The organism is Bifidobacterium bombi DSM 19703 (genome assembly GCF_000737845.1).
Classification (GTDB): Bacteria; Actinomycetota; Actinomycetes; order Actinomycetales; family Bifidobacteriaceae; genus Bifidobacterium; species Bifidobacterium bombi.
The window spans coordinates 980413-1095755 of the sequence record NZ_ATLK01000001.1; the positions used below are offsets into that span (position 1 = coordinate 980413).

Here is a 115343-nt window from a genome sequence, read left to right on the forward strand (position 1 = left end):
TTTTATGCCGTCACATCTCGATGCGATTCCCCATAAAGTCGTGCCGACGTGCGATAATCGCCAAGGCGTAAAAAACTTGAGGTAAAGGAGTCCATCATGGGAATGCGCGGACGTAAGCGTAAGGCTCGCCGTAAAAAGGCGGCCAACCACGGCAAAAGGCCAAATGCCTGAGTTTCATGTCTGGTTGCGATTTACCGCGGCTTGACATAGCTTGACAGCATGAAGGGACCTCACAGCCATCGCTGTGAGGTCCCTTCCATTTTCAGAATCCCGGCTTTGCACAACGACTCATAAGTCATCAGCTGCCTACCTTAAACCGCGGGTTGCCTACCTTAAACCGCGCACATCGACGTGTGGGTCAGGCCCATGGACGGCAGCCCGACGTCACACGTTCCGAATTGAATTCGGGGATTCGTCAAGGCAGCAACGGTCGAGTGTGGCCTCGATCCGATCAAGAAGGCCAGCCGGCACCGCCACAGGCCGCAGCACCTGCCGCAGACGCTCTATCATCGCGCGCTCGGCTGCGTCACAACAGGAATCAAGGTCGAAACACTCATCTCCAAGGTCTTCACTATCGCTGGTCTCCACGTGCGTGACACGCATCCGCGAGGCAAGCGCACCTCGGTGTTCCACGGATGTGACCGTGACCAAACTCTCATGCACCGTACCGTTCATTACCCTCTTCACTCCCCGTCTTCCGATCAACAGCAATCGTTTCTATTATTATGCCTCATTCACCCGCGTCATGGGTTCGCGGTCAGTGAAGAACGATCGACCTTCGAACCTTCGACGGGGCTTGCGGCCATCTTCCGGCTTAGCCAGCGGTTTTTCCTGAATCAGCTTTCCCCGAAGCCGCCATGACCGACACGTCGGCCCCCAAATCCGCCGATTCGCCAGCATGTTGGCCATCAATCCGGGAATCGGCGGATTTTGGACGTGATGACCCTGAACCTTCGCCCTTGTCCTTTCTCCCCGCCGCATACCCCTGCTCCAGCGCATAGCTTGACAGTTCCTGCTTGAGCTGCGCACGAGCCCTGTTGAGACGACTCATCACCGTACCGATCTTTACTCCCTGCTCGGCGGCCACCTGCTTATAAGACTTCCCGTCGACCGCCGTGTCGATGAACACTTCACGACGCTCGGGGCTGAGCTTGTCCAAGGCCGAAAGAATCTCCTCGGGGGCGAATCCGTCAAGGTACTCCTGTTCAGCGCTCTTCAAACCTTCCGAATTGTGACTGGATGAGTCATAGATATCCCAATCGTCATATTCGCCGGTGGAATCGTTGGCCCGTTGCGGCCTGCGCTTGGCCTTGGCATACTGGTTGAAATAGGCGTTGCGTTCGATGGTGGTCATCCAGGCCTCAAAATTGCTTCCGGGGCGAAAACTATCGAACGCCTTGAAACCCCGTTCGTATGAATCCTGGACAAGGTCCTGCGCGTCCTCGGGACTGTTGGTGAGCTTCAGCGCCTGCCGGTACAGAACATTCAAGGCAGGTATTGCGAGCTCTTCAAACCTTCGTCTTCGTTGAGCCACAGTCTCCTGCTTCGTCACCTCCGCAAGAGCATCCTCATCGTTCGCCGCACCCTTCCTCTGAATTTGGATGTCGCCGTCGGAACCAGCGGCGTCACCAGACACAGCAGAAGCGTCACGCGGCGAGGTCGAAGTCAGGGAAACGGCGGAATCCGGCAGCCGGGCATCCTTCGCGTGGTGCGAATCACCGAGTGTTCTGAGCTGTACATTCATCGTAACCATCATACTATCGCCGCAAACCATCTACGAGCCACACACAAACCACGCACCGCCTTCATGTCGGTTTCTGGGAGCACAATGGAGACATGACTGCAACACCGGAAACCTTGCTGGAGAACATTGACGAAGCGCCACAGCAGAATGATGAAACCACCCTTGGGAACTCATGGCTTCTTGGCTTCGACACGGAGACCACGGGCACCTCCAGCCAAGACGCCATCGTTTCGGCATCCCTGGTGCTTCGAAACCCGGCCTCCGGATACGAAGGCGACAGCATCTCTGAATGGGTCATCAACCCGCATCGGCCAATGAACCCCGCGGCGGGCGCCGTCAACGGTTTCACCGACGAATACCTGGAAGCCCACGGATCTGAACCCCAAGATGCGCTCACACAGATAGCCGAGGCGGTGCGTCAGGCGCAAGCCAAAAACATCCCACTTCTGGCATATAACGCGCCATTCGACGTCCGTATGCTCCGCACGGACATGGAGCATTGGAACCTTGAGCCACTCCCCAAGGCACTCCTGACGGTGGACCCACTGGTCATCGACCGTGCCGTTTCCAAACGGTCCGGTAAACGAAATCTCGCCATGACAACCGCATACTACGGCGTCCCGCCGCACGGCGATTTCCATGACGCCACCGCTGACACCGTCGCGGCCGTGGACCTCATCAAGCCGATGACCGTGCTCTACCCACAAGTGGGAGCTTTACGGCTTGCGGAACTCATGACCTGGCAACGACAGGCATATACCTCGTGGCGGAACTCATTCAACGACTGGCTTGCAAGCAAGGGCAGACGTGTCATCCGTGACACCTGGCTGTAAACGGCAGCAACCGTAACGCACGCCAACACCCACCGCAGCGGTTTTCATGCGCTTCCCTCCGTCCGCGAAGGTACGGACATGTTTCGACCATATGCGCTTCATAACAGCGAAATATGATGGGAAAGAAAGAAAGGCTCGTCATGGCACTCACACTCACTTCAGCAATCAATCTCCTCAAAGAGCACGACCTTCTTAGAGAGATCATACAAGCGGACCGATGGTCGCTCGACCCGACCGATTTCACCGAACCCGCCAAGGCGTTCAGTATGATCACCTACGATTCGAGACAGGTCGAAGCCGGGGGCTTGCTGTTCTGCAAGGGGAACTTCAAAGGCTCGTTCCTTGAAGACTGTGATGCGAAAGGGATGTCCGCATATGTGTCGCAGGACGATTACAGTTCCGACACGAACGCCGTGGGCATCATCGTCAACGACGTGTACGCCGCGATGAGTCTGCTCAGCGCCGCCTTCTACGACTATCCCCAGCGCGAGATGACGCTCATCGGCATCACCGGCACGAAAGGCAAGACCACCACCGCCTACTACGTGCAGGCGATTCTGAACGCCTACAGCTCAGGCAAGGCGGCATTGTTCTCATCCGTCGACAATTGCCTTGACGGAACGACTTACCGCGAATCGAACCTGACTACCCCCGAGTCCCTCGATTCAATGCGTATGATGCGCGAGGCGGCGAACAACGGAATGAAGTACCTAGTCATGGAAGTCTCATCCCAGGCATACAAGGTCGGCCGAGTCTATGGGCTCACCTTCGATGTCGGTGCGTTCCTGAACATTTCACCCGACCACATCAGCCCCATCGAACACCCGACCTTCGAGGACTACCTGTATTGCAAGCGACAGATCGTGCGCAACAGCCGCCGACTTGTCCTCGGCGCCGATTGCGACCATGCGGGTCTCATCATGCAGGATGCCGCCGACGCCGGCATCCCGGTTCGCACGTTCGCTCTGCGCCACCCCTTGTCGGGTGCGCACTTGGGCGAAGAACCCGTGCAATCCGCCCGTGCCGATTTCACGGCCAAGCCGATCCCCGGCAGGAATCAGGAGTTCACAGTCGATGCCGATGGTCTTGAACCGATACGACTGCGTCTGTCCATGCCGGGCGAATTCAATTATTCCAACGCCACTGCGGCTCTGTGCATAGCCGACCTGGTCGGAGTGGACATCACTAACCAATCGCTGACGAAAGCCGTGGAACCCGTCACCGTTTCGGGACGGATGGAGATGTTCGAAGACGGACACGGTGACGATCGAGGACTCAGAGGACGTCATGATGACGACACCGTGGCCATCGTGGATTTCGCTCATAACTACACCAGCGTCAAGGCCGTTGTGAATTTCGCCCTGCAACGTTTCAAAAAACGCAGACCGCATCTGACGCTGGTCACGGGTTCGGTCGGAGACAAGGCCTATGACCGTCGCAAGGAGATCATCGAGGCGGCGCAGGACGAAGTCGACGAGATCATCCTCACATCCGATGACACCAACACAGAGCCGGCCGAAGAGGTCTGTGCGCAGATGCAAGGCTACATCACGAATCCCGACGTATGTTCACGAATCATCCTCGATCGCGCCTCCGCCGTGAGAACCGCCGTCGAAGAGGCACGGGAACGCGGCGGCTTCAACGTCTTGCTCATCGTCGGGAAGGGCGACGAGCGCTGGATCAAGGTCGCAGGCAGGCACGTCCCCTATGAGGGCGATGAGGCCATCATCAAGCGTATGTTCGCATAGTGCGTGTGAACGTGCACGTCCACAGGTCCTTCCGCCCGTGCGCATGCACCGACATGCCTACGCCTTCGTTGGGCGCCTTCCTCAACGGATGCGATCGCCTGCGCTCGCCTGTACATCCTCAAGTTTCTGACTGATGACGGCAGTGACGCCGTCGGAACGCATCGTGACGCCATAGAGCGCATCCGCGATGGCCATCGTCCGCTGCTGGTGCGTGATGACAATGAGCTGGGCGTGGGTGCGCAGGTCTTCGAGGGCGTTCAACAGACGAGTCAGGTTCAGATCGTCCAATGCCGCCTCGACCTCATCCATGACATAGAACGGACTCGGACGGGCGGTGAAGATGGCGAACAGCAAGGCCAGAGCCGTAAGCGAACGTTCACCGCCGGAAAGCAGACTCAGCTGCTTCACCCTTTTGCCGGCCGGGCTGGCCTCAACTATCACACCCGTAGTGAGCAGATCATCAGGATTTTCCAAGCGCAGACGCCCCTTGCCACCCGGGAAGAGGGTGGCAAAGACCCTTTCGAAAGCCGCCGCGGTATCGTCGAAAGCACTCCTGAACACGTCCACCATCGTCTTGTCGAGGTCCTTGATGAGCTGCAGCAGATCGGCACGGCTTTGGGCCACGTCATTGCGTTGGTCGTTCATGAATTTGTTACGGGTCTCGAGCGCCTCGTATTCCTCCGTAGCAAGCGGATTGACCTTGCCCAATGCCTCCAGGTCATGGCGCGCCTTCTTCACCCGCTTCTCCTGCTGGGAACGTTCATAGGGCACGGTTTCATAACGTGTCTCAGCCCCCTCGGCATCTCCGGAATCCGAATCCAAGGGCACCGGATTGCCTTCATCGTCAAGCACCGGTACGGGAACTTCCGGGCCGTATGCGGCAAGCTCGGTCATGGCGATGCCCAGGTCGTCGCTCACTTTCTGTTCCAACTGTCCGAGCCGTGACGCCAATCGTTCGCGATCCATATCCAGATCGTGCTCCTGACGTTGCAACCGAGACACTTGCGGTTCCAACTCACGGCTGCGGCCACGCAACGCCTTTAACTCTTCGTCATTGTCCAACGCCGCGGAAGCCAGTGAGTCTCTCCAATTCCCGACAGCCTCCATGCGCTTATGCACCATTGCAGCCACTGCAAGGGCATCCGCGGCCGTCTCACGCGAACGTTCCGCCTGCGATTTGCGGCGTTCGTTCATTTCAGCCGCACGCTCACGCCGGCGCAGGGCATCCTGAGCCTGCGTATGCAGCAACCCAGCCTGCCGTTGCAGGGATTGTGCCCTATGATCGGCGTCATTCCAAGCTATTTTTGCAGTCGTTTCGGTCTCGCGGGCCGCATCGAGGTCATGTTCCAAGGAACGCTCACGCTGCTCCAACTCGTTGAAATCGGCCTGGATATCGGATCCGCCTTCAATCCGTTCCAGTGCCTGCCGTGTATCCTGGAGCTTGATTCGGTGCTGCTCGAGTTCCTCCCCCAATCGTGCCGCACGCTCATCCATCGCCTTGATCCGACGTTCAATGTCGGCATGTCTGCCTTGCGCCTGACGCAAGGATTGTTCAGACTGCTGGGCTCGAGCGCGAGCCTGAATCCGCAGCTGGGAAATCCTATCGACCTCTCTGCCCGCCTCCTCGCGGGCGTTCTGCGCCTCATCCACCTGCTGGTCGATCGCGCGCTTGCGCCGTTCAAGCTCTCTCGCTTCCTGAAGTGCCTTGTCACGCCGAGCCACCAGTGAGAGGTCGCTTTGCCGTGCCGTCGAACCACCGATGGCTCCGACTCTGTTCACGACCTCCCCCGACCGCGTCACCACCTGTCGCCATGTTCCGTCACGATCTGCTGCTTCAAGAGAGAAAGCCGCATCCAGATCCTCCACCACGGCCACATCCTTCAATAGCCAACGCACCGAGGACACCAAAGCCCGCACATAAGGAGAGCCCTCGGCATCGGGATTGGCACTGACAAGCTCCCAAGCCCTGGTACAGTCTCGCACCGTACTTGCGGAGTCGGCCGGCTCGACGCTGGTGCGTTGGTCCGCAGCGCCTAGGTCGTCGTCCAGCGCATCGGCACCGCCATGAACACCACCGAAGGGACGCATCACGACGGCACGGCCGAGTTTGTCGCCATGCGTGCGTCGCAACGCGCCCACCATATCGTCCTCCCCTTTGACTATCAGAGCGCTGGCGAACTGGCCCAACGCCTGGGAGATGGCCTCCTCCCAACCTTCACGGACACGGATGAAATCGGTCAGGCCTCCGAGCACATCGACTTGGTCACCTTCATCACCCAGGCTTTTCAGAGCGCCGGAAGCCGTCCTGCTTTCCAGGGTGTCATTGAGAGCATCGGCCTTGGCCTTCAGCGCTATCACCTGTGAGTCAAGGTCACGAGAACGCTTGCGCAGATCCTCCAAGGCCTCGGACCTCTCACGCAACGTGGTCCTGGCGCTCTCCAACAGGTCTTCATCATCCGACTCGTCGGCTCCTTGCATGGACTTCTCAAGTTCGCTGACCTGAGCTTCGGCTTGTTTCGACTGTCGCATGAGGTCGTCACGCTGGGCTTGGGCATCCGCCGACCGCGTCTTGGCAAGATCGACTGCGGCCTCTTCGGTGGCCAACAACGTTTTCAGGCTCGTCAACTGGCTTTCGCGCTGTTGCGAGGTGCGGCGCAGCTGGGCTATGGTTTGGCGTGAAGCGGCCAGCTTTTTCTCGGCATCCGCACGGCTTTCGGTGGCTTTGTCCAATTGCAGACGCGCATCCGCAGCCGCTTGGATCTGTGTTTTCGCCTGGCTTTCAAGTTCCACGGCACGCGATTGCAACAGACCAGGATCCTCACCGAGATTCACCGACATCTGGCTTTCCGCCGATCGCGCGCGTTCCTGGGCCAGCGAAGACAAAGCCTTGAAGCGTTCTTCGAGTTGTGAGTAATCGTGCCACAACTCGTTGGCACGGGCTATGGCAGGACTTGATTCGGAACTTAACGCCTCGACCTGATCGATGCGCAACTTGACCTGTGCCAAATCACGCTGGGCCCCCTCCAGATCGGAACGAACCTGCCTCATCCGTGCGCGGACGTCGTCACGCTCCTGTCCGATCCTCTGCGCGTCATCGGCATAGAGCCGGGCCTGGGCGTCACGCAACGTCACCTGTATGCCATCGGCACGCCGTGAAATCCTGGCCTGCCTACCGAGCGGACCCAGTTGACGGTGGATCTCACGAAGCAGGTCATCCGTACGCGCCAGGTTGTCCTCGACGTTCTTCAGCTTGCGCAGTGCTCGTTCCTTACGCTTGCGGTGTTTGAGAATCCCCGCAGCCTCTTCGATGAATGCCCGGTGACCGGCGGGATCGGCCTTCAATATCTCATCAAGCCGCCCCTGCCCGACGATGACGTGCATCTGCTGGCCCAAACCGGTGTCCGAGAGCAGCTCTTGGATGTCCAGAAGCCGGCACGCCGAACCGTTGATCGCGTATTCGGAGCCTCCGTTGCGAAAAATCGTGCGGGATATGGTGACTTCGGTGTAATCGATGTCCAGAGCGTGATCCGTATTGTCGATGGTAAGGCTCACCTGGGCCCTGCCCAGCGGCGGACGATTCGACGTGCCGGCGAATATCACGTCTTCCATCGACGTGCCGCGCAGATTCTTGGCGCCCTGTTCCCCCATGACCCATGTCAACGCATCGACGATGTTGGATTTGCCCGATCCGTTAGGCCCGACGACCGCAGTGATTCCGGGCTCGAAACGCAATGTCGTGGCGGTGGCGAAAGACTTGAACCCACGTAACGTCAATTCCTTGAGGTACATAGTCAGCCGACACCGCCCTTTTCACGAAGAATACAGTACTTTCCTATTCTACTTCGTCACCGGAACCATCGGCACCGCCATCGCCACCTTCACGGGCGCGGAGGTTCGCCTCGGAGCGTCCGCCGGACTTAGGCTTCTGGGCTTCATCCGAAAAGTCACCGAATGCTCCACCGAAGATTTCCGAGACGATATCTTCGTCATCTTCGTCCCTTTCGTTATCGGACGCCCCGTCCTCTGCACTCTGCGGCGCGGGGCCCTTGCGTGAATCAAGGAACGCCTCGCCATCACCCGCACCGTCGCCGCGCTCGGATTTCGGCTTGTCCAAAACATCATCGTGACGTTCCCTGAGCAGTGAACGGGCATCACCGGCCAACACGAAACTACCGCAGATAAGCACACCGTGCCCGTAACCCACACCCATCTCGTCATCGCTGTCCACCATGTCCACGGCCGTCTGGATGGCATCCGGAAGGTCATCGATGCGGGTCACGCGGTCCGCTCCGAAGACCTTGTTCGCCACCTTCTGCAGATCCTCAGCCGGCATCTGCCGGTCGGTCCATGAATTGTTCGTCACAATCACATGGCTGAGCAATGGCTCAAGCACACCGAGATAATCCTCCACCTGCTTATCGCGCATCATTGAGACGATGCCGACCAACTGCCGGAAATCATAGTTCTCTTCTATCGCCGCACGCAGCGACTGTGCCGCATTGAGGTTATGCCCGCCATCGATGATTATGGTGGGCGACGTTCGAACCTGTTCGATGCGACCTGGAATCCTGACCGAACTGAGTGCCTGCGCCACCACATCCGTTTCAAGTTGACCGGACACAGGGATGACGATCTCCGCAGCCGCGAGCGCCGCGAGGGCGTTGTGGGCCTGGTGCTCACCGAACTTCGCGACAGGAATGTCCTCATACAGGCCTCGGGGCGTACGCAACGTGACCACCTGACCTCCCACAGCCGGCGCACGTGAGACGACCTCCATCTCCTCGCCATCGCGGACCATGGTGGCATGGGCGCCGACGGCCGCCTGTTCCAGAATAGGCATGACCTCGGCCTCATGAGGCTGTCTGCCGATGATAGCCGTGGACTCATGCTTGATGATGCCGGCCTTTTCCGCGGCTATCTCCTCGACGGTATCACCCAACCACTGCATGTGATCCATGTCGACGGGGCCGATGACCGCAGCGTCACCGATGAGGGCGTTGGTCGCATCCCACGTGCCGCCCATACCCACTTCGAATATGGCCACGTCCACCGGAGTGTCTGCGAATTTCCAGACCGCCATGGAAGTAAGAATTTCGAAGAAGCTCATCGGCTCCTTCCCTTCCTTCTGCATCCTGGCGTCCACCAAGGCCACGAAATCCTTGATCTGCACCCAGGTATCGATGAAGTCGTCGTCGGAAAGCTGCTGTCCGTCCACGGCGATGCGCTCGTTGATGCGCTCCAGATGAGGCGAGGTGTACAGGCCGGTTCGCATCCCGTAAGCACGGCAAATGGCCTCAGCCATCCTGGCGGTGGAGCCTTTGCCGTTCGTTCCGGTGACGTGAATAATTCGGAAAGAGTCCTCCGGGTGCCCCAATAGGTCCAGCATCACGTTCATGCACTCCAGATCATGTCCCTTGTCGGCGTGCGAAGTCGGACGACGCATGATGTCGCGCTCGACCTCACCGATGGACATGGCATCTGCATTCGGATGTTCGTATGACATTAAGACCCTCTAACCCTAGCACCTTGAAATCCGCCGATCTCGTCCGGAACGACGATGACTGCGATGTTCCCCATTCTAAGTGAGGGAGCGGCCATCGGCGTACATTTCTGCGCCTGGAATACCAACCTTCGTCCATACCCGTCCGCCGGACCGACTTCGCACGGTATGGCACGGCACACACGCGGGAGCGGATGCAAGTCTCGCGCGGTCATCTTGTCGTCGCCAACCTGGTATGGCACGGCACACACGGGGGCGGATGCCCCTCGTACCCGCCGCACCGCTGCGTGAAGGTCGCGTTACGGCAATCCACAATACGTCACGACACCATGCAAACTCGACAACCATGATTAGAATGAACCGTGTGGAAAGGCCTGGGCAGATGACCCGAGCCATGATCGCGTAACATAAGCGCCCGGCTCGCCGGCACCGCATTTGAGGAGGACTTGTGGGTTCACCAATCACAGAAAAGGACAAGGAGTACGAAGCGATGGAGATGAAGAACGCACCGGGCGCGGATCAAAAACTCAGCGAGCGTGTCAAGAACCGCACCTTGCGCCCTCAAGGCCAGACGTTCAAGGAATTCATGACGGCTAATTGGGACAACAACGAACCCGAAACTGAACCACTGGAATCCAGTGAATACATTCCGGCACGTCTGCGAGCGTTAGGCAAGCGCTTTCCTGGAGAACGCCTCATCATTCCCGCGGGCCAGCCGAAGGTACGCAACAACGATGACGATTACGCCTTCCGTCCAGACACCACCTTCACTTACTACACCGGTTTAGGCAAGGATTATGAAGCCGGAGCCGTGCTCGTCCTCGAACCGGTCGATCCACAGGGTCCGTCAGCTGCGCCCGGCGACACGCACACGCCTGAACTCTATGTGGCCCCACGTTCAGACAACAGCACCGAGGCGTACTACCAGGACGACCATTACGGCGAATATTGGGTAGGCCCACGCGCAGGCCTGAAGGAACTCAAGGCGATGACGGGCATCGATACGTACGACATCGCGATGCTCCCTCAAGCCTTGGCCAAACCGACACCCGGTACCGATGGCGGCACAGGCGGTGCCAGCCTGCGCATCATCCGCGACGCCGATCCCGACGTGACCGCCTTGGTCGATGCGGTCCGCACCATGCGCGGTGCCGATACGCAGATGCAGGACGAGGCGCTGCCCGCGGACGGTACGCTGCGCGAATTCACGTCGGAAGCCCGCATGATCAAGGACGATTTCGAAATCAATGAAATGCGCAAAGCGGTGGCGGCGACAAAGGACGGTTTCGACCGGATACTGACCCGCCTGCCAAACGTGCTCGACAAGCCGCGCAGCGAACGCATGTTGGAGGCCGAATTCACTGGCGTGGCGCGCGAGGAAGGCAACGCGGTGGGCTATGACACCATAGTCGCCTCTGGCGAGCATGCCCCGATTCTGCATTGGATGCGCAACACGGGGACCGTCGGCACCGGCGAACTGCTGCTCATCGATGCTGGGGTGGAGCTGGACAGCCTGTACACGGCGGACATCACCCGTACCTTCCCTACGGACGGCAAATTCACCGACCTGCAGAAAAAGGTCTACCAGGCGGTACTTGATGCTCAACAGGCCGGGTTCGAAGCCGCATGCGTCGGCGCCACATACTCCGACATACACCACGCCTGCATGCGATCCATCGCCCAGACATTGCATGACTGGGACATCCTGCCGGTAAGCGTCGAGGAATCCCTTGCACCGACCGGCCAGCAACACCGCCGTTGGCTCGCTTGCGGGGTGGCTCACCATCTCGGACTCGACGTCCATGACTGTGCACAGGCCCGCTACGAGTCCTACCACGGCGGCGCCATTCGACCCGGAATGATCTTCACCATCGAACCCGGTCTGTATTTCGCCAAGAACGACCTGCTTCTGCCCACGGAACTGCGGGGCATCGGCGTACGTATCGAGGACGACGTGCTCATGACCGAGAATGGCCCCGAATGGATTTCCGCCGGAATTCCCAAGGAGATCGACGATGTGGAACGGTGGATGGCATCCCTGCGCTGACGTCCCTCCGTGTGCCGTCGTCCTTGTCCGATTTCGGCAAGGACGACGGCACACAACCGTATAAATATTTCAAAAGCCGATACAATTCGGACAGGATAAGGCGAGCATGACCACACCGGATTTCATTCTGGGACTCCGCAGGAAGATAGGACACGACCCGTTATGGCTCACGGGAGTCGTGGGACTCGTCATGGACGACGAAGGCCATGTGCTGCTGGGAAAACGATCCGACAGCGGCCAGTGGGCGCTGATTTCGGGGATCGTGGAGCCCGGAGAGCAGCCGGCCGACACTCTTGTACGCGAGTTCAAAGAGGAGACCGGCGTCGACGTGACCGCCAGCGAACTGGTCGCCGTCACCTCCGAACCGCACCCGTACGCACTGGGCAACGACGATCAGGTGCATTTCATGAATCTGCTGTTCCTGTGCGACCTCACGCCGCAAGGCGTGCGCATCCCATCCACGCCCGACGGCGAGAACGAGGAGACCGGTTGGTTCGACCTCGCCGCCCTCCCCCAGCCCATGCAACCGATGAGTCTGGAGCGGCTGCGCCTTTTCCACAGGTATCTTGCCCGGCATGACGACGGGAAGTCGCACGCTCTGTTCTTTTCGGATGGGCAACTGCATTGAACACTCGCGGCAGGCGAGGAACGTCTGTCCCGAACCAATCCGACACGGGCGCACTCGATACGTCTCTCCTACGGCGGGCTCGATGTACGCGATACATGCACCGTCCTCACGTCCATGCCTACACCTTCGATGGTGCCATCGCAAGGCATGCCGTCTTCACCGCAAGGCACGCCCCGCACACCAAACATGCTCCACCCGCCAGGTCGTGGCGTTGCTCAGAAGGATATCGGCAGCATAGCCGGGAGCCACCAGCCCCAAGGGGTCACCCGTGATGCGGTTCGGTCGGTCGAGTCCGTAGGCTCGTGCGGGGGTGAGGGTCGCCGCCTCCACCGCATCTGCCGGCCGAAATCCCAAATCGCACACCGCACGCCGGACGGCATGCTCCAGCACCAACGTGGAACCGGCGATGGCGCCGTTCGACACAAGCCTGGCATGCCCCTGCTCGACCCGGACGTCAAGCTCGCCTAATTTGTATGCGCCATCGGGGCAATCCGTGGCGCTCATGGCGTCGGTGACGAATGAGACACGATGCGGCGCGAATGCGAAGCCGAGGCGTACCATAGGGTCCTGCACATGGAAACCGTCGTTGATCAACTCGATGGTTACGCGTGGATCCTCCACTGCTGCCGGAATCGGACCGGGCGCACGGTGGTGCAAGCCGTTCATGGCGTTGAACATATGCGTCATGATTCGAGCTCCGGCATCGAAACCGCGCTTCGCGCTCTCATAGTCGGCATCACAATGCCCCACAGCCGGTATGACTCCAGCTCGGGCAAAACGCGAAATGGCACGAAGACCATGCGGCAGTTCGGGGGCGATGGTGATCTGACGGATGCACCCGTCCGCGGCCTCGAGCAGACGATCCACGATGTCATCGGTGGGGTCCAACAGGCAGGCTGGGTCATGGGCACCCTTACGGGAAAGCGCAAGGAAAGGCCCCTCCAAATGGGCGCCAAGGACATCGGGGCGCGAAGCCATCTTCGCATGCACCGTTTTCAGATTGCGGCACATGACATCCAAGGGGTTGGTGATAAGTGAGAGCACCTGCCGGGTCGTGCCGTGCATGGCGTGACCGGCCCTGACCGTATCGATTGCGTCCGCACCGTCATCGAACGATTTTCCCCACGCCCCATGAACGTGGGTATCGATGTAGCCCGGAGTGAGGTTGCTTCCACGGGCATCGACCACGTCGGCCTCGCCGATGCCGTTCGCCGCGAGCGCGGACGTGAACTCGTCGTCGCCCGTGCCCGTGGCCACGATGCGCCCGCCTGAGGATACGAGCCAGAAATGCCCGAGAACACCGGCCGCGTCCACTTTGCGCGCCCCACGGATGGCGAAATCACGGACCGGCCCCACAAGCGCATCGCTGACGTCGCGCACCAGACGCTCACGCTCCGGCGACCTACCTTCCTCACGTGTCTGCGCGGGCTGCGACCGCGCGAAATCCTCCTCGACCATGTTCACGACCTCCATGTCATTTCCGCGATGTTGATGCAACAATCCAAACCATATGAACAGTCATACCATACCTGAGACCTTGTCGCTGCACGAACCGGCGGCCATCCCGTTTCAAGCACCGGACGGAGCCCGGAACGCACAATACGACGAGACAACGGCAAACCAGGCAAAGCAGCAAGCCAACGAAGACGAACGATAGGTCATCGCCCGGCGCAGAGGTGGTAAGGCCGTACCTGAACACCGATCTTCGGCTACGCCCTGCGATCAGATGCCCTGCCAGGCCGGCTTGTGCGCGTATGCATACTCGTAGTAGTCGACATGCTTGAGTCGGGAGGCCGCTGAATGGTCCACGATGATGGTGGCATGCGGGTGCAGCTGCAACGCCGAGGCCGGGCAGAACGAGCTGATACCGCCTTCGCAGGTGGCCGCCACGGCATCGGCCTTGTTAGCTCCGAACGCCAGCAGCACGAGATGGCGGGCCTTGAGGATGGTCCCAATGCCTTGCGTGATGCAATGCGTCGGAACCTGATTGATGTCACCGTCGAAGAAACGTGCGTTGTCCTTGCGCGTTTGCTCGAGGAGGGTCTTGATGCGCGTTCCAGAAGCCAGCGAGGAACCAGGTTCGTTGAATCCGATATGCCCGTCAGAACCGATGCCGAGAATCTGCACATCCACCCCGCCGGCAGCTGAGATGGCCTCGTCGTACTGACGCCCGGCCACGGCGATGGTATCCAGGTTCCCATTGGGAACTTGCACCAACTGAGGATCCAGACCAAGGGGCTCGACCACCGTACGCGTAATCGTACTGCGATAGGACTGCGGGTGGGAGGGATCAAGGCCGGCATACTCGTCAAGCGCAAAACCGCGCACCTTACTCACGTCGATGCCTTCCGCCTCGATATGCTGTGCGAGATGCCTGTATGCAGCCAACGGACTCGATCCCGTGGCCAAGCCCAGCACCGCGTCGGGCTTGGCTTTGATAAGGGACGCCACGCTTTGCGCGTAGATTTCGCCCGCCTCGTCCTCGTCGTCCACAATGATGACTTCCGCCATGATGACCACCTTTCTTCACCGCGCCACCGCGGCCCAAGCGAAATGGCTGAAACAAGCGCATCGGCGTCTTCTTCCAGCTGAGCGAACACTATTTGTTTGCCATACTAACAAATACGGAATACATCAGATGCCCCCACCCAGGAAACGCGGCGACCGGTCGGCACCAGGTACGCCCGCTTCATGATCACGGGCATCATGACTGTACATATCATGAAGCAACACCGTTGTGAACCACACATGGGACGATTTACGATTCGCAACGGCATAAGCCTGCGAATCCGTCCAGGAGCGTCCAACACAGCGTATCCTGCCCAAGCACAGCCCCATGGCGCCGCACATCACAGGAAGCAGCGTGTCGCATTTGGTTTATTGCAAGAAGTAACTAAACTTGGACGCATCAATGGTAAAGAAAGAAGCCCGTACTGTTTTATTTTTCATAAATTGAAAATTGATGCATGATAAGTCGCGTCCGGCCTATGCGGTTTGAATCCAGGAAGCCCGGGAGACGAAGGTTCTCACGGCGGAACGAACCGGACGACGCAGTCCAGGGGCAAGGATTGGCGAAGGGGAAGTATGGTGAAACGCGGGAAACGCGTGCTGGCAACGATCGGGGCGGCCGTCATGACGCTGACTGTAGGCGGCTGCTCGATCGGCGTAAAGAACCCGGCCGATCACATCGCGTATGAGAACTCAAAAGGCAAGACACTGACCGTATAGGTGATGCACAACGATTACAGCACGGAGACCATCGCACAGATCAATAAACGCTTCACACAGGAAACGGGAGCCAAGGTCAAGGTCCAAGTCCAGCAATGGGACGGCATAACCGACAAAACGATCCGATCGCTTTCCTCTTCCCGCCCCCGGACGTGATCGACCTAGGCAACACGCAGGTGGCCGGCATTGCACAAACAGGCGGCTTACTCGATCTGACCGCCTGGAAAGACAAGCTATCAGGCGGCGACACCTGGGTCAAGGGACTGGAGAAACCCGCGACCGTCAACTCAAGGCTGTATGGCATTCCTGCTTTCGCCGCTGCAAGAGCCGTGATTTACAACCAGAAGGTCTGGGCCGACGCCACCATCACTCGGGAGCCCAAGAACTGGGATGAATTCATCCGCGACCTCGACAAACTGCGGAGCAGGAACGCCAACGACCCTAATTTCGTACCGTTCTATCTGCCCGGACAGATGTGGTATTCGACGCTCCAATTCATCTGGGATGCAGGAGGCGACGTAGCCCGGCAGGAAGACGGAGACTGGAAGGGATCCACGTCGAATCCTCGGACCCGTCGAGGCCTGGAGGAGTGGAAGAGCTTCCAAAACACATATTCCAGCGAAGCATCCAGAACCGCCGATTCGCTGGATCCGGACATGGAACAGCTTCTGGCCGACGGAAACACCGGAGCCATTCTGAGCAATTCCGCGAGCATACTCGCCATCGAAAGGGACAATCCGGACATCGGCCGCGATGATCTCGCTTCTTTCGCTATGCCCGGCCGGTCAGGAAGAAACCAGCCTTCTATGGTCGCCGGGTTCGGATTGGGGCGTAGCCGCCCGTAGCACGAAGCAAGAACTCGCCGTCAAATGGATCGACATCGCCACCAGCGACGACATCCAGCTGAACTGGGTTTTCGCCCACGACGGATGGCTTCCCAACAGTGTGCAGGGACTCGATCGGGCCATGAGAATGGATAATTTCCCCGAAAAGGAGCGAGGCTTCTTCGAGGCGGCGAAAAACTCGAAGTCCACGCCTGGGTCGCCAAACTGGTACAAGATCGAAGGCGACAAGTCAATCAACATGTTCACCCAATCCATCGCCACGGGAGCGAACTCCATCTCCGAGGCGACTCAGAGGTTCGACCGTCATCTGGACGAAACCCTTGCCGACGGACCTGGATACGAACCGGCAGCCTCCACCTCGACTTCGGAACTGCAATGGGACATCGATTTCACCGCGTCCCGCATGGACGAACGGGCGGAATACTGCATGCCGTAGGCGAAGGCCAGTCGTCTTCGTTTACGGATTGAAGTCATCATAATGATTGCAACGCGGTCAATGCCTGACGACCCGGACATCGCCGTGAGACCTTCTGCGGTCCAAAATCCCCTATAATGATTGCAACCGCGTCTCTGACGCCGGAGACGTGTCCTTACTTCATTGCGGCTTGACTTGGACCGCGCAACCCGGAAAAGGAGTACACGATACCATGGCATCGACGAACGCGAGACCGGCTCTGCCGACCGACGACATCACCCTCATACCGGAACCGACCTCGGTGACCTTGTTCCATGAGAAAATCTGTTTACCGATAGCAGGCACAATCGGGTATGTCGGGCCTAAGACGAACGACGGATCCCAGGCAGAAAGCATGCTCGCATACGAAGTGGCTGAGAGCATCGAGGAACGAACCGCACTAAGGTGGGACTGTACACAAGGCGATGGCTGGAACGCGTTCATCAGACTCATCGTCGACGATTCCCTCAGCGCCCGGACATACACCGTCCATATCGAGCGATCCGCAGATCCGACCGTCACCGTACGCGGGGCCGATACGGAAGCCCTGCGATACGGCGTGCAGACGCTACGCCAGATCATCAGACAGTGCGCCCCGACACTGCCTTGCCTGCACATCGAGGACAAACCGGCGTTCACCGTACGTTCCTACAGTCTCGATGTCACCAGGGGGCGCGTTCCCACGATGCGATGGCTCAAACATTGGGCCGACAAACTCAGTCTCTACAAGTACAACCAACTGCAGCTCTATGTCGAGCATTCCTTCGCGTTCGATGAACTGAGCGAGACCTGGCGTGGGGTCAGCCCGCTGAAACCCACGGACATCCAGGAGTTCGACGATTACTGCCGCAGACGAGGCATCGAGCTTGTCCCCCTCGCTCTCGACCTTCGGCCACCATTACATGAACCTACGCACACATACCATGCGCGCATTGGGCGAATTCCCTGGCGACGCCGAACGCCGTTACAGTTTCATCGAACGCCAGGAGCATCATACCCTCAATATAACCATGCCCGAAGCATTCGAATTCTCCACACGCATCATCGATGAGTATGCCGGTCTTTTCCATTCCGCCATGTTCAACATCGGCGCCGACGAGACGTTCGACTTGGGCAAGGGCGCGTCCAAACAGCAGGCTCTGAAATCGGGAGTGTCCAACATGTACGCGGACTATGTGTCACGGCTGTGCGAACATATCACCCGGCACGGCGGCAGACCCATGTTCTGGGGTGACATCGCCATCTCAATGCCCGAGATACTGGACAGACTCCCCGAGAACGGCATCCTGCTCAACTGGCAGTACTCCCCCGAAGTCAATGAAGACACGATCAAGATAGTGGCCGACCACGGCGTGCAGCAATACGTGTGCTCCGCCATACATGACTGGAACAACCTGTTGCCGGATTACGAAGCCGCTTGGAAGAACATCACGCGCATGGACGAATTCGGCTTGCGCCACGGAGCCATAGGCGCAATGGTGACGGACTGGGGCGACTACGGCAATGTGAACGATCCGAGGATGAGCGTTCCGGGCATGATATACGGCTCGCAATATTCCTGGAACCCGCATGGACCCGGGTTCGATGAGATGAACCGGCGCATCTCGCGATTGGAATACGGCGATATGAGCGGCGAATACGTGGACACGCTCGTCCAAGCCGGAAACGAGACGCGCTTCAGCTGGGCCGATATGGTTACATACCGTGAATTGGACGACGGCAACGGCGGGTTGAATGATGACGTCAGCAGGATGCTTGAAGCCACATTCGGCCAAGACCGATGGAACGCCGACGGTATCACGACCGTAGCCGAAGCTCGAGAACGGTACCTGAAGACCAAGTCCGAGTCCTTGCGTGATTCCGGAGGCTGCGACGAAAGATTGGCGCAGCTCGCTGAAAAACTGGGAACGATTCTGTCACGCGCCACGCATGCGAATGACGCATTCAACTCCGCACAGGCACAGCTGATCGCCATCGCAGGTCAGCGCCTGTTCAACGAACTCGGTGACGCCTTGGCGGTGAACGGGCGGAAAATCGAGGAAACGAGCCGTTCAAGCGGACTTGGGAACGCCGGCTATGCACTGGCGTCACGTATTGAGGAATGGTTCGAGACCTACAGAAGCGTGTGGAGGCAGGTGAGTCGGGAATCCGAGCTTCGCAGAATCGCGGACGTCATTTGGGACTACGCGGACATGCTGCGCAGAAGCGCCGATAGTCAGGAGCATCACAACGACGGTCTTCGTCCGTGACGACGCGACTGTGGGTCATTCATGAATCTCCGGACGCGGTTTCATAGACCTTCGCCGCCCTCCAGCCAATGGTCCAGAACCAGAGCGCACGCACCCAACAGGTTCGCGTCATCGCCTAGAGTCGAGCGACGCACAGACACCCCCTTACGGAACCTTGTGGACACAGCGGCGTTCAGCTCCTGCTGCATGGCATCCAGCAACGTCCTGCCCACGACTCGTGAGTCACCGAGCACCATGACTTCAGGAACGTCAACCAACGCCACAGGAAGGCACAAAGCCCGTCCAAGATAGCGACCTGCCCGAGCGAGTATGGCATCACGGCGGTCAGCACGCTCCCTTATGTCATGCAACAGCAATGGCGCATTCACCTCAGCTTCAAGGCACCCGCGTTTGCCGCAATTGCATGGTCTGCCTCCCGGCTCGACCACCACATGTCCGATCTCACCCGCCTGCATGGCGCACCCCGTGACCAGATGACCGGAAAGCATAAGGCCCGCACCAATGCCGTTGGAGAGCTGGAGCAGTAGCAAATCGGGACCACCCTCTCCAAAACGCCATTCAGCGACGGCTTCGGCATTGGCATCGTTCTCCACGAACACCGGAACACCCAACGCGCCAGCCACTCGGGAACGCAGGTTCACCTCATGCCACCCCAGATTCGTGGCCTCAGCCACGACCCCCTGTGCACGGACGATTCCCGGACATGAGATTCCCACACCTAGAAGAGGCGTTTCGGCACGTTGCGCAAGATCCTCACAAAGCCGGACGACGGAACGAAGGTCGACAGCACCTTCTCCGTCCACAGGCTCATCCAATCGTCCAAGCACACGTCCCGCCAGATTCATCACCGCGCCGCCGAGCACGTGCGGCTGCGAAAGATCAAGAACGACAAGTGAGCGCGAGTCCTCATCCAAATGCAGCATCCGCCCGCGTTTACCTGGGCCTTTGGCATCGCGGACGCCATGCTCCACGACCAACCCGTCCTCGATGAGATCGGCCACGATGTCGGAGACGACCACACGGGTCAGTCCCAGCTCCCTCGCCACGTCGGCACGGCTCATCGCTCCCCGGTACAACAATTTCAATACGGCCGACGAGTTATGGGTACGGACGGCGCTGGGCAGAGCCTTGGTGACGGATTGCGAAACCTTCATTTGCCGCTCCTTGCTCGGTGCACGATACAATCATCTTAGACCACGCCCGTTCAGGCCGCCCATCCGAGTCGCGCCGGTTACCGCCCTCTTGCGCCAGGCTCTCCTCGCCACCCAAAGGAGGCAACGTCTGGTTACCGATGAAGAGTAGACCGTAATTTGTATATTTCCCAAACAAAAGCTAAGCTGACATTGCAACCAGGGTGATGCTTCAGACAACGCAACTTTCGGCGCACAATCACACGAACCAATCACTCATGCAAGACGCAGCGACAAAAGGAAGTTCCATGGCCGAACAGGCATCGATGAAACCCGTCCGTCAAACCAGACCCATGCGGTTTGCAGACAAAAGACGTCACTTGGTTGGCGTCGACATCGGAGGCACAAAAATAGAGACCGTCCTCCTGGGACCCGACGGAAGCCTCCTGAAAAGCTGTCGAACCGCCGCCAGACAAGGCAATGAAGCCGTCCTGTCGGACATCATGACGAGCGTACGACACGTAACCCGGACCTTGGGTAAGTATGACGCCTTCTCCGTGGGCATCGGAATCCCCGGTCAGGTTCAACCATCGACGGGGATGGTCCGCAGCGCGGTCAACCTGGGCATCGACCGCCTTCCTTTGGGACCCGTACTGAGCCACAGGCTAGACGGGGCCGTTGTCCATGTGGAGAACGACGTGAACGCGGCGGCACTGGGAGCTGCGACTCTGCTGCCGACGGAGTGCGAATCAACCTCGGTCTTGATCAATTTCGGCACCGGTCTTGCAGCGGGCGTCGTGAGTGATGGACGAATAGAGCACGGCGACACCGGAATCTGCGGCGAAATAGGCCATATCGCCGTGGAACCACATATGTTTCCCTGCTCCTGCGGTCAGCACGGGTGCCTGGAGACCGTCGCGTCCGGCGGTGCGGTACAACGGCTTTGGCCCGACACCGATGGCCCGGCCATGCCGGAATTGATTGCGCAGGCTGAACACGGCAACCACAAAGCCCAAGCCGTATTGGATATGGTAATCGACGCGCAAGCCACAGCGGTGACCATCGTGGCGCTGTGCGTCGACCCCGGGCGAATCCTGCTGGGCGGCGGTCTGCTACGCACGGGCGAACCGATGATACGTCGTTTGAAAACCGCGTTGGGGCGTCGTGCCGATGGCTGCGCCTTTCTCACTGCGGCCGACCTCGGTGGGCGCATCACACCGGTGCCGACGGACCAACCGATCGGTGCCGTCGGCGCGGCACTGAGTGCGCGCGAAGACTAAGTGCGAAGACCGGGCGTGAAATATCACGACGTCCTTGAGGAACCATCGCGACACGCTGATGTGGGCTTTGACACACAAGAATGTTAACGCTGTTAATATATAAGCGGACGATGTGGAACACAATCAACGACGAAACAAGACAAGGAGGTGCTTATGCCTTCCGTTCGGCGTACTCTCTCCCAGGCTGCGCTTTCGGAGTCGAACCGTTCCCATGTATTGCATCATCTTTACCGCAACGGTGTCAGCTCCAGGGCGCAGATAGCCCGCGCACTGAATCTGACCCCGGCGGCCATCACGAAAATCACGGCACGGCTTCTTGATGACGGCTTGATCGCCAAGACGCCCATGCATGGGCAAACGCAGCCGCCCGTCCAGCGCGACGGAACCGTTGACGAGAATGCTCCGCATCCGTCCATGACCGCACCCCGATCCGTCTCCTCCGGCCGTTCGGTAGGACTGACGATTCGCAGTCACGCCTTCCACGTAATCGGAGTCAAATTCGCCCGAAGTTTGCTGCAACTCGGAACATTCGATCTTGACGGCAATCAGCTTTCCCTTGAGGACCTGCCGACCGTGACCGAAAAAACCATAGACGAATCACTCACAACGCTGCGCCGGAGAATGAATGACCTCATCAAGGAGGACGACGCAATCGTGTCCATAGGCATGGCGGTTCCTGGGCCCTACCTACGCACGGAAGGCAGGACGGCCGTCGTCTCCTCCATGAACAGCTGGCGTAGGATCAACTTCCGCGAACGGTTCGAGGAAGGTTCGTCCGTACCGGTGTTCATCGAACAGGACGCGAGGGCGGGCGCACTGGCCGAAAGCCTTTTTTCAACGCAGCATCAGACCCTTGGCGGGCGTGTGGACCGCACACCCGAAGACGACCGCGCTAATTTCCCCGCACCATCCAGGGACTGCGATTCCTACGAGGACGAGGATGCTGAGAACCTCGCATACTATCTTCTTGGAGAAGGCGTGGGTCTTGGTGTCATCGAGAACGGCAGGCTGTTGGACGGCTACATGGGAACCGCCACCGAGCTGGGGCACATCAGCATCGACATCGAAGGCCGCCCCTGCGAATGCGGCAACTTTGGATGCCTGGAACAGTACTGTTCCGCCGTAGCCACTCACAAAATCATGCAGGAACACGGCTACCCCGGCATCGCCGGCCTCTCGCACCGCGAGGCGTGCGAGCGCCTGTTCGCGGACGCTACGGACGCCAACCAGCCATTGAAAGGCATGGCCCTCGACATCATCGATCAGGTGGGCCGGTACGCGGGGTATGGATGCGTCACCATCATCAATGCCTACAATCCGAAGCACATCATCGTCGGCGACATCCTTTCGCACGCGGGGACGCGGCTGCTTGACGCCATCAACGAAGTGGTACGGGAACGCGTCGTCGAGCAGGTCCGCGCGTCCACAAGCATCGCTCTCTCCTCGCTTCCCACTGATTCCGCGGTAAGTGGGGCCGCCGCCGTGGCCATAACCGCGTTCCTTGACAATCCTTCGAGATTCATCCACAAGCACGGCCGATCCCGCGGGCCCGATTGCGAACGGGCCCCGGCTGAAGAGTCACGCCGCCATGCACTGACCGACGTCAGAGACGGCGAACAACAGGACTTTCCCTATCTAGGGAACAACAGCAGTCAAAATCAAAACCAGTAATTGGAAATCCAATTCGCGTAACCGAAAGGAACGACAATGTCGGAACCAATCGTGCTCTCTATGGGAGAACTCTTGTGGGATATGCTACCCACCGGGAAGCGGGCGGGAGGAGCCCCGACGAACTTCATCTATCACGCCATGCACAATGGATGCGACGGCTACGCCATAAGCGCCGTAGGTGAGGACGATCTGGGCGACGAACTCCTTGAAGACACCCAAAAGGCCGGCATCAAAGGCATCATAGCCCGCAACGCCTGGCCCACAGGAACCGTGGCTGTGGCTCTCGAAAGCGGCATCCCGGAATACACCATCGTCAAAGGCGTGGCCTGGGACCACATCCCTCTGACGCGCAAGGTCATCGAACTCACCCAACAAGCCGACGCCGTATGCTTCGGCACCCTCGCCGTGCGGGCTCCAGAATCGCACGAAACCATTATGGAGCTTCTGAAACACACCAAGCCCGGCGCAATGAAATTCTTCGACATCAACATCCGGGGCGACTTCTACTCCAAGGAAGTCATCGAAGAGCTGCTGAACGCCGCGACCGTCTTCAAACTCAACGACGCAGAACTGCTGTTGCTGCGCGACATGTTCGGTATCGCCGGCATCAGCGACGAGAACGCCTGTACGTGGTTCATCGACCACTACGATCTGGACTACGTCATCCTGACCGGAGGCGCGACCTTCAGCACCATCGTCTCCAAGAGCGGAGAGAAATCGACACTCATGACGCCGAGAGTGGACGCCACCGACACGGTAGGCGCCGGAGACGCGTTCTCAGGCTGTTTCACCGCCCGCATCCTTCAAGGCGACGGTCTGGTGCAGGCCCATAGGGCGGCGGTCAACACCTCCGCCTTCGTATGCACGCAGCCGGGAGCATGGCCACAATACCCTGAACACATCAAGGATTACCTGGCACAGGCCGAGTAATACGGCGCCAGAGAGCATCCGCCGAATCGTTCCATCGGCACGCACCAAACGAGGAAATCATGAATGACCATGTTCCACAATCCGTCACGCGGCTCGTCGCGCAGATCGCCTGTCGTTGCGGCACAAAGCACAGCCGCTGGGCGGAGGTGTTCGAAAACACCTTTTGCGACACTCTCACGACGACCATCCGCCGTGAGGGCGACGGATCCACGTTCCTCATCACCGGTGACATACCGGCGATGTGGCTGCGCGACTCCACGGCACAGATGCGACCGTACCTGGTACTAGCTCAGGAAAGCCAGGAGATCAGCGACCTGATAGCCGGACTGGTGAAAAGGCAGTTCTTCTGCATCTCGATCGACCCATATGCCAACGCGTTCAACGAAACGGCGAACGGCGAAGCTTGGGACAAGGACGACGAGACCGATTTCACCAGTCCTTGGGTCTGGGAGCGTAAATACGAGACAGACTCGTTGTGCTACCCGATTCAATTGGCATGGCTGCTGTACGCGAACACGGGACGGGTTGACCAATTCAACGCAGGCTTCATGAAGGGGGTCGAACGGATTCTCGGCGTATTGCGCACCGAGCAGAACCATGCGAATTCACCGTACTTCTTCACCAGAGAGAGCGATTTGCCGACCGAATCACTGACCTACGGCGGCAGAGGTACCCCGACCGGCCGAACCGGCATGACATGGAGTGGATTCCGACCAAGCGACGATGCCTGCACGTATCACTATCTGGTGCCTTCCAACATGTTCGCCTCAGTGGTATTGGGCTACATCGAACGCATATTCGCTGAGCCGGGACCCCTGGGACCCGGCTCCCGAGCCGCCGACCGCGCCGGGGTCACGCGTGAGCAGGCGACTAGGATCGGGCGAGATGCGCACGAACTGAACCAGGACATTACCGAGGGCATCCGCAAATATGGAACCACGTGCAACGATGCCGGTGAAGCGGTGTACGCATATGAGACCGACGGACTGGGCCACGCCTCCATCATGGACGACGCCAACGTACCCAGCCTTATGGCGGCGCCGTACCTTGGTTTCTGCACAGCTGATGACCCGCTGTATCTCTCGACGCGCGCAACGTTGCTGAGCGCGGCGAATCCGTATTACTACGAGGGACGATACGCAAAAGGCATCGGGTCGTCGCATACGCCCGAAGGGTATGTCTGGCCCATAGCTCTCGCCATCCAAGGCCTTACCTCCAACGACATCGAGGAGAAGGAACGTCTGCTCGACGTGCTGACAAGCACGGACGACGGAACCGATCAGATCCACGAAAGCATCAACCCCGAAGATCCTGGACAGTTCACCCGGAAATGGTTCAGTTGGGCCAACATGATGTTCTGCGAGTTGGTATTGGACTATTTCGGCATGCGCGTAAAACGCTGAGCCTCGCCCACACGCATGGGACGCCACGTCGTTACACGCATCGTCCCCGCGAAGTCGCGGTGACGATGCAAAAGCCATAACACAATGTAAACACAACCTACTGTTTCCATCAAAGGAGAAAACAATGAATGACAATCCGAAATACCGTCTGGGTACTCAGTCGAACCGCATATTCATGGCCTCTCAGACCAAGAACCTGCTGGACTTTGGCAGGAACTTCCCGGTTCCGCAAGGCGGCTCAGGCTGGCTTGACGCCGAAGGCAACGTGGATGCCTCACACGGCATCCAGACATGGATCACCGGGCGCATGACCCATGTCTATTCCATAGCTGCGCTGATGGGCTACCCCGGTGCCGAGCATCTGGCGGATGAAGGCCTGCGGGGATTGACCGGCATCCTTCACGACGACGAGAACGGCGGCTGGCACCCTTCGATACAGGCCGACGGCACCCCCGAACCGGGGAAGGTCTGCTATGCACATGCCTTCGTCATCATCGCGGCGACTTCGGCGTATCTGGCCGGACGTCCCGGAGCGAAGGAGCTGCTGGATGAGGCGTTGGAGACGTACGACAAGTATTTCTGGGACGACGAGCGGGGGCTCGCTGTGGATACATGGGACACGACGTTCACCACACTCGACACGTATCGCGGCCTGAACGCCAACATGCACACCACTGAGGCATTCCTCGGCGTGGCGGACGCCACCGGCAACAACACATACCGTGAACGGGCCGGGAGGATCATCAGGCAGGTCGTCCAATGGGCCAAGGGCAATAATTGGCGTATTCCCGAGCATTTCGACGAAAATTGGAATCCCGATTTCGAATTCAACGCCGACAAGAAAGACGATCAATTCAAACCATACGGCGCAACACCGGGCCACGGCATCGAATGGGCAAGACTGATCACCCAGTGGGCGCTGAGCTACTTCCCCAACCGCGCCTTGGCGCAGCCCTACATCGAAGCCTCCGAACGACTGTTCGAGCGTGCAGTCGCTGACGGCTACAGCAAAGGCGAGAGGCCCGGTTTGGCGTACACCACCGACTGGAACGGCAACCCTGTGGTAACCGATCGTATGCACTGGACTTTGGCAGAGGCCATGAACACGTCATCGACACTGGCGAAAGTGACAGGAAAGCACGAATATGAGGAATGGTATGAGGAATTCGCACGTTACACCGACGAATACCTGATCGACCATAAGGGTGGTTCCTGGTTCCATCAACTCGATGCCGACAACAAAGTCATCGGAACCGTATGGCCCGGCAAGTCCGATGTATACCATGCCTTCCAATCCACACTCATTCCCTTCCTTGATCCCGCGGTCTCCATCTGCACCGCCGTGTTCAACGACGGGAAGGACCGCCAATGAAACGACACCGACTGAGTATGTCGGAGCCAAGAGCCAATGCACCGAAACCGTCACGGTGAAGGCGTCCTGAACAACGACCGGGCCTGCGACGTTTGGAATCCAAAGGAATCCTCCACGCCGCAGACACGGTCGTTCATCTAGGAATCATGACAGCAGACGCACGTCATGTCCAAGGAAAAGAGCGGGACACAGGACGTTCGCTCAGAACTCGGTGATGACCGAACGGATCACTTCTCCACGTTTGAGCTGTTCGTAGGCCTCGTCGATCTGTCTCAAATTGATGCGCTGACTGACGATGTCATGCATGTTGAGGCGGCCGTCCACCGCCATGTCGGCGTACATCGGGATGTCGTACTTGATGTTCGTCGAACCCATCCACACGCCTTTGAAACCGCGCTGGTGCACCAGGAAGTCGGCGGGATTGATCTCAAGTTCAATCGTCGCATCGGGCTTGGCCAGACCGATGCAATATGCCATCCCATCCACTGCGAGCATATCCCAGCACTGCTTCATGGCACTGCGCACGCCTATGGCCTCGAACGCCGCGTCAACGCCGCCGTCTGTCAGCTCCCGCACGGCCTCGACAGGATCACGGTCCTTTGAATTGACCACATCGGTGGCGCCGAACTTCTTGGCGAATTCCAGCTTGTTATCCAGAATGTCGATCGCGATGATCTTTTTGGCTCCGCATATGCGGGCCCCTGAGATGATGTTCAGGCCGATGCCGCCAGTACCCACGACCGCCACCGTCTGGCCGGGACGCACATGCGCCGAGTTGATGGCGGCGCCCGCGCCGGTGATCGTAGCGCAACCGATGCACGCCGCCTCCTCCCATTTGACGTCGTTGTTGACCACCGCAAGCTGGTTTTCGTGAATCAATGCCTTCTCAGCGAAGCCACCGGTGCCAAACGCCTGAGTGATCGGACGTCCGTCGAGGAACGAAAGGCGCGGAGTGTCACCAGGCTCACGCACGCATTCCTGTTGCTGGGTGCAGGACTGCGGATGACCGTTAAGACAGTTGGCGCAATGCCCGCAGACCTGCTCAAGGGAAGCGATGACATGGTCCCCGACCTTGATGCCCTGCACCTCTGGCCCCACGGCTTCGACGACACCGGCCACCTCATGCCCGATGACGGCGGGGAACGGGAAGAACTTGTCATCGTCCTCCACGAGGTGCAAATCGGAATGGCACAATCCCGACGCCTTGACATCGACCAGCACCTCCGCACCCTTAGGGTCATCGATGATAATATCCTCCGGTTGCGCAAAACCTTTGCCAATCCCATACGCAATGGATGCTTTGATTTTCTGAGGCATAATAACTCCTTCGTTCAGCCTTCAATTCATCGTCATACCGGCATTTGTGGACCGGCCGCCGACGGTTACGATTATACACCGAAGAACATGGCACACCTCAACGACGAGTAGGGGTTCGTCCTTGAGAAGAACCACACCCATACCCGCATCAGCATGCATCCGACACGGTTACGTGTCGGATGCGCTGAATCGGCCGATTCCGGCGTATTCTTCACGCCATACGGCCAGAACTACAAATCCCTGCCATCAAATAACGTTGAGCGCTCAGGCCAACGAAAAACCTAGCTGCGTCGCAGCCTGCACCGGAACAGGGTCATCAGCCCAATAATCCGACAGATTCTCATCGGACGACAACGAACGAATCTCCGCACGATCAATGTAGATCTCACCACTGAGATGATCGGTCTCATGCTGGAAGATGCGCGCGGGCCAACCATGCAGACGCTCCTCATGGTTCACGCCGTCGACGTCCTGCCAGCGGGCGATGATGTCGAGCCAACGACGACGCACGGCCTGATAGCCTGCGAAACTGAGACAACCTTCGTAGAAGCTGCTGGCCCTAGTGCCCACCGGCGTATAGGAGGGATTCACGATGGCATGGAACGGGAACTCAGCAACCTCACGGGGATCGTCCTCATCACCTCGGATGTGGTCCTCCACGACCGCGAACGCAAGCCCCAAGCCGATCTGCGGAGCCGCGAGACCGACCCCCGGGGCTTCAAGCATGGTGGAATGCATGGCATCGATTAGTTTAAGGAAGGTCTTGTGGTTCAATTGTCCGTCATATGGCAACGCCGCTTCTCGCAGCACGGGTTCGCCCATCTGCACGATGGGAAGGATGCCTTCCTTGCCACCGCTTTTCACCAGCTGTTCGACAGCATGGTTGAGTTCGTTGTTTACCTTCGTACGATGTGAGAACATTACAGCGCCAACTCCTGTGCTACAACGGCGGCGAGGCGTTCGCACACCTCATCGGCCTGGGATTGTGTTTCCGCTTCCGTCATGACCCTCACCAGGGGCTCCGTCCCCGAGGCACGTAACAATACCCGCCCCGTCGCGCCGAGCATCTTCTCCTCGCGCTCCACGGCGGCCTGTACCTTCGCATTCGTCGCCGCCGCCTTCTTATCGACATCCGGCACATTGATGAGGCTTTGCGGCAGCTGCGGGAAGTCTGCGGCCAATTCTTTAAGCGATTTCCCAGACTTCACGACCTCCATGCACAGCGTCAGCGCCGTCAGCGTGCCATCGCCGGTAGTGGCGAATTCACGGTTGATGACGTGCCCCGACTGTTCGCCTCCCAACGAATAGTCGCCACGCAACATCTCCTCGAGGACATACCGGTCTCCGACCGCGGTCTCCACGGTGTCGATGCCCATGTCCCTAAGCGCCAGCTTCAGGCCGAGGTTGCTCATCACCGTGACGACGAGCGTATCGTGGTTAAGCTTGCCTTCCCGCTTTTTGGCACGCGCCAGAATACCCATCACCTGGTCGCCGTTGACCATCGTGCCGTCCTCGTCGACCGCCAGACAGCGATCGGCATCACCGTCGAAAGCCACCCCCATGACGGCATCGGTGGCCTTCACCATCGCCTGGAGCTGCTCGGGATGGGTACTGCCGGCCTTCTGATTGATGTTGTAGCCGTCGGGACTCGCATTGATGACGAGCACCTCGGCCCCCGCCCTGCGCAACGCCTCCGGCGCGACCACCGAAGTGGCGCCATTGGCGCAGTCAGCGACGATTTTCAGGCCTTTGAGCGGCTTGGGCTGCGTCTTGTCCGGCGCGATGGGCGCGATGGAGGACACCAGATGGTCGATGTACATGTTCGTCGCCGAATTCATGTCGCGGCTTACACGACCGACGCCGGCCCCTGTGGGACGAGGCCAGTCGGCCCCAAGCACCGCCTCGATCTCATCCTCCTTGGCATCGGGAAGCTTGTAGCCGCCACGGGCGAAGAACTTGATGCCGTTATCCGGCATCGGATTGTGGGATGCCGATATGACGGCGCCCATGTCGACGTTGAGCACTGAAGTGAGATAGGCAACCCCGGGCGTGGGGATGATTCCCGCGTCAATCACGTCGAAGCCACCGGCGCTCATACCGGCCGCCAACGCCGAGGAAAGGAAATCACCCGAGACACGGGTGTCCCTGCCTATCAACGCACGCCTGCGGCCTTCATGATGCCCGTCATCGGTGCCTGCGCTATCGCCAAGCACCCTTACCGCAGCATCCCCTAAATCCAGGGCAAGGCGCGCCGTAAGATCACGGTTCGCAAGTCCTCTCACGCCATCAGTACCAAACATATTCGGCACAGTAAGACTCCCAACACTTCAATCCGACAATTAACCTACTTCATATTACCCACAGGGGCACCTAGGAATCTCAGGACGTACATCTCTCCTTACCGCAACTCATCTCGCCTCACCGCATCGCGTCCGGTGCGACGACTCCGGTCATGGACACGGCGGGCTGCACGTTTGCAAGACCCGCCGATTGCCGGCCAACGCCCGAGGTGTGGACCCAACGTCTCATCCACGCAAGTCAGGCCGCATTCGAGTTGGCTTGTGATACTTTGAGCACACGACGCGATGCATCTACGTTCTGAATGATCATGCCACGCAACGCCCGGTCGGCATCGGCATGGCTCTCTAGCCAGACATCACCAAGACGCACCAGCTCGGCGGCATCACAGTATACCGGATACAAGTCGACCAGCAACGTCTCCGCCATATGGAACGTGCGGTTCTTCCAAATCCAGTCCACCGTCTCGAAATACTTAGATACGTAAGGTTGGGCCAATTTGCCTTTCGCGGTGGCGCAAAAGCCCCTGGCGGCGGCATCGAGCTGGGAGTTGGTCAGTTCCGTGTTGTAGATGGCCTCCTGCCACGCCCACTCCTTGGCCTGCGCTGTGGGAACGGAGGCACGCGCACCATAGGCGAACTCACGGTTGGCCGTGGTGTCGTTGGCCTTAAGCTCCGCATCAATGGCGGCGTCGTCGAAGGCCGAAACCGATGCGAGCGCAGTGATGAGCTGCCAACGCAGGTTATTATCGATTTCCAGACCTTGCAGTTTGAGTGTGCCGTCAAGTAGTCCGCGCACATTGGAGACGAAGGGCGCATCACCCTCCTCGCCGTAATCCAAGTATGCACCCACGAGCTGGAACTGCTCGTCACTGCCCGGCTCCGCAGCGTTCGCCAAATCCCACAGCCCCTGAGCCACGCGCTTGGAAACATCTTCCCTGCGTTCGGCAGCCACATAAAGCTTGGCCGTGGTCTTCAGAGCAGCCAATGCATATCGGAACGTGGTAGATTCATGCTCGGTGGACAGCATCTTCAGGCTTACATCAATGAATCGCTCGGCACTGTATTCGCCGTCGCGCGTCATATCGCAGAACGCAAGCCAGACCACGGCACGAGCCAAGGAGTCGTCGAACCGGTACAGGTTCTCGGCGGCGAACTCGCGCGAAGCATCATCGAAACGCAGCTTGGCATAGGTCAGGTCGTTGTCGTTAAGCAGAATGAAGTCAGGGCGCTTCTTACCTACGACCTGCGGCACTGTGGTCTTCTCGCCGTCCACGTCCAGTTCGAAGCTTTGGGAACGCGTCACCTTGCCTGTGGCCGCGTTCAGGTCATAGAAACCGATGCCCATGCGCTGACTGCGCACCACGGGATGTTCGGCCGGGGCGGACTGAGTGAGGGTCATCGATGATATGGTCCCGTCCGCTGAGGTGGTGACGTCCGCGGCGATCGTGTCGATTCCCGACTCCTCAAGCCACTGCCTGCTCCAAGCCTTCAGGTCACGGCCGCTGGCCACCTCGAGCTCGTTGAGCAGATCCGCCAAGGTGGCGTTTGCATATTGGTATTTGTTCAGATAGCTGTTGATGCCCTTGAAGAACCGGTCACGGCCGACATAGGCCACGAGCTGCTTGAGCACGGAAGCGCCCTTGGCGTATGTAATGCCGTCGAAGTTCACCTCGGTGTCATGAAGGTCGTTGATCGGCGCGGTGATCGGATGGGTCGTGGGCATCTGGTCCTGCACCAACGCCCAGCTCTTCTCCCCCGAGGTGAAGGTGGCCCAGGAGTCCTTCCACTCCGTGGCCTCGGCGGTGCACAGAGACGACATGAACTCAGCGAAGGACTCATTGAGCCATAGGTCGTTCCACCACTTCATGGTCACCAGGTCACCGAACCACATATGCGCCAGCTCGTGCAGCACTGTCACCACGCGGCGTTCGGCCAGTGCATCGGTCACCTTCGAACCGAACACGTAGGAGTCACGGATGGTCACCATACCGATGTTCTCCATGGCGCCCGCGTTGTATTCAGGCACATAGATCTGGTCGTACTTGGCGTACGGATACGGCACGCCCCAGGTCTTGGCATAGAACGCGAATCCCTTCTTGGTGACGTCGAACAGGTAGTCCACATCCTTGGCGAAATCTTCGGCAAGCGACTGACGGCAGTACTGCGCCATCGTCACGATGCGTCCGTCCTCGTTGGCGTATTCGGTGTGCCATTGCGCATAGGGGCCGGCGCAGATGGCCGTGAGATACGAGCTCATGACCGGAGTCGTCTGGAAGATCCAATGCTTGACGGATTCGGCGGGGTGCTCGCCCAACGTCCCTTCGGCGGTCGTCCCGCCCAGGTCCTGTGTCCCTTTGACCGGCATGTTGGAGGTAACTATCCAGGATTGAGGGGCGTTGACGTCGAAATCGAACGTGGCTTTGATATCGGGCTGATCGAACACCGCATAGACGCGTCGTGCGTCGGGAACCTCGAACTGCGAATAGAGGTAGACGTTGCCATCGGCCGGGTCCACGGAACGGTGCAGCCCTTCGCCTGTCGTGGAGTACTGGCAGGTGGAGACCACCGTCAGGACGTTATGGTCGCTCAGCGCGGGAAGTTCGATGCGGCTGTCCGCAAAGCAGATTTGCGGATCGAGGGACTCGCCGTTGAGATCGATGCTGCTCACCGCATCGGCTATGAGATCCACGAACGTGGTTTCACCGGGCCTGGCATCGAAGGTAATGGTTGACTTCGAGATGAAGTCCTTGGCTCCCTGGGTCAGGTCGAGACTGACCGCATAATGAACCGGGCCGGTGACGACCGACTTGCGTTCCTCGGCTTCGGTACGGGTAAGGTTCGAACCAGACATGTTATTTCTCCTTAATACGAACTAGTGACGATACGGAAGGCATCCTGACGGATGCGCACGACTGTTCTTCATAGTACAAGACATATCGCCAAATCCACCGACCTCAGCGACACCCTCCCGCCAGGAGGCATCAGGTCGGAAGGCATGGGCGATTGGTGCCTGACAGCGAGGCTGCACGAGGAAACGTCGGGATGCCTGAAAGTCCCGACAATACGCAAGGTGAGGAGGCCAATGTAAAATCCGTACCATGAATGAAAAGGAACGGGCAAGCTCGACGGATGTAACGAGGAGAACAGGCGGGAAAGCCTTCCACCGCGACATCTGCGTCTCCCCATCCGGCGAGACGCCCGACGGGGTCGGAATCGAAAGCAGGAAGATTCCTACACCGAAACAGGGCGTCGGCTCAAGACTGCGCTCGTCATTGTGTTGGATTCTCGCGGCGCTCGCCTGCCTCTGGCTCGCCATCTGCACTTCACTGGGTCCGTTGTACCGGCAGTTCACCACGAATCCCACTGCGGCCACCATCCTCGCCTTTTCGCTCAACGACCTTGTCCGACTCATCTTTTCCTTCTTTGTGTATCTCTTTATCCTCCGCATTCTGGTTGGCTGGGCCCGAACCCCTGCATGGTTCTCGACCCGCCTGAACGCGGATATGCGGGCGGCACGCTCCGCATGGAGGACATACCAGAAAGAGAGGCGAAGCCGCGATCGGAAGGACACCGGCTGCAGTCCGGCCGGACGCGATCTTCGACATCCAGATACGGCAAATGCATCGACTTCTCCACAAGTGCCTTCGGACAGGCCACAATCCGCCCGGACAGGGTTTCTACGACGCGCAAGCTCCGACATAGCATTGCGGCTGCGTGCTTTCCCGGCGCAGGCAAGATCCTTCGTACTGCGCATCACTGCGAACTGCCATGACATCATGATCGTTCTGATTCTCGGCTGGCTGTGGGTGCCTGTCACCCTGCTGACGGCTTTCGGCGCCGACCTGCGAAGCCAATTGAGGGAGTTCAGCTGGGCATGGAATCAGTGGACCGGGCAGAAACAGCCGTATATCGGCTTCTTCTCCTTCGTCCCGATGGACATCTACCCTACGGCCCATTACATGTGGCCTGCACGGCCGACATATCTCACCGACCAGCACAACATCGTACTCACGTTGTTTTACGGCTCGGTGGCCTCCCTGTCCCGATATCTCACCGGATCCAACGACTGGGGTCTGATAGTCCTGTCCACCGCGCAGTTCATCTTCGCCGCGTTCGCCCTCGCCTCCTGTGCAGACCGCTTCTTCAACCGACGTTGGCTGGGCACAAGTGGTCCGCGTACCATCGGCGCTGCGCCACGTTGCATCATCATCGCATTCCTGTTGTTGTGCCCGATCGTCCAGTTCTCTACGATTTCACTGACCAAGTCACCACTGTTCGCGTTCGCGTTCGCCTGGTGGTTTTCAATACAATACGAGATCTGCACCAACCGCAAGTCCGCAGCACATACCAGACCTTCCACCTTGGCGGCTTTGGCGGTTTCCACCGCGGTGATGCTCTGCAGCGCCAAATATGCGCTGTACATCATCCTTATCGAATTCCTTCTGCTGTTGCTGGTGAACCGCAACCATTGGAGAACGTATGCGATTGGCCTACTCATACCGGTCATTGCATTCGAAGCGGCGCTGAACGTCGCTATATCCACCGGTACGGTCATCGGCGGTGACCTGATTGAAAGCCACGGGCCGCAACTTCAGCAGATAGCCCGCGTGGCCAGACTCAACCCCAACGGAATCCCACCCTCGGCCAGGAGGAAGCTCGCGGCGATCTTCAACCTCGACCAAATGGCGGAAGCTTACTCCCAGCAGGATGCCGATCCCGTGAAATCATCCGGCATCCAATCGAAAAAGGTCAGCTATCGCTGGCGCACCGTGACCAAGGCGGATATGAAACAATTCAATTCGGCCTGGTTGCAGACTGTCAGGGCAAATCCGGTCATCGCCACCGATGCCCTCCTCGCGAAATGCTATGGGTATTTCGACATCAACGATCCACCCTACGTCGATATGGCTTATTATCTGTCCAACTCACAAATCGACAACGCCTCCACGTGGATAGCCCGCTGGCTTCCAGGCTGGCGGCAGAACGTATCCAATACGGCGAAGAGCATGGAATCATTCCCGGTTTTAGGACACCTTGTGTGCGGTAATCTATATGTCATAATGACGCTGCTCATCGTCGCCGCCGAATTCGTCCTGAAGCGTTGGCGCACGCTCGCCTGTCACATGCCGCTTCTGCTACTGATGGGCGTCATGATCACGTCCCCGGCCAACAACTTCGAACGGCACATGCTTCCTCTGGTATTCGTATTCGGCTTCGTTGCGCTTACGTTCATCACCGAATCCTATGAGCACGAAACGGTCAAGGTCCGGCGGGACATCCCGATCGACTCGGAATCGAGTGGGTCACTTCCCTGCAACGCATAGTCCCCACAGTTGCCGCAGCACCGTTGCCGGAGCTTACGATCCGAGGAACCCGAAGCGCACGTCATGACTCAGGAGGACCTCGGGGCTCTGCACGGCCCAGCGCGTGGACGGGCGGAAGACGCAATGACATTCACATGAGCACAACGCCGGCGACGGACAAGTCGCAGACCTTTCTGCGTCACGTCATAGCCCCACTCATGCATGCAACCTCCCATGGCAGCACATACTACCCTCTGAGTAGCAGCAATATATGTGGTTGAAAAGGTGGGAAGCATATAGGTACCTGCGTAGGACAGATACAAAATCTCCCGCAACGGGCGATGCGAAATCGCTATTGCGGGAGAAGATGAAAACCACCATCAACGCAGTGGTATCCTGAAACTGGTTCAGGAAAGCGGGGCGATATCAAGCGGTACGCCAGGCCCCATCGTCGAAGTGAGCGTCGCCTTGGTGATGTAACGCCCCTTCACGGTGGAAGGACGAAGACGCTTGATCTCCTCGGCCACAGCCTGGAAATTCTCCGCCAACGCCTGCTCATCGAAGGACATCTTGCCGATGATGAAAGACAGATTGCCGTCCTTATCCACACGGAAGTCGATCTTGCCGCCTTTGATATCGGCAACAGCCTTGGCCACGTCCATGGTCACGGTGCCGGTCTTGGGGTTAGGCATAAGACCACGCGGACCGAGCACTCGGCCCAAGCGACCGACCTTGCCCATCATGTCCGGCGTCGCCACCACGGCATCAAAGTCGAGGAATCCACCCTGCACCTTGGTGACCAGTTCATCGTCGCCCACGATATCGGCGCCGGCCTCGGTCGCTTCAGCCGCCTTGGGGCCACGTGCGAAGACAAGCACCTTGGCCGTCTTGCCGGTGCCGTTAGGCAGGTTCACCACACCACGGACGAGCTGATCGGCCTTGCGGGGATCGACGTTCAGGTGATAGGTGGCTTCGAGGGTCTCGTCAAAACCCCGCTTTGGCATGCTCTTGAGCAGGGCAATGGCCTCAGCGGCCGTGTACAGATTGCTGAAATCGACCTTCTCGGCCGCTTCACGATATGCTTTGGAATGTTTCTTGGCCATCTGTATTCTCCCCCTCAGTCGCTTACCGTAATACCCATCGAACGGGCGGTGCCCTCGATGATCTTCATGCCGGCTTCCACATCACGTGCGGAAAGATCGGGCATCTTGGTCTCGGCAATTTCACGGACCTGGGCTTTGGTGACGGAACCAACCTTCGTCGTCAGCGGGTTGCTGGTGCCCTTCTTGATGCCGGCGGCCGCCTTGAGCAGCGCCACGGCCGGAGGGGTCTTGGTGATGAAGGTGAAGGAGCGGTCTTCATAGACGGTGATCTCCACAGGGACGACCTGGCCCATCTTGTCCTTCGTGGCATCGTTGTACGCCTTGCAGAAGTCCATGATGTTGACACCGTGAGAACCCAGAGCCGGTCCCAGAGGCGGTGCGGGGTTGGCCTTGCCAGCCTCAATCTGCAGCTTAATCAGCGCAGTTACTTTCTTTTTCTTGGCAGCCATGAATGGCACCTCTTCCTACTCGCGCGGTACATTCGGTCGCTCTGAGCGTCTGCGGTCATTATGGGCGTTTGCCCTCATGCACCACGCGGACAGAGTCTCCTCCCGCATCCGATAATTGCTGTGCTGTGCTAGCGGGTCTCCCCTCCAGACGCAAGCCTTTCCATTATGCCAGAGTCCTCAGACAGGGCCGGTACGACGGAACGCCGCAAAACAACGGAAGCCACGCCCCATGAAGTTGAATAACCAGACGTCCACGCGAACCGAACCGGACAATCTCGCCATCTTGAACGGGAGGAAGACCGTTTCCGACGAGCGGTAGACACGCGACCGGGTCTGCTCGGACGTGACGAACGCCGACTGAATCGAGCCAAACGCGAAGCAAGGGACATGACGAAAGTGACTACAACACAAAAGGTGCCGCAAATCTTACATCGCAGCACCCTGAATAAGTCGATGACGGCATATCCTCAGGCTTCAGGCCACCTTCTTCACCTGTTCGAAGCCAAGCTCGACCGGCGTATCGCGACCGAAGATGGAGACCAGCACCGTAAGCTTCTGCGCGGTTGGTTCGACATCGGAAACCACAGCCGCCATGGTGTTGAATGGCCCGTCGGTGACGGTGACCTGATCCCCAACGGCATAGGAAACCTCAATCTTGCGCTTTCTGGCGGCGGCCGGCTTGTCTCCGGCATCCTTGAGCGCCTGAGAGGTGATCATGGGGGCCATCATCTTGACTACCTCGTCGCGGGTCAACGGTGCAGGTTCCTTGGTTGGCCCGACGAATCCGGTCACACCCTCGGTCTCGCGGACGATACGGCGTGCATCATCATCCGGCAGCATGCGGATGAGCACGTAACCGGGGACGCGAACACGAGTGACGATCTTCTTTCCCTTATCGGTGTGCTTCTCGACTTCCTCAAGCGGCACCTCGATCTGGAAGATCTTGTCCTCAAGACCGTAGCTTTGGATGCGGGACTCCACATTAGCCTTGACCCGCTTCTCGTAACCGGAGTATGTGTGCAGCACATACCACTTGCCTTCAAGCCCCCTGAGGCTCTTGGAGAATTCCTTGAGTGCAGCTGCAGCGACATCGTCGGAGTCGGACTGCTCGGCATCCGCTCCCTCCTTCGTCGCGGCGGTGCCATCGGAGAGGTCGGCAGAAGCGGAATCATCGGCACCGTTCTGAGAATCCAAGCCGAGATTGGTGGCCAGCGCCGCATCAGCCACGGCTTCCTCCTTGGAGGACGTCTCGCCACCGGTCAAACCCGATAACGAATCAAGACCATCAAGATTCACATCATCATTCATGCTTTGCCCCTTGAATTCACAATCTATCGATATGCAAGACCAACGCCGATCAGCCGAAGAGCCACAACGTCAACTTGCCCAAGCCGAAGTCCATAAGCGAAACGACGAGCATCAGTATGAGAACAAAGATGAACACCGCGAATGACCAGCTGGCGAGTTCCTTCCCCGTAGGAGTCACCACTTTACGCATTTCGTCGATGATCTGCCTGATGAAGAGGCCGATGCGCATGAAAATGTTCGGCTTCGCAGCCGCCACCGCTTTATTTGCCTTAGCCATTTCCATCCTTTGCTTGATTCCTGCCACTTGGCAGGGAAGGCGGGACTCGAACCCACAACCTACGGTTTTGGAGACCGTTGCGCTACCAATTGCGCCACTTCCCTAGGTGAACTCTGTCAAGCGTACCTGCAACCAAGGACGCAGCGACAAAACCGCCGATGACTTATCGTAGCGGCTCAATCCCATTTCGTCCAATCGGGTTTCGTCGCGGCGAGTCAGAAGGCCTGATGTGCCACGCTCCGTACAACACGGTGCGCAGACGGCGAGCACCACGGCACGATGCTCAGCCGACCCACTCCCTGAGACGGCGCATCCCCTCGGTGAGGCTCTCGTCGTCCAGCGCATACGAAAAACGCAGGTATCCAGGCGCTCCGAAAGCCTCCCCCCGGAACTGCCGCCACGTGCGCCTCATCAAGTAGCAACGTCGCAAAGTGCGAAGACGAATCCGCCACCGACCCATGCAGCCCCAGCGGCGCGCCAAGCAACGGCCGAATGTCAGCGAAGGCATAAAACGCACCGCGAGGCATCGGGCAGGTGACGCCTCTTACGGCGTTCAAATCGGAGACGATGGCCTTGCGGCGCCTGTCGAACGCCTCCCTCATCCCCGCGACGACATCAAGCGGACCGCAAACCGCGGCGAGGGCTGCCTGTTGCGAGACATCAGCGACGTTGGAAGTCAGGTGACCCTGCAGTTTCGTTATCGCTCGGGCCACCGGTTGCGGGGCCACGGCCCACCCCACGCGCCATCCGGTCATGGCGTACGTCTTCGCCACACCGTTGAGTACGATCAACCTGTCCCGTACTTGCGGCACGAGAGCACCTACATACCCCGTTCCCGCTCCATCGTACGTCAGATGTTCGTATATTTCGTCGGAGATGATCCAGATATGGTTGTCATCGGCCCACCGCGCGATGTCCGTAAGTGTCGCGTCGCTCCACACCGCACCTGTTGGATTGTTCGGCGTATTGATGACGACCGCCTTGGTGCGCTGTGTCCGAACCGCTTCAAAATCCGCCACCCCGGGTTCGAAACCACGTTCGGCACCGGCGAACACCTCGACCGGGACGCCTCCGGCCAGTTTGACCGCCTCAGGGTACGACGTCCAATATGGCGCGGGGACGATCACTTCGTCGCCGGGATTCACAAGCACTTGCATGGTTTCATAGACGGCCTGCTTGCCTCCGTTGGTGACGACGACCTGGCTTTGATCCACATCAAACCCTGAGTCCCTGCGTGTCTTCCATGCAATGGCTTCGCGCAGTTCGGGAAGACCGGCCGTGGGCGTATAACGATGGTTCTTCGGATCCCTGCAGGCCTGCGCGGCGGCATCGACGATGTAATCAGCCGTTGGGAAATTCGGTTCCCCGGCGCCGAAGCCGATGACATCGACGCCCGACGCCCTCATGGCCTTCGCCTTGGAATCCACTGCGAGCGTGGCGCTTTCGCCGACTTGGTTGATGCGATCACTGAGCATGGTGCTTCCTTTGGAATATCACGCGGCATCCAATGTACCGAGCCAGCCAGGACTCCTCATGTCGGTGACCTCAGACGGTCTTATCCGACGGCCGGGAGGGACGCTCGGACGTCACGTTCAGACAAAAGTGCGTTATACATAACGAATTATAGCCAAAGTAGGCCTATTCGACTTCGTGACCGCCCAGAATCGCGTTTTCGTCATGAGGATCATCGGCGATGGCCGGATCGGCCCAATGCCCGGCGGAACGTTCTTGACGCATGGCCTCGCGAACCGCCGTTCTGGCATCCATCATCTCGTGGTAGTCGCGGCGTCTCTCCGCATTCGTCCGACGGTGGCTGCGGCCGCCATCGGAACCCTCTTCCAAGCGCAGATCCCGGCCTCTGGCTCCCAACTGAGCGCCGTCAAGCATCTCAGCACCTGCGGAAATGGTCGGATCCCAATCGAACGCCACATAGTCGTCACCCTTGCCGATGCGAACTTCATCGCCTGGCCGGGCGCCGCTGTGGCGAAGGGAATCCTCTACCCCAAGGCTTGCCAGCCTATCGGCCAGATAGCCAACGGCCTCGTCGTTGTCGAAATCAGTCTGCCGAACCCAACGCTCCGGCTTCAGACCCGTAACCCGATACCACACGTCGCCGGACTTGCTCTCCTGACGCTCCACCTTGAAATCCCCGGCCGAACGCCGTTCGTCAAACCCACGACGTCTGCGTAAAGCCGGTTGTTCCAGCGGTCTGATAGTCACGCGCTCCTGTTCGCTCCGACTCTCCTGCTCAGCAAGACCGGCCCGCAGCCGCGACACCAGGGCACCCAGAGCATAGCCCAATTCATCAAGGCCCTCATGGGTGACGGTGGAGATGACATAGACCGCAAGCCCCATCTTTTCGAATTCAGGTTTGACGAAATCGGCCAGTTCCTTGGCTTCGGGTACATCAGCCTTGTTGAGTACGATGACACGCGGGCGTTCAGCGATGGGTATGACGCCCATCGGGAGTTCCAATCGGTCCGCGTACTTGGCAAGCTCGGCCTCCAGCGCATGATAGTCCGAAATCGGGTCCCTGTCGGATTCGAACGTCGCGCAGTCAATGACGTGCGCTACCACTTCGGTCCTCTCAATGTGGCGCAAAAACTCCAAGCCCAGCCCCTTGCCCTCCGAAGCACCGGGGATAAGCCCAGGCACATCCGCGATCGTATAGCGATACTCGCCCATATCGACCACGCCGAGATTCGGCACGAGCGTAGTGAACGGATAATCCGCAATCTTCGGTTTCGCCGCGCTCATGGCGGCGACGAGGCTTGACTTTCCAGAAGAAGGAAAACCGACGAGGGCCACATCGGCAATCGATTTGAGCTCGAGGATGATATCGCGTTCCTCACCAGGCTCACCAAGCAAGGCGAAGCCCGGAGCCCGGCGCACCTTATTTGCCAACGCCGCATTTCCCAAACCGCCGATGCCGCCTTCGGCAGCAACGTAACGGTCACCGACGTGACTAAGGTCGGCCAGTTGCCGCCCGGGACGCTTACTCTCGCCTGTGCCTCCCTTGGCTTCGAACACCACTGTTCCCGGTGGGACGGGCAGCACCACGTCCGCGCCCTTCGAACCGTCCTTCGTGTCCCCCAGACCCATCGTGCCGGACTCGGCAGAACGGTGTGGCACAAAACGGTAGTCGAGAAGGCTGTTGGCGTTGTCACTCGCCTCGAGAATGACCGACCCGCCATCACCGCCATTGCCCCCGTTGGGACCGGCGAGAGGCTTGTACTTTTCGCGCTTGACCCCGGCGGAACCGTTGCCGCCGTTGCCACCCTTGACGTGCAGCGTGACCCTATCTACAAAATCCATGGTTCTCCCTTTACACCTGTATCAGCCCCGGCCCTAAGGTAACACGGCACCAAATTCTCCGTTCGCGCCGCGGGACCGGGATGGTTGCGACGACGCTCGACGCGCCGAAGCCCCTGAGACGCACCTGACAGTGCAAGGGCCGCACTCCCCGGTCTGAGGAGTGCGGCCCTTGCTTCTATGCGTTTGCCCCGTTACTCTGCGGTGACCACATCGACGACCTTACGGTCACGACGCACACCGAACTTCACGTTGCCATCGGCCAAGGCGAACAACGTGTGGTCCTTGCCGCAGCCTACGTTCTGTCCGGGATGGAATTTGGTTCCACGCTGGCGGACGAGGATGTTGCCCGCCACGACGGACTCGCCGCCGAACTTCTTCACGCCAAGGTATTGTGGCCCTGAATCACGACCGTTGCGAGAAGCGGACGCACCTTTCTTATGTGCCATGATGGCTCCTTTCGATTATCAAGTGTTCTTGAAAGCTATAACTCCACCGTTACGGACAGTGGAAACGACCCTACAGCCCTCAGGCGATGGAAGTGACCTTGACCAAGGAGAGCTTCTGGCGATGGCCCTTGCGACGCGCCACGCCCGTCTTGTTCTTGAACTTCTGGATGTTGATCTTGGGTCCCTTGGCCTCATCGTTCACCACTTCGGCCTTGACGGAGATCTTCGCCAAGTCCTTGGCCGCCATCGTCACCTTGGCACCGTCAACCACGAGCGCAACCGGAAATTCAACAGTATCGCCCTTTTTCGCGTCAAGACGATTGACGAGCATCTTGTCGCCCACCTCGACCTTTTCCTGATGGCCGCCGGCCTTCACAATCGCGTACATAATCCATTCCTTGCTATTCGACAAAGCATTCCGTCCGGCGCAAAACGACCCGTCTGGCCAGACACCAAGTTATTAGAGTACACCGGGCCGTGTACTAACGTCAACCATCGTCGACGACACGCTTGAGGCAGGTCGCGGGCACAACGGCCCGACGTCGAAACCCAAGCCTGGGTCATGGGTTCAGCTTTCGTCACCTTCAAAGACGAGGTCGTCACCATCATCTCCGGCGGCCGCGGCCGCGGCCGCGATCTGGGCGAGCTTGGCCTTCAGGTCAGGACTGGACCCCTGCGGAGCCGCGACCTCAGGCGAGGCTCCATGACCATGCTTGTTGGTTTTGACGAATGGGTCGCCACCCTTCATGGCGTACGGGTCGGAATACTCGGCGGAGACTGTGGGCTCGTCGTGCAGGATGAAGCCTCGTCCCTTGCAGGTGGGGCATTCCTCGGAGAAGGCCTCCACCAGACCTTGCCCAATCCGCTTCCTGGTCATCTGGACAAGTCCCAGAGAAGTCACCTCGGCCACCTGATGCTTGGTCCTGTCACGGGCCAGGCACTCGACCAGGCGGCGCAGGACCAGATCGCGGTTCGCGGGCATGACCATGTCCACGTAGTCAATCATGATCATACCGCCGATATCACGCAGACGAAGCTGGCGGGCGATCTCCTCGCTGGCTTCGAGATTGCAGCGCGTGACCGTCTCCTCAAGCGACTTGCCCTTACCGATGAAGCGACCGGTGTTGACATCGATGGTGGTCATCGCCTCGGTACGGTCAATGACTATCGAGCCGCCACTGGGCAGATAGACCTGACGCTCCATGCCCTTGCGCAACTGGGAGTCGATCTGCCATTTGTCGAATACGTCCTTGCCTTCGTGCTCCTCAGGATCCCATTTCTCAAGGCGATCCTTCAGGTCGGGGGCCATGGTGTCCAGATAATCCTCGATATGCGAGTAGACCTCATCACCCTGCACGATCATCCTGCTGAAATCGTCGTTGAAGATGTCTCGGACCACCCGAATGGCCATATCGGGCTCGCCTTGCAGCAGCTTGGCGCGCTTGCCGTGACGGTAGGTCTCGTGCTTCTCCTCGATCTTCTCCCACTGATGCCTGAGCGCCTCCAGGTCCTTCCCGATGGCTTCCTCGCTGGCCCCTTCGGCGGCAGTGCGGATGATGACTCCCATGTCCTTGGGGGCTATCTTCGAGACGATCGACTTGAGCCTCGTCCTTTCGCGTTCGGGCAATTTCCGGCTCACGCCCGTCATCCCGCCGGACGGCACAAGCACGAGGAAGCGCCCGGCCAAAGTGACCTGTGAAGTAAGACGTGCACCCTTGTGGCCTATCGGATCCTTGGTCACCTGCACCAAGACGGGGTCGCCGGATTTGAAGGCCAACTCGATGCGACGGGGCTGCCCTTCGAGACGGGTGGTATCCCAGTTGACCTCTCCGGCGTACAGCACGCCGTTGCGAGCCTGCCCGATGTCCACAAAAGCGGCTTCCATGCTGGGGAGCACATTCTGCACACGCCCCAAATAGATGTTGCCGACCGTGGCCACCTCTTGAATATCGGAAACGTAGTGTTCAACCAGAACGTCGTCCTCAATCACTGAAATCTGGGTATGCCGATCCTTTTGACGCACCACCATCAGGCGATTGACGTTTTCACGTCGCGCCAGGAAGTCCTGCTCCAGAATCTGGCTCTGACGACTGCGCTCCCGACGATTGTCCCGCCGCCTTTGCTTCTTGGCCTCCAGCCTGGTCGAACCTTCGATGTCGGTGATCTCGTCGATGTACTGCTGCTTACGCGAACGGGTCGCCGCACGGCCCGACTTGCGCACGGAGCGATCCTCTCCCTCGGCTTCTGCGGCGCGGCGACGGCGACGACGACGGGTCAGCGGCTGCCCCTCCTCCTCGTCATGCCCACCGGAGCGAACCTCCTCGGCATCTGACCCCGCGTCTTCAAGGTCATCGCGCTCATCGTCGCCCTTTGCGCGTCGAGCCCCGACCTTGCGCCGTGTGGTACGCGATTCACCTTCATCATCGCCACGCGCACGGCGCCTGCTTCTACGACGTACCGTAGACGAATCCTCATCCCAATCGGAGTCATCATCGTGACCGGATTCGACGGGTTCATCGAAATCATCGAGGCTGTCAACCCGCTCGATGCCCTCGATCCCCACGCTTCTGCCACGCCTCGTCCGACGTGCCGGGAGCGCCGCCTTGCCCCCTTCATCGTCCGCTGCGTGGGCATCATCCCTGCGTCCCATGCGCCCACGCCCGGAACGACCACCACGCACAGCGGAACCGTCCATATCCTCCTCATCGACTCCACGAGAGGAGGCCGAACGCTTCGCGCGCCTGCGGCCCCCGGTCAGGACAGGCTCATCTTCGTCGCCGTCATCTATCGGAGCGTACTCGATGTGCTCGCCGGCAAGATCCTCTTCGATCTGCTCCACCTCGTCGGAAGCCCTTCGTTCCTCGGCGTTCAGCCTGCGACGACCACGGCCCGTACGCACCACCGTGACGAACCCGTCAGCCTCATCACCGGCTTCGTCGTCAAGCCCATATGCGTCAATCGTCGGGATGACGGGCTCCTGGAACAGCAGCGAAGCGCTGGGCTTCACCCGCACCGACCCCGTTGAACCGCTTGTGCGCGACCTCGAGCGCGACTCCTGCGAATCGCCCTGTACCATGTCACGGGAGTCTTCGAACATCTTCGGCGTCGGCTCATCCGAGTCGCCGGTTTCGGCATCGTTTCCGAAATCCGTAAGATCCTTCCGCCTGACCGACGAGACGCGCCGGCGCCGGCCCTTGGCAACGGTGCCACGGGAACTTCTTGCCGAAGAGGATGACGCACGGTTATGCCCCGCGTCCTCGTCCTGTGTGTCGCGTCCATCCTTTTCGGCCGAACGCCCCGTAGACGTCGCAGAAGGCTCGGAAAAGTCGGATCCCGTTTTCCTCGATGTTCGCTTGCGCCCGGCTGGTTTGCGCACCGGGTCATGTTCCTGTGGCCCATCCAGCTCCGTCGCCGCAGAGGCTTCATCCGCCCGTTCCTCGAGCTCCTCGACCTTGAGTTTCATGGCGGCACCGGCCGCACCAGTTCCTCGTACCACCCGTCGGCCCACCCGCCGGCGCCGCGCACCCGCCCCGCGCTTTTCAGCGCCGTCAACAGGCTCGCGTCCTGCAACAAAGCCAGTGTCTTGTTCCGTTTCCTGTGAAGCCGAGATTCGCTCGTCTTCGTCATGTGTTGTCTTGCGCACAATACTCCTTGCGATGCGCTGCAATCGCATCGCTTTCTCCAGTCGTCCGCGCCGCCGATGCGGGTCTTCAGCATGCCTTCGCATCGACCGACCACACCAGCGCCACTTCAAAAGTCCTCACTGCCGACGGCGGACACCAACGCCCGTGCCCATATGCACGAGGGGATCGACGCCATCGATACCCGGCGGTTTGCAGAACCACCTCGTTCCAGTATAGGCCATAAGCAGCCCGGGGGCCGCTTTCCTGGAAAATCTATGGATACGGAGCGTCAGAACCTCAGCCGACCAGCGGCTTGGAAGGCAGAATCCGATCAATCAGGAAGAGCAGCAACCCAAGCACGATGAAGAACACCACGCAACCTGCGCAATTGACGACGAGCTGCTCCAGACCTATCTTCGGCAGGTCGATGAACCCGTAGGGATAGGGATTTCCATGCGGCTCCGGCCCCGAATGCGGCCACAGCGCAGCACGGATCAAGATGAAGGCGAGATACAGAGGAAAATATATGAGCCAGGAGAAGACGTAATGCCATTTAAACCGGCGATGCGGGTCGAACAGCAGGAAATCGACGCTCGCCATGATGGGAACGACCTTATGTAGAATCAGATTCGTCACGATGCCGAACACGTATTTGGCAGTCGCTGGATTCGGCGGCGGCAACAGGACCGTGGCTATGATGCCCGTCACCATGATGTAGAGCGTAAGCACCCCCTTTAGCCAGGCGGGAGGCTGGTTGCCGTCGATCAGCAACGCAATCGCGGCCCATAGCATGACCAGACCGAGCACGAAGTTGGACTGGTAGGTGAAGTAGACCCAATAGCTCGTGGTGGTCCAGGCTACGCTGGTCCACGCCAGACACAGAAACGCAATGACGAAACGATAGACGCTCACAAAATATTTCATGCCTGACAGCATACGTACCCGAAGGGAGAAAACCTTCGTCCGACTGCCAAATTAGGATAAGAGTCACATTTCGCGCCGTCGTTGCGAAGAATCCCACACGGGGTCCGCGGACGACAGCCGCTCTTCCCAGTGCGTTCGCACGACACGGCACAGAGACACGAAAAGGAAGTCCGTTCACTTGACTTCACCTTGGAAGGACGATATGACTGACCATCAAGCTGACCGTTCACAGAAAGACGATGCCGAGCCGAACTGCCCGCTCGCATATTCACCGGCCCTGATGACGGACATGTACGAATACACCATGCTCGACGCGGCACTCCAGGACGGTACGGCCAACCGCAGAAGCGTATTCGAGGTGTATACGCGCCATCTGCCTGAAGGCCGACGTTACGGAGTCGTGGCCGGAACGGGACGTCTCCTCGACGCACTCGAACATTTCAGACTTGGTGAGGACGATCTGCGATTCCTGTACGACAATCGCATCGTAAGCCCGAACACGGTACGCTGGCTTGAGGGCTTCCGTTTCCACGGCACGATTCGTGGATACCGCGAGGGCGAAATCTACTTCCCTGACTCCCCGGTCCTTCAGGTCGAAGGAGTGTTCGCGGAATGTACCCTGCTCGAGACGCTTATACTTTCCATCCTCAACTACGATTCTGCGGTGGCCGCCGCCGCCTCGCGCATGAGTACGGCAGCCAAGGGCCGCCCCTGCATGGACATGGGCGGACGCCGCACCAATGAGTGGGCCGCCGTGGCAGCGGCGCGGGCATCGGTCGTAGGCGGGTTCAGCGGAACGGCGAACCTCCTGGCAGCCAAGACATACGGATTGAAGCCCATCGGTACTTCAGCGCACTGTTTCACCCTTCTGCACGACAGCGAACGCGATGCCTTCCAAGGGCAGATCGATGCGCTCGGCAGGTCCACGACCCTGCTGGTCGACACATACAACATTGAGGAGGCGGTGAAGACCGCCGTTGAAGTAGCAGGCCCCGAGCTCGGCTGCGTGCGCATCGATTCGGGCGATCTGGCGGAAATGGCACAACGGGTACGCGGTGAGCTTGACGCCTTGGGCGCCACGCAGACCAAGATCACCGTCACGAACGACCTGGACGAATATGCGCTCGCCGGTCTGCAAGCGGCACCGGTTGACTCATACGGCGTCGGCACGAAGCTGGTGACTGGATCGGGGGCTCCGACCTGCGCGATGGTCTACAAGATGACCGAGCGTGAAGGAAACAACGGCGAGATGGTGCCGGTAGGCAAGAGGTCCAAAGACAAGGCGAGTCTGCCTGGCCGTAAGCTCGCCTACAGATCGTACGAGTACAATCTCGCCAACGGCGAGCACGTCGTATCGGGTTCGAACGAGCGTCTGGAATCCTTCCACACCCCAGATGATATGGACACGGAGAATCTGCTGGTCGATTACATGGTCGAAGGGCAAGCAGACACCCGGTATCAAGGCCACGACGCCATCATGACGGCCAGAGCCCATCGTGCGGCACAGCTCAGCCGCCTTCCCATAGCCGCGCAATCGCTGATGAAGGGCGACCCAGCGATACCCACGCAAATTCAAGTGCTCTAGAATCGCAACGAGCGATCGAGATTACCGGACGACTCACACATGCGGCGCAACGGCATTACAACAACGATGCGGACTTAACCGACCATCTCCTCGTATATGCGCCTGCATTCAGGGCATACAGGGTACTTCGAAGGGTCATGTTTGGGCTTCCATATCTTGCCGCACAAAGCCACGACCGGTCTACCAGTCAGACGCGATTCCTCAAGTCTTCCCTTGGTCACGTAATGAGCGAATCTGTCGGCGTCCCCGTCATCGCTCGTCTGCCCTCGCTCCTCCGTCTTCGGCCGCTCAAGAACGGCGGTGCCGCTTCATGATAAGGGGAATCGGGATTCGCGGGCGCCACGCCCGTGTCCTCGTCGCATACCGCCGGAGAGAGACGCGCCATGTCGCTGAAACGCAAGGCCACCAACGAAGACGCCTTTGAAGAAACCGCCGACCTGCCGGCAATGGAAACCACCATAAGACCACTCCCCTCCACGAAGCCGAGGCCACACCCGAAAAACGCAACCATCTGCATTCATCATACCTGCCGGTGTTGTCTTCACGCATGCTCGCGGCGAATGGACGCGAACGGGAAGTCGACGGGGAAACAGAACGAACACAACGGCTGAACGCATGGTTATCAGCCTTGCGCGCTATCCTTAAGACATGACTATAGCAGTGTGCCCTGGTTCATACGATCCGGTGACGGCCGGCCACTTGGACGTGATCGAACGCAGTGCGCGCATATTCGGCCAGGTGCACGTTTTGGTGGCGGTGAATTCAGCGAAGACACCGCTATTTTCGCCGCAGACACGAGTCAAGGTGATTCGCAGGGCCCTGCAGGATGACGGATACCCCGATGTGACGGTGACGTTCACACACGGACTGGTCACCGATTATTGCACACAGGTCGGCGCCACCACGATCGTCAAAGGATTGCGCCAGAACGGCGATTACGAGGCGGAGCTGGGAATGGCTCTGGTGAACCGCAAGCTATCAGGGGTCGAGACGATGTTCCTGCCGGCTGACCCCGTCCTGGAACACATCTCAAGTTCCATCGTCAAGGATGTGGCCCGGCATGGAGGCGACGTTACGGGCATGGTTCCCGACTGCGTGGTTCCCATGCTTCAAAACGCCTTGAAGCGAACGGACACCGATGACATAGGAAGCAACGACGACAACGAATGAAAGGGGTATCATGCCCGAGAACATCAGCACAGGCGGCGATGAGGCCGATGAGGACATCACCAACGAGAGCAAACCGGTGAAGGCCACGGGTAATGAACAGGACGCAGCTTCGTCGGACCGATACCCCGAGGCCATGAACGAGGACGGCACAGGCACCGGAAGCTTCGAGCCCGGCATCCAAGATCGTGACGAGGAGGATTCCGGTGACATCACCCAGTCCCACCAAGTCATCCCTGAACCCATCGATGCGGGCACATCACGGGAAACCCCGGTCAATGGCAAGCCCCCACTGCCCATTTCAGCCGAAGATCTGCCTGATCTGAGGGAAAACGGCGATGACGACGAGGCGACGCAGGATCCGCAGCTTCGCAGGAACAGAGATGAATTCACCACTGTCTACGATGTGATCGACGAGCTGGACAGCATGGTCGAAAATGCGAAGTCGGGAATATTCAGCCCCAACATGGCCCACATCGACCGCGCCGAATTCTCGCAGAGACTCGGGCAGCTGAAAACAATGCTTCCCGTGCAATTGGAACGCGCTTCCTCCCTGATGCGCGAGGCCGAACGCAGGCTCACCAACGCACAATCGCAGGCAAAATCCATCGTTTCCAAAGCGCAAAGCACAGCAGCACAAATCACCAAGGAAGCCGAAGAGCAGGCACAATTCCTGGCGGGTCACGAGCGTGTCACACAACTGGCCCAGGAACGGGCACGCACCATCGTCGGTGAGGCACAGGAAAAATCGGAGAAACTCACTAACGGTGCGAACGACTACTGCATCGATGTCATGAAGAATCTACAGGAACAACTGGCGAAATACGCCAGCGACGTCAACAATGGCCTCACTGTTCTCAAGGAGCGCGAGAACGAAGCGTCTCAACGCCTTTCCACGACTCAACGGCAAACCCTTTCGAGCGAGGTGAAAAACCGCAACGGCGATGCGTGAATCAAAACCCGTCGTGCAGCATGGGCGCTTGTGGACGAGACCGACATGGACGGCAGCCGAACACCTACCGAACGGTCACTTCGCCTCACGCCATGAAGCTGTCAGGGAAATGCGCGACGTGTGCGTCGATATGGAAAATATCATCGTACACGACGAAGAATGCAGAAGAACAATGCAGAAAGAAAGCGAATCACTTATGCGATCACACCAGGAACAGGATTCAGGGCAAGGCGGACGCATCCGTCCGGACAGTTCCCCTTGGGCGTATGCCGTGGGGCAGGTGTCCTCAAGGCCGGGCCAGAGTCAGACGGTGGATGCTCAATTCCCCGCACCGAGCGGCATCGGTGATGCAATCGTCGGTGTCAAGGAAGGCGACATCGTCACAGTGAACGGCTCATTCGATTCGATTTCCGATGGGTTGGTTTTCACTGGGACGTTCGACGCTCCGGTACATGCCGAATGCACCCGCTGCCTCAAACCGATTGACCGAGGCTGGAACATGGACGTCACCGCGTTCTTTCCTTATGACGCCGCTTCGCTTTCTGCGCGCCAACGACCGGGTGGCAGACAGACCGCAAAGGACGAATTCGACATCATCGATGGTGAGGACGAATCCGAGGACGTGTACCCCTTGAGCTCCGATGGTGAATACGCCGATTTCGAAGCACTGTTACGCGACACACTCGTGGAGGGACTACCACTGCAGACGTTGTGCAGGCCGGATTGCCTGGGATTGTGCCCACAGTGCGGCATCAATCTGAACGATGCGCCGAATCACCACCATGAGACAGTGGACGACCGGTTCTCGGTGCTGGCCGAGCTGAAGGACAAGCTGAAGGAAGACACCACGACCGACGGGCGCTGACACGGCAGCGGCCGCCCAACACCACGCCCCATTGCAAGCAAAGGCACGGGCACACGGCGCACAAACCGAGACATGTTCTCATTTGTACCGGGTCCACATTAGACTATACTTCGCTTAAGCACGTAAGTTCGAACGAATTGAGGATTATCATGGCACTGCCAAAGTACAAGACTTCGCGAGCCAACACGCATACCCGTCGCTCCGCCTGGAAGGCGCAAGCGGTGAAGACCATGGCTTGCCCCAATTGCGGGGCTCCGACCAAGGCCCACATGGCCTGCCCGAGCTGCGGTTCCTATAACGGCCGCGTGTACCGTGAGGCGATCAGCTCTACGCTCAGCAAGTGAGCGGACCGCTTGAATAATTGCGAATAGCATATATGAGAGGGCCCTGCCATCGACGGGTGGCAGGGCCCTCTCATATATGCTGCACCGCCACGCGATGGATGCAAGACATGTCATGAGCCCGGAGACCATACACCAAAACGCGCCCGTCATCTTTGCCACCGACATCCGCCGGCAGGCGATATCATCGATACGGACGAACACGGACGGAAGACTGCGCCCCTGATAATCGAAAGCGATGAGTATGACCAAGAACCATGAACCACAACGCACGAACCCACATACGTCGACGAACGGTCAAGCCGACGCTCACGCCACCGGCCGCAACGACCCCGATAGACCCGCTGCGGACCGCGCCACGACCGATGCCTTGTTCGCACGACTGGGAACGACGCTGCAACCCGATCTACTGGTCCAGGCGCTCACGCACCGCTCGTTCTCACACGAGCATGAAGGAGTGCCGAACTACGAACGGCTCGAATTCCTCGGTGACGCCGTACTTGAGCTCGTGGCGACGGAAACCTTGTACCGCGAACATCCCGATATGAGCGAAGGCCAACTTGCCAAGATGCGTGCGGCGGCGGTCTCGGAGGACGCGCTTTCACAGATCGCACGCGAAAAATTGCAGATAGGCCCCTACATATTGCTGGGTCGTGGCGAAGCCGAAGACGGCGGCGCGCAGAAAAGCTCGATTCTGTGCGACATCGTGGAATCGCTTATCGGAGCGACATTCGTGGAACACGGAATCGAAGAGGCAAGGCGTGTCGTCCACCGGCTCGTCGACGACACATTGGCTCAGGTGGCTACGGAAGGACCAGCGCTTGACTGGAAAACCTCCTTCACCATCAAGGCGCATGAGATGGGGCTGGGAGAAACCTGCTACCGCATGGCTGTCGGCGGCTCGCAGACCTCGCCGCAATTCACCGCCGAAGCGATGGTGAGTGGATCGGATGAGGTATTGGGCAAAGGCACCGCAAGCAGCAAACGCAAGGCGCAGCTCAAGGCGGCGCAGATGGCATGGATTGCCCTCGATGAACGGCGTGACGGTCACGACCACGGGGACAAACACTGAGGCACCACAAGGGCGGTGCCTTCCGACAAACCATCGCCACCGGACGAGTCATCCATCAAATCCGTCTTCGGTCCGTCATCAATCGGTAGCGCATTTTCGTCCAGCGGTCCGTTCGGGCATGCTGACCAGCATTCGAAACGAGAGTACTGCACACCTTCCAGGCCATATACCATTGCTTCTCATCGGGACCCGGCACCACACGGGGGACGTATACGACATCGCGGGCAATATGAACGTCGCATTGGTGCCGACGTCAAGTCGCACTGAATCCGAAGTCCTGTTTGCGCAGAGAGGAATGAGACCATGGCAAACACAGCTCCATTGCAAACATTGCGCGCCGTGGCGCGACCTGAAGGCAAGACCAGGGAGACCGACGACGGCCAAGGCGAGCATATGACCGGAGCCCAGGCCCTCGTACGCACGTTGGAGGATCTGGGCGTGCTCGACGTGTTCGGCATCCCCGGGGGCGCCATTCTTCCTGTATACGACGAAATCAATCCGGACACCAAGTTTCGTTTTGTACTGATGCGCCACGAGCAGGCCGCGGGACATGCGGCTGAGGGTTATGCCGTATCCACCGGAAAGGTGGGCGTATGTCTGGTCACCTCAGGCCCCGGAGCCACGAACATGGTCACGCCGATCGCCGACGCGAATATGGATTCGGTCCCTTTGATGGTCATCACCGGTCAGGTCGGGGTGGACGCCATCGGTACCGATGCCTTTCAAGAATCCGACACCGTGGGCATCACCTACCCGGTCGCAAAGCATTCCTATCTGGTCACCGATGCCAACGACATCCCTCGCGTGCTCTCGGAAGCCTATTACGTTGCCCAAAGCGGCAGACCTGGTCCTGTGGTCGTGGACCTGACGAAAACCGCGCAGGTGGGGACGCTGAATTACACCTGGCCGCAACGGCTCATCCTGCCCGGATACCATCCCACCACGAAGCCGCACGGGCACGGACTACAGGAGGCCGCGACGCTGTTCGGACGTTCGTTCCGACCCGTACTTTATGTGGGTGGCGGAGCCGCCCGATCCAACGCAGGGGCATTGGTGAAACAGCTGGCAGACCTCACCGGGGCCCCGATAACCACCACATTGCCGGCGCGCGGCATCGTCCCTGACAGCGACCCAAAGAACCTCGGCATGCTCGGCATGCACGGCACCGTTCCAGCAACGGCCGCCGTGCAACGATGCGACCTGCTCGTGGCCATAGGCGCACGATTCGACGACCGTGTGACCGGCAAACTGAGCGCCTTCGCCCCAAGCGCCAAGGTGGTGCACATCGACATCGATCCCGCGGAAATAGGCAAGCGCCGCCAGGCTGACGTGCCCATCGTAGGTGACGTGAGTGAGGTACTCGAAGGCCTCATCGATGCCATCAAGGAAGAACAGGAACGCCACGGCAAACCCGACCTAGGCGCTTGGTGGAAGATCATCGATGGCTGGCGCACCGACTACCCATCCACGTTCGCGGAACCGACCGACGGGTCATTGGCTCCTCAATGGGTCGTCCAACAGCTTTCACAGCAGTGCGCACAGGACACGATCTGGGTCTCCGGCGTCGGCCAGCACCAGATGTGGGCCTCGCAGTTCATCGACTTTGAGAACCCGCATTCCTGGATATCGTCCGGAGGCCTGGGAACCATGGGATTCGGCCTTCCGGCCGCCATCGGCGCAAGTATCGCGCAAAGCGACGTTCCTTCGACGCAACGAAACGGAAACGCAGCAAACCAGACAAACCCGGCCAACCCAGCAAACCAGACGAACCGTACTCTCGCGCATCGACGGCCGGTGTGGCTCATCGATGGCGACGGCAGCTTCCAGATGACTTCGGAGGAACTCGCCGCCGCGGTCCTCGACGGCGCTCCGGTCAAGATAGCCATACTCGACAACTCGGTTTACGGCATGGTCCGTCAATGGCAGACCCTGTTCTACGGTCAGCATTACTCCCAAACCAACCTCCAGGAAAGCGAGGGTGGTTTCGCAGCGCAGGACATCGTTCGGAATGGACAGGCCACGGCGAACTGCCCTGACGGCCTGACGGGCATACCCGATTTCGTGAAGCTGGCGGAGGCATACGGATGCGTCGGACTGCGGGCGCGAACGAAGGACGAAGCAGTCGAGGCCATACGGCGGGCCAACGCGATTGACGACAGACCCGTGCTCGTCGATTTCATCGTATGGAAGGATGCCATGGTGTGGCCCATGGTCGCGGCGGCCGCATCCAACGACGAAGTGACCTATAAACCAGGAGTGCAGCCACTGCTGCGCCGCAACACGCACAACGTCCAGGACGAGACCACGCAGGAGGCTACATCATGAGCGATTACCCCGCTTCACAGGAAGGCTCACGCCGCCACACCCTTTCAGTGCTCGTGGAGAACAGACCCGGTGTACTCGCACGGGTGGCGGGCCTGTTTGCCCGCCGTGCCTTCAACATCAACTCGCTCTCCGTCTCCCCCACCGAGCGCGATGACATCTCCCGCATCACCGTCACCGCAGATGTGGCGCAGGCGCCGCTCGAACAGATCATCAAACAGCTGAACAAACTGCTTCATGTCCTCAAGATCGTGGATCTGGACGGTTCCACAACGGTGGAACGCGAGATGGTGCTCATCAAAGTGGCGGTCGATTCCTCCAACAGATCCGATGTATTGGAGTTGGTGCGCATGTTCCGCGTCCGGGTCGTGGATGTACACACCCAATCGCTCACCATCGAGGCAACGGGCGGCGAAGATAAAATCGAGGCGCTCCTGGAGATGCTCGGGCAATATGGAATCATCGAGCTTGTGCGCAGCGGTGCCGTCGCCATGACACGTGGACCCCACGCACTCAGCGAAAAAGTGGTGGGGTCGCAAATCAAAGGAAGGTGACTCCGCCTCCTTTCAAGTGTGACTATGACACAACTGGCGTCTCCAGTGGGGAAACCGGGGCGCGCATAGTCGGATGCCATTTCGGTGACTCCTGCTCCTCGACTTCGGTCAAGTTCGCATACCCCGCCTCGTACATCGCGACGACATTGCGGCAAGGACATCGAACCCGACGCTTAGCCGGATTGGCTTCGTGACGCTGTTTTGGCCGGTTGTCCCGACCTTCGCCTTCGTCCCCGCCCTCGACCATCGATACAACCCGCCGGCCACGAAACCACTCATTTCGGCTGGCGGTGCAAGGCACAATACGCCATGCGAGTACTTGAAACCCGACCGCTGCCCGCCGCGAGCTACAGCGGTAGCTTAGCGGGCATAAACAGGCGTTTGGAAATCAGGATGCGGGAGTTGCTCACTCTACCTGTTCGGAAAGCTCCATCCACTCGTTCTCAAGTCCCTGGGACTCCTCAGCATTGCTCTGCAACTGCGAGTTAAGCTTGGCCAGCCCCTCGAAATCGCTGGGGTCATGAACCGTCATGCGTCTCTCGATGCCGGACCTGACCTCCTCAAGCTTCGCCAGTTTGCGCTCTATGGCACTGATGCGACGGGTCGCATCGTGGAAGGCCCTGCCCGTGAGCTTGGGAGTGGCGGAGTCATCTGTGGCACCGCCACCGGCATTAACCTCGGAACCCTCGAAAGCAGTGTCGCCAGCTGAAGCGGTCGACGCAGATCCAGCGGAGCCGGACCCGCCCCTACCGGATCCACCACCGGTGTTGCCGCGGCCGTTCAGCTCATCAAGAGTTTCGCCGTTTTCGATGCGCCGCACCATATCAAGATAGTCATCCACGCCGCCGGGAAGATGACGCACCTTCCCACCGATGAGCGCAAACTGCTGATCGGTGACCCGTTCCAACAGGTACCGGTCATGTGAGACCACGATGAGAGTCCCGGGCCAGGAATCAAGCAGATCCTCCATGACAGCGAGCATGTCGGTGTCAAGGTCGTTGCCTGGTTCGTCCAGGATCAGGACGTTGGGTTCATCGAGCAATATCAGCAGCAACTGCATGCGTCGCTTCTGCCCGCCGGAAAGATCTCGAATCGGGGTCATCAGCTGGGCCCCGGTGAAGCCCAACCGTTCCATGAGTTGGCCCGTGGTCACTTCCTTGCCGTCAAGCTCGTAGGTCGGCTTGTAGCGGCTCAGCACCTCCTTGATCTTGTACTTGCCAAGGCGCTCCAATTCGTCCAGGCGCTGCGAGAGCACCGCGAACTTCACCGTCTTTCCGACCTTCACATGGCCAGTGGTCGGGGTGAGGGAACCGTCGATGATCTTCAGCAGCGTCGATTTGCCGGCGCCGTTGGCACCTACGATGCCGAAACGATCACCGGGGCCGATGAGCCAGGTGACGTCATCGAGCACCTCACGACCACGAACCGTCACCGTCCGTGCGGCGCTCGTACCATCCGCTCTGTCCCCGCCATCGACCGCGATCTGAACGGAACCCATCGCCTTAGGCTCCTCATATAGTGCGGAGACCGTATCCGCTCCCTCGACGACGCCACGCTCGTGCTCATAGATCTGGGTCACACCCTTGAGGTCCACCACCTGCTTGCCCAAACGTGAGGTGGCCATGCGTTTGAGTTCCAAAGTGTTGCGAAGCGGCGGCACATCGTCGATGAGGGCATGCGCCTGCTTGACGTGGAACTTCTGTTTCGTGGCTCGGGCCCGGGCTCCACGCGTGAGCCAGGCAAGCTCCTTACGCGCCAGGTTGCGTCTGCGCTCCTCACGGATATCGGCCTGCCGATCCCGTTCGACGCGCTGCAGCATGTACGCGCTGTAACCTCCCTCAAAGGGATCGATGACGCCGTCGTGCACCTCCCACATGGATTCGCACACCTCATCCAGGAACCAGCGGTCGTGCGTGACAAGCAGCAGCGCACCCTGCCCCTTGCTCCAACGATTCTTCAAATGCTCAGCCAACCAGTGAATGGTGACGATATCCAGATGGTTCGTGGGTTCGTCGAGTGCCAGGATATCCCAATCCTTCAGCAGCAACCGCGTCAGATCCGCGCGCCTCCGCTGCCCGCCCGAGAGCGACCCCACCTTGGCATCCAGACTCAGACCTCCGAGCAGCGCCTCCACAATCTGCCGGGAGCGCGGGTCCGAGGCCCACTCGTAGTCCTCTCTGCCTTCCAAAGCGGCCTGACGTACCGTCGCGTCGTCGTCGAGCGAATCCCTCTGGCTCAGCAGGCCGAAAGTGACGCCGTTGCGACGGGTCACCTGCCCCGAATCCGGAATCTGCGACCCACTGAGCAACTGCAGCAATGTGGATTTCCCGTCACCGTTGCGCCCGACGATGCCGATGCGGTCACCCTCATTGACCCCCTGGGTCACATCTGTGAAAATGGTTTTAGTGGCGAATTCCAGTGATACGTGTTCAAGTCCCAAATCAAAAGTAGGCATAATGCTTCAATGCTACCGCTGGTGCAGGTCTTTGCTCTCGCGCACGACCGCCTATGACGCCGTGACGGGCCAATGCTGTTGACCCCGATAGCCACCCTGTGAAGAGGATTCCGTTCAGCAGAGCATGTCCGCCTGCGCGGTTTAGCCCGACTTCGACGGTCATGAAAATCCACCGCGCACAAGCCGTATGCACCTGGCAACAGGCGGGAACTCCGCTGAACGAAATCACATGGTCATACCAGCAATCTCATCAAGTTCTGCGTGCATGAGGCAACATTGTCCAACGTCCCGGCGATGGCTTCCTGAAGGGAGACCGCACCTGGCGAGACCGAGAACACAGCGTCGATACCGACATCGTACAGTTGCTCGATGCCGGCTCCTTTGCTCCCAGCCAAAGCAATCACCTTGCATTGCGGAGAGACGGATTTCACGGCCTGTGCCGTTCCCATCGGCGCCTTGCCATATTGGGTCTGGTAATCGATTCCTCCCTCACCGGTGAAGCACACATCGGCACCCTGCGCCTTTTCCTTCAGATGGGTGGCTTCGACGACCGTCTGTACACCCGAACGCATCGCCGCATGAGTGAACGCAAGGAAACCCGCACCAAGCCCGCCGGCCGCGCCAGCGCCTGGAACACCTTCGACCTCGCGCCCCAACTGGTCGCGAATCAAGGCCGCATAGTGACGTAACGCATCGTCAAGTACAGACACCATATCACCGGTCGCACCCTTTTGCGGTCCGAACACCGCCGAGGCACCACGCTCACCCGTCAATGGGTTCGTGACATCGGAGGCAAGGAGAATCCGCACGGAATCCAGACGCGCGTCCAGCCCGGACACATCGATGGAGCTCAGATCTGCGAGCGCGGCACCACCGAAAGGCAGCTCACGTCCCTGATCGTCAAGTAATCTCACGCCGAGCGCCTGAGCCATGCCGGCGCCGCCGTCATTCGTGGCGCTTCCCCCTAAACCGATGATGAATGACGTCACGCCACGATCGAGGGCGTCCTCGATGAGTTCGCCAGTGCCGAACGTAGTGGTGCGCAATGGGTCCTTGGTATCGTCATTGACGAACTGGATACCACTGGCCGCCGCCATCTCGATGACCGCAGTCACTCCATCACCCAACAGACCGTACCACGCCGTGACCGGAGTGCCCAACGGCCCCGTGACTTCGGCGCTGACGAGTTCCCCGCCGGTGGCGTCCACCAAGGACTGCACCGTTCCCTCTCCACCGTCGGCCATCGGCACTTTGACGCATTCGGCACCCGGGGCGACGACCCTCACCCCTTTTTCAATGGCATCCGCGACTTCCTTGGCAGTGGCCGCTCCCTTGAACGAATCCGGTGCTATGACGATTTTCATATGCTCTCCTTTCACTGTCAGTCCAACGCCTCTCAGAACACGAGGTACATCAACGAGGCGACGATGGTCATCGTCAGACCTACCAGGAACTCGAATGGCACCACTTTCATACGTTCGCCAAGAGTCATGTTGACCGACTTCGCGGTGACATGGAAATAGTTGCCGTGCGGCAGCTGATCGATGACCGTGGCACCCGCCTGCATCGTGACGGCGGCCGCGACTGGCGAAACCCCGAATCTGAGGATGGCGCTTCCGAACGAGCTACTGCCCAAAATCACCGCGGTCGAGGTGGATGCGGATGCAGCACCCATCAGTATGCCGGCGATCGGGGCCAGGAACGAACCGGAAATGCCCATGCCGGTTATCAGACGCACAATCTGCTGGGGCAGATCGGAAGTGGTGATGAGGCCGCCCAAGGCACCGGCGCCGATGAGAATGAGTACTACATCCACCATACGATTCAATCCGGCTTTGGTGTAGTCCAGAATGTGCCCACCCTGCTTCATGGCGAACAGACCTATGATGGAGGCGATCGGAAGAATGTACATGGCATCCACTTGGAACCGCTGCAACAAACCGATATGCAGCAAGGATCCCACAGGATTGACCATCAGAAGGACGACAGCAACGACCGGGGCTACCAAAGCCCGGCCGATTGACGGAAGTTCCTTGTCCCCCTTCGCGTCGCCACCGCCCTTATCCAGGTCGGCCATGGTCACGACGGTGCCCCTGTGCTGCGTGAGTGTGGCCAGCAGGACCGCGACGGCAAGACCGCACAGCGCCGGTATGAAACTCGCTATCATGACCTGCGACGGCTGGATTTTGAACCCTGACGCCACCGCTATGGTGTTGGGGTTCGGGGAGATGATGTTGCCGGCCTTGCCGCCACCGGAAAGAGCCACAAGAATCGCAAGCTTGGATATCTTCATCTTGGAGCCAACCTCGATTGCAATCGGTGCCACGATGAGCACCGCCACCGGAATGAACACACCTACGGCGCACAGTATCATGGTCGCGAAAGCCAACGAGAATATGGCCAGCCCCTCACCGAATTTCGACACGATGGTCCTGGCTATGGTGTCCGCCGCACCTGATTCCATCATGACGCCCGCCAACACACCGGCCGCAAGCACGCGGACCACTGTGCCCATGACGCTCTGCGAACCTTTGATGACGATGTCCACGGTTTGCGAAAAACTCGCACCACCGATCAGGCAACCGACAATGGCGCCCAGCAGCAGCGCGTATGTGGTGTTGAGTTTCATCAAAATGAGCGCGATGGCCAAAGCAAGACCCAGCAACGCCGCCCACCAGCCAACGGTAATGGTCATGTCAATCCTCCTTCGGAAACTGAAATACCTCGATGACGCACGGGGCCGCATCATGAACACGTGTGTCCCGGCGCTCACCCCTCTTCAACAGTGACGTACATCACACATACAGTATGTGTCCGAAAATCCGAAAGTTCCATGTATTCACGCCTACCGATTATTCATAAAAAACGGTAAACTCTGTTACACGTACTATTTCCTGAACGTAGGCTGTCGATTCATCAACGCCATACGTCGAAACGAGATGCATATGACCATCGATCCGAAAATCGCCCAAACCATCGTCTCGAACATCAAGGACGTCCTCCACCACGAGATCAATTTCTTCGACACCCAGGGGACGATCATCGCCAGTACCGACCCGTCGCGCGTCGGCAACATCCATGGTGGAGCCGTTCTGGCCATCGCGCAGAAACGCACGGTGACCGTGGATGGGACTCACCGCTACCCCGGCGCCCGCGACGGGATCAATGTGCCGGTCCTGTTCAACGGCGAGGTCGTGGCCGTGGTCGGGGTGACAGGAAATGCGGAAGAAGTGGAGGACTTCGGCAACATACTCAAGAAGATGACCGAGATCCTGATCAGAGAGAACCTCAACCAAATCAGCAACTTCGACCGTAGGCTGATGGTGGCGGACGTCGTTCTCCTCCTATCGAACGAGCATAAGGACTCGGGACTCCTCAACGTGCTTGCCTCCACCCTGCGAGTCGACCTGTCCACCCCAAGGCGCGCCATAATCGGCAGGACGCTCACCGGAACGCGGGTCGACGAACGAACCTACGAAGCAATCGAGGAACGGAAAGGCGAATTCGGGGATTGCCTCTTTTCAACCACGCCCCAGGAATGCTGCATCTTCAGTGACTGCAAGGATATCCATCATCTGCGCAGCACGCTGTGCGACGACGCCTTCACCACCCAAGGGCAAGGTCTGTTCTTTGGCATCGGTGAGATCATGGACGACTTCAGTGCGTACTGGAAAAGCTATGACCAGGCCTCCTCGGCCGTGGACTGGGGAACATTCATGGCACAGCACGAAAAAACGAGACCGACGAGCCAGTGTCCCACCATCCCGGCCCCAGGAAACACGTCGTCCAGAAGTCTGTTCCCAAGAGAGGCGATCGACGCGGACCCGGGCTGCGAAGACAACCTACCCCAAACGGAACGGCTGCCTTCCAACTCAACGGTCTATGGCGATCTCGATTTCGGCATCATCGCACAATCGGTGCCCGGAAAACAAGCCATCGAATTCGTCAATCGCATATTCAACGGACTGAACGAGTCGGAAATAGGAGATCTCGAACGCACCTTCGCGGCATATAAGGCATACAACGGAAGTATAACCCGCGCCGCACGGTCGATGTATGTACACAAGAACACCCTGCAGAACCACCTCAACCGCATCACGGAAAAAACGGGCTACAATCCCAGGGTACTCAAGGACTATTCGATACTGGACACCGCTTTCCTGCTTCACGACTACCTGCACTGGCATGAGTGACCCGAGCGACGCATCCCGCTCCACGGCCTCGATTCACACCACGGAACGCACTTCGACAGGCCGCATTCGCAAAACCGACCACGACCCTACCCACGGCACGAAGCCGGACGGGCGCCACAACTCACACATAGCCAAAGCGCCCATACCGCATTCCCAGGAAAATCACATCTCGTGGGTGATTCCGTTTGAAGCACGTTCGCAAATCTGATGCTCACGCTTTCGAAACGTTCACCTCAAGCTCCCGAACGGAGTCGTCGGACATTACACTCATCGAAGTGGCGAGGGTCTCATCAGCAATCAGGCCACGGAACCGCTCGACCTTGGTGGCATCGGCGGACGGCACCTTGAGACACAACCTGATGCGGTCCGTCACATCAAGACCGGCGGCCTTGCGCTCGTCCTGCACGCAACGGATGGCATCACGGGCATAGCCTTCGGCCAACAGGTCATCGTCGAGCTCCGTGTTCAGAATCACGAATCCCCCCGAAGGCAACGGAGCGGAAACGTCGTTCGCCCCACCGGACTGATTCTCCTCCTGAACCTGGTTGACCAAAGTGTACTCGCCTGGTTCAAGCTCGATGTCGCCGTTGGGCGTATGCACCACAGGAACACCGGAGGCGCCGACCTCCCAATCGCCGCTCTTGGACGCACGGATGGCGAACTGAACCTGCTTGCCCAACCTCGGTCCGGCGGCACGCGCGTTAACCTTCAGGTCGTGGACAATCTTCAGTCCATGTTCACCTGCATCGGCTACGGATGAGAATTCCACCGATTTCACGTTCAATTCCGACCTCAGCAGTGCCTCGTACGCCGCCACTGCATCAGGATCGTCCACCAGCACGGTGAGCTTGGAAAGCGGCTGGCGGACACGGATTTGACTCGACTTGCGCAGGGACAAGGTTGCGGAGACGACCGCGCGCACCTGTTCCATGGCGTCCACCAAGGCTTGGTCATCCATCAGCACACTGCCGAGCACCGTATCCTGGCCGCCTTGGTTGAGCTCGTCCAGGGAGGGCGCGCAGACCCCCGCGCCATGCGACGCTTCATCACGGCGTGTGACGAACGGCCACTCGGCCAAGTGAACCGACTGCCCCCCCGTCAGACCGCGCCAGATGGTCTCCGCTTCCATCGGCGCCAAGGGCGCCAGCACGCGCATGAATGCCTCAAGCACCGTATACAAGGTGTTGAAGGCGTTCTCGTCCTCATTCCAGAAACGCTCACGGGTGTTGCGGATATACCAGTTGGTGAGCACGTCGATGAAATCCTGCACCGCGGCGCAGGCATCGGAGATGGCGAAGGTGTCGAGCGCATGCTCCACCGAAACGATGAGCCGACGCAGACGCGCCAACAGATACCGGTCCATGCTGGGCAGTCCGGCCACCTCATCGGCCCGCAGTTCACGCGCCTCGTATCCTTTGCCGCCGTTGGAGGCACAGGCATAGAGAGTGAAGAAGTAATATGAACTCCATACCGGCAGCATGACCTGGCGCACCGTGTCTCGGATGCCATCCTCGGTCACGATGAGATTGCCGCCGCGCAGGATCGGTGAACTCATCAGGAACCAGCGCATGGCATCAGAACCATACTTATCGAACACGCCGTTGACATCAGGGTAATTGCGCAGATGCTTGCTCATCTTCTGCCCGTCGTCGCCCAGCACGATGCCGTGGCAAATCACGTTCTTAAAGGCCGGACGGTCGAAAAGCGCCGTGGCCATGACGTGCAGGACATAGAACCAGCCTCGTGTCTGGCCGATGTATTCCACCACATAATCGGCCGGGAAGTGCTGCTCGAAATACTCTTTGTTCTCGAACGGATAGTGGAACTGCGCGAAGGGCATGGAACCCGATTCGAACCAGCAATCAAGCACATCGTCGATGCGATGCATATGCGACTTTCCCGTGGGGTCGTCGGGATTCGGCCGCGTCAGCTCGTCGATGTAAGGCCTGTGCATGTTGATGTTGCCTTCGCCGTCACGCGGGTAATCACCGAAGTCCGCCTTCAGCTCGTCCAGCGATCCGTACACGTCCACACGCGGATGGGCCGGGTCGTCCGAGACCCACACCGGGATGGGCGAACCCCAGAAGCGGTTGCGGGATATCGACCAATCGCGAGCGTTCGCGAGCCACTTGCCGAACTGACCGTCCTTGACGTTGTCGGGAATCCAGTTGATGAGTTGGTTGTTCGCCAAAAGTCGGTCTTTGATTGCCGTGACGCGAACGAACCATGAAGAGACCGGCTTGTAGATCAGCGGTGTCCCGCAACGCCAGCAGTGCGGGTAGGAGTGCACGTAGCTCTTCTCCTCGAACAGCAACGCTCGGCGGTCCTGCGGGATGCCGGCCAGTGGGCCGTCACCGTTGCGCAGGTTGCGGATGATCGGCATGTTCGCGTCGAACACATACTCACCCTCGTAATCGGGGCATGCCGAGGTGAAGTGGCATCCGGCATCGAGCACGTCGATGGAATTGACTCCATTGGCATTGAGTGTGTTCATATCATCTTCGCCGTAGGGAGCCTGGTGGACCAGGCCGGTTCCTTCGAGCGTGTCGACATAGTCCGCCGTGAGAATCTGGTAGGCGTTCGGTCCGGGCACATGACCCTGCGAGCGCGCCTCGTCCCCAGCGAAGTACGGAAACACGGGCCAGTAACGCCAACCCTTCATCTCTTCGCCCTTGAGTTCGCGCACCACCTCGTAGTCCTTGCCAAGGACCTTCTCGTAGTTCTTGAGCAACGGCTTGCCAAGGTAAAACTTCTTGCCGGCGAACTTGCCTTCGGTGGGCCGCACCTCCACGTAGTCGATGTCCTGACCGACGACGATGAGGAAGTTCGTGGGCACGGTCCAGGGAGTGGTGGTCCAGAAGACGGCGTAGGCGTCATCCTCATCACATAGCTTGACGGCCACGGAAACGGTGGTGTCCTGCCTGTCCTGGTACACGTCGTCGTCCATACGCAGCTCATGCGCGGAAAGCGGAGTGCGGTCTTTGGGGCAGTACGGCAGCACGCGGTAGCCCTTATAGGCCAGGTCCTTGTCATAGAGCGTCTTGAACGCCCACATGACGGATTCCATGTAGGTGGTGTCCAAGGTCTTGTACCCGTGCTCGAAGTCCACCCAGCGGGCCTGGCGATGCACGTAGGTCTTCCATTCATCGGTGTACTTAAGGACGGATTTGCGGCACGCGTCGTTGAACTTCTCGATGCCCATCTGTTCGATCTGGTCCACGGACTCGATGCCAAGCTCCTTCTGGGCCTCGAGTTCGGCGGGCAGACCGTGCGTGTCCCAACCGAAGACACGCTTGACCTTGCGGCCTTTCATGGTCTGGTAGCGCGGTATCACGTCCTTGGCGTAACCGGTGAGCAGATGCCCGTAATGCGGCAGTCCGTTGGCGAAGGGCGGGCCGTCGAAGAAGACGAACTCGTTGTCGCTGTGGTCACCGCTGGGATTGCGCTCGACCGATTTATCGAAAGTGTCGTCCTTGTCCCAGTAGTCCAGAACGGACTCCTCGAGCTGCGGGAAGCTGGGATTGGGGGCTATGCGCTCGGACTGGGCGCCCATGGCCGCTTTGGGGTATATGTGGCTTCGCGTTTGCGCAGCCGTAAAATTGCTTGATTGACTCACCGCGTACTCCTCACTAGCAGGTACATTCCTGCGAGGACGAACAGCCGTTGCATCGACCGCCGCGGTACCACCCCGCTTGCCGCACGCGCACCCTTGGAAGGAAAGCACGACGCGCGACCGCTTGAAACGGGCTATACGGGCCCACCCGTCGGTTCTAATAAGCCAGCGAAGCGCCATACCCGCCGGCCGTTCTTCCGAAAGCTCCCCGCTGATGACGGATCAACGCCTATATGAAGTAATATGCTAACACCGCCATGGGATGCACGCATCTCCGTGACCACACTGCGGAATACAGGAAATTCCTGCGACGGGCCGTCACGCGGTGGGCCTCCCGACGCCGCTGCGAAACAATGGCACGGCGGCGCCGGAATCCGAGAACCGCCGAACCTCGAAAATCTCCACCATACGGCACCAGCCCGTTCAGACGGCATACTTCGCTGGATCGGCGGCGAAGTTGCCGGCGCAATCGGCGCTGCAGAAGTAATAGGTCTTGCCGTTGTATTCCTGGCTTGCGGCCGCGGTCCTCGGGTCAATGCTCATGCCGCACACCGGATCCTTGACGGTGGTTGCGCCATCGTTCATGTTCATGTCCATTGTTCTTCCTTTCGTCGGTTCCGCGGATCGCCCGCCGGAACGCTGTGGTTGTGGAGCGTCGAACGACGCCCCCACATATTGGTTGGTTTCATTGGACTTCAGCACCTTCACGTCGGAACGACTCCTGCGCTTGAATGTCAGACGTTTCACCTTCACCTTGGACGGGTCGAAGGCTCGTAGACGATTGGCGTTGAGCACCACCGAAAGAGAGGAAAACGCCATGGCGGCGCCGGCGATCATGGGATTGAGCATGATGTGGAGGAACGGGTAGAGCACACCGGCGGCGATGGGAATGCCCACCATGTTATAGCCGAAGGCGAAGCCGAGATTCTGTTTGATGTTGCGCATGGAGGCACGGGAGAGGTCCACAGCCGTGACCAGCGCCGTGAGTGAGCCGGAAACCAAGGTGAGGTCGCTGGACTCAATGGCCACATCCGTTCCAGTGCCGATGGCAAAGCCGACATCCGCCTGCGCCAGCGCCGGAGCATCGTTGATGCCGTCACCAGTCATAGCCACTGTACGGCCTTCGCGCTGCAGACGGGCGACTTCTGCGGCCTTGCGCTCCGGACGCACGCCGGCGATCACATGGTCGATTCCCACCTGGGTGGCCATGGTACGGGCAGTGGTCTCGTTGTCGCCGGTGACCATAAACACGTCGAGACCACGAGATTTGAGGGCTGCGACGGCATCGGCGGAGTCCGGCTTGACGATGTCGGCAATGGCGAACACGGCGACGAGCGAACCATCGACGGCGACGAGCACCGGAGTCTTGCCTTGGCGGGCATAGGAATCCATGCACTGACGGGACGCTTCCGAAACGACGCCACCACGTTCCCCCATAAGACTGGCGTTGCCGACGACGACCTCACGACCATTGACCTTAGCCATCACACCGCCACCAGGTATGGATTCAAAGGAATCGACATCAAGCAACTTCGCGTTCCCGGCATCTGCGGCCTCCACGACGGCTTGGGCCAGCGGATGCTCGGAGTTGCGATCCGCAGCGGCCGCGAGCGCAAGAACAGACTCACGAGTAAACGCTGACGCTGCGGCATCGTCTCCGCCGACCAAGGCAATGTCGGTGAGCCTGGGCTTGCCCACGGTGATCGTGCCAGTCTTGTCGAGGATGATGGTATCAACCTTGCGTACCGTCTCCAAAGCCTGAGCCGAACGAATGAGCACACCATAACGGGCCGCTTTGCCTGTGGCGATTGTGACGGACAACGGTGTGGCTATGCCCAGCGCGCAAGGACACGCTATGACCAGAACAGCAACAGCGGAGACAAGCGCATGCATACCACGAGGCGCAGGCCCCACAAGCCACCAGACCACGAATGTCCATAAAGCGATGAGTATGACCATCGGCACGAAATAGCTGGCAATCTTATCCGCGAGCCTTTGGATCGGCGCCTTTGAAGTCTGTGCGGCACGTACCAATGCGATGATTTGGGCAAGTGTCGTATCACTGCCCACTTTGGTGGCCCGGTATCTGATCGTGCCATTGGTGTTAATGGTGGCGCCGGTGACTTCGTCCCCGACCTGTTTGACGACGGGCAGGGATTCACCGGTGATCATGGATTCATCGACGCTCGAACTCCCGGCGACAACCACCCCGTCAACCGGAAGCTGCTCACCCGGACGGATGACGACGACATCACCCACAACGACCTGATCGGCCGGAATCTCGATTTCATGGACTGTCCCATCGCCCGTCGTTGCGGTACGATCATCCCCCGGATGCTGCGGGACGGGTTCTACGGACCGATTCGACCCGCGCACCACATGTGCGGTTTTAGGCCTCAGATCGATCAGCGCCCGGATGGACTCGCCTGTGCCAAGTCGCGCATACGCCTCAAGCAGTTGCCCAACCAGCATCAGCGTGATGATGGTACCCACAGCTTCGAAGTACGGCTCGCGTGCTGCGGCGGGAAGTATCTGCGGAACAACGGTCACAACCACGCTGTATCCATAGGACGCGGCAGTGCCTAAGGCCACCAGCGAATTCATCTCCGGCGAACGATGAATGAGCGCCAGCCAACCGGTGCGGTGGATGGGCCAGCCAGAGTAGAACATGACAGGCGTAATGAAGGCGAACTGCACCCACGGGTCCATGAAGAACGTTACCAGCCCAGCCGGCAGCGCACCGAGCCACATGTGGAACATGGCGAAGAAGAACACCGGGACGGTGAGCACTGCAGCCACGATGAGACGGCGCTTCAGAACGGCGATCTCACGGCGGCGCTCCGCGTCGTCGTCTCCAGGAAGCTCATGACCCCCACCGTTCCCATCCCCGTCGCCGGAAGAGAGCCGGGAACCGTCCATCAGGTGCCTTGAAGCACTCCGGGCTGATGCGCCTCCGCCACGCGCTATCAGCGATGTACCGCCGCCCTGCACGCGAAAGAAACCGGCCTGAGACGCAGACAAGCTCCCCGAACGTATCACACTTATACCGCCCGGCCGTAACGATTCCAACGATGCCGTCGCCAAATTACCCATCTGCTTCCCCTGACTATGTCGCCTTGATGATGTTCCCAGCCCTACGCGGGACGTCTCCCGTCCCTGCAGGATCGACGTGTGCCTCATCGGTTCGCGGGCAGCACCTTGACCATGCCATGCAGCATGTTCATGCCGCAGGCATAGGGCAGATCGCCCGGTCGTTCGGGCGTGAACTCCACACTCGTCGTCTCGTACGCGGGCAGCATCCGGTCTATGCCAAGATCGCTGAACACCACATGGGACGAACACTCCCCGTCCTCCTGCCGTTCGAACTCAAGGCGCACCGGTTCACCGGCATGGACTTCGACCACTTGCGGCGTGTAGCCACCTTTGACCACGATATGGGCAATCTGCACGCCGCCCTTGCTTCCGACCTGGGCGGCCTTTCGGGGAGCGAAAAAATACCATATGATAAACGCCGTCAACATCAACGCTGCGACAATCAACACGACGTTCACACCTACGTTCCCGTTCATAGACACCCCATCCCCTCGAGCACATTCTCCTTACATTGGGAATTATACCCCCTAGGGGTATACTGGATATTCCGTGAACGAAATCATCTTCGTCTACCCTGACGCCATAGTCACGCATAGGCGACCGGGACGCAGAACTCACATGATTCGAATCCGCTCAACACGAAGAGGTACAGCGGCTCCCGCGTGGACAAGCCGCGGACCCACGGACATCCATTAGCCGGGTTGCCGCCGAGTTGACGAGGAACAACCACGAAACCATTCTCCACCGACTTCGTCTTACGCGGAAAACCGCACATGATGCCGAACAGCCGTCACACGTCCCTCTTAGGAGATCGCATGAAACCACAACACAACAACCCTTCCAACATCACCGAACACACCGTCGAAACACAGCGGGATGACACCACGTGTCGTACGGAACACTCCACGAACATGGACGCCAGAACCCGACATCATGGCTATGCCAAAGACAAAAAGAGGCTTATAACCCGGATGCGGCGCATCGAAGGACAGGTCCATGCCATCACACGGATGATTGAGACCGATACGTATTGCATAGATATCCTGACGCAGATCAGCGCTTCGAACTCGGCCCTTAAATCAGTGGCGCTCCTGCTTCTTGAGGATCACCTCGACACGTGTGTGGCCAGTGCAGCGGCCGAAGGCGGCCCCGTGGCCGATGAGAAGATGGACGAAGCCATCGCCGCCATCACCAGACTGGTGAAATCATGACCAGACAGTGAACTGCGCGGGATCTCACAATGGTCGGATAAGGCAAATCCCTTAACAACGCATACGACCGTGCGCCGGCTCGATCCATCCATACCGCAAGACCGCAGCACCCATGGATCACAGCCGACGCAGGAGGCTCCTCACTCCAGCTCGAGTTTGCCGGTGTAAAGCTGGTAGTATTCGCCCTTCTGAGCGATGAGCTCGTCGTGAGTGCCTCGCTCGATGATGTTGCCGTGGTCGAGCACCATGATGACGTCCGAATTGCGAACCGTGGAGAGACGGTGTGCGATGACGAAGACGGTACGGCCTTTCATCAAGGCGTCCATACCCTCCTGCACCACTTCCTCGGTGCGTGTGTCAATGGAACTGGTGGCCTCGTCAAGGATCATCGCCGGCGGGTCGGCTACGGCCGCACGGGCAATGGAGACCAACTGACGCTGACCCTGCGAAAGCCCACTGCCATCACCGGCAAGCACGGTGTCATACCCCTGCGGCAGCATGCGGATGAACCCATCGGCGTTGGTCAGCTTCGCGGCGTTGATGCACTCCTCGTCCGTGGCGTTGAGCCGTCCGTAACGGATGTTGTCGATGACTGTCCCGGTGAAGAGGTTCACGTCCTGGAGCACAATACCAAGTGACCTGCGCAGATCGGCCTTTCTGATGTTCCTCACATCGATGCCATCATAGAGGATCTGCCCCTCCTGAATATCGTAGAAGCGGTTGATGAGGTTCGTGATCGTGGTCTTGCCGGCACCGGTGGCGCCTACAAGCGCCATCTTCTGGCCGGGTTTGGCAAACCAAGTGATGTCGTGAAGCACCGTTTTGTCTGGGTTGTATCCAAACGAGACATTCGTGAACCTCACGTCACCACGCAGCAGCGTATAACGACCGTCAGGCGACGTGACCGCCTTCTCATGAGCCTTGATGGCGACCTCGCGTGCCTGACCCTGAAGCTTCTCGGCGGCCTTCAGCGACCGGCTGCCGTCATCATCCGCCGCACGTTTCCAAGCCCATTGGTAGGAGGCATAACCGTGCCTGTCGCGGTCGACGTCATCTTGGCTGACTTCGGTCATCGTACGGCCATCCTCACCAACCCGTACACGCACCAGGCTCACCGAACCGTCATCGTTTTCCACGGGCTCGTCCATCAACTTGAAGATGCGCGAAGCGCCGGCCAAGGCCATCATGATCATGTTGAACTGCGAGGATATCTGACTCACCGGGTTGATGAGCGTCTTGGAAAGCGTCAGGAACGAAACGATGGCGCCCAACGTGAACACGCCGGAACCCGAGAACCCGAAGTTATGCCAGCCGCAGATCCCCGCGACACCGCCGACGATGGCAAGCAGCACGTACAGCAGGTTGCCCATGTTGCCGATGACGGGCATGGTGACGTTGGCATAGGTGTTCGCCGCGGCGTTGGCCCGGAACAGCTCTTCGTTCTTTTTATCGAATTCAGCGGCCGTGGCGTTCTCATGGTTGAACACCTTGATGACCTTTTGCCCTCCGACGTTCTCCTCCACGAACGCATTGACCTCGCCCAACGTTTCCTGCCGTTTGACGAAGTACAGGCCACTGCGCCGGATGATGACTCTGACCACAAGCATCATGATCACCAGGAACACCACGGTGAAGACGGTCAAGGGCACCGAAAGCCAGAGCATGGCGGCCAATGCCGCAACGGCCGACGCGCTGGAGATGAGAATCTGAGGCAAGGACTGCGATATGGCTTGGCGCAACGTGTCCGTGTCATTCGTATAACGGCTCATCATGTCGCCATGCTCATGGGTGTCGAAGTAACGAATGGGAAGATGCTGCTGATGCTCGAACATCTGGTCGCGGATCGTCTTGAGTACACCCTGCTCGACCCCGACGACCATGTAGTTCCATGTGAACGAGCAGATCATGCCCACGAAATAGATGCATCCGACCACCAACGTCATGTTGATCAGCGGACGCCAGTCTGGATTCGCACTGCCCACGAACGGCATGATGCAGTTGTCGATAAGCGGCTGCAGCACCAGTGAAGGCAGGGACTGCGTGCACGCGCAGATCAAAATGCACACTACGATGGCGGCCACGCGCCACCGATACTTCATGATGTAGCCAACCAAGCGCTTCATGGTGCCTTTGGGCGCACGCTGAACATCAGGCAAAGCGCCGCGGGATCTGTCCGACTCCGCGACCGTCCGACCCTTGCTTGATGTCCGAGATAAGTCTTCCTTGTCCTTGCGCATATCCTGACTGGTGCCGTCGGTCACATCCAACCGTTTCTCTTCACTCATCATTCTCACTTCCCTCCGCCTGATTCTTCGTCTGGGATTCATATATGGACCGGTACTCATCACATGTGCGCAGCAGCTCGTCATGGGTGCCGCGGTCGAGGATGCGTCCGTTGTTCATGACGACGATTTCGTCCGCTTCCTGAACCGAAGCCACACGCTGGGCGATGATGATCTTCGTGGTGTCCGGGATCTCCTCGTTGAAGGCGTGGCGGATCAGCTGGTCAGTCTTGGTGTCGACCGCACTCGTTGAATCATCGAGAATGAGGATCTTCGGCTTCTTCAGCAAAGCACGTGCGATGCACAACCGCTGTCGTTGCCCTCCCGAAACGTTGGATCCGCCTTCCTCGATATACGTGTCGTATTTGTCCGGCATTTCCTGAACAAACTCGTCAGCCTGGGCGAGCTTGCAGACACGGCGGACCTCCTCATCGCTCGCGTTGGGATCGCCCCATCGGATGTTCTGAGCTATGGTGCCGGTGAACAGCACGTTCTTCTGCAGCACCATGGCCACCGCGTCTCGCAAGGCGGTCAAATCGTATTCACGTACGTCGCGGCCACCCACTTGCAACGACCCGGAGCTCACGTCGTACAGTCGCGGGATGAGCTGCACCAGACTGGACTTGGACGAACCGGTGCCGCCGACAATGCCGACGGTCCTGCCGGCAGGAATCGCAAGGTTGATATGGTCAAGCACGGGGGACTCGGAATTCTTGGAATATCGGAAGCTAACATCCTTGAATTCGATAGAGCCGTCAGCCACGTCCATCACCGGGTCCTGCGGATCGCGCACGTCGCTGACCTCGACCAGGATCTGGCAGACGCGTTCGGCATCGGCCTGTGAGATGACCACCATGACGATGATCATCGAAACCATGTTCAGCGCCATGAGGATTTGCATGGCGTACGTGACCAAAGCCGTCAGGTCTCCCGTGGTCAGTCCGAACGCCGGGTTGTTGCCGGAAGCGACGATCTGCTTGGCCCCCATCCAGGAAATGACGAGCATGGCGCCGTAGATGCAGGTGTTGAGAATGGGCCAGTTGAAGGCCATGACATGTTCCGCCTTGCAGAAGTACTCGTAGATGCGCTTCGAGATACGCCGGAACTTGCCCGATTCGAACCCTTCCCTGTTATAGGATTTCACCACGCGGATGCCCTGCAGGTTCTCGTCCACCACGTTGTTGAGCTTGTCATAGGTGTGGAACACACGTTCGAACACGGGATGTACGGAGAGGGCGAGCCCGGTGAGAGCCAAACCCAGCACCGGGATAATGACCAAAAAGACCAGGGAAATCGAACGGCTTATGCGAAAGGCGAAGATCCACGCCACCACGACCATCATCGGCGCACGCACACCCACGCGGATGATCATCTGGAACGCATCCTGCAGATTCGTCACGTCCGTCGTCAGACGGGTGATGACGGAGCCGGTGGAGAAGCGGTCGATGTTCGTAAAACTGAACGACTGCACCTTTTGGAAGAGATCGTGACGCAGGTTCTTGGCAAACCCGGAGGATGCGATTGCCCCCTCCTTGCCGGACATGAAACCCGCAAACAGCGAAACCAGAGAGCATAGGACGAGTATGGTACCGAACTTCACTATGGCAGGCATCGACCCGCCGGACACGCCTTGGTCGATGAGCTGCGCCATGACCGTGGGTATGAGTATCTCAAGAATCGACTCCACAGCAACGAACGTGGGCGTCAGTATCGTGTTCTTCTTATATTCGCGCAAGCTACGCGCCATGGTGCGGATCTTATGCTTCGGACGTTCCTCCTTGGGCGGCCGCCCGCTGTCATCGGACATGGTGTCGGACATGGCGAGCATGCGATCCTCGATCTGCTGCATACCAGCTGATTTCGCATCCCGCGCGTCAACGCCAGAAACGACACCAACACTTGCGTCTTCCCTCATTGTGCTCCTCCCTCGATACGGCTGTGAGCCGTCTGCCACTTTCATAATTCCTTCGTCGAGCCACATCCCTTGGGATGCCTGTCATATCCATGTCTGTCTTAAGCCCGAACCGTCATTCAGGTTCCGTCATCGCACATTCCGCGCGCCATCAGCCCGTCAGCCACCGAGCGATGTATGGAGCGGGCATCATGCACGAAGGGACGAAAACCTCCACCGATGGACCCACGCTTCCCCACACGTCCTGCAATCCATTACAGCATAGCTGCAAAGCCCGCCATTCCCATCCGTCGCGCATCAATATAAAAAGGCCCGAATCACGAAGATCCGGACCCAAACAAGGCAGTCTGCGACTGGCGGACTACTCCTTGGTTGTGTGATCTTGACGCTCAACGATACGAGCCGCCTTACCGCGCAGATTGCGCAGGTAATAGAGCTTCGCACGACGCACACGGCCACGGCGGGTGACCTTGATGGAGTCGATCACCGGGGAATGCAGGGGGAAACGACGTTCCACACCGCAGCCGAAGCTCACCTTACGCACAACGAACGTCTCGCGAAGGCCTGCGCCCTGCCGGGCGATGACCACTCCGGAGAACGCCTGGATACGGGAATTGTTGCCTTCCTGAATCTTGACGTTGACTTCCACCGAATCACCCGGACGGAAATCCGGAATATCTTCCGCCGGCTTCATATGCTTGGCATCGAATGCCTCAATAGCGTTAACCATTGCATCACCTGTCGCCGCCGCAAGACAGCGCACCGATAAAGGGGCTGGCAATCCACCGATCCCGGCAAGAGCCACGCCCAATTCCCTTTCCAGCCAGACCCCTGACCGGAAGCGCACCGATTCGCCAGACGGAAACCCGCCGGCTGAACTGGAGAAACCGAACCCCTGCGGCAGTCCGATTCCCGGCACAAACTAAAGGTACATTGTATCCTTTTGCGTAGACACAATGCAAGAAAAAAGTACTTTCGGCACGCCGAGCAACCGCCGAAGCCGTGGTCAGTCGGACTGCTCGTCCTCACCGGTGTCCAGAGTAAGCACGTCGTCATCAGCATCGTAATCGAAGAGCTCGCCGTAACGCCCCCAGTTCACAGCGATGCTGAATTGCCGCTGCGCCTCCACGTCAGGCAACCTTCCGCGCAGCAAATCAATGAACAGCTCACCCCGCAGCGAGCCTTCCGGACTGCGGCGCAACGCCTGATCGATGGAGCGCACCAAGGAGGCATGGTCCATCGCCAGCTGCGCGAATAAGGTCTTGGATTCCAAGATACCCGCCTTATGCCATTGCAGACCCTGCTGGGTGGCGGTGGCATGGCCGTCGTGGACTTCAAGCACCCCGAGCATGGAACCGGCGTCAATCAGCGGTAGCAGGTCATCCACTTCGAATGAAAGATCGGAAGCCAGATCCGACAAATCGGCACCCTCGCGATACTCACAGATGACGTCGATAAGGCCTTTGAGTCCACCAGGCGAAACATCGGGCAGCTGAACCAGATCCTCGTGGCCGCCGCCATCACGGGCATCCTCACCACCCTTTTCTCCGTCCCGGTCACTCTGACCGTTCACACCGCCAACGAGGTCACTCCCTTGGCTTGCTGCCTCATCCGCGACTTGACGCGCCTGCGACGAAGGGGTGGATCCGCCAGCCGCAACGGACGCGCCATGACCGGCCACAGCTGCCTGACTTCCATCGGGTTGCGCGGCGGACGCGGCACCTTGGGTGTTATCACCACCGGTCCCACCCTCGCCGCCACTATCCGACTGACCGGTCAGAACGGTATACAGACGGTCCACCTCGTTCTCGAATTCCTCGCTGTGCTTGTTGCGAGGACGCGGCAGATTGACCTGCTCCTCGGCGATGATGCGCCCTGGGTGAGATCCGAGCACCACCACACGGTCGGCCATCTGCACGGCCTCCTCGATGTTGTGAGTGACGATGAGGATCGACTTGATACCGCTATCCCCGCCTTTCCACAGACCAAGCACCTCCTGGCGCAGGTTCTCGGCTGTAAGCACGTCAAGTGCACTGAACGGCTCGTCCATGAACAGAGCGTCCGGTTCAAGCACCAAGGCCCGGGCTATGCCGACACGCTGCTTCATGCCCCCTGAAAGCTCCTTGGGATACGCTGACTCGAAACCGTCCAGACCGATGGCATCTATGGCTTTCAAGGCTCTGCGACGACGTTCGTCACGAGGAACGCCTCGCGCCTCAAGCCCAAGTTCCACATTGGCTTGCACGTCAAGCCACGGCATGAGGGCGAAGGTCTGGAAGACCAAAGCCACGCCGGGGTTCGCACCCGTCAGCGGAACGCCCCTGTAGGCCACGGTACCGCTGGTAGGCTCCACCAGACCCGCCAGCACGCGGAGCAACGTGGATTTCCCCGCACCTGAACGGCCAAGGATGGCCACCACCTCCCGTTCATGCAAGTCAAGCGAAATATCGTCAAGCACAGTAAGATGGTTGCCTTTGTCGGAGATGAAACTGCGAGAGACGTGGTTCGCCTCGATAATGGCGTCTCCCGTCCCCTTCTCGGCCGCCTTGCGACCGGTATCGTTCAGATCCCTGGTGAGAGTGTCTGCCATGATGTCTGCTCCTTATACAAGTGATGGTAGTGGGTTACTCATACGTGAATAATGATTAGGATATGCTTCTCGCCGCGGCCGTGCCACTCACGCCACGACAAAACGGCGGTCCGCCAAACGTTGCAGAGGCTGCCATACCGCACGATCGAGAGCGACGACGAAAACAGCCATCACCACGACGCCGATAAGCACCTTCATGGATTCACCCTTCGCCGTGGCCTCGGCGATATAGCAGCCAAGCCCTTTGGCGGTAAGCGTTTTCCCGTTATATCTCACGATTTCGGAGACGATCGAGGCATTCCAGGCGCCACCGGCGGCAGTGATGCCTCCCGTGACCCACGAGCCGAAGACAGCTGGAAGAATCAGCGTCTTCCAGCGCATCCATACGCTCATATGCAGGCTCTTGGTCATCTCCACCAGATCATCGGGTATGGAGCTGGCTCCGGCAATCACATTGAACAGGATGTACCACTGTGTTCCAAGCGCCATCAACAGCATCGAACCGAAATCAAGCGAAACATGCCAAGCAGCAAACCACATCAGCACGAACGGGAACACGAAATTCGCGGGGAAACTCGCCAAAACCTGGACCAACGGCTGCACGACACTCGAAATCTTCGAATTCATGCCGATGATGACCCCCAGCGGCACCCAGATGAGCGAACAGACCACAATCAGCACCGCCACACGAGCGAACGTGATGAACCCCAGGCCAAACGCCCTCCAAAGTTCTGAAAAACCCGTCGTACGCCCTATTGAAAGCAACAGCTGGACCACACCCCAAACGAACGCGATGCCGAGAACACCGAAAAACGCGATGTCGCCGGCCATGCGGCGTCGAGCTCTCGATTTCCTGCGCCGATCCACGCCCTCTTCAAGATCGTGGGCACCATTCGCGTCGTCCGAACCATCGCCGTGGACTGCGCGACCGGCCGGTCGAACCTCACCGTCAACCGTCGAAGCCGTCCGCACACCGACCGCAGGCCGACGCGAACCTGATGTCCGAGAGAACGCATTTTTCAACGCATGCCAGGTTTGTGCGATGACATCACCCACTGGACGAATCAGTGCGAAAAGCACATCGTTCAGATGCGAATGACGAATGAGCGTAAGCACGGCACTCTTCTTGACCGTCTCGGATTCGCTCTGCGTGATGCGGAACTTCTCAGCCCAAGCGGTCAGAGGCTTCCATACGCATACGTCAATCAACAGCACCACGGCGATCATGACCGCGATGGCCCAGCCGATTTTGCCCATATCGCCTTCACTGCCGGCCTGTTCAACGAAACTTCCGATTCCCGGCAAGGCGTATGTATGGTTGCCCACCGAAATCATCTCGGAAGCAGTGAGGAAGAACCAACCCCCGCCCACACTCATCATGCAATTCCATAGCAATGGAATCATGGAATTGGGCACATCAAGCTTCCAGAACCGTTGCCAAGCGCTCAAATGCAGATTTTTCGCGGCCTCGACGAGTTCCGTGGGCTCGCTGGTCAGCGAACGGTAGAAGGAGAACGTCATGTTCCACGCCTGCGATGTGAAGATGGCGAAAACGGAAGCCGCCTCAACTCCAAGCATGGAGCCGGGGAACAAAGCAAGCCAAATAGTCACCGTAGCCGAAAGAAAGCCCAGAATCGGAACCGACTGAAGCACGTCGAGGACGGGGATGAGCACCTTACCGAGCCTGCGACTGCGTGCTGCGGCGAGACCATAGACGAAGGTGAACACCAAGGAGCAAAGAAGCGCGATGGCCATGCGCAATACCGAGCGTAGAGCGTAATAAGGCAGGTCACGCAGGTCGGTGGAAACCGTGGACGGAATACCGGCCGGCCCAATCGGCGCGTCGATCGCCGGCAGAAGGTACGCCAATGCTCCGAACAACGCGAGCAGAACGGCTACGACTACGCAATCGGACAACACCCGAACCGCCGGTTTGGTCTTGGTGTCGCGTTCGTCCGTCTCCTGGGTTTGAGCGGGGACGAAAAGACGACGTGGGGGCTCGAACATTTTCAGGAACGATGCCATGGTACTTCCTTTGTATTCATTCAAATCAATCAGATGGACATGAATCCAGGAAGCCGAAACGAAACATACAGCCACCAACATGAACCGGCACAACCGCACACGGTCACGATGAATCATGAAGCTATCGGGCAAGCACAATCCAATGCAACCATCGTTTTACGATGTAGCCGAGGAACTATGAGGACATCCTCACGAAACCAATGCCGGGGAGGATGCAATGGCAGCCTGGTTACCAGTTTCGCCACGACTACTGGGAAGATCACTTGCCATGACCACCACCTCCCTTCGGTAGGTGCGCAGTGCGCAATGTCCCTATTCACCCGTTTATAATTTAATCCAAGGTGTATGTATTGTCAAGTCGTCATGACAATCGGAAGCCTGATTCATAATCATTTCGCTTGGTGCACGTGGGAAGGGTCGAACCGACACATTCGTTCAGCGATGAACTTCTTGGCGCCATCAGACGTGTACCCCGTTCAGCAGGCGGGCATCCCCATCAATCTCCCACTCGTGATGGATGCAAGCACCCGTTACCGATTTCCTCATCTCCAGGTTTCCAATGCAACGCCCAACAAAAAACGGTGTGCGTGCATCTATTCTATGCACGCACACCGAATCTTCATCGATGATTCACGGACACCGCAGCAACACCGAACGATGGCGCGGATACACCCATCGGCGTGAATTCACACCATGCCGCCGCAATCGCAGCATCGCTTCGCCACGATTCCCACCGGCGTCACCCGTTTGAAAGGCATCTCAGTGACGATGGGCACGGTAGTAACGAATCAGAGACTGCGTGGACGCGTCCTGAGCAGCAAGTGCCTCATCATCCTGCGAGATTGCCGGAGTGATCTGACGGGCCAGCTGCTTGCCGAGCTCCACACCCCACTGGTCGAAGGAGTCGATGCCCCACACGGTGCCCTGCGTGAAGACGATGTGCTCATAGAGCGCGATGAGCTCGCCGAGCGTCTTGGCGTTGAGCGTGTCACCGAAGATCGAGGTGGTGGGCCTGTTGCCGGTGAAGATGCGGGCCGGGACGATCGCTTCGGACGTGCCCTCGGCGCGGACCTCTTCCGCAGTCTTGCCGAATGCCAGAGCCTTGGTCTGCGCCAAGTAGTTGCCGAGGAAGAGCTCGTGTACGTCCTGGTCGCCGTCCTTGGCCGGATTTGGCGTGTTTGCGAAGGCGATGAAATCAGCGGGAATGATCTGCGTACCCTGGTGGATGAGCTGGTAGAAAGCATGCTGGCCGTTGGTACCAGGCTCTCCCCAGAAGATCTCGCCGGTTTCCGTGGTGACGGGGCTGCCGTCCCAACGCACGGACTTGCCGTTTGATTCCATGGTGAGCTGCTGGAGATAGGCGGGGAATCGGTGCAGATACTGGTCGTAGGGCAGCACCGCATGGGAGGCGGCCTTGAAGAAGTTGCGGTACCAGACATTGAGCATGCCCATAAACTCAACGACGTTCTCCTCGAACGGCGTGTTCGCGAAGTACTCGTCGATGGCATGGAAACCGGAGAGGAACTCCTCGAAACGCTCGGGTCCGAAAACCACCACCAAGGAGGTGCCGACGGCGGAATCCACGGAGTAACGGCCACCGACCCAGTTCCAGAAGCCGAACGCATTGGCGGGGTCGATGCCGAATTCCTCAACACCCTTGAGGTTGGTGGACACGGCCACGAAGTGCTTGGAGACGGCCTCCGCCCGCTTCTCTTCACTGCCGTCGATGGCACCGGAAGACCTGAGCCCGTCAAGCAGCCAGGTCCGAGCCTCACGCGCATTGGTCAAAGTCTCAAGCGTGGTGAAGGTCTTGGACACGACAATGAAGAGCGTGGTCTCCGGATCGAGTCCGCGCAGCTTTTCCGCAATGTCGTTGGGGTCGATGTTGGAGACGTAGCGGGCGCTGATCCCGGCATCAGCATAGGGCTTCAGGGCCTCGTAGACCATGACGGGACCCAGGTCCGAGCCGCCAATACCGATGTTGACCACGGTCTGGATCTTCTTGCCGGTCACGCCGCGCCATTCGCCACTGCGCACCTTGCGCGCGAAGGTGTAGATCTTCTCCAAAACCTCTCGCACGTCCTTGACCACATCCTGTCCATCGACAATGAGCTTGCCCTCGTCACTGGCGGGACGGCGCAACGCCGTGTGGAGCACGGCGCGGTCCTCGGTGACGTTGATGTGCTCGCCGGAGTACATCTGCTTCGTGCGCTCATCGAGCTTCACCGCCTTCGCAAGGTCCGCGAACAGCTTGAGGGTCTCAGGCTTGATGAGATCCTTGGAAAGGTCGAAATGCAGGTCCGCGGCGTCGAAGCTCAGCTTTTCCACACGCTCGGGATCATCAGCAAACCACTGCTTGAGACTGATGCCCTCGTTCTGCATGTCGAGATAGTGCTGCTGCAGCGCGGCCCACTCAGGTGTCGTCGTAGCGTCAATTGGAGGATTGATGGCCATATGAAGTCCTTTCATCGCGGTGTGCGCTGCGGCCTGAAGTAGAAAACAGATAATCGTAGCGGCAACACCTGTTACATTTACAATTTACTCACAAAAGCGGACAGAATAGCACAAATCTTCACCGGAGACATATCCTCTCACTGGAATCGAAGCGATTACGCCATCAGACCGCATCAGGACGACACCGGATCAAAAAAACAACCCACCTACGCGACCTTCACGCACAGCCGATGAAACCGTTCCCGCCAAGGAAAAGCCGTCAGCATCTGGTGGTCCGGACTGTGGCCGGAGATGCCGCCGGAGACCTCCAACCTGGAGCGCTTCACCAGAACCAACCGTTAAAGGATATCCGCGCGGCCTTCCTGCTCCAAATACGAGACGAGGTCCTTGACCTCCTGCGACCGCGCACGAGGGGCCACCAGCAACGCATCAACGGTGTCGACAACGACCATGTCGTCCACTCCAAGCAAGGCGATGGTTCTTCCCGCCGCAGGTACTACGACGTCTCCGGCACAGTCCAGGCTCTCCACCATGTCAGCATTACCGAGGATCTTCATGTTGCCGGAGCCCGTGCTGGCCAGCAACGCGGCGACCGAATTGAAATCACCGATGTCGTCCCAGCCGAAATCACCTGGCACCATGGCCACCCCGCCGACGGCACTCAAAGGTTCAGCGACCGCGTAATCGAAGGCTATCTTTTCGATTCCCGGCCAGTACCTGGCCATGGCCTCATCCACTGCACCGTCCGGACCCTCAGACGCATCATCCCTCGCGATCGCCTGCAAGCGGCCCCATTCATCGGCACGTTCATAGGCATCGGCAATGCGAGAGATGGCATCGTACATAGCCGGTTTGAACTCTTTAAGGCGACCAAGCAGCACATCGGCCCTCATCACGAACATGCCCGCATTCCACCGGTATTTGCCCGTAGCCAAATACGCCTGTGCAGTGGACGAATCAGGCTTTTCCACGAAGCTCTCGGCAAGACGAGCCCTGGGTGCGTCAGGGATTTCCGATGCGAGGGATCGTCCCTGGCGAATATATCCAAACGCCGTGGAAGGTCGGGAGGCGGCGATTCCGATGGTGGTGACATAGCCAGCGCGAGCGGCGGCCACGGCCTGACGCACGGATTCTCTGAAACCTTCGTCATCGCGAATAACATGATCCGCCGCAAATGAACCGACGACGATCTCGTCTCCATACCGCTTGGCCAGCACCGCCGTCGCGAGCGCAATCGCTGCAGTGGAATCCCGCGGTACCGGTTCGACGAAAACGTTCCGCTCCTCAAGCCCGGCCAACTGCGAACGAACCGCCTGCATATGCCGCCATCCCGTGCTTACGGCCACATGCGAACCTCCCGCCAGCGCCGACAGACGGTCATACGTGGATTGAAGTAGGGTACGACCGCTTCCGAGCAAGTCGTAAAGGAATTTCGGCTTGTCCATGCGACTGAGCGGCCAAAGCCTCGTACCGGTACCACCAGCAGGAATGATGGCATAGAAATCCTCGAAATCTGAATCACCCGCGTTGCCTTCAGCATCTTCCCTCATGGCCCGAAGCACCTTCCGTTTGTCGACGCGCCTGTCGAACAGCCGAATCGTAATTCCAATACCGTTACTATCTGATGCATATTATCTCGCACGCCGTTGTCAAATTGGTTTGCAGACACGGCGGAGTGCGCCGCACATACCGCCTTGAACACCCGACGAATCCGGGGCACGCACTTGCGCGTCGAACCCCGAACAGCCGAGGTTCGTTTCCGTACACCGTTCCCAGACGTTCTTGAAATTGCTGGCAACCTTGGAGAAGCCCTTGCATCCGACTCCGGCCTCCATACGCCCCAGAACCTCCGCCATGACCCTATTTTCGAAGGTCTTCCAAAAGGTGCAATCAGGCGGGAACCCGACCCGAACCTTCCATGAGCCCCATCCAAGACACGTCAGTTTTGAAAAATCAAAGGCTTCGAGTATAGTTTATGTCTTGTGCGCGGGTGGCGTATGCTGCTCGGGCTCGGCCGCTTTAGCTCAGTTGGTAGAGCGTCTCACTCGTAATGAGAAGGTCGACAGTTCGATTCTGTCAAGCGGCTCCGTGATGGTGACGTCATAGAATCTGGAATTCATTCCTCTACGGTGCTTGTCGATTCGTGTCGCTACATGTCAGTTATGTCCAAGGCCGACAAGAGATACGGGCCATCCGCCATAGACGGCTACACGGTAGTCGCAAGCTGTCCGGCCCGATATTCAATTGATCCCTCTTCCATGACACCGTGTTATGGGAAACTCACGCGGCGCCAAAGACACGAACCGAATATGGATGTGGCCCCCTGACCCTGATTCGCTGGCGGGCTGCGGTTTTATTGGAAGCCTTTTATCCATTAACATACCGCTGAGAAGCCGACATCACCAGCCAGCACCGCGAGCGCTTTTTGAGCGCGAACTTTGATTATTCCGGATGATTTTGAGTGACATGAAAATCAAAAGTCATTACCTCTGAAACCCAATCAGAGGTGGTGCTATTTGCCTGTTATCAACAATCGACACACACACAGAGTCAAAGACTCCTGTAGCAGTTCTGCATGACAATGAACAGGTTACCGACAGTCATTACTCACAGGATCAACGTGCGCGCAAAGGGACTCGAACCCTCACGACAAAGTCACAGGAACCTAAATCCTGCGCGTCTACCAATTCCGCCATGCGCGCGATGACCTCAATCTATCAGCCGGTGCGGAAGTCACCCAGGACCCGCGTTGCGTCCCTCCGCACACCATCCCTTGAATGAAACGACCGTCTTGTGAGGCGGAGCCGGTCCGGACGCGATATGACACATTCGCGCCGCGCATTGCCTTTTACCGTAGAATGATGGTTATAAAGGAGAACAAAGATGTTGGACGTACTGATCACGCCGATGACGCTGATGCTCATTCTCGCAGCGGGATACCTACTGAAACACCTCAGGGTATTCGGAGCCACGGATTATCGGGTGGTACAGGCGATCGAGTTTGACCTCGTGCTCCCCGGCGCCATCGTCCACTCATTTGCAACGAACGACCACAGCCTCAGCCTGCTTTGGATCTCCCTGTTCTCCCTTGCGGCCACGCTAGTACCCCCACTGCTGATCTATCTGACGACGACACATACTCCGGTGTCCGACCGCGCGTTCATGATGCTCAACTCCACCGGTTTCAACGTCGGTTGCTTCTGCTTCCCCATGGTACAGGCGTTGGTTGGTCCGCAAGGCCTGGTGGCCACCGCTATGTTCGACATCGGCAACAACATCATGGTCGCTGCGGGGACTAACGTCCTCACCCAACAACTCCTGGACATCCCACCTGGAAAAACATTGACGCAGCAGGAAGGAGCCTCATGCCGCAAGGACGACGCGGCATGGAACGATGGCCGAAAACCGCATCACGAGGTCGAGAACGATCCCGGCATCAGACGCCTGCACCGCCGCGCACTCGCCAAATCCATCGCATGGGGTTTTCTTTCCTCCCCCTCCTTCGACACCTATATCGTGATGGTCGTGCTGATGGTAGCGGACGTACACCTGCCGCATTGGATGGCACAAGTCTCGCAGCCATTCTCCGGCGCCAACGCCTTCTGCTCGATGCTCATGGTGGGAATGCTCACCGAGCTGCCCTCCAACCGACATGACGTGGCAAGCGTGTGCAAAGTCCTCGGTTGGCGCCTCCCCTGCGCCGTGCTGGCGGCTCTCATAGCCTGGTTCCTCCTGCCGTTTGGCACGGCGATTCGTGAGAGCGTGGTTTTGTGTTGTTTCGCCCCCATCGCCGTCTTCTCGACCATGTTCACCGACAAGGTGCTCGGAAACGCGAAGCTGGCCGGATTCAGCCTGTCTGTAACCGCAGTCATCAGCACAGTACTCATGGTCGTCGTGCACCTGGCGATTCATATGTAAAGGCGACATCCCCTTGCACACGGCGAACAGCCGGGATTCACGGATGCCTGATGTCCAGAATGTGTACGCAGACCGTAGGGGCTAGAACCGACGTCCCGAATCACCAAAGCCCACCAAACGAGCAGTTACGTTCCTTCATCAAGGAAACGTGCCAGTATCCGACCGACGGCGGTCAACGGAAATCCCTAGGCGGAGTCACCGCCGGTCGCAATGCACCAGACCTACAGTGGAAGGCACGACTCATGACGAACTGCAACCGGTCCATGCTGCGACCGACTATGATGACATCCGACGATGATACATCTGACGATGGCACGCCCCTCATTGAACCGTTCTGAGCAATTCCCCTATCGCCGGGGCCAGAGCCGTGAACGCCTTGCAACGATGCGAAATCGCGTTCTTCTCTTCGGGGGTCATCTCGGCGCTCGTCAACGGCAGGGTGCGTCGCCGGACGCCCTCCCGCCTGTTTATGGAGGCATCGTAATCCATGTTCATGCGAGTCGAGCCCTTGACGGCACCGACATCACCATGAACGCAACCCACCGCATGATCCGCTGGTTGATCGTCCGGAACGAAAATGGGGTCATACCCGAATCCATGTCCACCACGCGGCGCACGGATGACAACCCCCTTCATTTCCCCCAGACGCACGGTCTCCTGAAAACATCCATCGGCTGAATTCGCCTGACCTGAACGCGCCTCACGAATCAGGACGCCCTCATCAGCGCGGGATTTCGCGGAACCATGGCCACCGCTGACTGGCACCACCAAAGCCGCAGCACAGCAGAACCGAGCCGTGCGTTTGTTATCCGGAATGTCCGACAGTTGAGCAAGCAACAGGTTCATGTTCGCGGTATCGTCACCGTGCGAGCCGGACCAACGAGCAGACAGGATTCCAGGCGCACGACCCATGACATCCACGATGAGCCCGCTGTCATCAGCCAAGGCGGGCAACCCGGTGCGCTTAGCCACATCACGAGCCTTAAGCAAGGCGTTCTCCTCAAAGGTCACCCCGGTCTCCACGGGATCGGGAAGGCCAAGGGATCCGGCACTGACCAGTTCCATATCGACGGCCCGCTGTCCCAAGACCCCCTCGACGATGGTCACGATTTCCGGCAGCTTGCCCTCATTATGCGTCGCCACGACGAACTTCATGAACTCCTCCTTACACAGTGGATGCCAATGTCCGCTTCACTTCAGCGCGGGGCGGCGAATCGAAAATCCGATATCGCGCATTCCATGCCATGAAGCCCGTGGGATAGGCGAAACATCGATGCACAGATACCGGCCACAACCATCATTTCTCGCTGAGCGCCTCACCCTGCTTGGCCTGAAGTTCCGTGTTCCCCTTGGCCGCCAGGTCGAGCAGCACCCCCAATTCGTCGCGTGTGAATGGTCGGTGTTCAGCGGTGCCCTGTATCTCGATGAAGTCGCCCGATCCAGTCATTGCGACGTTCATGTCCGTCATCGCCTGGCTGTCTTCGATATAAGGCAGGTCGAGCATGGGGGTACCGTTGATGATGCCCACGGAAACGGCGGAGACACGGTCCTTCAGTACTCGATCGGCGGATTTGATATGCTTATGGCCCTGCGCCCAACGCAAGGCATCCACAAGAGCCACATAAGCGCCGGTAACGGAGGCCGTACGGGTCCCGCCATCAGCCTGAAGTACATCACAATCAATCTGAATCTGGTTCTCACCCAACGCTTTCAAATCACACACGCCTCGCAGCACCCGACCGACCAACCGGCTTATTTCCTGAGTACGGCCTCCCACCTTGCCCTTGATTGATTCCCTGGCAGTACGCTCGGAGGTGGCTCTGGGGAGCATGGCGTACTCCGCCGTCACCCAGCCCAAGCCACTGTCCCTACGCCAACGCGGCACACCAGCCGTGAACGTGGCGGTGCACATCACGCGTGTGTTCCCACAGCAGATGAGCACGGAACCTTCGGGGGCGTCGGTGAAGTGTCGGGTGATGCTGACCGGACGCAACTCATCGATCTTACGTCCATCGGGCCTAATAACGGTATCGTTTCCAAGTAGATCTTTAATCTGAGCCATACAGCCAATCTAGCAGCAGCTCTCAACGCACTGGCCGGCCTCCCCGTTCAGGAAAACAGCTTTTAAGACACCGAGCACATCGACGGCTCGGCAGGCGCCGATTCCGGACCTTCTCCGTGGCAACGAGCCGGGCCGTTTATGGATGGACCGCCATTGAACAAGACGAAGCTCACAAGCGGTCGCCCGCAGGACAGAGAGAGTTCAGGAAGGCTCAGCCTTCACGAGAACCCCGGCCTAGGAAGCTGTAGGTACAAGGAAAACCACATACGGCACGAACCGTGGTTCATAAGACCCCACGCTCACGAAACCTCACGCATTGGGAACCCGGTATCAGCCGAAACGACCGGAGATGTAGCGCGCAGCGGTCTCGTTCTGCGGATTGTTGAACATGGTTTCGGTATCGGCGAAGTACTCCAAATGCCCTGGCTTGCCGGGAGCCCGCAGATTGAAGAACGCCGTGTAATCAGCCACACGGGCCGCCTGCTGCATGTTATGAGTGACGATGACGATGGTGTAGTCACGCTTGAGAGAGTCAATCAGGCTTTCGACGGCCAGGGTGGAGATCGGGTCAAGAGCCGAACACGGCTCATCCATAAGGAGCACCTGTGGATGAACCGCGACAGCCCGCGCGATGCACAGCCTCTGCTGCTGACCACCGGAAAGTCCTATTCCGGGTGCATCCAAACGGTCTTTGACCTCATCCCACAGGTTGGCTCCGCGCAAAGCCCACTCCACAAGCTCGTCGGCATCGGACTTCGATATGCGCCGTTTGTTCAGATGTATGCCCGCGAGCACATTGTCGCGGATCGACATGGTCGGGAATGGGTTCGCCTTCTGGAATACCATACCCACGTCACGGCGCACGGCCACCGGGTCAACCCCTTTACCGTATAGGTCGTGGCCTTCAAGCAGGACCTGCCCCTCCACCCGAGCGCCTGGGGTGAGCTCATGCATGCGGTTGATCGTGCGCAGCACCGTGGTCTTTCCACAGCCAGACGGTCCTATGAACGCCGTTACCTTGTTAGGCGCTATCGAGATGTTCACATCCTGAACCGCGTGGAAATCACCATAAAACACATTCAGATTCTTGATTTCTATGCCTTGCCCCATATCACCACCTCATCCTTCCTTTTCCCTCGTCTTTTGCTTTCCGAAGCCGAATTCATCGTCCTACCTTCGGAGTGAAGATCTTCTGCACCGCTCGGCCCGCGAAATTCAGGAGCAGCACCAGCACAATCAGCACCAGCGCCGCCGCCCACGCGCGCTGCGTGGGAATGTCGGCTATGCAGGCGGGCCCCGCCGACACGGTGCACGTGACTGAAAGCTTCTGATACTCCTGATATACATAGACCGGCAACGTCGTCATCTGCCCGGAGAACAGATTCCAATTCGTCGTCGAAATGAACCCCGCCGTCATGAGCAACGGCGCGGTCTCCCCGATGACACGCGCGATGGCGAGCAGCACACCCGAGATGATACCAGGAAGGGCCGTACGCAACACGATGCGCGTGATCGTACGCTGCTTCGTGACGCCAAGCGCGTAGGCCGCCTCTCGCAAATCAACCGGCACCGCACGAATCATTTCGACGCTTGAATTGACGACGGTCGGCACCATCAGCAGAGAAAGCGCCACCGAACCTTCAAAACCGCTGAGCATGCCAGGACCGAATACGATCGTGAACAGCGAATAGGCGAAAAGTCCAGCAACGATGGAAGGCACGCCACTCATTACCCCGACCATCATGGCCACCGCGTGGGCCAGCTTGCCGCCATGAGCATATTCAGTCAGATACACTGCGCACAGAATGCCGAGCGGAACGCTGATCGCCATCGCGCCGAAGGTGACCTCCAAGGTGCCTATAATGGCATGTTCCGCGCCGCCATAACCGCCGGATGGCGTCGGTCTTCCACCGACCACACCCGACATGTTGTAGGTCAGGAAATTCAGATTCAGCCGTCCGGCGCCACGTTGTATGGTGGTCCACAGGAGCGACACGAGCGGAATCATGGCGAAGACGAACACACATAGAATGAGCGTCGACATAATGCCGTTCTTTGCCTTGCGCCAATGAAGAAGCTCCGAAGTCGGCCGGAATCTGGCAAAATCAAGCTCGGTGTCGACACTGACGCCGGCCACATGGACATCCGCCTTGCGCTCCTGCGTGACGTCTGAGGCGACCTGTCCTGTTTCATGCGCGCCCGCTGCCTCAGCGCGAATCGTTCCCGTATCGGCCTTGAACCAACCGGCAACCTTGGAAACGAACCTGGTAACGACGTGACGAATGTCCTGCCACAACGAATCGCCGGACTCGCGCACCCCCGTAGCTCTGGTGGTGATGGCTCGCGCGATGGCGTTGACGACGAACGTCACCAGGAACAGCACCAACCCGGTCGCTATGAGCGCGGACACGCCCAATCCGCTAGCCTCAGGGAACTGCGAAGCGATGTTGGCGGCGATGGTCTGTGTGTGCGAAGCCTGAAGAAGACGCAAGGAATACGTCAGCCCAGGAGACAGAATCATCATGACGGCCATGGTCTCACCGAACGCACGACCGAGGGCTAGCATGGAAGCCGATACCATGCCGGACCTGGCGACCGGAAGGACGGCCATCCTGATTGCCTCCCACTTGGTCGCTCCGAGCGCGAGCGCCGCCTCTCGGGTGAGTTGGGGGGCACCGGTGAACAAATCGCGGGTCATGGATGCGATGATCGGCATGATCATGACTGCAAGCACGACCGAAACGGTCGCCACCGTGCGCGGAGGTGCAGCCGCCGGACCGGCGAAAAGCGGTATCCAACCAAAATAGCGCGCCAGCCATCTCCAGAATCCATAGGAGGCGGGAACGAGAACAGTGCTTCCCCATAGGCCGTATATGACGGAGGGGATGGCCGCAAGGAGATCCACCATCGCATTAAGAACGCGCGCCAACCATTTCGGTGCGTAATAGACAATGAACAGCGCCACACCGATGGCCACGAAGAATGCGATGGCAAGCGCGAGCGCCGACACTATGACCGTGCCGAAAAGCAGTGGCCCGACATATTGCCAGAAACCGCTCGCCTTGCCTCCGCTCAACCCCTGGAACGTGGAGGACGCCTGAAGATCGTCAGCGGCAAAGACGGGCCACGCCCGTGCCAGCAGGAACAGGAGCACGGCGCCGAGCACGAACAAAATCGCGATGCCCGCGGCATAGACCAGAAAACGGAACACGACGTCGCCGGTATGTCTTTGGCCGTTCGGTGCCACGCCATCCGATCTGTCACCAAGACCAGGAACACGCATCACGTCCGGCTCTTGCACACGGCCATCTCGGGCTTCTTCAAAGGCTGTTTCAGACGCCTTCCCATGCGCACCCATCAGTGTAGCTTCCTATACATCATCGCACACCCCTTACTTATCCAAACCGTCACTTCTTCTCAATCCATGCCGTTTTCGGCACCACTCGTTTTTTCTTCATGGTCCGACGCACAAGCGCCGAACCGGAACCACCGACCACATCCCGCGCTCACGCGCCACGATCGTCAATCGTCTTGGCCGACCCCTCCGCTCCATCCACAAAGGCCGGAACATCAACGCATCACATGAACCACCTGCACATGATGCGACCATTCACTTCTCATCGATTCTGGAAATCGCATGCAGCACCTTTTTGCTCAATCCGGTACCGAGCGGTGCCGAACCCGTATTGTCCTGAGCGACCTTCTGCCCTTCAGTGCCGGCTATGTAACCCAACCAATCCTTGGCGAACTTACCGCTGGCCCTGTCCTTGTAGGCAGAGCACGCCACGGCATAGGAGACCAGCGCCAGAGGGTAAGACCCCTTGGCGTCGGTGCCGTAATTCACATCGACGACCACGCGATTGCTTGACTTCGGCACCTGCCGCAAAGGCGAGGCATCAACCACCTTCGCCACGGCATCAGCTTCCGGGGACACATAGCTTTTGCCCACTTTGAGCGAGACCGTACCGAAATTACCCCGTTTCGCTGCATCGACATAGCCTATCGTGCCATCGGCTTGCGAGACGGTCGTCACCACGCCGTCAGTCCCTTTGGCGGCCTGACCGACGTCATTCGGCCAGTTCTGCTGAGGTTCGTACCGCCAATCCGAAGGAGCGGCCGCCTTGAGGTATGAAGTGAAGGTCTGTGTCGTCCCTGACTTGTCGGAACGACGCACCACCGTAATCGGCACATCAGGCAGGTCTATAAGCGGATTCAACGCTTTGATGGCCTCGTCATCCCATTTGGTGATTTTCCCGTCGAAAATGCGCGCAACGGTGGCCGCATCCATGTTCAGATGCCGTTCTTCGGCTGAAACGGTGCTTCCCAATACTCCTCGCAGGTTGAACACAATTGCGATCGGCGAAAGATAGACCGGCACTTCAAAGGCCTCGCCTGAAGCGCACACGGCCTTCGACTGCTTCACTTGTTCGTCATTCAACGGGGAATCGCTGGCGGCCCACGTTGTGGCGCCGGTGAGAAAAGTGGTGACACCTGCACCGGAGCCGGTGGGATTATAGGCGATTTTCACATCACGATTTTTCTTTTGATACGTGGAGATCCAGGCATCGACCACGCCTTGCTGAGAGGAGGCACCCGCGCCATAGAATTCATTGGGACCGGCTGCATGTGAAGCCCGTGAAGCCCCTGCCGAAGTCGAGGGGTCGACGTTATCGCCGCATGCGGAAAACGTGCCGATCAGCGCCAGGCAAGAAACGCCGGCGAAGAATTTGGACACCGCAGATTTGTGTATCTTGCTCACACGGCAATTATCGCAGAGAATATGGCCTAACGCCAATCCAAAGGCTTTGGTCGGGACACGTCGCAAAGCAACGCCGCCGCGACACGCCGGGGCAAAAGCGCGAATGGTCGGAATCCCGCCGGACACGCGGCGGTCAAGGCCTTGCTTCCCTACAGTCGGGTGACTATATCGACCGCCAGGCGCGCGGCGGTATCGGCATACTCGGAGACATCAAAATCCCTGAACTCCTCATATTCCGTATCCGCATTGTCCGAAAGCGCACGAATGACCAAGGAAGGAACATCATTGCGGGCGGCCACATGAGCCACCGCTGCCCCCTCCATCTCCACGGCGTCGGCATGGGTATTAGCAGCTACGTCAGCGACTTTTTGCGGCGTATCCACAAAATAGTTGCCGGATGCAATGGTGCCGACGATATGGTTGATGCCAGCGTCATCAAGGGCGGCGGACGCCACTTCCAGAAGTCGGGCGTCTCCATGGAATTCTTCGGTCTGCGGCTTCCATTGGGCGATCAGACGCATGTCCGAATCCAGGTAGCGCAGCGTTCCACCAAGCACCACGTCATTGATGTGCATGGACTTGTTGAGACTTCCGGCGATGCCCGAAAAAATGACGGCGCATGGGTCATAACGGTCGATGAGGAACTGGGTGGTGGCGGCGGCGTTGACCAAACCCATGCCACCTACAGTGGCGACGACGCGAATACGTTCGCCGGAACGCGTCTCAAGAGTGCCGCGGTTGACATCCAGACTCGCCATAGCGTCGTGCTCCACATCGTTCAATGATCCAGCGATGAGCGTCACTTCCTCATCCATAGCTCCGATGATCGCAATCGTCTTCATGCCGTTCCTCCCGCTTATGGCCTCGCATGCGCATCCAAGACCGACCGACCCGGACGGCAGGCATGCTGCGTTCACAATGATTACCCTATCTTACTCCAGATGCTCCACGAAGGTGAGACGCGCCGGCAGCGCCCACGGCGCCGTCACGACGAGTACCGCTACCCGATGCCATACGCGCAGGTGGTCTGTCAACGGCGAGAATCCACAGCCCGCGCAAGCTCATGCAGAAGCAGCTCCGTTTGCGGCCAAGAGATGCATCGATCCGTTATGGACTTGCCATATTGAAGTCGATGCAAGGGTGCGGCCGGCTGATTGCCGCCTTCGATGAAGCTCTCCATCATGATTCCGGTAATGCCTTTTTCGCCGGCTGCAATACGTGCGGCAATCTCACGCACCACCTGAGCCTGCCTGACTTCATCCTTACCTGAATTGCCATGTGAACAATCCACGATCAGACCCTGCGCGGCTGCGCAATCCGCCGGGAGTTCGGCGCGAATCGCCTCCATCGCACCGGCAACCGAAGCACTGTCGTAATTCGGGCCTTTCGAGGAGCCTCGCAGCACTACATGGCAATCAGGATTGCCCAAGGTCTGCACGGCGCTGGCACGACCCTCATGGTTGATGCCGAAGAAGGTCTGCTGCTGAGCGGCGGTAAAACAACTGTCCACGGCTATCTTCACCGACCCGTCCGTGGCGTTCTTGAAGCCTATGGGCATGGAAAGCCCGCTGGCAAGCTGACGGTGCACCTGCGAACCGGTATTGCGCGCCCCAATGGCACCCCAGCTCACGGCATCGGAGATGTACTGCGGGCTGGTAGGCTCAAGAAACTCCGTGGCGGCGGGCAAACCCGTGCCAAGCACCTCCAGAAGGGTGCGTCGCGCCAGCAACAGACCTTTGACGATATTGTGGCTTCCATCGATGTCAGGGTCGTTGATCAGCCCCTTCCAACCCACCGTCGTACGAGGTTTCTCGAAATACACACGCATGACGATGAGCAGCCGGTCGCGCACCTCCTCGTTGACGCGGGCCAAACGGCGCGCATAATCCAACGCGGCCTTGGGATCGTGTACGGAACACGGACCTACGATGACCAGCAGACGATCATCCTGTCCGTACAGACACGCACGAACCTCATCGCGGGAAGCGGCCACCAGATTCTGCGCCGCTTCATCGAGCGGAAGCCCGCTAAGGACTTCAGCGGGCGTAGGCAGAGGCTCAAGTTCGAAAACCCGCCGATTGACAATTCTGCTGATGCCGGCCTGATCCTCCCAACGCGGCACATCGGGAACCGTCAGCGGATTTTCACCGTTGTCGATGGCGCGGCGAAATTCAGCCAAACCGCGAACTTCGGAACCAGCTTCGTAATCATTCACAAGACGGCGGACATCGTCGTCCTGGTCGCCACCGGCGACTCGCAAGCTTCCACCGGCGGAGCCGGAATCAATCCCACTGACTTCGGCACACCCACCCAGAGCGTCATCATGATTCATGAGATCACACTTTCCTTCGTCATCAACAGCCTAAGGCACGTTCCACCAAACACAGGCACGACCGATGCGAGCATTCATTCGCCATCCAACACGCGTCGCGCCGAGACCGCCGCCGCAAGCCCGTGAAGCAATTCGTTCGTGCGATCCCACGCAATGCAGGCATCGGTAACCGAACGCCCATATACCAACCGATCGAGCGGAGCCGGGGATTGATGCCCTCCCTTGAGGAAACTCTCCATCATCACCCCGAAGATACCCTGCTCGCCCTTCGCCAGTCTTTCGGCGATCTCCTCCACCACTTGTGCCTCACGGACCTCGTTCTTGCCGCAATTGCCATGGGCCGCGTCAATGACCAGGCCATGTTCGCTGGGTCCGGTCACCTTGGACTCGCGCAGCGTCTCCAGCGCCTTGTGGACGCAGGCAGCATCATAATTCGGCCCCTGGCTTGAGCCTCGCAGCACGATATGACAATCGGGGTTGCCTTTGGTCTGCGCCGAAATCACACGACCGTCGAGATTGATGGAAAGAAAATGATGCTCGCTTGAGACGGCGTAACACGAATCGGCCGCCGCCTTCACCGAACCATCGGTGGAGTTCTTGAAACCGATAGGCATCGACATGCCGCTGGCGAGCTCGCGGTGCACCTGGCTTTCGGTGTTGCGAGCGCCGATGGCACCCCAGCTTACCAAGTCGCACAGGTACTGCGGGGTGATGGGGTCAAGCCATTCGATGGCCGTGGGCAGGCCCTGCGAAAGTACGTCAAGCAGCACCTGACGCGCCAGGAACATCCCCTTGCGGATGTTGAATTCACCGTTCAGGTCCGGATCGTTGATCATACCCTTCCAACCCACCGTCGTACGTGGCTTTTCGAAATATGTGCGCATGACGATGAGCAGACGGTCATCCAATTCCCTGCTAACCTGCGCAAGTCTGACTGCGTATTCGTGCGCGGCCTTGGGGTCGTGGATGGAACAGGGCCCCACAATCACAAGAAGGCGGTCGTCACGGCCATGAAGTATGTCACGGATCTGTTGTCTGGTCTTCAGTACGAATCGGCTTTGTTCGGGAGTCATGGCCAATTGCTCGAGCAACACCCGCGGCGCCGGTATGGGATCAAGCTGCTTAATGTTGACATCGACGGTCTCGGGGTAGACGGCCCCATCACCAAAGCGCGACGCATCCTGCGCACTTCCGGGTCCTTTCAAAAACGTCATGCCCTCTCCTCCCTTCAGCCGATCCGCGACCTCGTTACCGGTCCCCGAGACCGAGGTCCGCACGTCGGAACCGAACCGCCCTCCATTGTATGTCTTTCGCGTTCATCCTCGCACGCCGATGTCGCAATGATGAACGGCTGGGAATGACGATGAACGCGGGCTGGATACCTGGCACAACGCAATCGGCGGACGATGCGGCGGACGTGCATTCCTAGCACGCCCACGACACCGTCCGCCCAGACGGTCATAGCCTTCAGCAGCGCAAACCGTCTGCAGGTACGAACGTATCAGTTCACGCCAAGGCACCCATCGGGTCCCATGCGGGCAACATGATGGCCGGCTCATCCAAGGCGGCCAGATATTCGTCCGGAAGCATGGACTTCGGTACCGCCACCTCGTACACATATTCGGTGAACCAGTCGTCGCTCATGGTGAAGTAGCCCTTGTCCGCCACCTTGTCGCCCCACGAGTTCTCGACCCTCCAACGGTTGGTGGTCGTGCCGTCATCCGCCACGTCCACGCCCACGAAAGCCATCGCGTGGTTCATGGCGGACTCGCCGTAACGTACACGCTGCTCCTTGTCCATGTCGAAGTCAACGTCATAGACTTTGCCGTACTCGAACAGATCGGTCGCCCAAGCGCCGTTCTTGCGGTCCATCATGGGGCCGCAGTCGGCCCCGAACCACACCGGAAGGTTCTTTTCCGAAAGCAGCCTGCGCACGCAATCCTTCATGAACTGGTTTGGAACATTCAGATATTCCGTGGGATCACCGCCGGCCACGTTTCCCAAATGTTCGATGCCGATCTTCTTGCCCTTAGGATGCTCCGCGCGTGGGTCGTCCACCAGGCAGACATAGTCTTCGAGACCTGCGGAGGCGTTCACGTATTTCTCCCAGAACTCCACGGGGGTGATCTCTCCATCGCGGTGGAAATTGCCGTCCTTGTCCGTCCACTCCCAATCGAAGCTCTTCGGCGGCTCGCCCAGATGAATCGTGAGCATGCGATGACCCGCCTCGACGGTTTCGTCAATGATCTGATCGATGCGAGCCGGATCGGCGTACATGTGAGCCACGGCAGTGTGCAGCATCTTACGCAACTGGTTGTTCATCACGCCGGTTGATTCGGAGGAAGCCGTTTCCGGGAAGAAATCCTTGGGAACGGCGCCGTACTTCTTGTAGACGTTCAGAGCCATGGTCCACTGACCGCCATCGCCCATCACGTCATCGAGCAGGTGCTTGACCAAACGTGAGTCCGGTCCTTCTCCGGTACGTACCAACTCCGCCATGTCACGCATGAAATAGTTGATCCGCTCCAGTTTGTCGTAGTACATGGCATACGCCTGCGAAAGCTCGAAACCATCGAGATTGAACTGCTGCTTGGCAACGTAACGCGACACGTTAAGCGAACTGAACAACCAGCAACGGCCGGACTGCTTCTGATTGGTCACCTCGCCGTTGTTGACGGTCACCGAGAAACGGCGCGGCAAACTACGGGCACGGTCATAATTACGGGCGACATCGTTGATGCCCACCGTAGTGACCGCGTTCATGGCGATGTGGTTGGTCGGGTTCGATGCGAAGTCCTCGCGCATCTTCTCCAGTCGTCCCTCACTTAGTGGTGCGATTTCAGACATACTGCTCCTATTCCTTTCCCTTGTGTATTGATCGGCGTCAACGTGTTCTTGGTATGACTTCGTCTTCCAGCAGACCATTCACCGGGTACCTGCAGACAAAGTCGGACGTCAACGCCGGGCGGAACCCCGGGAAGTCCCGTTCCCCTTCCGTTCACCTGTAGACCCCGCAGCTTGCCCTTGACCGTCCCGGGATGCACCGGTTTGGGCATCAGCCTGCGGACCGTCCGCGCCTTGTTTCTGGACTTCCCCCTGCGAATCCGCCGAATCCACGGCGTTGATGACGGGGATCTCCGTGGGTGCGGTCTTCTGGTCCGCGTCCGGAACGGCGACGCCGAAGCCCGAGAAAGCGTTGGTGAACATGGCCTTCAGCTCTGTGACCCGGCGGGTGATGTCGGACTCGCGCTCCTGCATCTGGGCGATACGCGAATCAAGCCCGTCCAGCTCGTCCTTGGCCGCGGCGCGACGCTCCTCCAGTTTCTTCTCGGCGTCCTTTGCGGCCTTCTCGATGATCTGCGTGGCTTGGTCATCGGCTTCCTTGCGCTTGCTTACCGCATAGGCATCAGCCTCATCGCGCACGTCCTTGGCTTTGGCAACCAAGGCATCCGTCTCTTTTTTGGCCTGCTCACGCTGTTCCTCCAACTTTTGGAGCAACTCATTGACCTTGGCCGTGGCTTCGTCCTGTTGGGAGGCAATATCCGCACGGATCTGCTCAACTTCGGCGTTGACCTGAGCCTTCGTCTTCGTGGCGCTGACCTGAGCCTCATCGGTGATGGACTGCGCCTTGGACTTCGCCTCGTCGATGATCTCCGCAGCCTTGCGCTGGGCCGAAGTGGTCATGCTAGACACCTGCTCGCGCACATCGGACAGCTTCTTGTTGGCCTCCGCCAATGCGGCGGCGATCTGATCGCTGGATTCCTTCTTCAATTTGCTTATCTCGTCGTTGTTGGCCTTACGAGAATCGGCGATCTCCTGGGTCGCCTTGGCCTTCATATCAGCGAGTTCACGCTCCTGCTTGGCGCGTTCGGAAGCCAGACGCTTCGAGTGCTCCTCGCGGGTGTTGTTCAGTTCGATCTCCAACGCGTCACGTTGCTGTGCCACGTACTTGTTGACTTCGTCGCGCTGCTGTTCGGCCTCCTGTTTGGCGCTCTGGGAAGCGGAAACGGACTCGGTCTGTGCTTTGGCGAGTATGGTGGCAGCCTTAGCGTTCGCTTCATCGAGAGCACGCTGCACGTCAAGCTTGGAGTTGTTGATCAGGGTCTGCGCCTGAGATTGGGCCGTGGCACGCGTGTTGGCAGCATCCTGCTTGGCCCTGTTGACCAGCTCGGCGCTGGTCTGCTCGGCGGAGGCGAGCATCTGCTGAGCATTGGCTCCGAGGGAGGCGAAGGAATTGCCGCCCTTGGAGGCCTTCTTGACGTTGTTCTTCTCTTCCTGAAGTCGCGCCTGAAGCCTGAGGATGGATTCATCACTTGCGCTCACCTGCGCACGCAACCGTTCCAACGTTTTCTGATTCTCGCTGAACGCCGCATCCACGGCGTCCTTGTCATACCCACGAAGCACAACTGGAAACTGATCCGCCATGTCCATTCCTTTCAACACCATTCGACCCATACGCATATTAGAGGGCGAAACGCCCAAATCGCACATAACAATACTATTTCATGGAGCTGAAAAAAACACTGAGAAAATGGGAATTCACACGAAATCCACAAACAGCGCAACACGCATGCACCTCACCGAACCGGTGTCTCAGCCGATGAGAATGTCCGACGACGACGGATCGAAGTAATAGCTCACCGCCTCGCGCACCACGTCACGGCAGGCCTGCACCTGTTGGCCGACCGTCAGCCCATGCTGGGCATGCGGCGCATCCACAATCGCCGGAAGACTGACGAAGCCCGAAATGACGTGGCGATGACGAGCCGTCGCCCACTTCATGAGATTGTAGAAAAGGGAGTTGCATACGAACGTGCCGGCATCCGAACTCAACGCGGCGGGGATATCATCCCTTCCGAAATCATCGAGGATCGCCCTCAAAGGCAGACGTGTCCAAAACGCCGCCGGTCCATCGTGATCGATGGGGCCATGCTCATCCATGTCCGGTTCCCCAGACAAGCCTGAATCCATACCCTTGCCACTTATTTTGCGGGAAATATCCATGAGGTTCACGGCACAACGCTCCAACAGCATGCCACGCGCGGACCGGGCGAAACCGGTGGCGATGACGACGTTGGGGTCTTGTTCCTCGAGCGTATCCTCAAGAACCTCCCAAGCCTTCTCAAAACTGATGGGAAGCATCACTGGAGTAATGTTCACCCGTACATCCGACAGGAAATCGTCCTGCCGATTGTCCTGCGGATCGATCCCCTCGCGCGCGAACTGCTCCACGACGATCCGCGAAGGATTGCGTTCCACGCCTTCATATGGGTCGAAACCGGAAATAACGACATTCACTGATTCCACGTCACTGCCCTTTCACGACGACGTTGCGCAACGAACCGATGCCTTCGACGGTCACCTGCGCCTCGTCAAGGGGATGCAGACTGCCATACGCGTTAGGCGTGCCCGTCATGATGACGTCGCCTGGCAGCAGTGTGGCGAAACTTGAGATCCGGGCGATTTGTTCGGGAATCGAATGGATCAGGTTCGCGGTGGTGCCGTTGGCTTCCGGCACATCCTCGCCGTTGAGTCGGAACGAGATGCGCGCATCGCGCCAGTCGAGGTCCGTCTCGATCCATGGACCCAACGGGCATGAGGTGTCAAAACCTTTGGCGCGAGTCCACATCGGATCGGACCCTTGCAGGTCGCGCAGCGTCACGTCATTGACGCAGGTGAATCCCAAGACGTGATCCATGGCCTCGGCTTCCGTGACGTTCTTGGCGATACGTCCAATGACCACGGCCACCTCGGGTTCGAAGTTCATATCATCGCTGAAGCTTGGCATGACAATGGGGTCATCCGGTCCGATCACGCTGGTGCTCGGCTTCATGAAGACAACCATGTCCCGAGGAGCATGTTCCTCATGACTGTGCCCTTGGGAATGCATGAAGCGGGCATGCGCCTCATAGTTTTTGGCCAAACCGTAGATCTTTGAAGGGATGACCGGAGCGAGCAGGCGGATTCCCTCGCCATCCAATTCGAAACGCTCGCCGGTAGGACGCGCCGGTTGCGAACCGAACGGGTATCCGTCAAGGACCGCAAGGTAGTCCCTGCCGCTCGACTTGTCGCTCTGTACGAAAGCATACTGCGGTGTTCCGTTATGTGAAAAACGTGCAATCCTCATGCCACCAGTCTACATCCATATCCATTTCAATCGCCGCAGAATCGTAACCGCAGTCAGACATCGACGCTAGAGTATGAACCATGCACGTTTCATACAAGGCACATCATTTGCCAGGCCGAATCTCCGCTGCCGTTTTTGCGTTGGCCTTGGCACTCACCGTAGGGGCCTGCGGCGCAAAAAACGGTTCGGACGCTTCGAAGAAGTCCTCATCGTCCCAATCCCAGTCCGACGCCACGGATGGCATCGGCACCCAAATGGCGGGGGTGAGCGCCAGCGGCGAACCCGGGAAAAAGCCGAAGGTCACATTCCATGTGCCGATGCAGGTCGTCAACAATTCATATGCGGTACTGCAGAAAGGCAATGGCGCGAAGATCGAACCGGGGCAGCGCCTGTGCGTTCAGGACGTGGCGCTCAACGCCAAGGACGGCTCCGAGCTGATGAGCTCCTGGGAAAAGAACACGCCCGACTGCTCTCTGGTGATGAACAAGCAGAAAATCAACGCCACCTATTATAACGTGCTGATCAACCAGAAGGTCAACTCCACCGTGGCCTTCGGAGTCAACGACAAGAACTCCGCCGGAACCTCCTACATCATGGCCGTCACCGTCATCTCGGCATCGGCGAATCGCGCAAATGGGGAAAAGGTCAAGGACATTCCCTCAAACCTTCCCAAGGTCAAATTGGGCGCGACGGGCAAGCCATCGATCGATTTGAACGGCTACCAGCCTGACGGCAAACTCGTGGTGCAAACACTCATCAAGGGCAAAGGCAAGAAGGTCGAGGAAAACGACACCATAGACGCTCATTACAGCGGCTGGGTAAAAGGCAAGGACGGCAAGCCTTCGCAGTTCGATTCCTCTTGGGACAGGGGCGAATCCTCGGTGTTCTCCCTGCAGCAAGTGGTCGCGGGCTGGACCCATGGCTTGGCAGGGCAGACCGTCGGATCGCAGGTCCTGCTCATCATCCCTCCGGATCAAGGATACGGGAATAAAGAGCAGAAGGGAATCCCCGCAAATTCAACACTCTATTTCGTCGTAGATATTTTGGATGACCAGGGGCAGACGCAAAGCTGAACCTGAGCCGTCATAACCGGTACAAACAAGGGGCTTCCTCGATCACACCCGAGGAAGCCCCTTACTCGTACTCATGAAAAGAAATCGGATAACCGCGACCCATTGGACGACATACGCAGCCACGGGAGACGGTCGCGCGTCAAAAATCAAGGGCGTGGGCCGGCCTGTGCATCCATGCCGGCCTTATACCAGAGCACGGCAATGTTCACACGCTCCCTGACACCGAGCTTGGCCAATATCCTGCTCACCGTCTTCTTGACCGAGTCGGTCTGCAGGCACAGCCGATCAGCGATTTCGGCGTTCGTCAGGCCTTCGCTCACCAAAGAGGCGACTTCAAGTTCACGTCTTCCCAGAACCGCGAATCTCGTACGCAATTCGGCCCCTTGGCCACGTGAGACCTCCGCGGAAAGCTCTCGTTTGATCACTTCTCCGGTGATGCGCGGCGTCAGTATGGCATCACCTGCATACACCGCGTGCACCGCCTCGTGCAGTTGAGCCGTTTTGACGTCCTTGAGCAAGAAACCCGAGGCCCCCGCGCTCAGGGCGCCGAAGGCGTAGTCGTCCTGGTCATACGTCGTCAATATCACCACTTTGACCGAAGGGTAGAGGTCGGTGATTGCACTGGTGGCATCTAGGCCGTCCATGACCGGCATGCGCACATCCATCAGCACCACGTCGGGCAATGGGCGCCGCGACCTGTGCAATGAGTCGAGGAGATCGAGGGCTTCCTGCCCGTCCGCCGCCTGCCCTACGACCTGCAGCTGCGGATCCTTGGCGACCATGAGCGAGAATCCCATTCTTGCGGGTCGCTGGTCGTCCACGATCATCACGCGAATCATATCGTTCCTTGTCTTTCCGCAGTTTCGATGGATGGGGGTATGACCGCCCGTACGACCCAGCCATTGGCCTGCGGACCTGCTTCGAACGTTCCCCCGTATCCCCGTATGGTATCCTGGAGCCTGTCAAGCCCGGTCCCACGGCCCGAAGGCACGTTCGTACCACTCCCATTGTCCCTGATGGTTATGGCGATGGCGCCATCGGTAGCATGATCCCATGAAATCACGATGCGGTTCACCCCTCGCCCGTGACGGATGGCGTTGGTCACCCCTTCTCTGGTGACGGCGAAGCTCAGGTCAGCCTGTTCAGGGTCGTCGGGTCTGCGTCCGGTCTCCGTCAGCGCCACGGTCATCCCTATACGCCGAGCGTGGTCGAGGATGGGTTGGACATCGTCCCAATGATGGCGCTTTCCCGGCGCAGCCAGTGGAGCGTCCTGGCCGACGGGAACCTCAAGGGCCTTAACGGCGGTTCTCGTGTCTGCCAGACCTTCCCGCGCCAGTTCGTTGATCATGCGTATGGCATCGTCGATCTGCGGCTTCCCCGTCACCTGGTCCAGGCCCTCCGACAGAGCGATGATGGCCGTCAGATCATGACCCACGCTGTCGTGAAGCTCCGCCGCAATTCTGAAGCGGTTAAGGGCCTGGTCACGTTCCTGAGCCAGATGCAGGCCGCGTTGACGTTCCTGAGCAAGCGCCCGTTCGGACAGGCGACGCTCCCGTCGCAACCTTGAAACGAGACCGAAACCGACGCTCAGGAGGAAACACGAGGCAAGGGGATACAACAGACCCGTGAAATCGGCATCCCGATGCCACTCAGTCGCGAAGGCCACACTGAGAAAACTCAACAGCCCCGACGTAGCCAGACCCGCTACAAGCGTCGTACGCGTATGGGCCTCCACCGTGCAAGCGTAGACGCCCACAATCCACAGCAGCAGCAGATACGTGAATGCGGAACCATAGACAATCGCGGTAAGGAGCATCAACACGCCGATGGCGATGGAAACCATCGCCGGCCGGCTGCGGCGCAGGATGAGCACAGCCACCGCAGCGATGATGATGGACACGAACAGCGGCATGCCCCAGCCGCTTGAGGATAGCACCAGGCGCAAGGTAGCATTTGCGCTCTGCGGAACCAGGGCCAATCGCGTGAGCAGGACGGTCTCATACAGGGCGCACAGAAATACCATGACATAAGCCATGCTCGTGCGGTTCCAAAAGTCCACCCACCATCGGAGCTTACCTCTCGATTTCATCGCATCCCCCAGCTTTTCGCGGTCCGCCACTTCCTTCCACCGTCATCAACCGACGACAACGTCTTGCGCATCCTTCCGCCGAGGTGACGAGCCTAATTATAACAAGGATATTCAACGCCAGCAGGCTCCGATCCATGCCTGCATGGACGATACCGCAGAATACGAATTTCAATCCCATGAATGAAGTCGATCGCCCCCAACAAACCGACCATCTCAAATGGCTTTTCTTGCCAGCCGACGGAAGATCGAGGCGCCGATCAGCACCCAGACGGCCGCCAGCAGCGTCGTTGAGACGAGGGAACCCACCGAGGCGATGCTGCCCAGGTCCCGTGCCGCCGACGCGCCGGTGATCAGGGCAAGGGGGTAGGGCGATGCTAGGGACGGGGCAGCGACCGACAAGGCGCAGCCTGCCAAGGTGAGCAGAAGCATGATGGACATGGTGGAGGCAAACGTCTCGGCCTTGGCGGCGATGGCCTGGGTCAGGGTCATGATGGCCCAGATGGACAGGGTCATGGGAACCGCACGCAGGAGGTAAGGACTCAGTCCGCTCAGGAAGAATCCGCCGACCATCCTTCCCACTGCTACGAACTCGACTTCGAAGACGGCAACGGTCAGGAGTGAGACGAGCAGGCCGTGCAGCATCTTGCCGGCTATCGCGGTGCCCGCAGTACCGGAGGCATTCAGTCGCTGCCAGTTGCGTCCCGCATGCTCACCCGCTTCCACCTGCGCGGCGAAGGCCGCAACCAGGATGGGCATGAAGACCATGCTCGGCAGGAGGATGGCCTGCCCCCAGACCGCACCCCACGTAACATCCTGGCTCTGGAATTCCTTGCGGTAGGAGACATACTGGTCCCATCCATTGAACATGCCTATCGCGTCGAACACGATCGTGGCCAGCCAATACCATAGGTTGCCGGCTTTATGCACCTCCCAGCGCAGGGCCGCCGGGACGGAGGGGCGTTTGCTGGTCGTCGGATTGCACATCGAGGCGCTTGACGACGCCACTGTGGTGATAGCTTGCTTGTTCATTGGCGTGACTCCTTGATTGTGATGATGACCGCCGAAATGACGATCCAGATGATGCAGGCCAGCAGGCTGCCGGCTACGCAGGACCAGGGGTTCGACACCAGGGTCATCCTTGCATGGCCGTCGGTACCGGCGATGGTCAGAAAGGGGCTCGCCGCGGAGCTGATGCCGGCCGGGAACAGCCAACCAAGGCGCGCCGCATTCATGGGCCCCAGACCGGTTCCGATGAGACCGGCGATCACCCCTACCCCCAGACCGACCGCCTGCTTGCCCACGGTCAGGGAAAGTGCAAGCTGGATGGCGCTCACCGCCATGGATGACGCAAGCGCGATGAGCACGGGCGCGAACACCAGCGCGGCGAAATCACCGCCAAGTGCGAACCCATCGGACAAGCCGGCAAAAGGTACCCATACCAAAGGGACCATAAAGGCCAAGGACACCGCGACGCCGGCCACCGCCAGTTTCGCGAAGAACCTGTCGCCCGCGCCCTGCCCCAAGGAACGCCACTTGAGGTCCATGCGTTCGCCGGTCTCCATGACGGACAGACGACTGGTGAGCAGTGCCGCGAGAATCGGAGCCAGCAGCCCGACGGTCTGGTACACCTCACCTTGAGCCAGCGCGAGGGTGTGCAAAGCCGCGTTGCCGGAGCCGGCCCGCTTCATGAAAGCCAGCCCCGACCACGCGCAGACCATGGCGACCATCGCCGACGCCATCCACCAGAACGATGAGCCCTTCAGCTTTCGTACCTCCAAAGCCAGAAGCACGCCGAAGCCCCCACAACGGGCCCCTTTCGGAGCCGAATGCCGAAGCGGCCGCACAGGACCAGTCACCTTCGTTGCTACCATGCTCATCGCGCACCTCCTTGCTCTATATGGGCGCGAGGGCTTTCCACCAGTTCCAGGAAGGCCTGCTCCAGGCTCTTGCGCTCGGAAGCAACCCTGTACACTTGCAGGCCTTGGGACACCAGTCTCGCGACTAGTGAGCCCACCGCTTCGTCGCTGAGCTGCGCGATACGCAACGTGGCGTCCTGCCGGGAGTATTCGAAAGCGATGCCCTCTTGTTCCAGAATTCCGGCGGCACGCTGCGGGTCGGACACTCGAAGGTCGATGCGTCCCTCCTCCCGCAGATCGTCCAGCGACCCTTGGTAGAGCAAGCGCCCACCGGCGATGATGCCGACCATGGGAGCCATCTTCTCGATCTCCGAGAGGATATGGCTGCTGATGATGACGGTGACGCCTTCCAAGCGTGCCAGATCTACAATCATCTGCCGCATCTCGACCACCGCCTCGGCATCCAGTCCATTGGTGGGTTCGTCGAGCAGCAGGAGCTCAGGCTTCGAAATGAGCGCCATGGCGATGCCCAGCCGCTGCTTCATACCCAGCGAGTAGGTTCCAGCCTTCCCGTCCTCATGCTCACCCAACCCTACCTTGGCAAGCACCTCGTGAGCGGTCGAACCCGGCAACCCCAGGTAATCGGCCACCATGCGGCAGTTGTCCAAGCCCGACAGCCCCGGGTAGAAGCTCGGACCTTCGATCATGGAGCCCACGCGCCCTGGTCGGATGCGGCTTTTGGGGCCTATCTGTTGGCCCAACATCCACATTCTGCCTGAACTGGGCTTCGTCAGCCCAAGCAGCAGCTTCATCGTCGTGGACTTGCCCGCTCCATTGGGGCCGAGCAGCCCATACACGCCGCCCACGGGCACCTGCAGGCTCAAACCGTCCACCGCTTTGAAATCCCCGTATACCTTCACCAGGTTTTCCGTGGCAACCGCCAGACGAGGCATGTCACTGTGAAATTCGTTGTCAGTACGTAAACCGTTGTCAGTACGTAAACCGTTCATCGTTCCTCCTTTCATGAGAACCGTCATGTTCCATGAAAGCGTCAACTGACGTTCCAATCAACGTAAGACGCGGATTTGTCCTCCTGAGGGGACATATGCGCAAATACTCACATGACTCACAGTCATGCCAAAGTCATGCCACAGTCATGCCAAAGTTATGCCAAAGTCATGCCACACCAGTCAAAGTCGGCCATGTGCACGGCAAATGACTCATCGGCAATCCCCCGGACGACGCGTCCGCCGCATCGCATGACGTATCGTTGAAATGCGCTAACGAGGTTGCATCAAACCGTTGGCCTGGCAGCGCTTCCTCTTGCTATGCCCAAAGGCCTGAACTCGTTGCCGGGCATAAGGACTTCACTCGGACGCAAGCGCATTCATTCGCCGACCGCCGCCACGACCACAATCCACTCCCAAATGAGTACACACGCATCCTGTCGAACCAATCAGCATCAGCCTTCTATCCGTCGACGGCATCGTTCATAACGATCATCAGGACCACGGTTTCGGCCATCACAATGACCGTGAACAGGACCGAAAAGCCATTGAACCCGGCCTCCACATTCGACCAGCCACCATCCTGCTACGGAACCATCGCCGTCGCCATGCCATTCCGTTTGCATCCATCGAAGTAAACGCACAAGACCGTTCCCACATTCAGATCGAAGGCCACTTTCAAGACATAGCAAACGACCGTCCGACAAAGCCTCGACGATCTATCGGCAGCAAGCAAGCCCTATACGACAAGCAACAGAAGCGTCACCCAGGAACAGAACACGGCTCCCTTGTGCACCCCTAAGCTCACCGGTGACGACACAGGCGAAACCAGAGCTCCGAAACTGAACACGAAGACGAGGAGACAGCAGTCAGAAACAACACGATAAGCGGAATTCTGTTTACCCATCGATGCCCTCTTTTTCGTACATAGAATATTACATGGATATGAATACGTTGCCGGTGTCGGAATCGTTGATTCCCGAGAATGGTTTCAATGGGTCTTGTAAGCGGACCGTTATGAGACTAGTGTATCTACATTTAAATACAAGAATTCACAAAGTCATCACATTTAATTGTCTATAGCTTGCTGGCTAATGGTCGGCATCTGTAGTAGTTCCCTATAAGCTGGGCTGGAAATCTTAAGTTCGTCATGTGTGCCGCATGCAACGATTTTGCCCTTTTCCATGACCAGTATTTGATCGCCTGGCTCAATTGTTGACATTCTGTGAACTACTTCAATGACGGTTTGTTCGGAGAATATTTCGCGTAGTAGAGCATTTATCTTCTGTTGGTTGATTGAGTCGAGGCTTGACGTAGGCTCGTCTAAGAGAATGACCGGTTTTCTGTGCAGTAAAATCCTGGCGATGGAAAGTCTCTGACGTTCTCCGCCGCTCAGGAAGTGGCCTTGTTCACCGACCTGCGTATTTAACTCTTGTTCGAGATTCCTAACTTTTGTATCAAGATTGACGAGCTTGAGCGTATTCCAACATGTCTCATCGCTTGCATTTGATGGTTCCCATCGTGAGATTATCTCGAATACTACCGGAGAATATGGGAGCATCTTGTTCAATATAGCTAACTACTTTCCTGATATCGTTGGCATTTAAATCAGTTGAGTCAACATTGTTGTATAGGATATGTCCCGAATCCGGCCTATAAAAAGCCTCCAACAGGGAAAGCATCGTAGTTTTACCTGAACCCGATGAGCCCACGATGACGGTTCTTTGGTGTGGGACTGCGCTAAAACTAATGTTCTGCAGGGTGGTATTTCGTTCATCATCTTTGTTCGTTGTATTGTAAGAAAAGCATACATCTTTGAACTCCAGCGTAATGTTGGCTGTATCAAACGAGGAATGCCCATCTGGGGAAGCATATTGCTCGAACTTACGGTTTCGCTTTTATCGCGCAAAGATTCAATGTCTTCTATTCTCCTGAGTGGTCCTAAAGCTTTGAAAGCCGTGGTTATAGATGAGGAAAGGGAGCTTAGCGAAGAAACAACCATAGTCAAATACATCGAAAAGGAGATGAAATTAGAAATATCAAGATCCCCTTTCGCTATTTCCGCGCCGCCAAAGGAAAAACGATTAGTAAGGTCAGCTGTATGGCGCAGTTCACAATGGACCGAATGATTGTTTCCTTGTTGGCCACTTTTACTGTTGCCCGATACACTTCTTCTGCGGTACCGACTACTCTTTTCGTTTCAGGCACTGTTGCCATAAAGGCCTTAATTGTGCGAATTCCGGCTAATGATCGTAGTATGGCATTAGACAGTCTTGCTGTCTTAGCTTGTACCAGTTCGGTATAGGCCTGCAGACGCGTGAAGAGGCAGCAATCATCAACAGAATGGATGTGCACGAAGTTATAAGTGCCACGGCAAAGAGTCTGGTATCAATGAACAGCATAGCGACAGCTGATCCGCAAGCTGTTAACAGATTCGCGGCCACTTTAAAGAAGTCTGATGACAGGGCTGAGCGTAACTCATTAGTATCTGAGATGACAGTTGAGACATAGTCACCCGATTCCCTCTTATCGTACTCTTGTACCGGCAGTCCGAGGATACAGGTAATGAGGTTGCTGCGTTTATCGAAAACTATTTTCGCCGCAAGGCGGTTTGCCATATTGGATCCCAAACCATCCAGGACGATGCCTGCTACAAACAAAAGCGCCAAGACTGCAATTGGTCTCACCAACTTCTGACTCTGTTCTATGGCGTGTAGAAGATAATTGACACACAGGGGTTATAGTAACGCCAGACCTGAAGACACTATACCCACAGACACCACAACAACAGTGATAGCTGTATGCGGTTTCAATAGTTTGAATACATTAAAAAATGTGGTTTTTTGATGTTGCTGAGTTTGCGTAGTTGACATGATTTCCGCTATTCGCCTATGGCTGTTTGGACGGTTTCAATTGCCGATCGCTTCAAACTAGAACGTGCAGAGAAAAATGTGGCAAGTGTTCCAGCAGCGATAATGGGCACAGCAAGGACAAGGAAAAACTTCCAGGGAAAGACCACTACAAAGAGACTCTTGGAAAGAGGGAGGAATGTCACAGCGGTGAAGACACCGACGAGTAAGGTGGCCCCCGCAGAAATAAGGACACCGGTGGTCATAAGGATGAAACCATCCAAGGCCGATATGGCAAGTAGCTGTCCGGGCACAGCGCCCGCGATGGAAATCAGGGCCAGATCAAGGTTGCGTTCCTTGGCGGAGATGGCGAAACTGGCGACCGCACCGATTACAGCAATGAGCAACGCCGACCATAGGCTGGACATAAGCTCTACTGGTGTGGCTGATCCCATGTCTTTCAACTGGGGAAAGCCACTTATGGCAGCAGTGCTGGTTTGCCCTGTGATTAACAATCCACCGAGCAGGAACAGGCAAGCGGTCAGCGAGATGATGGTAGAGCCGAATGCCTTCCCGCGACTTCTCACAATGGCTTGCGCCCGTGCTATCTTCCAGACATCAGACTGCACAGGAACCAGATTCGTCCATGTTTTAGTGGACCATTGGATGATAGGGCCTCCCGAATAAGCCAGAGCGACCAGAAACAGCATTATCGCAATGATTGGGCCTAATGACATGGGTTGCATGATGATGCCCAATTGGGTCTTACTCAGAGTTTTGGGGTCGTTCAGGACCAGGATGACGGCAGCGACTGCCGGTGCCAGCAGAGCGATGAAAGCACCGATAATAAGGAATCTCCTCAAACCGCGCCCAGCTCGCGTGACGCGGACTTCCTCACTTCCTGAACCTCTCAGCAGCTCAACCGGAAGCACTTTCCTCAAAGCACGCAGAGTAAAGAGAGCACCCAACAAGGCCACAATGAAACCGACTGCAAGCCCCCTCAAAGCAAAGTCGAAGAAACCTTGCCAAGTAAAATTGATAAGCGGAGGTAACAGCACGGCCTCCAACTGGAACTTTAGAATTCGTGGGGCAAGAATCGGTGCCAGCGCCATACCGACGATAGAGGAAATCAGAGTCAGCACGAACACCTGCACCATAGTGAGGGTCAGCACCTGCCTGGGTGTGGCACCGAGCAGGGACAACAATGCTAGTCCCTTCCGACGCTGCCTTATGGAAGCCTGAATCGTCACCATAATGACCAGGCAACCCAGGACCATTGCTATGTGGTAGACCTGGTCCACGTTAGTGCTGAGATGGTGAGATACCACACCCACTTCCCCTGGGGAATCATGTTTGAGATCATTGATTCCCTTGCATACACTCATGGCGCACAGAATCGTCTGCGTGACCACCAGCACAAGGAACACCCCGGCCCATATTCCTCTATTGGCTTTCAGATCATTCAACGCCCACTTCATGACTTACACCTTTCACACCGCATCGCCATACAGAGTCAGGGCAATAGCTACGCTTGCTCTTCCACATTCCCTGATGCAACAAATCCGCCATCACTCATGGTGTACACGACGTCGCATTGCCGGGCCAGGCGGAGATCGTGTGTGACCACGACCACGCATTTACCGGGTCGATGGGAGAAGTCCCGCAACTGCGAGAAAACCAACTGTCCGGACTTCTGGTCAAGAGCGCCTGTCGGCTCATCGGCGAACACAACATCTGGATCCGCGACCAGCGTGCGAATCAAGGATACCCGCTGCTGTTCACCGCCGGAGAGCGAACTAGCTGCGTCATTGTCATGCCCACTCAAGTGGAACTTATCCATGAGGGCAGCGATGCTTCCTTGATCGACCTTGCGATGGCTGAGAGTCAACGGGAGCATAATATTGTCACGAACGGTCATGGAGGGAACAAGATTGTAGGACTGAAACACAAACCCGATATGCGATCTGCGAAACAAAGCCAAATTACGCTGGTTCTTCTTAGTTAGCTCCTCACCCAGCACCCACACATTTCCTTGAGATGGCTGTTCAAGACCAGAAAGGCAATATAGCAAGGTGCTCTTACCGCATCCAGAGGGCCCTGTAATCGCAGTCATGCCACCACCAGCAGCAACAAAAGAAAGATCATTGAACACCACAGTGGGAGTCCCGTCACCCGAGACGAAATTCTTACTTAGCTGTTCAGCTACTACCACACCATCACGCATAATATTAACCTTCATGGTAATGAGATCAGAGTATCGCCAGACCTCATGCGATTATAAAGCCCAATGACAACGAGTACTGAAATAAACGCTGTCATGGGGCTTTATTCCTATTTACCAACACAACACGTTGCTCGTATCCAGGATCCCATGACTCTTCGTCATGTGCCATGAGACTACGGCTATCGACAAAGAAAGGAGATCCTGGGTGCGTCGCCCGCATGTATACAGCTTCCCCCAATCATTGCGTCTCCCATCGTTGCAGACTTTGCTTTGTAGCAATGCTACCAGAACCTGGTTCAGTGTCAACTCCTGTTTTAACTCGCTTCTTGAATGTTAATAACTTGCGCATTGCCTTTGATCGCTAAATACCCATACGTCGCCTCTTAAGATGGCAGCTTTCCTTTGAGTAGAGATGGACCTTCAATTGCTGCATCCAATGATGTCAAGACACCAGGCCGTTTGCATAGCAAACTTTTCCCAGCGTCTATACTTACCTGATCCTCCCCCGTGGCTTCCATTCTCAATGATATTAACGACTGCGTCTGCACCGATTTCCTGGAGCAGTGACACCCACTTCAGAGATTCTCTATAGGAGACCCGAGCATCTTGCTTTGCGACTATTGCTAAAACTGAAGGGAATCTCCATTCTTGCACGGCTTCACCACCCCCCTTCCCTTCCTGCTTTCCTTGAGAGGGAAGGTTTTCACAAGGTGAATATGACCTGATATATTCGAAAACCTTTTGGTTTTCCAATGGATTTCCCCATTCCTCCCATTCCGACACAGTCAGAGGAGAAGATGGGTCAAGAAGCGTTGTTAACGGATCAACAAAAGGACTGTCCGCAATAACACCCGCATAACAATCTGGTGCCATCGAAACTGCAGATGCCACAAGTAATCCGCCGGCAGAATTACCATAAGCCACGGTTCTTTCAGGCTTTGCACAGCCGCCATCTTGTAAAGCTTGGGTTGAATCTATAAAGTCCTCAAATGATGTTCTTTTATGAAGCTTCTGACCCTGTTCATGCCAGGCATATCCTAGTTCCCCCCACCGCGAACATGAACCACTGCATATAATATTCCACGGTCAAGTAAACTTAGTCGCTCCATTGAGAAGTCTGGATCAGTGCTGACTCCATAGGCACCGTAACCTGTTATATACATAGGCCGATTCTGTGGCAGACTGGTAAATGCTGAATGCAGTGGCCTCTCGCGATATATATTTTGCGTCAGTTCTTTTTTCCAAATCAGTGATACTGAAATCTTTTCACCGTCTCTTGACGGTAGCCAGATCCGCTGTTCGGCATATAGACTGCTATCATAATCCTCAAAACCAGCATATCCCCCTATAAAGTTGTCGACTCCAGTCAATGGATTCACTTCACGAATTTCTGTGGGAGATGTATAACTGAAAATTGAATAACGCATATTCGGGGAATCATATGACAAGTTCCCCGAGCTAACGATGGAATAAATCTTACTATCACCAACAGCATCCATCCTGTTGCTGGTGATCGGTTTCACCTCGGTAAAATCCAAAGGGCGATTGGACTCAATAGATTCCTTAGCTGAAACTTTATCGACAAAAGCAATACGTGGCAGACCATCTGAACGGTAGCTTAATGAAATGAAGTTGCGGCGAACACAGACGGAAAAAATGTTCAAACCTCGCACTTGCTGGAAAATTCGAGGATTTGGAAGGGTGCGCTGGCGCTTTCCCGCCAAGACAGATTTACTGTCTTTTCGGGCTATCTCAGTATCGGCTACCGGGCAAGACTCTCCCATAGCGATACATGTCCCCTCGCCTATATAAAAGGGCGGCTCGTGCAAACGCCTATCGATTACATCGACTTCAAAATTCGGTGTTCTGCCATTATGCCGGATCACAGCAATTGGTATATCGGCTTCTTCGTCTTCCTCAGCTTCAAAAAAACCGAACTGCACGGAATACTTAATATTATTTTGTCTCTTTATAAAAAATATGAATTCGCCTGTAGGGTTTGCCGCCGGCAAGATTAAAACTTCTTTGCTCGTTGGAGAGGCCGATGTAATGACGATGTATTGGTTATCATTACTAATCGTAACAGTTACGCGGAATCTTCGTCATTTTCTCTAAACACTTCAACATCTTCTTGAATACTCGATCCAATGTGATGTCGTTTCACTGCAAATGGTCTCATCTGATTATCAAGTACCAGATAGAACACCCATTGCCCATCGGGACTTAAACATGCCCCGCCGGTATCGGGAATAACATCCGATAGCGGCTTGGATTGCGTGACTCGACGAAGATGAACAGCATATCTTTCATTGCCTTTAGTATCCGTGCTGTAAAGCAGTAATTCGCCGTCATTGCTGATAGACAAATCTTGCAAATGGAAATACTTCGAACTGCGGATCTCAGCATTGGCATCGAATACAACCTCTTCACCCTTTACCTCACTCTGATTAGCGACTGCAATAACGTCGGGAGGGTTCCAATCATCATCAGCGATAACCGGCAAACGGTACTGTACATCATAAGGCTTTCCTACAAAGTTCCGTGAGAAATACCAGAAGTTGCCCAATCTAACAGCAGGAGAAACAAACTCCTCCTTTTTGCGGTTTTGTTGTTCCAGGAAAAGCTCTCTCTGAAGATCTTGAAGGCGCTCCATCCTTTTTTCAAATCTAACATTCTGAGACAGGAGACATTCGGTGTCTCTTTCACTATCTTTCTGCGTTGCCTGATTCATACTTGATAAGTCCTTTTAAAAATGACCATGAGACACATGATTCCACGGTCTTTGCCCATCAGTTAACTAATGCACCTACGTTGATAATTATAGGCAAACATCTACTGTCGCTATTGTCAAGCTTTACGGTCATCGGCTGTTGCCGATGGCTGGTTGCCGCTGTCGCACGCCTGTGGCGTGCTGCCGGAGGGGTGTGAACGTGG

Annotated in this window: 91 protein-coding genes, 3 tRNA genes and 3 pseudogenes; 31 read left to right on the plus strand and 66 right to left on the minus strand. The window is 58.2% G+C overall.

What is annotated here, in order from left to right; genetic code table 11:
* The first annotated feature begins 96 nt into the window (after nucleotides 1–96).
* Complete coding sequence (locus BBOMB_RS08480) at nucleotides 97–171, plus strand: 50S ribosomal protein bL37 (protein ID WP_369803150.1); 75 nt, start codon at nucleotides 97–99, stop codon at nucleotides 169–171.
* Nucleotides 172–384: 213 nt separating this feature from the next.
* Here BBOMB_RS08480 and BBOMB_RS03715 read toward each other — a convergent pair whose 3' ends face one another.
* The gene (locus tag BBOMB_RS03715) at nucleotides 385–675 is read right to left on the minus strand and encodes a hypothetical protein (protein ID WP_044087119.1); all 291 of its coding nucleotides are present in this window, start codon (nucleotides 673–675) and stop codon (nucleotides 385–387) included.
* Nucleotides 676–814: 139 nt separating this feature from the next.
* Nucleotides 815–1534 (minus strand): sigma-70 family RNA polymerase sigma factor, encoded by a 720-nt coding sequence (locus tag BBOMB_RS03720; protein ID WP_081867388.1) that lies wholly within the window; start codon nucleotides 1532–1534, stop codon nucleotides 815–817.
* A gap of 302 nt (nucleotides 1535–1836) precedes the next feature.
* Between BBOMB_RS03720 and BBOMB_RS03725 the strand changes: the two genes are divergently transcribed.
* The gene (locus BBOMB_RS03725; protein WP_044087118.1) at nucleotides 1837–2577 is read left to right on the plus strand and encodes an exonuclease domain-containing protein; all 741 of its coding nucleotides are present in this window, start codon (nucleotides 1837–1839) and stop codon (nucleotides 2575–2577) included.
* Between the two features lie 140 nt (nucleotides 2578–2717).
* Nucleotides 2718–4325 (plus strand): UDP-N-acetylmuramoyl-L-alanyl-D-glutamate--2,6-diaminopimelate ligase, encoded by a 1608-nt coding sequence (locus BBOMB_RS03730; protein WP_044087322.1) that lies wholly within the window; start codon nucleotides 2718–2720, stop codon nucleotides 4323–4325.
* Nucleotides 4326–4406: 81 nt separating this feature from the next.
* On the opposite strand, the gene smc is transcribed toward BBOMB_RS03730, so the two are convergent.
* Together smc and BBOMB_RS03740 are read right to left on the minus strand one after the other, a co-directional pair.
* Complete coding sequence (gene smc / locus BBOMB_RS03735; protein WP_044087117.1) at nucleotides 4407–8114, minus strand: chromosome segregation protein SMC; 3708 nt, start codon at nucleotides 8112–8114, stop codon at nucleotides 4407–4409.
* Nucleotides 8115–8157: 43 nt separating this feature from the next.
* Nucleotides 8158–9828 (minus strand): bifunctional folylpolyglutamate synthase/dihydrofolate synthase, encoded by a 1671-nt coding sequence (locus BBOMB_RS03740; RefSeq protein ID WP_044087115.1) that lies wholly within the window; start codon nucleotides 9826–9828, stop codon nucleotides 8158–8160.
* Nucleotides 9829–10273: 445 nt separating this feature from the next.
* On the opposite strand from BBOMB_RS03740, the gene BBOMB_RS03745 reads away from it, so the two are divergent.
* Entirely contained in the window at nucleotides 10274–11872 is a 1599-nt protein-coding gene (locus BBOMB_RS03745; protein WP_044087114.1) for an aminopeptidase P family protein, read from the plus strand.
* 106 nt (nucleotides 11873–11978) lie between these two features.
* Nucleotides 11979–12500 (plus strand): NUDIX hydrolase, encoded by a 522-nt coding sequence (locus tag BBOMB_RS03750; protein ID WP_044087113.1) that lies wholly within the window; start codon nucleotides 11979–11981, stop codon nucleotides 12498–12500.
* A gap of 156 nt (nucleotides 12501–12656) precedes the next feature.
* On the opposite strand, the gene BBOMB_RS03755 is transcribed toward BBOMB_RS03750, so the two are convergent.
* Nucleotides 12657–13973 carry an N-acetylglucosamine-6-phosphate deacetylase gene (locus BBOMB_RS03755; protein WP_238549879.1) on the minus strand — a complete coding sequence of 439 codons (1317 nt, stop codon included), beginning with the start codon at nucleotides 13971–13973 and terminating at the stop codon, nucleotides 12657–12659.
* A 249-nt stretch (nucleotides 13974–14222) separates the two neighbouring features.
* On the minus strand, nucleotides 14223–15011 hold the full coding sequence (nagB, locus tag BBOMB_RS03760) for a glucosamine-6-phosphate deaminase (RefSeq protein ID WP_044087112.1): 789 nt from the start codon (nucleotides 15009–15011) through the stop codon (nucleotides 14223–14225).
* A gap of 195 nt (nucleotides 15012–15206) precedes the next feature.
* Here nagB and BBOMB_RS08035 point away from each other — a divergent pair, with 195 nt between their 5' ends.
* The 6 genes from BBOMB_RS08035 to BBOMB_RS07560 all read left to right on the plus strand — a co-directional run bounded on the left by BBOMB_RS08035 (nucleotide 15207) and on the right by BBOMB_RS07560 (nucleotide 19276).
* Entirely contained in the window at nucleotides 15207–15470 is a 264-nt protein-coding gene (locus BBOMB_RS08035; RefSeq protein ID WP_152570119.1) for a hypothetical protein, read from the plus strand.
* Nucleotides 15471–15584: 114 nt separating this feature from the next.
* A complete protein-coding gene (locus BBOMB_RS08040) occupies nucleotides 15585–15728 on the plus strand; it encodes a hypothetical protein (RefSeq protein WP_156097127.1) in 144 nt (47 codons plus the stop codon).
* A gap of 95 nt (nucleotides 15729–15823) precedes the next feature.
* Nucleotides 15824–16573, plus strand: a complete 750-nt coding sequence (locus BBOMB_RS03770; RefSeq protein ID WP_052377421.1) for an extracellular solute-binding protein — start codon at nucleotides 15824–15826, stop codon at nucleotides 16571–16573.
* Between the two features lie 121 nt (nucleotides 16574–16694).
* Entirely contained in the window at nucleotides 16695–17009 is a 315-nt protein-coding gene (locus BBOMB_RS07550) for a hypothetical protein (RefSeq protein WP_156097128.1), read from the plus strand.
* A gap of 211 nt (nucleotides 17010–17220) precedes the next feature.
* Nucleotides 17221–18078, plus strand: a complete 858-nt coding sequence (locus BBOMB_RS07555) for a glycoside hydrolase family 20 zincin-like fold domain-containing protein (protein WP_052377423.1) — start codon at nucleotides 17221–17223, stop codon at nucleotides 18076–18078.
* On the plus strand, nucleotides 17960–19276 hold the full coding sequence (locus tag BBOMB_RS07560) for a family 20 glycosylhydrolase (protein WP_161787697.1): 1317 nt from the start codon (nucleotides 17960–17962) through the stop codon (nucleotides 19274–19276). The genes BBOMB_RS07555 and BBOMB_RS07560 overlap by 119 nt, the downstream gene beginning before the upstream one ends.
* Before the next feature lie 41 nt (nucleotides 19277–19317).
* Here BBOMB_RS07560 and BBOMB_RS03785 read toward each other — a convergent pair whose 3' ends face one another.
* Nucleotides 19318–20430, minus strand: a complete 1113-nt coding sequence (locus BBOMB_RS03785) for an ROK family transcriptional regulator (RefSeq protein ID WP_044087108.1) — start codon at nucleotides 20428–20430, stop codon at nucleotides 19318–19320.
* Nucleotides 20431–20714: 284 nt separating this feature from the next.
* On the opposite strand from BBOMB_RS03785, the gene BBOMB_RS03790 reads away from it, so the two are divergent.
* The 5 genes from BBOMB_RS03790 to BBOMB_RS03810 all read left to right on the plus strand — a co-directional run bounded on the left by BBOMB_RS03790 (nucleotide 20715) and on the right by BBOMB_RS03810 (nucleotide 27062).
* Nucleotides 20715–21686, plus strand: a complete 972-nt coding sequence (locus BBOMB_RS03790) for an ROK family protein (protein ID WP_238549880.1) — start codon at nucleotides 20715–20717, stop codon at nucleotides 21684–21686.
* Between the two features lie 153 nt (nucleotides 21687–21839).
* Nucleotides 21840–23357: an ROK family transcriptional regulator gene (locus BBOMB_RS03795; protein ID WP_081867277.1), complete on the plus strand. Its 1518-nt coding sequence runs from the start codon at nucleotides 21840–21842 to the stop codon at nucleotides 23355–23357.
* 36 nt (nucleotides 23358–23393) lie between these two features.
* Complete coding sequence (locus BBOMB_RS03800; RefSeq protein WP_044087107.1) at nucleotides 23394–24287, plus strand: carbohydrate kinase family protein; 894 nt, start codon at nucleotides 23394–23396, stop codon at nucleotides 24285–24287.
* A gap of 56 nt (nucleotides 24288–24343) precedes the next feature.
* Nucleotides 24344–25690 carry a glycoside hydrolase family 125 protein gene (locus BBOMB_RS03805; protein ID WP_414133071.1) on the plus strand — a complete coding sequence of 449 codons (1347 nt, stop codon included), beginning with the start codon at nucleotides 24344–24346 and terminating at the stop codon, nucleotides 25688–25690.
* A 124-nt stretch (nucleotides 25691–25814) separates the two neighbouring features.
* The gene (locus BBOMB_RS03810) at nucleotides 25815–27062 is read left to right on the plus strand and encodes an AGE family epimerase/isomerase (RefSeq protein ID WP_044087105.1); all 1248 of its coding nucleotides are present in this window, start codon (nucleotides 25815–25817) and stop codon (nucleotides 27060–27062) included.
* Between the two features lie 201 nt (nucleotides 27063–27263).
* On the opposite strand, the gene BBOMB_RS03815 is transcribed toward BBOMB_RS03810, so the two are convergent.
* The 4 genes from BBOMB_RS03815 to pepN form a co-directional block, all read right to left on the minus strand.
* A complete protein-coding gene (locus BBOMB_RS03815; protein ID WP_081867278.1) occupies nucleotides 27264–28379 on the minus strand; it encodes a zinc-binding dehydrogenase in 1116 nt (371 codons plus the stop codon).
* A gap of 264 nt (nucleotides 28380–28643) precedes the next feature.
* Nucleotides 28644–29300 carry a peptide deformylase gene (locus BBOMB_RS03820; RefSeq protein WP_044087104.1) on the minus strand — a complete coding sequence of 219 codons (657 nt, stop codon included), beginning with the start codon at nucleotides 29298–29300 and terminating at the stop codon, nucleotides 28644–28646.
* Nucleotides 29300–30688 carry a phosphoglucosamine mutase gene (gene glmM, locus BBOMB_RS03825; protein WP_044087103.1) on the minus strand — a complete coding sequence of 463 codons (1389 nt, stop codon included), beginning with the start codon at nucleotides 30686–30688 and terminating at the stop codon, nucleotides 29300–29302. Before glmM ends, BBOMB_RS03820 begins: the two co-directional genes overlap by 1 nt.
* 229 nt (nucleotides 30689–30917) lie before the next feature.
* Nucleotides 30918–33530, minus strand: coding sequence for an aminopeptidase N (gene pepN, locus BBOMB_RS03830; protein ID WP_044087102.1), 2613 nt, complete (start codon nucleotides 33528–33530; stop codon nucleotides 30918–30920).
* 247 nt (nucleotides 33531–33777) lie between these two features.
* On the opposite strand from pepN, the gene BBOMB_RS03835 reads away from it, so the two are divergent.
* Complete coding sequence (locus BBOMB_RS03835) at nucleotides 33778–36003, plus strand: DUF6020 family protein (protein ID WP_052377427.1); 2226 nt, start codon at nucleotides 33778–33780, stop codon at nucleotides 36001–36003.
* A gap of 386 nt (nucleotides 36004–36389) precedes the next feature.
* Here BBOMB_RS03835 and rplA read toward each other — a convergent pair whose 3' ends face one another.
* From rplA to BBOMB_RS03890, 11 genes and pseudogenes are all read right to left on the minus strand, one after another.
* On the minus strand, nucleotides 36390–37085 hold the full coding sequence (rplA, locus tag BBOMB_RS03840; RefSeq protein WP_044087101.1) for a 50S ribosomal protein L1: 696 nt from the start codon (nucleotides 37083–37085) through the stop codon (nucleotides 36390–36392).
* A gap of 14 nt (nucleotides 37086–37099) precedes the next feature.
* Nucleotides 37100–37534 carry a 50S ribosomal protein L11 gene (gene rplK / locus BBOMB_RS03845; protein ID WP_044087100.1) on the minus strand — a complete coding sequence of 145 codons (435 nt, stop codon included), beginning with the start codon at nucleotides 37532–37534 and terminating at the stop codon, nucleotides 37100–37102.
* A gap of 474 nt (nucleotides 37535–38008) precedes the next feature.
* Nucleotides 38009–38842 carry a transcription termination/antitermination protein NusG gene (gene nusG / locus BBOMB_RS03850; protein ID WP_044087099.1) on the minus strand — a complete coding sequence of 278 codons (834 nt, stop codon included), beginning with the start codon at nucleotides 38840–38842 and terminating at the stop codon, nucleotides 38009–38011.
* Nucleotides 38843–38891: 49 nt separating this feature from the next.
* On the minus strand, nucleotides 38892–39119 hold the full coding sequence (gene secE / locus BBOMB_RS03855; protein ID WP_044087314.1) for a preprotein translocase subunit SecE: 228 nt from the start codon (nucleotides 39117–39119) through the stop codon (nucleotides 38892–38894).
* 28 nt (nucleotides 39120–39147) lie between these two features.
* Nucleotides 39148–39223: transfer RNA gene (locus BBOMB_RS03860), tRNA-Trp, on the minus strand.
* Nucleotides 39224–39402: 179 nt separating this feature from the next.
* A pseudogene (locus BBOMB_RS03865) lies at nucleotides 39403–40594 on the minus strand (pyridoxal phosphate-dependent aminotransferase).
* 163 nt (nucleotides 40595–40757) lie between these two features.
* The gene (obgE, locus tag BBOMB_RS03870) at nucleotides 40758–42434 is read right to left on the minus strand and encodes a GTPase ObgE (protein WP_044087096.1); all 1677 of its coding nucleotides are present in this window, start codon (nucleotides 42432–42434) and stop codon (nucleotides 40758–40760) included.
* A 191-nt stretch (nucleotides 42435–42625) separates the two neighbouring features.
* A complete protein-coding gene (gene rpmA, locus BBOMB_RS03875; RefSeq protein ID WP_044087095.1) occupies nucleotides 42626–42880 on the minus strand; it encodes a 50S ribosomal protein L27 in 255 nt (84 codons plus the stop codon).
* A gap of 79 nt (nucleotides 42881–42959) precedes the next feature.
* Entirely contained in the window at nucleotides 42960–43268 is a 309-nt protein-coding gene (gene rplU / locus BBOMB_RS03880) for a 50S ribosomal protein L21 (RefSeq protein WP_044087094.1), read from the minus strand.
* 180 nt (nucleotides 43269–43448) lie between these two features.
* Entirely contained in the window at nucleotides 43449–46547 is a 3099-nt protein-coding gene (locus BBOMB_RS03885; protein ID WP_044087312.1) for an Rne/Rng family ribonuclease, read from the minus strand.
* A 253-nt stretch (nucleotides 46548–46800) separates the two neighbouring features.
* The gene (locus BBOMB_RS03890; protein WP_044087311.1) at nucleotides 46801–47427 is read right to left on the minus strand and encodes a Pr6Pr family membrane protein; all 627 of its coding nucleotides are present in this window, start codon (nucleotides 47425–47427) and stop codon (nucleotides 46801–46803) included.
* Nucleotides 47428–47629: 202 nt separating this feature from the next.
* Here BBOMB_RS03890 and BBOMB_RS03895 point away from each other — a divergent pair, with 202 nt between their 5' ends.
* Nucleotides 47630–49012 (plus strand): nicotinate phosphoribosyltransferase, encoded by a 1383-nt coding sequence (locus BBOMB_RS03895; RefSeq protein WP_044087093.1) that lies wholly within the window; start codon nucleotides 47630–47632, stop codon nucleotides 49010–49012.
* 74 nt (nucleotides 49013–49086) lie between these two features.
* Here the strand turns inward: BBOMB_RS03895 and BBOMB_RS08045 are convergent.
* A pseudogene (locus tag BBOMB_RS08045) lies at nucleotides 49087–49320 on the minus strand (DUF3039 domain-containing protein); the annotation flags it as partial.
* Entirely contained in the window at nucleotides 49230–49523 is a 294-nt protein-coding gene (locus tag BBOMB_RS08485) for a hypothetical protein (RefSeq protein WP_238549881.1), read from the minus strand. The gene BBOMB_RS08485 and the pseudogene BBOMB_RS08045, both read right to left, overlap by 91 nt.
* Before the next feature lie 137 nt (nucleotides 49524–49660).
* Between BBOMB_RS08485 and coaD the strand changes: the two genes are divergently transcribed.
* From coaD to ilvN, 7 genes are all read left to right on the plus strand, one after another.
* Nucleotides 49661–50182: a pantetheine-phosphate adenylyltransferase gene (gene coaD / locus BBOMB_RS03905; protein WP_044087092.1), complete on the plus strand. Its 522-nt coding sequence runs from the start codon at nucleotides 49661–49663 to the stop codon at nucleotides 50180–50182.
* Nucleotides 50183–50192: 10 nt separating this feature from the next.
* Nucleotides 50193–51131 carry a hypothetical protein gene (locus tag BBOMB_RS03910; protein WP_052377430.1) on the plus strand — a complete coding sequence of 313 codons (939 nt, stop codon included), beginning with the start codon at nucleotides 50193–50195 and terminating at the stop codon, nucleotides 51129–51131.
* Nucleotides 51132–51327: 196 nt separating this feature from the next.
* Nucleotides 51328–51996, plus strand: a complete 669-nt coding sequence (locus BBOMB_RS03915; RefSeq protein WP_044087306.1) for a YceD family protein — start codon at nucleotides 51328–51330, stop codon at nucleotides 51994–51996.
* A gap of 149 nt (nucleotides 51997–52145) precedes the next feature.
* Nucleotides 52146–52340 carry a 50S ribosomal protein L32 gene (gene rpmF, locus BBOMB_RS03920; protein WP_044087091.1) on the plus strand — a complete coding sequence of 65 codons (195 nt, stop codon included), beginning with the start codon at nucleotides 52146–52148 and terminating at the stop codon, nucleotides 52338–52340.
* 235 nt (nucleotides 52341–52575) lie between these two features.
* The gene (gene rnc, locus BBOMB_RS03925) at nucleotides 52576–53409 is read left to right on the plus strand and encodes a ribonuclease III (protein WP_152570117.1); all 834 of its coding nucleotides are present in this window, start codon (nucleotides 52576–52578) and stop codon (nucleotides 53407–53409) included.
* Between the two features lie 303 nt (nucleotides 53410–53712).
* On the plus strand, nucleotides 53713–55734 hold the full coding sequence (locus tag BBOMB_RS03935) for an acetolactate synthase large subunit (protein WP_081867283.1): 2022 nt from the start codon (nucleotides 53713–53715) through the stop codon (nucleotides 55732–55734).
* Nucleotides 55731–56285, plus strand: coding sequence for an acetolactate synthase small subunit (gene ilvN, locus BBOMB_RS03940; protein ID WP_044087089.1), 555 nt, complete (start codon nucleotides 55731–55733; stop codon nucleotides 56283–56285). The genes BBOMB_RS03935 and ilvN overlap by 4 nt, the downstream gene beginning before the upstream one ends.
* Nucleotides 56286–56691: 406 nt before the next feature.
* On the opposite strand, the gene BBOMB_RS03950 is transcribed toward ilvN, so the two are convergent.
* The 3 genes from BBOMB_RS03950 to BBOMB_RS03960 form a co-directional block, all read right to left on the minus strand.
* Nucleotides 56692–58740, minus strand: a complete 2049-nt coding sequence (locus BBOMB_RS03950; RefSeq protein ID WP_044087087.1) for an ABC-F family ATP-binding cassette domain-containing protein — start codon at nucleotides 58738–58740, stop codon at nucleotides 56692–56694.
* 233 nt (nucleotides 58741–58973) lie between these two features.
* Nucleotides 58974–60104: a glycerate kinase gene (locus BBOMB_RS03955; protein ID WP_044087086.1), complete on the minus strand. Its 1131-nt coding sequence runs from the start codon at nucleotides 60102–60104 to the stop codon at nucleotides 58974–58976.
* 32 nt (nucleotides 60105–60136) lie between these two features.
* Nucleotides 60137–61435: a GntP family permease gene (locus BBOMB_RS03960; RefSeq protein WP_044087085.1), complete on the minus strand. Its 1299-nt coding sequence runs from the start codon at nucleotides 61433–61435 to the stop codon at nucleotides 60137–60139.
* Between the two features lie 250 nt (nucleotides 61436–61685).
* Between BBOMB_RS03960 and BBOMB_RS03965 the strand changes: the two genes are divergently transcribed.
* Complete coding sequence (locus tag BBOMB_RS03965; protein WP_052377431.1) at nucleotides 61686–62933, plus strand: CdaR family transcriptional regulator; 1248 nt, start codon at nucleotides 61686–61688, stop codon at nucleotides 62931–62933.
* A gap of 211 nt (nucleotides 62934–63144) precedes the next feature.
* Here the strand turns inward: BBOMB_RS03965 and ileS are convergent, their stop codons facing one another.
* The 3 genes from ileS to BBOMB_RS03980 form a co-directional block, all read right to left on the minus strand.
* Nucleotides 63145–66486 (minus strand): isoleucine--tRNA ligase, encoded by a 3342-nt coding sequence (gene ileS / locus BBOMB_RS03970; protein WP_044087299.1) that lies wholly within the window; start codon nucleotides 66484–66486, stop codon nucleotides 63145–63147.
* Nucleotides 66487–66969: 483 nt separating this feature from the next.
* A complete protein-coding gene (locus tag BBOMB_RS03975) occupies nucleotides 66970–69639 on the minus strand; it encodes a heavy metal translocating P-type ATPase (protein ID WP_238549882.1) in 2670 nt (889 codons plus the stop codon).
* A gap of 83 nt (nucleotides 69640–69722) precedes the next feature.
* Nucleotides 69723–70115 carry a cupredoxin domain-containing protein gene (locus tag BBOMB_RS03980; RefSeq protein ID WP_044087082.1) on the minus strand — a complete coding sequence of 131 codons (393 nt, stop codon included), beginning with the start codon at nucleotides 70113–70115 and terminating at the stop codon, nucleotides 69723–69725.
* 435 nt (nucleotides 70116–70550) lie between these two features.
* Here BBOMB_RS03980 and BBOMB_RS03985 point away from each other — a divergent pair, with 435 nt between their 5' ends.
* On the plus strand, nucleotides 70551–70850 hold the full coding sequence (locus tag BBOMB_RS03985) for a metal-sensitive transcriptional regulator (protein WP_044087295.1): 300 nt from the start codon (nucleotides 70551–70553) through the stop codon (nucleotides 70848–70850).
* A gap of 140 nt (nucleotides 70851–70990) precedes the next feature.
* On the opposite strand, the gene BBOMB_RS03990 is transcribed toward BBOMB_RS03985, so the two are convergent.
* From BBOMB_RS03990 to BBOMB_RS04020, 7 genes are all read right to left on the minus strand, one after another.
* A complete protein-coding gene (locus BBOMB_RS03990) occupies nucleotides 70991–72973 on the minus strand; it encodes an ABC transporter ATP-binding protein (protein WP_238549922.1) in 1983 nt (660 codons plus the stop codon).
* 154 nt (nucleotides 72974–73127) lie between these two features.
* Nucleotides 73128–74951 (minus strand): ABC transporter ATP-binding protein, encoded by a 1824-nt coding sequence (locus BBOMB_RS03995; RefSeq protein WP_152570131.1) that lies wholly within the window; start codon nucleotides 74949–74951, stop codon nucleotides 73128–73130.
* A gap of 454 nt (nucleotides 74952–75405) precedes the next feature.
* Entirely contained in the window at nucleotides 75406–75774 is a 369-nt protein-coding gene (gene rplS, locus BBOMB_RS04000) for a 50S ribosomal protein L19 (protein ID WP_044087290.1), read from the minus strand.
* A gap of 276 nt (nucleotides 75775–76050) precedes the next feature.
* The gene (locus tag BBOMB_RS04005) at nucleotides 76051–77634 is read right to left on the minus strand and encodes an ABC transporter ATP-binding protein (RefSeq protein WP_052377435.1); all 1584 of its coding nucleotides are present in this window, start codon (nucleotides 77632–77634) and stop codon (nucleotides 76051–76053) included.
* Nucleotides 77635–77721: 87 nt separating this feature from the next.
* Nucleotides 77722–79659: an ABC transporter permease gene (locus BBOMB_RS08295; protein ID WP_330934697.1), complete on the minus strand. Its 1938-nt coding sequence runs from the start codon at nucleotides 79657–79659 to the stop codon at nucleotides 77722–77724.
* 759 nt (nucleotides 79660–80418) lie between these two features.
* On the minus strand, nucleotides 80419–82113 hold the full coding sequence (pgi, locus tag BBOMB_RS04015) for a glucose-6-phosphate isomerase (protein ID WP_044087081.1): 1695 nt from the start codon (nucleotides 82111–82113) through the stop codon (nucleotides 80419–80421).
* A 338-nt stretch (nucleotides 82114–82451) separates the two neighbouring features.
* The gene (locus BBOMB_RS04020) at nucleotides 82452–83663 is read right to left on the minus strand and encodes a mannose-1-phosphate guanylyltransferase (RefSeq protein ID WP_044087080.1); all 1212 of its coding nucleotides are present in this window, start codon (nucleotides 83661–83663) and stop codon (nucleotides 82452–82454) included.
* A gap of 463 nt (nucleotides 83664–84126) precedes the next feature.
* Here BBOMB_RS04020 and BBOMB_RS04030 point away from each other — a divergent pair.
* Nucleotides 84127–84199, plus strand: a tRNA-Thr gene (locus tag BBOMB_RS04030).
* Between the two features lie 535 nt (nucleotides 84200–84734).
* On the opposite strand, the gene BBOMB_RS04035 is transcribed toward BBOMB_RS04030, so the two are convergent.
* Nucleotides 84735–84815 (minus strand) — tRNA-Leu (locus BBOMB_RS04035).
* A 184-nt stretch (nucleotides 84816–84999) separates the two neighbouring features.
* On the opposite strand from BBOMB_RS04035, the gene BBOMB_RS04040 reads away from it, so the two are divergent.
* Nucleotides 85000–86031 (plus strand): AEC family transporter, encoded by a 1032-nt coding sequence (locus BBOMB_RS04040; protein WP_152570130.1) that lies wholly within the window; start codon nucleotides 85000–85002, stop codon nucleotides 86029–86031.
* Nucleotides 86032–86352: 321 nt separating this feature from the next.
* Here BBOMB_RS04040 and BBOMB_RS04045 read toward each other — a convergent pair whose 3' ends face one another.
* The 13 genes and pseudogenes from BBOMB_RS04045 to BBOMB_RS04100 form a co-directional block, all read right to left on the minus strand.
* Nucleotides 86353–87186: a non-canonical purine NTP pyrophosphatase gene (locus tag BBOMB_RS04045; protein ID WP_044087076.1), complete on the minus strand. Its 834-nt coding sequence runs from the start codon at nucleotides 87184–87186 to the stop codon at nucleotides 86353–86355.
* Nucleotides 87187–87328: 142 nt separating this feature from the next.
* Complete coding sequence (rph, locus tag BBOMB_RS04050; RefSeq protein ID WP_044087074.1) at nucleotides 87329–88093, minus strand: ribonuclease PH; 765 nt, start codon at nucleotides 88091–88093, stop codon at nucleotides 87329–87331.
* 330 nt (nucleotides 88094–88423) lie between these two features.
* The gene (gene pstB / locus BBOMB_RS04055; protein ID WP_044087073.1) at nucleotides 88424–89203 is read right to left on the minus strand and encodes a phosphate ABC transporter ATP-binding protein PstB; all 780 of its coding nucleotides are present in this window, start codon (nucleotides 89201–89203) and stop codon (nucleotides 88424–88426) included.
* A 52-nt stretch (nucleotides 89204–89255) separates the two neighbouring features.
* Nucleotides 89256–90230, minus strand: a complete 975-nt coding sequence (pstA, locus tag BBOMB_RS08300; RefSeq protein ID WP_044087283.1) for a phosphate ABC transporter permease PstA — start codon at nucleotides 90228–90230, stop codon at nucleotides 89256–89258.
* A gap of 183 nt (nucleotides 90231–90413) precedes the next feature.
* A pseudogene (gene pstC, locus BBOMB_RS08305) lies at nucleotides 90414–91376 on the minus strand (phosphate ABC transporter permease subunit PstC); the annotation flags it as partial.
* 327 nt (nucleotides 91377–91703) lie between these two features.
* Nucleotides 91704–92843, minus strand: a complete 1140-nt coding sequence (gene pstS / locus BBOMB_RS04065; protein WP_044087281.1) for a phosphate ABC transporter substrate-binding protein PstS — start codon at nucleotides 92841–92843, stop codon at nucleotides 91704–91706.
* A 158-nt stretch (nucleotides 92844–93001) separates the two neighbouring features.
* Complete coding sequence (gene mtnN, locus BBOMB_RS04070; RefSeq protein WP_044087072.1) at nucleotides 93002–93694, minus strand: 5'-methylthioadenosine/S-adenosylhomocysteine nucleosidase; 693 nt, start codon at nucleotides 93692–93694, stop codon at nucleotides 93002–93004.
* Between the two features lie 188 nt (nucleotides 93695–93882).
* Complete coding sequence (locus BBOMB_RS04075; protein WP_081867285.1) at nucleotides 93883–95184, minus strand: 3-deoxy-7-phosphoheptulonate synthase; 1302 nt, start codon at nucleotides 95182–95184, stop codon at nucleotides 93883–93885.
* A gap of 74 nt (nucleotides 95185–95258) precedes the next feature.
* Nucleotides 95259–96398, minus strand: coding sequence for a 3-deoxy-7-phosphoheptulonate synthase (locus BBOMB_RS04080; protein ID WP_044087276.1), 1140 nt, complete (start codon nucleotides 96396–96398; stop codon nucleotides 95259–95261).
* 292 nt (nucleotides 96399–96690) lie between these two features.
* Nucleotides 96691–98031 carry a C1 family peptidase gene (locus BBOMB_RS04085; protein WP_044087070.1) on the minus strand — a complete coding sequence of 447 codons (1341 nt, stop codon included), beginning with the start codon at nucleotides 98029–98031 and terminating at the stop codon, nucleotides 96691–96693.
* 108 nt (nucleotides 98032–98139) lie between these two features.
* Entirely contained in the window at nucleotides 98140–99609 is a 1470-nt protein-coding gene (locus BBOMB_RS04090; RefSeq protein WP_044087069.1) for a coiled-coil domain-containing protein, read from the minus strand.
* A gap of 168 nt (nucleotides 99610–99777) precedes the next feature.
* Nucleotides 99778–100491 (minus strand): pyroglutamyl-peptidase I, encoded by a 714-nt coding sequence (locus tag BBOMB_RS04095; protein ID WP_044087068.1) that lies wholly within the window; start codon nucleotides 100489–100491, stop codon nucleotides 99778–99780.
* A gap of 1 nt (nucleotide 100492) precedes the next feature.
* A complete protein-coding gene (locus BBOMB_RS04100) occupies nucleotides 100493–101311 on the minus strand; it encodes a fumarylacetoacetate hydrolase family protein (protein ID WP_044087067.1) in 819 nt (272 codons plus the stop codon).
* Between the two features lie 80 nt (nucleotides 101312–101391).
* On the opposite strand from BBOMB_RS04100, the gene BBOMB_RS04105 reads away from it, so the two are divergent.
* Complete coding sequence (locus tag BBOMB_RS04105; protein WP_081867286.1) at nucleotides 101392–102384, plus strand: FKBP-type peptidyl-prolyl cis-trans isomerase; 993 nt, start codon at nucleotides 101392–101394, stop codon at nucleotides 102382–102384.
* A 146-nt stretch (nucleotides 102385–102530) separates the two neighbouring features.
* On the opposite strand, the gene BBOMB_RS04110 is transcribed toward BBOMB_RS04105, so the two are convergent.
* The 8 genes from BBOMB_RS04110 to BBOMB_RS08490 form a co-directional block, all read right to left on the minus strand.
* Nucleotides 102531–103223: a response regulator transcription factor gene (locus BBOMB_RS04110; protein WP_044087066.1), complete on the minus strand. Its 693-nt coding sequence runs from the start codon at nucleotides 103221–103223 to the stop codon at nucleotides 102531–102533.
* Nucleotides 103220–104419 (minus strand): sensor histidine kinase, encoded by a 1200-nt coding sequence (locus BBOMB_RS07565; protein WP_161787696.1) that lies wholly within the window; start codon nucleotides 104417–104419, stop codon nucleotides 103220–103222. Before BBOMB_RS07565 ends, BBOMB_RS04110 begins: the two co-directional genes overlap by 4 nt.
* Before the next feature lie 267 nt (nucleotides 104420–104686).
* Nucleotides 104687–105502, minus strand: coding sequence for an ABC-2 family transporter permease (locus BBOMB_RS04120; RefSeq protein ID WP_052377437.1), 816 nt, complete (start codon nucleotides 105500–105502; stop codon nucleotides 104687–104689).
* Nucleotides 105499–106350, minus strand: a complete 852-nt coding sequence (locus BBOMB_RS04125) for an ABC transporter permease (protein WP_044087064.1) — start codon at nucleotides 106348–106350, stop codon at nucleotides 105499–105501. Before BBOMB_RS04125 ends, BBOMB_RS04120 begins: the two co-directional genes overlap by 4 nt.
* Nucleotides 106347–107339: an ABC transporter ATP-binding protein gene (locus tag BBOMB_RS04130; protein ID WP_238549883.1), complete on the minus strand. Its 993-nt coding sequence runs from the start codon at nucleotides 107337–107339 to the stop codon at nucleotides 106347–106349. The genes BBOMB_RS04125 and BBOMB_RS04130 overlap by 4 nt, the downstream gene beginning before the upstream one ends.
* Nucleotides 107340–108075: 736 nt before the next feature.
* Entirely contained in the window at nucleotides 108076–108243 is a 168-nt protein-coding gene (locus BBOMB_RS08050) for a hypothetical protein (RefSeq protein WP_156097129.1), read from the minus strand.
* Nucleotides 108244–108405: 162 nt separating this feature from the next.
* Nucleotides 108406–108897 carry an ATP-binding cassette domain-containing protein gene (locus tag BBOMB_RS07570; protein ID WP_052377440.1) on the minus strand — a complete coding sequence of 164 codons (492 nt, stop codon included), beginning with the start codon at nucleotides 108895–108897 and terminating at the stop codon, nucleotides 108406–108408.
* Nucleotides 108830–109048, minus strand: coding sequence for an ATP-binding cassette domain-containing protein (locus BBOMB_RS08490; protein WP_414133049.1), 219 nt, complete (start codon nucleotides 109046–109048; stop codon nucleotides 108830–108832). Before BBOMB_RS08490 ends, BBOMB_RS07570 begins: the two co-directional genes overlap by 68 nt.
* A 15-nt stretch (nucleotides 109049–109063) precedes the next feature.
* On the opposite strand from BBOMB_RS08490, the gene BBOMB_RS08175 reads away from it, so the two are divergent.
* Nucleotides 109064–109465 (plus strand): hypothetical protein, encoded by a 402-nt coding sequence (locus BBOMB_RS08175; RefSeq protein WP_162176036.1) that lies wholly within the window; start codon nucleotides 109064–109066, stop codon nucleotides 109463–109465.
* Here BBOMB_RS08175 and BBOMB_RS08495 read toward each other — a convergent pair.
* From BBOMB_RS08495 to BBOMB_RS07585, 7 genes are all read right to left on the minus strand, one after another.
* Nucleotides 109392–109691 carry an ABC transporter transmembrane domain-containing protein gene (locus BBOMB_RS08495; protein WP_152570114.1) on the minus strand — a complete coding sequence of 100 codons (300 nt, stop codon included), beginning with the start codon at nucleotides 109689–109691 and terminating at the stop codon, nucleotides 109392–109394. The genes BBOMB_RS08175 and BBOMB_RS08495 overlap by 74 nt on opposite strands.
* Entirely contained in the window at nucleotides 109580–110023 is a 444-nt protein-coding gene (locus BBOMB_RS08500; protein WP_414133072.1) for an ABC transporter transmembrane domain-containing protein, read from the minus strand. Before BBOMB_RS08500 ends, BBOMB_RS08495 begins: the two co-directional genes overlap by 112 nt.
* A gap of 194 nt (nucleotides 110024–110217) precedes the next feature.
* A complete protein-coding gene (locus tag BBOMB_RS04150) occupies nucleotides 110218–111663 on the minus strand; it encodes an FtsX-like permease family protein (RefSeq protein ID WP_044087061.1) in 1446 nt (481 codons plus the stop codon).
* 47 nt (nucleotides 111664–111710) lie between these two features.
* Nucleotides 111711–112409 carry an ABC transporter ATP-binding protein gene (locus tag BBOMB_RS04155; RefSeq protein ID WP_044087060.1) on the minus strand — a complete coding sequence of 233 codons (699 nt, stop codon included), beginning with the start codon at nucleotides 112407–112409 and terminating at the stop codon, nucleotides 111711–111713.
* A 420-nt stretch (nucleotides 112410–112829) separates the two neighbouring features.
* Nucleotides 112830–113486 carry a prolyl oligopeptidase family serine peptidase gene (locus BBOMB_RS07870; protein ID WP_081867289.1) on the minus strand — a complete coding sequence of 219 codons (657 nt, stop codon included), beginning with the start codon at nucleotides 113484–113486 and terminating at the stop codon, nucleotides 112830–112832.
* Nucleotides 113447–114421 carry a S9 family peptidase gene (locus BBOMB_RS07580; protein ID WP_052377444.1) on the minus strand — a complete coding sequence of 325 codons (975 nt, stop codon included), beginning with the start codon at nucleotides 114419–114421 and terminating at the stop codon, nucleotides 113447–113449. The genes BBOMB_RS07870 and BBOMB_RS07580 overlap by 40 nt, the downstream gene beginning before the upstream one ends.
* 74 nt (nucleotides 114422–114495) lie before the next feature.
* Nucleotides 114496–115140, minus strand: coding sequence for a beta-propeller domain-containing protein (locus BBOMB_RS07585; RefSeq protein WP_052377446.1), 645 nt, complete (start codon nucleotides 115138–115140; stop codon nucleotides 114496–114498).
* Between the last annotated feature and the right edge of the window lie 203 nt (nucleotides 115141–115343).

Excerpts from the sequence above, each read along its gene's own strand:
- BBOMB_RS03715 (WP_044087119.1), bottom strand. The coding sequence starts at position 675 with ATGAACGGTACGGTGCATGAGAGTTTGGTCACGGTCACATCCGTGGAA.
- BBOMB_RS03725 (WP_044087118.1), top strand. The coding sequence starts at position 1,837 with ATGACTGCAACACCGGAAACCTTGCTGGAGAACATTGACGAAGCGCCA.
- BBOMB_RS03730 (WP_044087322.1), top strand. The coding sequence starts at position 2,718 with ATGGCACTCACACTCACTTCAGCAATCAATCTCCTCAAAGAGCACGAC.
- smc (WP_044087117.1), bottom strand. The coding sequence starts at position 8,114 with ATGTACCTCAAGGAATTGACGTTACGTGGGTTCAAGTCTTTCGCCACC.
- BBOMB_RS03740 (WP_044087115.1), bottom strand. The coding sequence starts at position 9,828 with ATGTCATACGAACATCCGAATGCAGATGCCATGTCCATCGGTGAGGTC.
- BBOMB_RS03750 (WP_044087113.1), top strand. The coding sequence starts at position 11,979 with ATGACCACACCGGATTTCATTCTGGGACTCCGCAGGAAGATAGGACAC.
- BBOMB_RS03755 (WP_238549879.1), bottom strand. The coding sequence starts at position 13,973 with ATGGAGGTCGTGAACATGGTCGAGGAGGATTTCGCGCGGTCGCAGCCC.
- nagB (WP_044087112.1), bottom strand. The coding sequence starts at position 15,011 with ATGGCGGAAGTCATCATTGTGGACGACGAGGACGAGGCGGGCGAAATC.
- BBOMB_RS08035 (WP_152570119.1), top strand. The coding sequence starts at position 15,207 with ATGACTGTACATATCATGAAGCAACACCGTTGTGAACCACACATGGGA.
- BBOMB_RS08040 (WP_156097127.1), top strand. The coding sequence starts at position 15,585 with ATGGTGAAACGCGGGAAACGCGTGCTGGCAACGATCGGGGCGGCCGTC.
- BBOMB_RS03770 (WP_052377421.1), top strand. The coding sequence starts at position 15,824 with ATGGGACGGCATAACCGACAAAACGATCCGATCGCTTTCCTCTTCCCG.
- BBOMB_RS07550 (WP_156097128.1), top strand. The coding sequence starts at position 16,695 with ATGAGAATGGATAATTTCCCCGAAAAGGAGCGAGGCTTCTTCGAGGCG.
- BBOMB_RS07555 (WP_052377423.1), top strand. The coding sequence starts at position 17,221 with ATGGCATCGACGAACGCGAGACCGGCTCTGCCGACCGACGACATCACC.
- BBOMB_RS03785 (WP_044087108.1), bottom strand. The coding sequence starts at position 20,430 with ATGAAGGTTTCGCAATCCGTCACCAAGGCTCTGCCCAGCGCCGTCCGT.
- BBOMB_RS03790 (WP_238549880.1), top strand. The coding sequence starts at position 20,715 with ATGGCCGAACAGGCATCGATGAAACCCGTCCGTCAAACCAGACCCATG.
- BBOMB_RS03795 (WP_081867277.1), top strand. The coding sequence starts at position 21,840 with ATGCCTTCCGTTCGGCGTACTCTCTCCCAGGCTGCGCTTTCGGAGTCG.
- BBOMB_RS03800 (WP_044087107.1), top strand. The coding sequence starts at position 23,394 with ATGTCGGAACCAATCGTGCTCTCTATGGGAGAACTCTTGTGGGATATG.
- BBOMB_RS03810 (WP_044087105.1), top strand. The coding sequence starts at position 25,815 with ATGAATGACAATCCGAAATACCGTCTGGGTACTCAGTCGAACCGCATA.
- BBOMB_RS03815 (WP_081867278.1), bottom strand. The coding sequence starts at position 28,379 with ATGCCTCAGAAAATCAAAGCATCCATTGCGTATGGGATTGGCAAAGGT.
- BBOMB_RS03820 (WP_044087104.1), bottom strand. The coding sequence starts at position 29,300 with ATGTTCTCACATCGTACGAAGGTAAACAACGAACTCAACCATGCTGTC.
- pepN (WP_044087102.1), bottom strand. The coding sequence starts at position 33,530 with ATGTCTGGTTCGAACCTTACCCGTACCGAAGCCGAGGAACGCAAGTCG.
- BBOMB_RS03835 (WP_052377427.1), top strand. The coding sequence starts at position 33,778 with ATGAATGAAAAGGAACGGGCAAGCTCGACGGATGTAACGAGGAGAACA.
- rplA (WP_044087101.1), bottom strand. The coding sequence starts at position 37,085 with ATGGCCAAGAAACATTCCAAAGCATATCGTGAAGCGGCCGAGAAGGTC.
- rplK (WP_044087100.1), bottom strand. The coding sequence starts at position 37,534 with ATGGCTGCCAAGAAAAAGAAAGTAACTGCGCTGATTAAGCTGCAGATT.
- nusG (WP_044087099.1), bottom strand. The coding sequence starts at position 38,842 with ATGAATGATGATGTGAATCTTGATGGTCTTGATTCGTTATCGGGTTTG.
- secE (WP_044087314.1), bottom strand. The coding sequence starts at position 39,119 with ATGGCTAAGGCAAATAAAGCGGTGGCGGCTGCGAAGCCGAACATTTTC.
- obgE (WP_044087096.1), bottom strand. The coding sequence starts at position 42,434 with ATGGATTTTGTAGATAGGGTCACGCTGCACGTCAAGGGTGGCAACGGC.
- rpmA (WP_044087095.1), bottom strand. The coding sequence starts at position 42,880 with ATGGCACATAAGAAAGGTGCGTCCGCTTCTCGCAACGGTCGTGATTCA.
- rplU (WP_044087094.1), bottom strand. The coding sequence starts at position 43,268 with ATGTACGCGATTGTGAAGGCCGGCGGCCATCAGGAAAAGGTCGAGGTG.
- BBOMB_RS03890 (WP_044087311.1), bottom strand. The coding sequence starts at position 47,427 with ATGAAATATTTTGTGAGCGTCTATCGTTTCGTCATTGCGTTTCTGTGT.
- BBOMB_RS03895 (WP_044087093.1), top strand. The coding sequence starts at position 47,630 with ATGACTGACCATCAAGCTGACCGTTCACAGAAAGACGATGCCGAGCCG.
- BBOMB_RS08485 (WP_238549881.1), bottom strand. The coding sequence starts at position 49,523 with ATGGTTGCGTTTTTCGGGTGTGGCCTCGGCTTCGTGGAGGGGAGTGGT.
- coaD (WP_044087092.1), top strand. The coding sequence starts at position 49,661 with ATGACTATAGCAGTGTGCCCTGGTTCATACGATCCGGTGACGGCCGGC.
- BBOMB_RS03910 (WP_052377430.1), top strand. The coding sequence starts at position 50,193 with ATGCCCGAGAACATCAGCACAGGCGGCGATGAGGCCGATGAGGACATC.
- BBOMB_RS03915 (WP_044087306.1), top strand. The coding sequence starts at position 51,328 with ATGCGATCACACCAGGAACAGGATTCAGGGCAAGGCGGACGCATCCGT.
- rpmF (WP_044087091.1), top strand. The coding sequence starts at position 52,146 with ATGGCACTGCCAAAGTACAAGACTTCGCGAGCCAACACGCATACCCGT.
- rnc (WP_152570117.1), top strand. The coding sequence starts at position 52,576 with ATGAGTATGACCAAGAACCATGAACCACAACGCACGAACCCACATACG.
- BBOMB_RS03935 (WP_081867283.1), top strand. The coding sequence starts at position 53,713 with ATGGCAAACACAGCTCCATTGCAAACATTGCGCGCCGTGGCGCGACCT.
- ilvN (WP_044087089.1), top strand. The coding sequence starts at position 55,731 with ATGAGCGATTACCCCGCTTCACAGGAAGGCTCACGCCGCCACACCCTT.
- BBOMB_RS03950 (WP_044087087.1), bottom strand. The coding sequence starts at position 58,740 with ATGCCTACTTTTGATTTGGGACTTGAACACGTATCACTGGAATTCGCC.
- BBOMB_RS03955 (WP_044087086.1), bottom strand. The coding sequence starts at position 60,104 with ATGAAAATCGTCATAGCACCGGATTCGTTCAAGGGAGCGGCCACTGCC.
- BBOMB_RS03960 (WP_044087085.1), bottom strand. The coding sequence starts at position 61,435 with ATGACCATTACCGTTGGCTGGTGGGCGGCGTTGCTGGGTCTTGCTTTG.
- BBOMB_RS03965 (WP_052377431.1), top strand. The coding sequence starts at position 61,686 with ATGACCATCGATCCGAAAATCGCCCAAACCATCGTCTCGAACATCAAG.
- ileS (WP_044087299.1), bottom strand. The coding sequence starts at position 66,486 with ATGGGCGCCCAGTCCGAGCGCATAGCCCCCAATCCCAGCTTCCCGCAG.
- BBOMB_RS03975 (WP_238549882.1), bottom strand. The coding sequence starts at position 69,639 with ATGGGTAATTTGGCGACGGCATCGTTGGAATCGTTACGGCCGGGCGGT.
- BBOMB_RS03980 (WP_044087082.1), bottom strand. The coding sequence starts at position 70,115 with ATGAACGGGAACGTAGGTGTGAACGTCGTGTTGATTGTCGCAGCGTTG.
- BBOMB_RS03985 (WP_044087295.1), top strand. The coding sequence starts at position 70,551 with ATGGACGCCAGAACCCGACATCATGGCTATGCCAAAGACAAAAAGAGG.
- BBOMB_RS03990 (WP_238549922.1), bottom strand. The coding sequence starts at position 72,973 with ATGAAGCGCTTGGTTGGCTACATCATGAAGTATCGGTGGCGCGTGGCC.
- BBOMB_RS03995 (WP_152570131.1), bottom strand. The coding sequence starts at position 74,951 with ATGTCCGACACCATGTCCGATGACAGCGGGCGGCCGCCCAAGGAGGAA.
- rplS (WP_044087290.1), bottom strand. The coding sequence starts at position 75,774 with ATGGTTAACGCTATTGAGGCATTCGATGCCAAGCATATGAAGCCGGCG.
- BBOMB_RS04005 (WP_052377435.1), bottom strand. The coding sequence starts at position 77,634 with ATGGCAGACACTCTCACCAGGGATCTGAACGATACCGGTCGCAAGGCG.
- BBOMB_RS08295 (WP_330934697.1), bottom strand. The coding sequence starts at position 79,659 with ATGGCATCGTTCCTGAAAATGTTCGAGCCCCCACGTCGTCTTTTCGTC.
- pgi (WP_044087081.1), bottom strand. The coding sequence starts at position 82,113 with ATGGCCATCAATCCTCCAATTGACGCTACGACGACACCTGAGTGGGCC.
- BBOMB_RS04020 (WP_044087080.1), bottom strand. The coding sequence starts at position 83,663 with ATGAGGGAAGATGCTGAAGGCAACGCGGGTGATTCAGATTTCGAGGAT.
- BBOMB_RS04045 (WP_044087076.1), bottom strand. The coding sequence starts at position 87,186 with ATGAAGTTCGTCGTGGCGACGCATAATGAGGGCAAGCTGCCGGAAATC.
- rph (WP_044087074.1), bottom strand. The coding sequence starts at position 88,093 with ATGGCTCAGATTAAAGATCTACTTGGAAACGATACCGTTATTAGGCCC.
- pstB (WP_044087073.1), bottom strand. The coding sequence starts at position 89,203 with ATGGGGCAAGGCATAGAAATCAAGAATCTGAATGTGTTTTATGGTGAT.
- mtnN (WP_044087072.1), bottom strand. The coding sequence starts at position 93,694 with ATGAAGACGATTGCGATCATCGGAGCTATGGATGAGGAAGTGACGCTC.
- BBOMB_RS04075 (WP_081867285.1), bottom strand. The coding sequence starts at position 95,184 with ATGAATCATGATGACGCTCTGGGTGGGTGTGCCGAAGTCAGTGGGATT.
- BBOMB_RS04080 (WP_044087276.1), bottom strand. The coding sequence starts at position 96,398 with ATGACGTTTTTGAAAGGACCCGGAAGTGCGCAGGATGCGTCGCGCTTT.
- BBOMB_RS04085 (WP_044087070.1), bottom strand. The coding sequence starts at position 98,031 with ATGTCTGAAATCGCACCACTAAGTGAGGGACGACTGGAGAAGATGCGC.
- BBOMB_RS04090 (WP_044087069.1), bottom strand. The coding sequence starts at position 99,609 with ATGGCGGATCAGTTTCCAGTTGTGCTTCGTGGGTATGACAAGGACGCC.
- BBOMB_RS04100 (WP_044087067.1), bottom strand. The coding sequence starts at position 101,311 with ATGAGGATTGCACGTTTTTCACATAACGGAACACCGCAGTATGCTTTC.
- BBOMB_RS04105 (WP_081867286.1), top strand. The coding sequence starts at position 101,392 with ATGCACGTTTCATACAAGGCACATCATTTGCCAGGCCGAATCTCCGCT.
- BBOMB_RS04110 (WP_044087066.1), bottom strand. The coding sequence starts at position 103,223 with ATGATTCGCGTGATGATCGTGGACGACCAGCGACCCGCAAGAATGGGA.
- BBOMB_RS07565 (WP_161787696.1), bottom strand. The coding sequence starts at position 104,419 with ATGGCTTATGTCATGGTATTTCTGTGCGCCCTGTATGAGACCGTCCTG.
- BBOMB_RS04120 (WP_052377437.1), bottom strand. The coding sequence starts at position 105,502 with ATGAACAAGCAAGCTATCACCACAGTGGCGTCGTCAAGCGCCTCGATG.
- BBOMB_RS04125 (WP_044087064.1), bottom strand. The coding sequence starts at position 106,350 with ATGAGCATGGTAGCAACGAAGGTGACTGGTCCTGTGCGGCCGCTTCGG.
- BBOMB_RS04130 (WP_238549883.1), bottom strand. The coding sequence starts at position 107,339 with ATGAACGGTTTACGTACTGACAACGGTTTACGTACTGACAACGAATTT.
- BBOMB_RS08050 (WP_156097129.1), bottom strand. The coding sequence starts at position 108,243 with ATGGGTAAACAGAATTCCGCTTATCGTGTTGTTTCTGACTGCTGTCTC.
- BBOMB_RS07570 (WP_052377440.1), bottom strand. The coding sequence starts at position 108,897 with ATGCTCCCATATTCTCCGGTAGTATTCGAGATAATCTCACGATGGGAA.
- BBOMB_RS04150 (WP_044087061.1), bottom strand. The coding sequence starts at position 111,663 with ATGAAGTGGGCGTTGAATGATCTGAAAGCCAATAGAGGAATATGGGCC.
- BBOMB_RS04155 (WP_044087060.1), bottom strand. The coding sequence starts at position 112,409 with ATGCGTGATGGTGTGGTAGTAGCTGAACAGCTAAGTAAGAATTTCGTC.
- BBOMB_RS07585 (WP_052377446.1), bottom strand. The coding sequence starts at position 115,140 with ATGAATCAGGCAACGCAGAAAGATAGTGAAAGAGACACCGAATGTCTC.